Source organism: Fructilactobacillus sp. YLN 2412 (assembly GCF_059488745.1).
Window position 1 is genome coordinate 807400 of sequence record NZ_CM183165.1, and the last position, 115343, is coordinate 922742.

Below are 115343 nucleotides of genomic sequence, written 5' to 3' on the forward strand. Positions count from 1 at the left end.
ACCTAATTCTTCAATAACACGTGGATCTTTCAAAATTTCTTGAAGTTTCTTTTCAAGTTTAGCCCCATCAGTTGTAAATTCTTTCATAATAAGATTCCTCCTAATTTAATATAAGTAAATTATATCATACATCCTTGAATTCTTAATTAACCAGAAATCATACTTAACTGTTTTGTAAAATTTTTCTAATAGTAGCTTCCATAGCAGTTGGTTTAATCTCCCTATTATAAAGAATTGGCAAATCAAATAATTTTTTGATTGATGATGGAATCGGCATATGAGTTGCCTGATGAAGATTACGTACATCAGTTTCGGCATTGTCGCTTGAAATATTTAATGCCTCTAACACTACTTTAGGAAATTTATATGGATTAGCAGTTGAAACAATGACCATTGGTGTCTGATCACCCGTTTCCTTTTGATATTGATTGGCAACATAAGATGCAACGGCTGTATGGGGATCAATAACAGCACCATCATTATCATAAACTCGTTTAATTTCAGCTTTTATTTCGTTATCAGTAGCAAAATTGGCTACAAAATCCGTCAAATTATTTTTAATTTGATCATCTATCTTATAGTTACCTTGATTATATAAATCATCCATTAAATTTTTTACTAATATTGAATTTTCATCTGTCGCGTAAAATAATAATCGCTCTAAATTACTTGATACTAAAATATCCATCGAAGGCGAATCAGTTACATGAAAGTCGCGATTTTTATCGTAAATACCACTATTAAAAAAGTCAGTTAATACATTATTTTGATTAGAAGCACACAGGAGTTTCTTAATCGGTAAACCTAATTTCTTAGCATAATAACCTGCTAAAATATCACCGAAATTACCAGTTGGAACACTAAAATTGATTTTATCTCCAAGTTTAATCTTCTTATCATTCACCAATTGACTATAAGCATAAAAATAATAGACTACTTGTGGAAACAAACGACCAATATTAATTGAATTTGCGGATGAAAATTGAAACCCATTTTGTTTAAGATCATTATGTAACTTTTGATTATTGAATATTTTTTTGACATTAGTTTGTGCATCATCAAAATTACCATCAATTCCAATTACTGAAATATTATTACCAACTTGTGTTAGCATTTGTTGTTTCTGAATCGAACTAACACCATTGTTTGGATAAAAGACAATTATTTGCGTATCTGAAACGTTGGCGAACCCATCCATCGCCGCTTTTCCAGTATCACCGGAAGTAGCCGTCAAAATCACAATTTTATTATGTACATGATTTTTCTTGGCAGCAGTTACTAATAAATGTGGTAATAGTTGCAGTGCAATATCTTTAAAAGCGAGCGTTGGACCATGATATAACTCTAAAAAAGCATTCTTTCCATGATAACTAATCGGAGCAATTTTTGGAGAAGTAAAGTTATTTCCATAGGCTTTATTTAAACAATCACGAAGCTCTTCTTCCGTAAAGTCACTAAAAAAGGATTGTAAAATATTATAAGCTAAATCAACATAATCTAAATTCATTAATTCAGATAACTTTTTTTGTAATTTAGGCAATGTTTGCGGAACATATAATCCATTATCAGGACTAATGCCCTTTAAAATGGCTCTTGAAGCCGTAATTGTCGATTCGTTTTCAGATCGAGTACTGCGATAACGAGTTTCCATTTGTATACTCCTTAATAATTTATTTCGTATTTTAACACATTTCTTAAATTAGATTGAAACATCATGCTATAATAGCAAAAATAAAAAATTAAGGGATGAATAAAATGAAAACAATAAATATCGGTATTTTAGGTTTAGGAACAGTTGGTAGCGGTGTAGTTCGAATCTTAAAAGAAAATCAAAATAAAATTTCAAATGTTACTGGATGCCATTTAGTGGTTAAAAAAATTGCCGTACATGATTTAAATAAAAAAAGAAATCTCGACTTAAGTGATGTTACTTTAACCAATGATGATAATGATGTAATTAATGATACGGATATCCAAATTATTGTAGAAGTAATGGGAACTGTCGAACAAGCTAAACAAAATATTGAAAAAGGGTTGAAAGCTGGAAAGCATGTCATCACTGCCAATAAAGATTTAATGGCTATCCATGGATCGGAATTAGCTAAATTGGCCCAAGAAAATAATTGCGATTTGTTTTATGAAGCAAGTGTTGCTGGTGGTATTCCAATTTTACGGACAATTGCAAATTCATTTGTGGCAGATAAAATCGTAGAAGTGATTGGAATTGTAAACGGAACCACTAATTACATTATGACCCAAATGAATGAACACCAATTATCTTACGAAACAGCTTTAAAAGATGCCCAAGATTTAGGATTTGCTGAATCTGATCCAACGAATGATGTGGAAGGAATTGATGCTGCTTATAAAATGATTATTTTAACTAAATTTGCATTTGGAATTAACATAACGCTTGATGATGTAGAAATTAAAGGAATTAGTTCAATTAAAGCTAATGACATCAAACAAGCTAAAGAGTTAGGATATAACATTAAATTGTTAGGAATAACCAAATTAATTAACAATCATATTAATGTATCTGTTTCCCCTGTATTAGTTTCAACCAATCATCCCCTTGCAAGTGTGCAAAATGAAAATAATGCTGTCTTTATAACTGGTGAAGCGGTTGGGGAAACAATGTTTTATGGACCAGGTGCAGGAGCACTTCCAACTGCTAATAGCGTAGTTAGTGATATTATGGCTGCTGCTAAAAATATTATTTCAAACACCTCAGGAGAAAGTTTTAATAGTTATTCGCAATCTGGAACTTTAGCAACTCCAAATGAAGTTCAATATCCTTACTACCTATCACTAAAAATCAAAGATCGACCTGGGCAAATGATGAAAATTACTGAAATCATGACTAAAGTCAAAGCTAGCTTTCGTTTAATTTTACAAAAAGAATTAAAAAACGGTTATGCAAGCGTTGTTATGACTACTCATGAAATATCTGAGATCCAACTTAACCAAATTATTAAAGAAGTTAATGAAATACCTGGTATTCACGTTGATACTTCATACAAAGTGTTAGATAAATAAGGAGGTAATTTAATTGTCATTTATTATTAAAGCTCCCGCGACTAGTGCTAATTTAGGTCCTGGATTTGATTCATTAGGAATTGCCGTTAACTGTTATTTAACTGTCAAACTTGGGAAAAAAACTAAAAAATGGAATGTTAATCATCAATTAGGTGAAACAATCCCTCATGATGAAAATAACAGCATCGTTAAAACAGCTCTCAAATTAAAAAAAGACCTCGTTCCTCACGAAATAACAGTTACTTCTGACATTCCATTGGCACGCGGTCTAGGTAGCAGTTCTTCAGCAATTGCAGCAGGAATTGAAATTGCTAATCAATTAGATCACCTTAAATTATCTAATCAGGATAAAATTAAATTTGCTACTAAAATTGAAGGTCATCCTGACAATGTAGCGCCTGTAATTTTAGGAGACTTTACTACTTCTGCCCTTTTAGACAAAAAAATCATTAGCATTAAAGGTCATTTCCCAGATCTAAACCTAATTGCTTACATTCCTAAAACTGAATTATTGACCACTGATAGTCGAAATGTTTTGCCCAAAATGATGCCCTTTAAAACAGCTGTCAAAGCTGGAAGCATTGGAAATGCACTTGTTGCAGCACTTTTAACTGATGATATTGACACTGCAGGAAAACTAATGGAAGCAGATCTATATCACGAAAATGCTAGAAAAAATCTGATTCCTCATCTTAGTAAAATTCGTAAAATTGGTCATCAGCATCATGCGATGGCAACTTATTTAAGTGGTGCTGGTCCAACTGTGATAACAATTTTACATCAAGAGGATGTCACCCCCTTCATCAATAATTTACGTAATAAAGGATTTAATGAACAAGTTTTACCATTAAAAGTTGAAAGAAATGGGATAAGTGTGGAAAGAATTAATAATAATTAGTCTTAAAAGTCATTCCTCCCTACTCAGTAGTAGAAAACCAATTTGATTCTGGTTTTGTGGATTTAAAAGAAAAATTTTATTATAATTTCTGCCATTATATATTTTTACTATTATAATGATAATAAAATAGTATTATAATAATTTTGAATTGGTTATAAATTAATTTAATAAAGTTTGATTAGAATTCTATAATTTCTAATAGCCAAGACAGTAATTATGTATTAATACGCAAACAAACTGAAATTAAAAATGTTCAATAATGTTAGTTCTAGAAAATAAAGACTATCAAAACATTATATATTTAATAATATATAATCCCGGAAGAATTATTGGTAAAGCAGTACAAGTTCAATTCAAGCTTTAAAAGGAGTAATGATATGGCTAAATGTGCAGTATGTAATAACAAAATGAAAATTCTTGAGCAAAATATGAGCGTTAAAAATGGGAAAATTTGTGAATCTTGCTGTGAAAAAGTAGGAATAAATGCTGGAAAATTAGGTTTTAAAAACATTGGAATTGCCATGGATCTAGTAAACGTAGATATGGTAAAAAGAGCAATTGATAATGATGAAAAATTAGATTTATCACAAATAAAAGCTATAGATAAAAAGAAGAAACAAGAAAAAAAACAACAACAAGCCAAACTGAAGAATGAAGAAGATAATAAGCGAAAAACCGAAGAAAATTCTAAATTAAATAAAATTAAAAAGCAATTTGAAGAAGCTGGCGTAAGCGATTTATTTGGAACTCATAAAGAAGTTAAATCGCTTCCTGAAGTACTTGAAGATAACGAAAAAATTCTCTATGCAACATCTGGTTTTATAAATAGCCAAACTGTTTTAATTGTATTAACTCAAAAACGTATTTTATTTATTAATCGCGGAATGCTTTACGGTACTCAAAATAGAGAAATACCTTTAAATAAAGTAAATGAAGTTTCTTATGATAAAGGCATTATGTTTGGGAAAATAACTATTATAAATGGAGCAGTTTCCACCACTATTGATAACGTAAACAAAGAAACTGCTGGCATATTTGCTAAAAAAACTAGAAATGCAATCAACGATTTAGACAATTCAAATTCATCAAATAATAACTCGGTATCCGCTGCAGACGAAATTATTAAATTTAAGTCCCTGCTCGATCAAGGAATAATTACCGAAGAAGAATTTGAAGCTAAGAAGAAACAATTGCTAAATCTATAAAAATGAAAACTTTTTAAGGAGAACATACATATTGGAAAACAAAGATTCCCCTTTTATTTATTTGAATGGCGATAAATCAATGAAAATGATTGGTGTCAACTATATAAATGAAGATGATCAAAAGAAAATGCGAAAAATGATTTTAGATTTACGTAAACAAAGAGAATTAAAAAATAGATAATATACGTGCAAAACCGATCCACGTTAAAAGCTGATACATAAGGAGAATTATATGTTTACAAATTCTAATTCATATTTTGATGGAAAACTCCATCAATTAATTGGTTGGTCATTATTAAATATGATTATCACGATTTTTACTCTAGGTATCTGTTTTCCTTGGGGAACAGTTATGAAGTTAAGATGGGTGGCTAATCATACTGTAATAGATGGTCATAGGCTTCAATTTAACGGAACTGGTGCTGGATTATTTGGCAATTGGATCAAGTGGTTATTACTTTCAATTATTACTCTTGGAATATATATGTTTTGGGTAAAAATAAAAATGATTAAATGGAGAACTAAAAATACAAACTTTGCAGATTAATAAAGGAGAAAGTAATGAATAAAGTCATATTAAAAGCATCAGCAATAAGTATCCTTGCATTCTCAGGATTATCTACAATTACTATTAATCATCCTAATATCTATGCTTCAACTAAATCATTCCCGAAAGAAGTTCAAGGTAAATGGACTAATCAAGATGGAGATACTTTTAAAATTAAGGGTTCTAAAGCAACTTTAAATATTGATAACGGTAAGAAAAAAGGTACATATAAATTTAAACTAAAAAGCAAAATTGATGAAGGCATTAAATTAAAAGCAGACGGTAAAAAATTAGATAAAACTAATGATTACACTATATCAATATTCCAAGACGGCACAATGCAATTCAACTATGGTAAACAAACAATCAAACTTAGCAATGGTCCGGTGAATGCTAAAAAGGACTCCACATCAAAATCTAATGCCCCTACCCAAAATGCACAGCAAACAAATAATCAACAACATAATAATCAAACACAGGCAGCTGGGTCTCAAAATGTTCAACAGAGCAATGCTAATAATCAATTACAACAAAATAATTACGAGAATAGTGACCATAATAGCGCTAAATTTTATGACGAAACAGATGGAACTTACCATGCTCCTGGTTCAAATCCTGACGGAACACCAGATCCTTGGGTGCAAGGTCAACTAGATTGGTTGGCACAACATCCAGAAGAAAATAATGCAACAGTTCAAGATGATGGAACAGTTACGCAAAACTAGTACATACACCCTACTTGGTAGATTATGGACGGTTCGATTCCGTTCTTAGGGTTTTGCAATAAATTAAAAAAGCATGCAAATGCAGACTTGAAAGGAATTTATAATGAATATCCAATGGGCAGATTTTATTAAAACAATATTAACTTTAATTCCCTTGTCTGTAATAGCGTCTTGGGTTTCAAAACATGGAAAATTTTCAGCAACAGTAACTAAGCCAAAGACTTATTACAATCATTTTAAAAAATATGATTTAGGTGGCAAAATATTTTATTGGTTCTTCGGAGGTTTATTTTGGATTTTTGGCGGTTATTTTGCCTATTGTATGCTTTGGTTTTTAAGTAAAAATCAAAATATAGGATATTTAATCTCGGCTCTGGCCTTTATGTTATTTATTATTTTAGGCGTATTCATGTTTATAAAACCTCGTGAATATAAAACTTTTACAACCTTTGTTTTAAATGGGAATAAATACTTTATCATTGGGAATCGCGACATTGATGACTTTTATCTTTACCAAACTGCAATTCAATTATATAAAACTGAGTTACCAAAAGATTTTGAAAAAATAAAAAAAGATAAAGTATCTAAATTATCAAGTGAGCGGGTAAGCTTAAAATCATTAAAAAAATATATTGATGAAAACAAATAGTTTATATCATTCCCTACTCGGTAGCACGAAGTTGGTTCGACTCCAACTTTAGGGTTTTAAACAAAATAAAAAAGCATCCGCTACAACGGATACTTTAAAAGGAGGATATTATGGGATATAGTGTTTTTGTTTCTTATAAATATAAGGATTCAAATGTTAGAAAATTGAGTGGTTATGAGAAGGAATATGGTCAAACAACGGCTAGAAGTTATGTTGATTACTTAATAGATCAAAAACTAAGTGGAGATGATGTATATAAAGGGGAAAAAGATGGCGAAAGTCTTGAACAATTTAAAGACTCAACAATTTCTACCCACCTTAAAGAAAAAATAAAAAGAACAACTGTAACTATAGTTCTAATTTCTCCTAATATGAAGGAATCTGAATTTCTAAAAAAGGAAGAAAACCAATGGATACCTTGGGAAATATCTTATTCATTAAGAAAATCCGAAGGAAATACAATGAACGCATTACTATCTTTAGTTTTACCAGATCAAAACGGTTCGTATGATTATTTTGTTGAAAAAAAGTCTACGTATTTCAAAGGAAATAAAGAAAATGTTTCTTCCATAAAAACCGGAGACTTATTTAATATAATTAGAGGTAACATGTTTAATGAAAATAATCCAACAATAACAACAGACGATTTAGGTAATGATTATTACCGCGGGAATGAGTCATACATGTCTTATGTTAAATGGGATGATTTTATAAGTAATCCAGATTACTATTTAGATAAGTCTTTAGGCATAAGGGATTCACAGGATAATTATCAAATTCAAAAAAGAATTATTAAAAATTAAAATCATTTGATTAAAAGCCAAATTAACACTATAAAAGCTGCTAATGACAAATAAAATAACCATATACTCCACGAAAATAAAGCTTTCCAAAATGATGATTTCATATTCTTTGGAACCTTCAAACTATAAATCTGGTCAACATTATTATTTTTTATTTTAAAATCATATAAATTTCTAAAATTTTTCTCTAACCTAAGATAATTGGTATCTAAGATACAAAACAAAATAATTGGAATTAGCATAACTAATAATAAATTATAATTAGTCTGAGTTACTCCAAAAATTGCTCCTATTAATCCGATTGTTGTTATTGACCAACCCTTTATATAAAGTGAATTTCTATTCATTCTAGTAATTATATTTTGAATAAAAATCAATGCTTGTTTTAATTTTTCTTCATTATCATTCATTTTTTATACTCCCTATTTAATTTTATATAATATATTTAACACCTTGATCATACATCTAATTTATAGTAAATGATAACAAAACAATGTTTATGATTTGTTTTTACGTCCTCCAAGGAACTATTGATTTGACAGACTTAGGCAGATCATTTCTTAATGTAGTCACTGACTGATTCTTTCAAATTTAATTTTTTATCGAATCTATCTTCAGTTTCAGATAAAAATTTAGTCATGAAATCAGCATTAATTTTCAAAGCAAAAACTGTAATTGCCGTATTAATGACAATTGTTATACACATAGCTAAAATAATAAGCATTTTATCTCTCCTTAATATAATACGAACGTTTGTTCATATTATATCACATAAATAATCAGCCCATTTTATGGACTTTTTATTTTTAAATCTTTTATCGAACATATGTTCAGAAAGGCATAATTTATGGCAAGTTTTACAAAAAGAAATGGAAAGTGGCGAGTTAGACTATCTTTCAAAGATAATGATGGAAATTTTAAAATCAAAAGCAAACAAGGTTTTGACACAAAAAAAGAAGCACAAAGGTTTGCTGCAAAATATGAAGTTGAGCCAAATTCAAATTTAGTAAGTACCCTACCTAAAACTGTACCTACTTATTTTTGGCATTGGTTTGAAACTTATAAAGAAAATACAATCGTTGATAGAACAAAATTACAATATAAACATACATTTAACGTTCTTGATAAATATTTCCATACCCTTTTAATTAAAGATTTAACTCGTGAAAAATATCAAAAATTCCTTGATGATTATGGTAAAGATCATGCAAAAGAAACCATTGTAAAAATTAACGCCCTTTTCCCTGCTTGTATCAAAGATGCCGTATATGACAAAGATCTTGAAAAGGATATTCTACAGCGTACAAATATCGTATACAACAAAGAAAAAACTTGGAAAATTGAATATTTAAATCAAGATGAATTAAAAAAATTAACAAATTATTTAATCAAAACTCGTAACTATCATTACTCTTCAAAATATATGATTTTATTAGCATCATTTACCGGAATGCGCCTTGGAGAAATACAAGGTCTTAAATGGTCCGATATCAATTTTGCTTTTAAAAGCATAAGAATTAGATGTTCCTGGAATTCTTTAGAAAAGAAATATGTACCTACTAAAAATGAAAGTTCCAATCGAACTATTAGAATTAATCAAGAAATGCTTGACCTATTAAAAGAATTAAAAGCTAATAACTCTGATGCGGTGTTTATTAATCAATTTGGTACTATACCTACTTCTAATGCTGTAAATAAAACTCTCAGGAAAGCTTTAGATGATTTAAGTATAAATAGACAAGGTTTCCATTTTCACTCTTTAAGACACACTCACGTAGCCTATTTACTATCACAAAAGATAGATATTTATATCATTAGTAAAAGACTTGGTCATTCAGATGTTGGAACTACTACTCGTGTTTATTCTTATTTAATTGATGAATATCGTGATCGTGCAAATGATGAAATTGAAAACTCGATTAGTAAATTAATTGATACAAAAAGGAAAACTAAAATTAATTAGCTCCCTTTTTTAATGGTCAAAACGGTCAAAAAACGGTCAAAATAATATGAACTCCCACAAACACGAGCAAACAAAAAAGCTCTGTACCAACGTTTTACCGTTTATACAAAGCCTTTAAAATACTTATTTATGCCGAGAGCGGGGGTCGAACCCGCACGATCACAATGATCACTGGATTTTGAGTCCAGCGCGTCTGCCAATTCCGCCATCTCGGCAAAAGTTTGATTGAAGCAATACAAAGGCGGTAGTCGGATTTGAACCGACGATAAAGGTTTTGCAGACCTCTGCCTTACCACTTGGCTATACCGCCAGAACAATATTATTAAAATGCCCTTTTCTTGCAAAAAGCAAGTCAATCAAAAAGGCGGTAGATGGGAATCGAACCCACGCGTGTCGGTACCACAAACCGATGTGTTAACCACTTCACCACTACCGCCATAATATCATAAAAACAGGGATAGTAGGAATCGAACCCACATTAGCGGTTTTGGAGACCGATGTACTACCGTTATACTATATCCCTATAAAATGGAGGGGAGTGGATTCGAACCACCGAACCCGAAGGAGCGGATTTACAGTCCGCCGCGTTTAGCCAGACTTCGCTACCCCTCCATAAATGGCGCGGGACAGAGTCGAACTGCCGACACACGGAGCTTCAATCCGTTGCTCTACCAACTGAGCTACCGAGCCGAACCAATTATGATATTAATAAGTAAATCTATTTAATTATAGTTGCTAAAAAGCAACAACGGTTCGTACGAGACTCGAACTCGTGATCTCCTCCGTGACAGGGAGGCGTCTTAACCGACTGGACCAACGAACCATGAATTATGGAGGATACAGGGATCGAACCTGTGACCTCCTGCTTGTAAGGCAGATGCTCTCCCAGCTGAGCTAATCCTCCAAAGTGACCCGCACGGGATTCGAACCCATGTTACTGCCGTGAAAGGGCAGTGTCTTAAACCACTTGACCAGCGGGTCATATTATTATTTCTTACGGAGAGTGAGGGATTCGAACCCTCGAAACCGGCTTTTACCAGTTTACATCATTTCCAATGGTGCTCCTTCGGCCAACTCGGACAACTCTCCATAATACTCCGACAGGCGGGCTCGAACCGTCGACAACCTGATTAACAGTCAGGTGCTCTACCAACTGAGCTATGTCGGAATAATCTATCTATGTCTCACAAGACAACTATATTAATATAACATGACAAGCAATTTGTGTCAACACAAATTTTTAGAAACATGCCCTGTTCATCAACATAGATAATATTATCAAGAATTAAAGAAACCGTCAACATTTTTATTAAAAAAATCTTATAACATCTTTTAGTCAATTTTTGATAGAATATAGTGTAGCTATTTTTTAAGAACGGAGAAATATATGAGTACATTAATAGATTTTGTTTTACACATCGATAACCATTTGATATCGATTGTTAATACTTTTGGTGATTGGACATATTTAATTTTATTTTTAATTATTTTTGTTGAGACGGGAGCAGTTATTCTTCCCTTCCTTCCTGGAGATTCTTTACTCTTTGCTGCAGCAGCTCTATCAGCAAATTCACAATATCACTTAAATATTTGGGTTTTTGTTATTCTTTTCTTTTGTGCCTCGGCTTTAGGAGATTCAGTTAATTTTTTAATTGGTCGAAAAGTAGGAATGGCAATTACTGAAAATAAATTTTTAAGTAAATTTATTAAGAAAAAAGATTTTGATCATGCACGTGAATTCTTTGATAAATATGGTGCAATTGCAATCTTTTTAGCACGTTTTATGCCAATTGTAAGAACTTTCGCACCTTTCGTTGCTGCCAGTAGCGATTATAGTTATAAAAAATTCGTAAAATATGATTTAACAGCATGTGTCGCCTGGGTTTTATTGTGCTGTGGTGGAGGATACTTCTTTGGAAATATTCCATTTGTACAAGAACACTTCTCATTAGTTGTGTTGTCCATTATTGTAATCTCATTGATTCCTGCCCTAATTGGCATTATAAAAAATAATTTAAATAACAAAAAGAGCAAATCTTAAAGATTTGCTCTTTTCATTTGTCGTTTACCTATTAAATAAAACAAAGTCCAAATTATTATTACAATTAAAAACCAAACTATAAAACAAAGAAAGAAATATTGATCTGGCAAAACATTAATAATCGGATCAGTTTTTGGATTAAAAACCCAATCTTTATTACGAAATAAAATTTCATGAAAATAAATAAATATATCATTAAAATCCACTATGACTATTAAACAGCATATCCCGATAATTAGCCAAGAGATTCTAATAAATTCCATTAAACGCCAAATATTTCGCCTAAAGCTAACATTATACAGCATTACCATTAAAATAATGCTTGTAAGTAATAAAATTGCATTATTTATAACAATCAAAGATTGCACATTTTTAAAATGCAATAAAGCATTGGCTGACAATTGATATTTTTGCAAAAATAATTTATTTGAAAATGGGTTTTGAATGAAAATAATCATTCTATAAAAATTTTTAATCAAAATGGTTTCAGAAACTTGGTATTTAATGTTTAATTTTAACCAAAAAATACTTATCAAATATATCCAACTTGAATTAATTGTAATGAATATAGCAAAGGTAAAACTAAATAAAAGAATTACTCCATAATTAAAAAAATCTTTTAATTTATAATTTCCAATCATCTAAACTATTTATCTCACTTGTTGGTTTGATTTTTTTGTTTTTTATAATCTCTGGTTTTGATACCCCAGAATAAACTAAAAGTGTATCAATTTTAGCATTAATTCCTGCCAAAATATCAGTATCATAATTATCCCCTACCATTACCACATCTTTTGTTGGTAGATTAATCTTCTTAATGGCATTTTCAATAATCAAATTATTGGGTTTACCTACTATAACTGGATCTGTTTTGGTAGCATAACGAACCAAATCAACAATGGAACCAGCACTAGGCAACATCCCTTTTTCACTTGGTATTAAAGAATCGGCATTAGTTCCAATGAAATATGCACCCTTTTGCACTTCCAAAACTGCTGTAGCCAATTTGTGATACGTTACATCATAGTCCAAAGCAACGACAACATAAGCTGGATTATCAGCATATAAATCAAAATTAGCTTTAGTTAAAAGTTCTTTTAAACCATTTTCACCAATTACATAAGCTGTTTGTTTTCTTTTATGCTTTTTGGCATCAACACTAAGGAATTCAGCAGTTGCCTGTCCAGCTGTATACACATTATTGACTGAAACATTAATATTATGATTAACTGCTAGATTTTTAACTACATCGATTGGTTGCTTGGTAGTATTGTTAGTCACAAATAAAAATGGTATCTTATTTTTTTGTAATCTTTCAATAAAACGTTTGGCAGCTGGAATTCTTTTTGATCCTTGATAAATAGTACCATCAAGATCAATCAAATATCCTTTATATTTATTCATAAACATTAATCTCCATTTTTTTGTCGAATTGTGAATTTTCGGCGATGATTAGACTTATACTTATCATAAGTATTTTGATTAGTCTTGGCTTTCCGATGATTTTTATTTTGCTTTTGAGAATGAGAACTGTTTTTATTCTGTTTTTTAGTTTTTTTATTTTCTGGTCGATTAGCAACTTCTAAATTATGTAACACAAAATAATTTGAACCAAAATTTGTATAATCAACTAAGTAATCCGGAATTGCTTCTTTTTTTAAACTTTGATCTACTTGGCGATTATCAGCATAAAAGCCCTTCAAACGTAATTGTCCATATCCCCAATCACCAACAATATAGTCATAATGAGTAAAAATCGGGTTAAATGCATTAGAAAATTCTAAAATGTCAAAAGCATCACGAACATTTTCTTCAAGAACGTACTTATGACCATTAATACTAAATGTATTTTCATTTACTCGTTTAATTTCAGCATATGGTGTTCTTTCTATTTTCCTTTTTTCAATTAAATCTTCAATTTGGCTGTGGTCCATTTCATACTCCTTATAATGGATATTTTTTTGCTAAATATTTAGCAAAAACATTTTCAAGGGTCCCGTTAAAGTAAATTGTATTTTTACCGACAATACTGATAGTTGGGAAAAATGGAATAAAATCATAATGATCAATCAATGCAATTTTATATTTTTTATCCGGCAATACTAATTTATCATGCCAAAAAAGTTGCTGTTTGTCTTGATCATATTTAATTCCATCATAAATTAATAACCCAAAATTTTTCCCACGGAATCCCATCCCCTTCTGCTCAAAGCGAATCAAAAATCCCTTGTTTTTTTCCATTTCTTTTACCATTCTCCACAAATTATATCCCAGGAACTCGGTTTTCATAACGTGAATGTTGTGGGGTAAAATGCTGTGAATTTGACTCATATCAACAATTCCTTTTGGCAAGTCATCTAAAAATAATCCTGTGTTAAGTACTGCAGCATCCGTATTTGTTTCACTCTCAATGGCTTTTAATCCTATTTCAATTAACGGATTATCTTCAAGTAAATTATTTTTTAATTTTTGAGGTAATTTAGCAACTTTTTGACTTGCTAGAAGTTTTCTGCCTTTATCATTCCAAGCTGAAATCATCTCAAAATCAGTATCTTCGGCTTCCATTTCAGAAACTTTAAAGACTTTAGCATCACGATTAGATATTTCAGTCCCGTCTACTTCAAAAGTGATTTGACCAACATAATGACCCCACTTTTCAGCAGCAGTTAATAAAGTTTGTCGAACCATTTCCCCATGTTCTAATAAATGATGAGTATGACCTCCAACAATGATTGAAATTTCAGGAAATTCCTTTGCAATTTTACGATCATAATTAATTCCTAGATGTGACAATAAAATTAAAACATCATAATCACCTTGCCACTTCTTCAAATCAGCAGCAATGGTCGGCATTACTGGAAGAACTTTCCAGTCCATAAATTTAAAAGTTGGATATGGACAAGTTAGTGCCATAAATCGAAGTTTAGTTCCATTTTTTAATTTATAATCTGCAAATGACTTTGCCCAAACTGGTGCTTGACCAGTATCTTCATCAATCACATTATCCAATACAATTTGAAAATTAGCTTGATTATACAAATCATTGAGTTCGGAATGAGAATTTGTCAATGCCTCATTATTACCAATCGTGGCAACATCATAATTTATTTTGTTTAATATTTCAATATTACCTTTACCACTTGTAGCATCAGTCAATGGATTAAACCGATCAATCGCATCACCGTCATCAACTTTAAAAACAGTATATCCCGCTGCTTTTAATTTATCAGTTTGATTTCTCATAAATCTGATAATTTTAGGAACATTTTCGAAATGAGAATGTAAATCATTTGTATGTAAAATAGCCACTTTTGTTTTCAATTTTTTACCTCTTATCCGTTCATTATCTAGATATTTTATATTTTAACATCTAAAAATAAATAAGTCCGAAAAAAGCCAGTGATAATCACTGACTTTTATTTATTCAATTTTTTTACTTCGATAGATTTCAAAACCATAAAGACCAATTAACCAAACAACCGATCCTAATAAAGCTACTAATGTTTGAATTCTAAAAATCAAGATTATACCAACGAAGACTAAAAAGCCCACCGTGAAAAAATCAGAGTATGGAAAAAATGGCATTTTAAATGTTAATGCATTCGTTTGTTCCTTACTTAAAGACTTACGGTATTGATAATGAGTAATAACAATTAATGACCAAATGAATAGGAAACAGGTTGTTGCAACACTAGAAATAAAATCAAATACTCCACTAGGCATGACAATATCTAAAATAACAGATAATCCAATCAACAATGTTGAGAAAAAAATTGCCGCAGTTGGTAAGCCTCGTTTTGACAAAGTGCCCAATCGTTTAGCAAATTTATTTTTACTTCCCTTCGTCAAAGAATACATCATTCTACCCGTCGTAAAAATTGCACTATTACATGATGATGCAGCAGCAGTTAATACAACGAAGTTAACAATCGCAGCGGCAGATTTAATTCCAATTCCTTGAAAAACTTGTACAAATGGACTTGATGATGGAGATACAAAATTCCAAGGATAGATACACATCAGAGCAACCAATGACCCAACATAAAACAAAATGATTCTTACTGGAACATCATTAATACACTTGGGAATAATTTTTTGCGGATCCTTTGTTTCAGAAGCAGTCATTCCAATCATTTCAATTCCAACAAAACTAAAAATTACCATTTGGAATGAAAGAAAGAATCCTTTAAATCCATGTGGGAAAAAGCTGCCATTAGTTAAATTAGAAATCGATGCATAACCAACTGGAGTTTTATAATGAATTGAAACTAAAATAACTCCAGTTAAAATCAATACGATAATAGCAACCACTTTAATAATTGCGAACCAAAATTCAGTTTCTCCAAAGGCTGATACAGTAATTGAATTTAGTAAAAACAAAACTACCAGTAAGAATAAACCAGTAACCCAAATTGGTAAATCTGGGAACCAAAATTGCATATATAATCCAGCAGCAGTAATTTCAGCCATAGCAATGGTTATCCAACACACTAAATATGTCCAACCTGCTACAAATCCTGTTCTAGGCCCTAGATATTTATTAATAAAATCGATAAAAGAAACACATTCAGTATTAGATAACAAAAGCTCTCCTAAAGCTCTCATTAAAAAGAAGCAAGCTAGCCCAGCAATTAAATATGCCAAAATCAAAGACGGTCCCGCTAAATGAATCGATTGCCCAGCACCAAGAAATAACCCTGTACCAATCGTTCCACCTAGAGCAATTAATTGCACATGCCGGCTTTTAAGGCCTCGCTCCATTCCCGATTCACCACTTTTTTCTTTACTCAAAATATTCATTCCCTTCAGCATACTTTTAATTATGATTTAAATTTATTATATACAAAAAAGGTCTCATGAGAAATATTAATCATAATTCAAACGATGAAAAAAATATCTTAAATTTTATTATCCTTTTCAGAATAATATCAAAAGTATTTTATTCATTTAAAATTATAACTTCATTCCTTCTGAGAACCTTTTAGATTATTTATTTTCTTTTGATAATGTTTCTACATCTTCAACAATCATTAATTCTTCGTCAGTAGGTACCAATAAAGTTTTAATCTTAGAACCCTTGGCACTAATATCTCTTACCACTCCACGAACATCATTTTTTTCATCATCTACACCAATTCCAAAATAATGAAGTTGGTCGGTTACTTCTTTACGAACTGTAATACTATTCTCACCCACGCCAGCAGTAAAGACAATGGCATCCGCCCCACCTAACTCTGCAAGATAAGCACCAATGTATCTAACAATTCGGTTAACATAAATTTCACGAGCAACTTTAGCACGGGGATTAGTAGCTTGAGCTGCTTCAACTTCACGCATATCACCAGAAACTCCAGAAATTCCTAACAATCCAGATTTAGTGTTTAGAATATCAATCATTTCATCGATGTCTTTCATTCCTTCTTTTTGCATAATATATGCTAAAAGAGATGGATCAACATCACCAGATCTAGTCGCCATTGTAAGCCCAGTGACTGGAGTGAATCCCATTGAAGTATCAAGAGATTTGCCATGATTAACTGCACATATTGAAGCACCTGCCCCTAAATGCATGATAATCATTTTGAGATCTTCAATTGGTTTCCCTAATAACTTAGCAGTGCGTTGTGAAACATAACGATAACTAATCCCATGAAATCCATATTTTCTAGCAGCGTATTTTTCATAGTATTCATAAGGTAAACTATAGAGATAATTCTTTTTTGGCATAGTAGCATGAAAGGCTGTGTCAAATACTGCAACACTAATAATATCAGGCAAAACTTTTTTAAAGGCTTTAATTCCCAAAACATTAGCTGGTTCATGTAAGGGAGCTAATTCATCTAAACTTTCAATTTTTTTCAATACTTCGGGAGTAATGATAACTGACTTATCAAAATATTCTCCACCAGCCACTACTCGATGGCCAACTCCATTAATTTCTGAATAATCTTTAATAATATCTAAATCAAGTAATTGATCTAATAAAATTTGGATTGCTTGCTCATGATTTTTTACATCGGTAGTTTGTTCAAATTTTTTGCCATCATCATACTTAATTTCAACATGTGAATCAGGAAGCGCAATTCTTTCAATTAAACCTTCCGCTAAAACTTTTTCTTGTGGCATTTCATAAAGTTTAAATTTCAATGTTGAACTACCAGCATTAACCGCAATAATCTTACTCATAATAACTCTCCTTATTTATTAAATCATCTTTTTAATAAATCATTTTCTTCCCAATCAACAATTTCAGCCATGAATTTTTGAAATGCTGTCTCATCTTTAAAAGACGGAAATTCACCCAACATAACTTTATCAGCCTGTTTAGCTTCGTTTCCACGTTTTTGCAAAATCATAATTGCTTTTTGTGCACTATCATTTAAAAATAATTCCTTGGGCAAATTTAAAATTCCTTGTAAATATACATTATCTTGCATCCAAGATAAAAGACCTTTAGCTTCAGGAGTTTGGAATAAATTGCTTGGAACCAAAAATATTCCAAATTCACCATCTTTTAAATAACTAACTGATTGTTCTAAAAGTAAGTGATGAACATAAGAATGTCCATTTTTGGCTTGAGTTTTGTATTTTTTAGTATTTTCATCAATTGGATAATATCCAATGGGCAAATCAGCTACTACTAAATCAACATTTGGAATCATAATTTCATCACCAACACTATCTTGGTGGATTAATTCAATATCTAATCCTTGCATTTGTGCACTAATGCTTGCAATAGAAATCATTGAATCGTCATTATCTACACCGTAACCTTTTACTTCTTCATGAACTTCATCATGAAGCTGATTCATAACAACAGTTAATAAGTTTCCAGAACCAACTACTGGATCAAGAATGCTAACCTTGGTCTTATTTTTATACAATCTAATAATCAAATAACCCATTATGTATGCAATTGTATCCGGAGTGATCTGATGTGTAGATTGAATATTGTCAACCTTAATTGCTTTTATCATTACCATTTGAATTGCTCGACGAATTGAAGGAGCATCCATTTTTTTATAATCAACCGTTTTATATAAATCAACTAGTTCTTTAACAACTTTTTCATTAGGAACACCATCTTCAACACGGACAGTATTATTATCAATCATATTATCAGCAGTTTCAATAAATGCATCCAAATATGAAAGTTCTAATGCCTGCATAAGAACTTTAGTTGACTGATCAAAAACTTGAAATAAAGCAGTTGTGTTTTCCTCAGTCAAAATAATCAACTCCCTTGGTAGTATCTACCTATGAATATAGTACCTAATGTAAGCACCTATTTCAAGATGGACAGTTTATAATTATTTTTATTCCTTCAACTTTTGATAATGTTGAATTCTATTTTCGTTACTCTGAATATTCATATTAGCCATTTGTAAACGATAGACTACAACAACAGAAATAATGGTTAAAAAAATGATAGCAATTATAGTTAAACTACCGTTGCTCTGGAATTTTAATTTTTGCTTCAATTTGTTTTTCTCCTATCATTACTTTTGAAAAAAGCTCATGATTTTTTAAATACCACTGTGCTGAGTTAATATTCATTATTAGTGGCATATAACCACCATTTTCACCACTTAATTTAATCACATTTTTATATTGTCTCAAGTTATAATTTTTATGCTCTTTCAAACTATGTAATTCAACCTTATTATTTTCACATTTAACTACTGTAAACTGAAAATTATCCGACTCTAGAATATCTAAATACTGATAAAATTGTTCTATTTGATTCCGTTGTTGATTATCTTTTCTAATTTGCCAAAATGTAAAACTAATCAAACTAAAGGCAACTGAAATAATTATTAATGAAAAAATGGTTTCTACTAATGAAAAACCATTTCTTTTATTCTTTAAAATTTGACATATACTTACTTTCATATATTTTCCTAGCTCTAATTAAGTTATTTTCACTCTCATGAACATGATAGTTAATCCATCTGCTACTTTCAAAATACATTGAAACCCCTAAACAAACGAATGAAAGACCTACTAGAGAATCTATAAGTGAAAAACCAATTCGGCTATAAACTTTCTTTTTCATTACGATACGTTCCCCAACCTAACTGAAATTTTTGTAGTACACGTTCATTCGTATTACTAGATTCCCAGTACACAGTTTGCGGTTTTACATAGCCCTTATTACTAATATTCATTTCATATCTTTTAACTACGCTCAATCCATGTGGCATTTGCACCGTTTTTCGATATCTTTTGCCGTGATTAAAACTTGTGAATACTACTTCATCACTAGGATAAAAAGCAACATTAATAGAAGTATTTTCATTCTTCGCTAAAACTAAAGACCGATTCCAAGTTTCATCAAAAGTACTCCAAAATAATTTTTCATTAATTTGAAACTGATTAAAAATATGAATTCCAAATATCAATAATAATAAAACTGCAGAAGTAACACAAAGAACAGTAATACTTTCTAAAAATGTAAATCCGTAACGTCTATTTTTGTGATGCCTGATTATCTTGAATAATAATTTTTTCATCATTGGCCTGCTTTGCTTGTTTTTCAGTTAAATAATTACTTGTGACTAATTTATTTAGAGAAATGTTGTTATCACCTGTTTCGTCATGATAGGAATCAATTTGTGTCTGAATTACGGAGACCATTGCAGAACCATGTACAGAATTTGCATGCTTTTTTTGTGTTCCCAAATTAGGAATTATTATCAGAATCAATAATGAAATTATAAATAGTACAACTGTCATCTCAATTAAAGTAAAACCTTTTCGTTTCATTAATAAATTCCTTTCATTGAATCATACATTGGTAACAGCATCTGCAAATACGTTATTACAATCGTCAATCCAATTATTGCGAACGAAAGTGGTTGAATTAATTGAATAATTGCTCCTGAAGACTTTATTAAATTTTGAAAACAAAACTTACCTAAAGCATCTAAATTTTTTGAAAGTTCTGTTTTTACACTTCCATTTGAGAGAAAAACAATCATTTCATTTGAAACAAAACTATATTTTTTGAAAATAACATCAATATTTTCCCCTTTTTGAAGTCCCTCTTGCATATCCAAACCAATTTCATAAAGTAAAGTTTCTTTTTCAAATTCTAAAAATACTGCCACAATTTGCTTCATGTCCAAACCATTTTTTATCATCAAAGATAAATTACTGGAAAGATAATATTCATAATAATTGCTAAATATTTTCCCAAATAACGGAATTTTTACCAACAATTCTGCTTTAACAATCTTTTTTTGTCTACGAAATAAATTAAATTGATATAGGCCAATTAGAATGATTAAGATAATTAATCCAAAAACTAAATAGTTAATCCAATTGTTTCCATCATCTTGTTTAATCAACTCAGAAGTTTGTGGCAAAATAAAAAATTTAATTGCAAAAATAATTATAAATAAGATTCCAAAGAGAAACGAAGGGTAAAGAGTTACTTCCCGAATTCTTTGTTGTTGTTTTAAACGTAACTGAATAAAACGACTTATTTCTCTCATTCCTAGTACAATATCTCCATGTTCATCAGCAATTTTTAATTGTTGATAAATTGCATCTGACAAAAAGAATTTCATTGCCACAGGCAAAGAGTATCCATTGACTAAAGATTGTTTAATACATTGAACAATCTCTCGGTTTTTCTTCGAAACTGTTTCAATAAACATCAATGCTTGTTTCACGGAAAATCCAATTGCAATCAAATCAGAAAGTGATTCAAAAATAAATGCTTGTTGTTTTAAAGTCACTTTGGAATGTTTAACCGTACCAATACTTCTTTTTTGTTTCATTTATAATTTCCCCATTCTGGAAAAGACCTTCTAATTTTTGCTTCCAATCATTCATGTCATCTGTTTTCAAATCAACTGGATTATTATCACAAATTGTAATTAAAGCTTTTATACTGTTACTAGTAGTTGGAATTAATCTTTGATATGAAACTGAAGTGAGCGCACTTTTTAACTGGGTTTTATCAACTCCTAAATCTAATAATCGTTGAATGGTTCCCTTGGGTGTTTTAGCATGAACTGTACTAAATACTAAGTGACCAGACAAGGCAGCTCTAACTGCTATCTTAGCCGTTTGAGAATCTCTAATTTCACCAATGATAAAAACATCTGGACGTTGACGCAGACCAACCTTTAATAAATTGGCATAAGTCATATTTGCTTTATCATTTACCTCTAACTGTAAAAAACGATCTTCACAAATTTCAACTGGATCTTCAATCGCCATTACCACTTCATTTTCATGTAGCGTTCGAGCAATTTTATAAATAGTTGTTGTTTTTCCAGATCCGGTTGGTCCCGAAAATAGCATTAAACCTCGTTTGTTAGCAATATTTAAAAGTTGTTCAACACACTTTTCATTAAAAAATTGACAACCACTTTGTTCATTATCATAAATAATTCTTAGTACCAATGATTCGTGTTGATTAAAATTACCAACGGATGATAGTCTAAAACGCAGCTTTTTCCCCTGATAACTATACATAATTGCTCCAAGCTGAGGTCTTCTTTTTTCAGAAATTGCCATTCCACTACGATATTTACAATAAGTAATTACTCGTTGTGCGGTTTCAAATGACAATTCTGATAATTGAATTACGCCATTTGCAGTATGAATTTTAATCTCATAATTATCACTTTTGGGTAAAAAATAAATATCGGAAGCTTTCTTTTGAATTGCTAAATCAATAATTTCATCAAATAGTTCACTAATTTCCAAAACTTCACATCCTTCATAATTAAATACGAAAAAAGACTCAATCTTTTTCAGATTGAGTCTTTTAAAATATTCTATTTAATTATTTAGCATCTTCAGGAATTACTGCAGCCTCATAAACATCTTGAACATCATCATTGTCTGATAATTCATCAATTAAACCAGAGTATTGTTCGACTTTATCGGCTGGAACTTCAGTAGTATTTTGAGGAAATAATCTAACTTCTGAGTTATCAAGCTTGTACCCAGCATCTTGCAATGCATCTCGAACTGTACTCAAATTAGAAGGATCAGTATAGATTTGATATTCATCAGCAGTTGCTTTCATATCATCTGCACCTGCATCAAGAGCAGCCATTAACATGGTGTCTTCATCATCGTCAGTTTCATCACGTAAAACAACTACATATCCTTTACGATCAAACATATATGAAACTGATCCATTAGTACCTAACGAACCGCCATGATGAGAAAAAGCAGAACGGACAGCAGCAGCAGTACGATTTTTATTATCAGTAAGCGTTGAAACCATAACTGCAGTTCCACCAGGTCCATAACCTTCGTAAGTTACTTCTTCAAACTTAGCTCCACCAACACCAGAAGCTTTATCTAAAGCACGTTGAACATTATCCTTAGGCATATTAGCTGCACGTGCCTTTTCTAGTTCAAGTCTTAATTGAGGATTTCCAGATGGATCAACTCCACCAGCCTTAGCAACTTGATATAAGTTACGTGAAATTTTTTGGAAAATCTTACCTCTTTTAGCATCTTGAGCGTTTTTACGACCCTGAATATTATGCCATTTTGAATGTCCTGACATGATTCAGCACTCCTCTCTCTAACAGAAATTAACACTTTTAATTATACCAACAAAGCTGTTCTTAATCAAATTTACTAATTTTTAGTAGATCCACGTTTTTTTAAGCCAAATGATAATAGAATATTATTATTTTCAATCTCTTCATTATCCATTACCTTTGTCAATAGTCGCATTGAAACTGCTCCAATATCATATAATGGCTGTGTGATTGTCGACATAGTTGGTCGAGTCATTTCAGTTAATTGAGTGTTATCACTAGTAGCAACTTCAAATTGTTCTGGAACATTAATTCCGTTATCACCCATTGCATTCATAATTCCAGCTGCTACATCATCGTTACTTACAATTGCAGCTGTAGCGCCTGATTTAATTAAACGTTCTTGTAATTTATATCCACTTTCATAACTAACATCGGTTGCCTCAATCAATAAAGACTTCCGAAAAGGTACCCCTGCATCTTTTAGAGCATCCTGATACCCCCGAATTCGATAATCTTTATTAATTGAGCGACTTAAATTTCCAGCAATAAACGCAATTCGATCATTACCATTTTCAAATAATTTATTAAATTGGGCGTAGACAGCTTTACGATAATCAATATTAACACTTGGAAATTCATTTTTAGGATCAACTGATCCAGCTAAGACAACCGGTGTACGCACATTTTTAAGTTCTTCGCGGACTTCATCACTAATGTCATTCCCCATAAAAATAATTCCGTCAACCTGTTTTGAATACAAAGTGTTAAGTGCTTTAATTTCTTTTTTCTCATCACCATCTGAATTAGTCAAAATAATATTATACTGATACATTTCTGCAATATCATCAATTCCACGAGCTAATGCAGCAAAATAAGAATTAGTTACATTGGGAATAATAACTCCAACTGTAGTTGTCTTTTTACTGGCTAGACCGCGTGCAACATCATTGGGTCTGTAATTAAGTTTTTTTACTACATTTAGTACTTTTTGTTCAGTTTCTGGTTTAACGTTATGATTGTGATTAACAACTCGCGAAACAGTCGCCATTGAAACCGAAGCTTCCCGGGCAACATCATAGATTGTCACTGTTTGCTTTTTCTTCATAGCTACTCCTCTTCCCCGAATCAAGTTCATTCTCCTAAAGAATAGCAGAGAAACCGTTTTCATTCAAGCCCTGAAGCAAACAAAAAAGACTAATATCTACCAATTTAGATATTAGTCTTTAATTTGGATACTCAACTAATTAATTATTTGCGGTGTTCATCATGTAAAGGATAAATAGTATCGTCACTGTCATTTTCAGGAGCAAATGCATCATCCATATCAACCGTAATGTCATCCGTTTCAGTTTCCTTTTCTTCATCATCTAAATGATTTTTAGGAACTGGTACTAAATTAAGGTAAGTTTGTAATTGGCTCAAATCATCTTTTAAGTCGTTCATTTTATCAGTGATCTTTTCAGTAGTTCCACTAATTGAACCCTTATAATCATCAACTTTATCATTTACCATATCTTTAGCATCTGCTAAAGTATCAGCAGCATAAAATGCATAATCAACTGCACGATCTTTAGCATCCTCGGCTGCATCCAAAATAGTATTTCTTAATCTATATTGACGTTCTTCATCAAGTGAACGATATGCAACATATGCAGCAGCGCCTCCAAGTAAACTTCCTAATAATAAACCCTTTTTAAAGCTCATAATTAACTCTCCTTAGTTAGTAACTATTTCTTTTTGTTTTCTTTTTTATTATTTTTTTGCTTTTTATCTTTTTTTGAAAATAAATTTGAAACTATATTCATCGCTGAACCCAAAAATGAGACCTTAGCTAAACTATCCATCCTTCTTTTAATACTATCACTAGTAACTTTAGCTGTTTCTGTAACATTAGAAACAGTTGTACCCAAATTAGCAGCAGCCTGAAATACAGGATCTACTTGATCTAATTTTGAATTGACATTATTCAATAAACTGTCAGTTTCCTGACTTAAATCATTAACATCTTTGGTAATTTCTTCAAGGCTTTGATTTACGCTACCAAGAACTTTAACTAGATGCATTAAAAAGACACCTATAAAAATAACTAATACTACAAATGCAATTGCAGCAATTATAGCTGCGATTCCCCCAATTGTCATTGAGCATACCTCCTAATGGTTTCTATCAGCTTAAGAATATCATTATTAGCAAATTAAGACAATCAATCTGACGATTTGTGTTAAATTTATTTAAATATTTTGATAAAATAAACCTACAAATAAATTAATGGAGAAAATTATGAATAATATACCTATCTTATTAGCGTCAAATTTATCAGATAACAAACTAGTTAAGTATACTAGTAACAATATTATCAATAAATATTTAAATAATTTTAATTGGGATCAAATTTTAGTTGGTTTAACCACCAAAATCTTCAACATTATCTTGATTTCAATTTTATTTTTCTTTATTGCTAAAATTGGTAAAAGATTAATTGCCCATTTTTTTAAAAATTATCAAAAAAAACTAGACAATAAAAAGGAGCAAACCTTTACCGGAAATTCAATTAATGTCACAAAACGGCGTAATAAAACCATGTATACTTTATTAGAAAATGCTTATTATTACATCGTGATCTTTTTTTATTTTTACTCAATTCTGTCTATCATGGGTATTCCAGTTGGAACATTAATTGCAGGAGCAGGAATTTTCAGTTTGGCAATCGGTCTTGGTGCTCAAGGATTTGTTAGTGATATAGTTAGTGGATTTTTTATTTTATTTGAACATCAAATTGATGTTGGTGATCATGTAATTATTAATAATATCAATGGAATTGTAGTAGCAGTTGGATTAAGAACTACCCAAATTAAAAGTAGCAATGGTACACTAAATTTCATTCCAAATCGAAGCATTACTACTATTTCTAATTTATCAAGAGGAAATATTCAGGCAATTGTCGACATTCGTATCACTCCCGAAGCACCAATTCAAAAAATCGAAAATATTATGGCAGATGTCAACGAAGAAAAGGCTGGAAAAAATCCAAATGTAATCGGTGAACCATTAATCTTTGGAACTGTTTACTTAGATGATGGGTCATTAGCCATTGAGGTTGCCATTACTTCTAAAAGCAGTACAGAAGCAGCTGTTCAATCAGAATATTTAACTGCTTACCTTGATGCAATTAAAAAAGCAGGTATTTCATTGCCACTTGCACCTTTAATGGTTCCAGAACCCCCATCTCCAACTGACACTTCTGAAACATCTGAATCAATGCCCTCAATTCCTACAACAAAATCTAAATAAAAAATAAATGCCCATTTAATGGGCATTTTATTTTTTACCACCAATCATTAATAACTTCAGTTAACTTAGCTAAAGCACGACTACGATGGCTAATTTCATTTTTTTCACTATCAGTCATTTCGGCAAGTGTTTTTCCTTTTTCAGCAACAAAGAATAATGGATCATAACCAAACCCATTATTTCCCTTAGGCGTCTTTAAAATTTCTCCAGAAATAATACCCGTTACATGTAATTTTTCTCCATCAGGTTTCATTAATACTAGCGAAGTATGAAAATAGGCATTACGATCATCAGAATGTGATAATTGTTTCAATAGTTTTTCATTATTTGCTTGATCATCATGATCACCAGCATAACGAGCCGAATAAATTCCAGGTTCCCCATTAATAGATGGAACCACTAAACCAGAATCGTCAGCTAATACAGGAATATTTAGTGCCTTTGAAACTACCTGAGCTTTAATAGTTGCATTTTCTTCAAAAGATTTTCCGTTTTCATTAATATCAGGGATATCAGTAAAATCTTGAATTGACTTAATTTGAAATCCCATCGGCTCCAACATTTCTTTAAATTCTTTAATTTTATTTTGATTTTTTGAAGCAATCACTAATTCTTTACTCTTCATAACTTTTTAACTCATTAGGCAAAATTAATTCTGCCTTTACCTTTCTATTAAGCCATTTAGAAGCAACATCATCAAAGTGTGTTACTCCATTAGTCGTATAAAATTGATTTTTTGAACTAGTTTTATCATTTAGTAATGATTGATTTTGCAACATTTGTTTAGCAGTTTCCACAGTTTCAAAACCAGGATTAATTAAAGTTACTTCATCGCCTAAAGCAGCTTGAATCAAATTAGCTACAATTGGAAAATGAGTACAGCCTAATATTAAAGTATCAATCCCAGTATTTTTCAAACTTTTTAATCCATCGTTAATAATTTGTTTTGATTTTTCAGAGTTATAGTCACCTTTTTCAACCAAAGGTATAAAAGTTGGGCAAGCAACTTCAATTACTTCTGCATTTGAATCCATCTTTTTAATTGCATCTCGATAAGCATGACTTTTTACTGTTACTGAGGTTCCAATTATTCCAATTCTTTTATTTTTACTGGCTTTAATCGCAGCCCTACTTCCGGGCTCAATTACTCCAATAACGGGAATGGAAAGATCTGTTTGTAATCGTGATAATGCCGTAGCAGATGCAGTATTACATGCTATAATCATAAATTTTGCATGATTTTTTTCAAAAAAATGTCCAATTTCAGTTGCATAATCAATTACTTGTTCCGCATTTTTCTCGCCATAAGGAAGATGAGCCTCATCACCTAGATAAAGCGTATTTTCTTTGGGTAATTCTTTTAAGGCAACTTTTAAAACAGTTAATCCCCCAATTCCAGAATCCATGAAAGCAACTGGTGCTGAATTCATAACTTTCCCTCCTTATTTCTAATTAACATAACGATATTATACTATAAATTACCCTATCCCAACTCATTTGTTAAATCAGTATGTTAAAATTAACATCGAAGCAATTTTGATTGGAGACGAATCTATGAGCAAAAAAGAAATTAATAAATACGAAAAATTCTGCAAAAATAACCAAGATTTAAACTTTTGGGGAATTGAATTATTAAGAGATAATTTACTACCAGATATACTCAGTGAAGATATTCATGATATTCTTTATTGGGCTGGCAAAAATTTAGCAATTAAGTTTCCAGTATCATTAGATGATATTCCAACTTTTTTTCAACAAAGTGATTTCGGTAACCTAGAGTTATTAAAAAATGATAATCAAAAAACGGTTTGGAAACTTTCTGGTGAAAAAGTAGAAAAAAGACTAAAATTAAATCAAGATGCTGATTTCATGCTTGAAACAGGGTTTCTCGCACAAACTAAACAGCAATTTAGTGGTTTTTCTACAGAAGCAGAATATAATATCAAGTTCAAATCAACTGTCGAAATTACAGTTATTTCAGATCCTTCTAAACAAGTTCAAGATCCGACCGAATGTCAACCAATTAAAATTAGCGCATAAAAAAGAGCCTTTCAAAAAGGCTCTTTTTTTATGCTACATATTCAGCCAATAACTTTTGTAATTGTTCTTTAGGATGATATCCAACGATTTGGTCAACAACTTTACCATCTTTTTTAACTAATAAAGTTGGAATACTCATAATACCAAATTTGCTAGCAGTAGCTTGATTATCATCTACGTTTAACTTGCAAAATTTAATATCTTTATCTTCTTCAGATAACTCCTCAATTACAGGACTTTGCATCTTACATGGTCCACACCATGGAGCCCAAAAGTCAATTACGACTAATCCTTTTTCTGTTTCTTTTTCAAAATCTGCATCTGTAATTTCATGTACCATCTTAAATTCCTCCTTTAAAATACACTTACTATCTGTAAGTATAATCAGTAAATCAAATAATTTCAACTTAATCGCTCACAGATTATTTAAATTTAGCAATGGTTGATCCATCTCCACCAGAGTTAGCAGGAGAAAATCCAAACGATTTTACCTGACGATTTTGTTTTAAATAATTCGTAACTCCCTTACGTAAAGCCCCTGTCCCTTTACCGTGAATAATAGTGACTGATGGGTAACCAGCCAACAATGCTGAATCAATATAACGATCCAACCGTTGCATAGCATCATCATATCTTACCCCACGAAGGTCTAAAGTTGGTGACATGGATGAGGAACGAGTTCGTCTAACTGTTGGATGGCTTTTTTGTTTTTGAGAAGTATCAGCAATTTTTTCCATATCATTTTCTGAAATTTTCATTTTTAAAATTCCAAGTTCAACTTCCCAATTATTTCCATCGAGTTTCTTAAGTAAGACTCCTCTTTGACCATACGTTTTTACCATTACATCATCACCGATTTTAAAGGCATGTTTCTTTTTAATACGCTTTAAAACCTTATTATGTTTAATTTCAGGTTGTTGCTCTAATGCATTTAATTTACCTTTATCTGCAATTAATTCATGCTCTTTAACATTTACGTTTGCAGCTTTTTGTTTTTGATGCAAATCATCAATGATCTCATTTGCTTTTTGCTTTGTTTGCGCCACAATTTGATTAGCATCTCGTTTAGCATTATTAATCAATTGCATTTTTTGATTAGTGAACTTGTTAAACTTTTCGCTTAGCTCGGCATGTAATTCTGTTGCATCATTTAATTCTATCTCCAATTTACGAGCTCTTTCATCAGCGACTTTAGTTTGAGCTGTTAATTTTTTTATCATATTATTGATATCTTGGCTATCTTTATCAGTTAGTGAACGAGCTTCAGCAATTATTTCATCATCTAATCCTAAACGACTAGCAATGTTTAAAGCATTACTTTGACCTGGAATTCCAATTAATAATCGGTAAGTTGGTTGCAAACTTTTTTCATCAAATTCCATGGAAGCATTAATAGTTTCAGGACGATTGTACCCATAAATCTTCAATTCTGGATAATGGGTTGTAGCCAGCACTTCACTATCAGATTGACCAATTGCATCTAAAATTGACATAGCTAATGCCGCACCCTCATGAGGATCAGTTCCAGCACCTAACTCATCAATCAAAACTAAGCTTTTGGCAGTGATATGATGCAAAATATCAATGATGTTATCCATATGACCAGAAAAAGTACTTAAATTTTGTTCAATAGACTGATCATCACCTATATCTGCAAAAATATCATCAAATAAACCAGCTTGGCTACCTTCATCGGCTGTCACAAATAAACCCGATTGTGCCATTAATTGTAAGAGCCCTAAAGTTTTGATAGTTATGGTTTTACCACCAGTATTTGGACCGGTAATAATTATTTGACGATAATCAAACCCAATTTCAATTGTATTACCAACTACTTTTTCTTGATCAATTAAAGGATGGCGGGCATTTTTCAAATTAACTTGATTAGTTGTTGAAATTAATGGCCTTGTCGCTTTAATTGATGCCGCATACTTTGCTTTAGCATTAATTAAATCAAAATGTCCTAATTGCACGGCGTTGTTCATTAATTCATTTTGAAAAGGACGAATAAGATCAGATAATTCTGCTAAAATTCGTTTTGTCTCCTCACGCTCATTAATCTGTTCCCTGCGTAAATCATTATTTAATTCAACTACATTACCTGGTTCAATATATAAAGTTTGGCCTGTGGCACTTTGATCATGGACAATTCCACCAAATTTCTGCTTATATTCTGTTTTCACAGGAATAACATAACGCTCATCTCGAACTGTGATAACAGCTTCACTTAAATATTTAGATTGCTTACCGCGCATGTATTTTTCCATCCTACTTCGAATGCTATTTTGTAAGCGTGTAATCTGCTTTCTTATTGAAAATAACGAGTTAGAAGCTGAATCTAACAATTTACCATTCTCATCAATTGCCGTTTTTAATCGATTTGTAACGTCAGGAAGATCTTCAAAAGATTCCACTTGCGTATAAAGAACTTTTAAATCAACTTTTTCATCAACTAAATTAGTAAAAAAACGTTTAATTCTTAAAACAGCTAATAAAATTGCATTGATTTGAGCAAGTTCTTTACCACTTAAACTAGCCCCAACTGATAAGCGCTTCATATAGCCTGAAATATCTTTTAGTTTAGGAATTGGAATTACATAGTTCAAACGATAAATATGAGCTCCATCATCTGTTTCATCTAACCTTTGATTAACTTCTTTTTCATCATTACTTGGAATTAAATTAATTAATTCTTTTTTACCATTTTCTGTAGCTAAATATTGATTAAGCTGCTGTTTAATTTGTTGATATTCTAATGTATCTAATATTTTTTTATTCATCTAAACACCTTACTAATGAAATAATATCTGTGGAAAAATTCCTACTAAAAATTGCGCAATCGTTGAATCACTATAAAGATTAGCAAACCAATCAATGTGCAACATAATCAAAATATTTAATAACATTGTAATCACCACTAAACTTATAATAAAACCCACGACAGCTCCTAATAATGAGTTGAATTGTTTTATAACTGGCAATGAAACAATTTTATTCAAAATCCGTGATACATAATGCAAAATCGTTAGTGATACAGCAAATACTAATAAAAATCCAATTCCTTTCCAAAAATCAGTATTTACGTAAGACTTATTAGTAACTAAAAAATTAAAAATAGTTCTTAAAAATGTAGCCGTAGAATCTGCAAACATAAATGAAACAACAAATGCTAAAACTAGTCCAACTAAATTAACTAATTCTTGAACGAATCCACGATGAAAACCATGAACAATGGAAATGATTAAAATCAAGATAATTAAAATTGATAAAATCATAATTAAAAATCCTCGTCTTTCATTTTGTTTTTTAGTTGATCCAGTTCTAATTGTTTATCTAATTGATTAGATATTGCATTAAAAGCAATCAAGATAGCTGCATCTTCATCATTAATGTTTTCTGATTGATTTTTCAAACTATTTAACTCGTCATTTAATATTTTAGAAACTGCTCTCATATGTTCATCCGATGCTGTCCCAATAAATGTATAATCTTTTTTACCAATCATGGTTTTAAATCGTTTTTTATTATCCAACTTAAATCCCTCCAATATACTCTTATTTTAGCATGAATAAACAAAAAAGGCGCCAACTTACAAAAGTTGGTACCTTCCAGCATTTTAAATAAAAAACTAAATTTTACTATTTGGATCCAAAAATGTGTTAAGTGTTTCTTGTACCATTTCCCACTCATCATCATCTTCAATTGGTTCCAAATCTCCATCTTGGGGAGCAGTTGGATCTGAACCTTTAGGTAAGGCATATGCCTCAATGTTAATACTTTCATTGCCTTCATCGGCAGCTGGATACATTAAAATGTATGAACGACCAAAGTCATCGGAAGAAAATGTAAATAATTCGTTGTACAAAATTTCGTTTCCTTTTTCATCAATTAATGTAATTTGTTCTGGTTCATTTTTCATATTTGATCCTCCTTCATTTGTTAGAACTTTGACGATCTAGATAGCCTTGTAAAATTAATTCAGCAGCTACTTTATCAATTACTTTTTTACGTTTAGCACGTGAAACATCGGCCTTTTCAATCAACATTCGTTCAGCTTCAACAGTAGTTAATCTTTCATCTTCAAATACAACTGGAACATGAAATTTAGCTCGAACCATTTTACCATATCGTTTAGAAGCTTTCACTCGAGGACCAGATGTATTATTCATGTTTTTAGGTAAACCAATCACAACTTGAGTCACATCATTTTGCTGAATTAATTCCCCAATACGATCTAACCCAAAATCTTTTTCATCTTCATTAATTTTAACTATTTCAATTCCCTGTGCAGTCCATCCTAGTGCGTCACTAATTGCAACACCAACCGTTCTAGAACCAACGTCTAATCCCATAATTTTCAATTTATTTATCCTATCATTGCTATAAGCTAAAAACAACCATTATTTCTATCGCATACTATATGAATAGTCAATTTAAACGAAACTATTTACTTTGGGCTAACCACTCTTGAGCATTCTTTAAAGCATCATCAATTCCAGCGGGATTTTTGCCACCTGCTTGAGCAAGATTTGGTCTTCCTCCTCCACCACCTTGAATATCCTTTGCAACTGCTTTAACTAAATCACCAGCTTTTAACCCTTTTTTAACATGTTCTTCATCAATTGCAACTAATAAATTAGCTTTCCCATCGCTTCCAGTTCCTAAAACTAAAACATTAGAAGCATGTTTGTCACGCCAAGTATCAGCTAACTCACGAAGTTGATTCATATTAGCATTTTTCAAGTGCCCAGTGATAATGCTAATTCCATTAATTTCAACTGGATTTTCAAACATGTCACTAGCTTCTTGACTAGCTAATTTTGCTTCAAGTGATTCTTGTTTGCTCTCTAACCTTTTGATTTGTTCCTGTAGTTCTTTCACACGACCAGGAGTTTCATCATTAGAAGGTGACTTTACTGTCTTAGAAATACTATTCAACATTCTTTCTTCATCATCAAAATAATCAAATGCTGGTTTAGCAGTTACTGCCTCAATTCTTCGAATACCTGCACCAACACCAGTTTCTGAGATGATTTTAAATAATCCTAATTGACTAGTATTTTTAACATGGTCTCCGCCACAAAATTCAACTGAGAAGTCACCTGCTTTAACAACTCGAACCTTATCACCATATTTATCATCAAATAAAGCAATTGCTCCCATTTTTTTACCTGATTCTTTGTCAGTCACGATGGTTTCAACTGGTTTGGCAGCAAATATTTGTTCATTTACCATCTCTTCTACTTTTTTCAAGTCTTCTTTGGTAACTGACCCAAAATGATTAAAATCAAACCGTAAATAACCTGGTTTAACCAAAGATCCAGCTTGCTGAGTATGTCCACCTAAAACATTACGCAAGGATTGATCTAATAAATGAGTAGCAGTATGGTTTCTTTCAACTCCCGCATGAAATTCACGATCAACAACTAACTTATATTGATCCCCTTTTTTTAAATTACCGGTAACTTTCACAGTATGCAAATTTTGTCCATTTGGTGCATGTTGAACATCCTCAACTTCAGCTACTAATTCTCCATTTTGATTATAAATCTTACCAATATCAGCTACTTGACCACCCATTTCTGCATAAAAAGGCGTTTTATCAAAGATTAATTCAGCTTTGTGATCTGAAGCAGCAATACCATCAACCAATTTTTCATTGAAAATAATATCTTTTAAAGTTGCTTTCTCGACAATCAACTCATCGTATCCCACGTATTCACTAGGAGTATCAATATCTAATAGCAAATCCCTTTGAACTTTCATTGATCCTTTAGTATCTCGAGCATTTCGAGCACGGGTACGTTGTTTTTCCATTTCATTATCAAATTCAGTTTCATTGACAGCAATTCCACGATCATGAGCATATTCCTCAGTTAATTCAAGTGGAAAACCATAGGTGTCATATAATTTAAAGGCATCTTTTCCAGAAATAGACTTTTTATTAGCTTTTTTAGTTGTTTCAATTAAGTTATTTAAAAGTTTAATCCCATCATTAAGTGTGGCATTAAACCGATCTTCTTCATTTTTTACAATCTTAGCAATATAATCACTTTGCTCTAAAACTTGTGGATAATGAGAATGCATAATTTCTCCCACCACAGGAACTAATTTATAAAGAAAGGCATTATTAATTCCTAATTGATGACCATTAACAGTAGCTCGACGCAATAAACGTCTAATCACGTACCCACGTCCCTCATTAGAGGGTAATGCTCCATCACTAATAGCAAAAGTGATAGTTCTAATATGGTCAGCAATCACTTTAAAAGCAACATCATCTTCAGCATCATCTTCAGCATTAGCTCCATACTTTTTTTGATCACTAAAAGTTTCAGTTTTCTTTATAATTGGCAAAAATAAATCAGTTTCAAAATTTGTTGGTGCATCTTGGAAAATTGATACTACGCGTTCTAAACCCATTCCAGTATCAATATTTTTCCGTGGAAGTGGTTCATAAGTTCCTTTTTCTGTATGGTTAAATTGTGAAAATACAATATTCCAAACTTCTAGATATCGTTCATTCTCACCACCAGGATAATTTTCTGGATCATCAGGAGCTAAATCATCATATTTTTCACCTCGATCATAAAAAACTTCCGAATCAGGTCCGGATGGTCCCTGACCAATATCCCAAAAGTTATCTTCAGCAGGAATTAAATGGTCGGGAGCAATCCCCGCTTTTTCCCACAGTTCTTTAGTAATTTTATCATCAGGATAATAAGTAATATAAAGCTTATTTTTGTCCCATCCAAACCATTTAGGACTAGTTAATAATTCAAATGCCCAAGGAATAACTTCTTTTTTGAAATAATCACCAACTGAAAAATTACCTAACATTTCAAATAAAGTTTGATGACGAGCAGTTTTACCAACATTTTCAATATCATTAGTTCGAATGCTCTTTTGAGAACTTGTCATTCGAGGATTTTCTGGTGCAACTGATCCATCAAAATATTTTTTCATTGTTGCAACTCCAGAATTAATCCAAAGCAAAGTTGGATCATCTTTAGGTACTAACGAAGCACTTGGTTCAATTTTATGTCCCTTTTCCTGAAAAAAATCAAGAAACATTTGTCTGATTTGACCACTAGTTAGCTGTTTCATAATAATTATCCTCCATAAAATAAAAAACACCATTGCTAACAAAGACGCCGGGACGCGGTACCACTTTGTTTGCAACGATGTTTGTCGTTTACCTCTTTAGTCCCTATATCGCGGGAAACCGTATTAAGCATTGAGAGGAGCACTTTCATAGCTTTTGATTGGTTAATCTCATCATAACAACCATTTCTGTATTCAAAAAAATAATTAGTATGTCTCTCAAGTAAAATTATATATAGAATTATCAAACGTGTCAATCAACGATAGCGTTGTGAACTACGTTTCTTTTGTTTCTTCTTAGAACGAATTTGATTCCTAAGCTCAATTTTATGCTTTTTTTCATCCTTCATTTTAATTGCACGTTTGATCTTCTTTTTATAACCAGGTTTTACATTTTTCTTTTTCTTATTAATCATTCCCAATGTTGAACCATCAAGTTTATCATGATGACCACGATAATTAGCTCGACGTTTGCGATCATAAGAATCAACGATTTCATCATTTTTAATTTCTTTGGGCTGAAATTTAATCCCCATTTTTTCTAATTCTGCCACTTTATCATCTTCATCAGGACCATAAAGAGTAATGGCCGTTCCTTGCATACCATTTCTTCCTGTTCGACCAACTCGATGAACAAAATATTCTGGATCAGACGGCATATCATCATTAATGACCTGAGAAATTCCTTCAATATCAATTCCTCGAGCTGCCAAATCAGATGCTACTACAAATTGATAATCCAAATTTTGAATCTGTTTCATAACACGTTTTCTAACACGTGGTTGCATACCACCATGAATCTTGGCTACTTTCAATCCTTGAATTTGTAAGTATTCTTGAATTTCGTCAACTCTCTCACGCGTGTTAGCAAAAATCAAAACCAAATAAGGATTTCCCATAGTTAATATTTTGTAAATTAAACTATTTTTATCTTGACCTTTAGTTGAAATCAACCAATTATCAACATCTCGGTTAATTACTGATGAAGTTGGAATATCATTTAACACAGGATTTTTCATATATTTCTTTAAAAATGGCTTTAACTTTGGTGGAATTGTTGCAGAAAAAACCATCATTTGTAATTCTTTAGACATTCCTGCGGCAATTTTATCAACCACGTCTAAAAAGCCTAAATCAAGCGTCATATCAGCTTCATCAATCACTAACTTATTTGCAGTATTAATGTCTAGATGATTACCCTTTGTTAAGTCCAAAATTCGACCTGGAGTTCCAATTACAATTTGAGGTTGTTCTCGTTCTAATTTTTCAATTTGTCGTTCTTTATCAGTTCCACCAACATAATTAGCCACATGAATTGTTTCAGGACTAAAACTAACAAGTTGTTTTACATTATCGTAAATTTGATAGGCTAATTCTCGACTTGGCGTTGTAATTACAATCTGTGTTTTTTCACTATTTGAATCAAGTTGATCTAAAAGTGGCAATAAAAACGCATGAGTTTTACCACTACCTGTGGCTGATTTCCCAATCACACTTTTACCGTGTTTAATCGTTGGAATAACTTTGGATTGAATGGGCGTGGGATGTTCAAAACCCAAATCTTTAATTGCATCGTTAATAAATGGTTGAAAATGATAATCTTTAAATGAAGCACTCATATTTATTTCCTTTTCTTTACATATTCTTTGGTTAATTCGTCAAGTTGATTAACAACTTGTTTTATTTCAGCATCATCTTTAGCAACTGCACCACTTGCAAGCGGATGACCTCCACCACCATGTTTTTTAGCTAATTCATTAATTGATGGACCTTTAGATCGTAATCTAATTCGATAACTTTCATCTTTTTGCTGTACAAAAATAGCCCAATCAACAACTGATTTAATATTTCCTGGTAGTGGAACCATTGCTGAGGTACTGTCATCACCCAAATGTAATTCTTCAACAAGTTTATTTGTCAAAATAACGTATGCAGAACCACTTTCTGAAATTTGAATATTTTGATAGATATAGGCAGCTAGATGAGAAAGCGGAATGTCGATTTCATCCTCTTTTTCAGCAATTAAATTCGTTGAAAAATCATATTGAGCTAAGTTACTAGCAACTAAAAAAGTATGGCTGGTAGTTGCTGGATATTTAAATCTCCCCGTATCACCAACAATTCCTGCATACAATAATCTGGCAGCATTATCACACATTTTCAGAGTTTCATTAGCTGCATAAAAATCATAAATCATTTCAGAAACACTAGAAGCTTCTGTATTAACCCACATTAAATCGCCAAATTGATCGTCATTAGGATGATGATCAATTTTAATCAAAAATTTACCTTTATTATACCGATTGTCATCGACTCGCGGCTGATTAGCTGTATCAACTGCAATCACTAATGCATCCTTATATACATCATCAGAAATTTCGTCGGTTTTACCAAGCCAATCAAAACCTTTATATTGTTTGCCAACACAATAAACTTTTTTATCTGGAAAAGTTGCTTTAATAATTTCTGCTAATCCCATTTGTGAACCAATTGCATCTGGATCAGGATGCTGATGTCTATGAATGATAATCGTATCATATTGATTTATTTTTTCGTAAATTTCTTGTTTAGTATTCATTTTTACCCCTATATTAAAACATTTAATACTCTAGTATAACCTTTATTACGATACATTAAAAGACTTGTTTTGGATATAAAGGAAGATTAACGTTTTGGAATCCAATATCAGAAAGATTCGTTAAAGTAATACCTAATAAACGAATTCCTCGACTTGCAGATGGCATTAATTCAAAGATATCCATTGCTTTTTCATATAATGAAATAGCATTATTTTCAATAAAATCTTCACTAGTGATTCGTTTGGTTAAAGTTGAAAAATCACTATAACGAACTTTTAAAACCAATGTTTTACCATGTTTTTGATGATTTACAACAGTTTTATAAACTAATTTAGCTATCAATAATAGTTGTTCTTCAACCTCTTCGTTACTTTTTAATTCATGAATATAAGTACGTTCTTTTCCAATTGATTTTCTTTCTCTTTGATATTCAACTGGACGATCATCAATCCCACGAACTCGTCGATATAAAACATAACCAAATTTCCCAAAATTTTTAATTAATGACATTTCTGACATCTGAAACAAATCAATACCATCATTAATATTTAAGTCCTGCATTTTTTTGACTGTCTTTTTTCCAACTCCTCGATATTTTTCAATTTTTAATTTCATAAGAAACTCATGTGCATCTTCGGCATCAATAACTGTTATACCAGCCGGTTTTCGATAATCAGAAGCTTCTTTAGCCAAAAATTTATTATATGAAATCCCAGTTGAACAAGTTAATTTGGTTTTTTCCCATATTTCACTTTGAATTAAATGAGCTAATAACATTGGGTCATCAATATTTTTCTTATTTTGTGTTATATCCAAGTAAGCCTCATCCAACGCTACTGTCTCAATTTTATCAGTATATTCATGAAATATTTCATGAATTTGATCAGAAATGCCTCGATATAATTCAAAATCAGGAGTTTTAAACACCGCTTCAGAACATAATTCTAAAGCTTTGCTGGCAGGCATAGCTGAATGAATCCCAAATTGGCGAGCAACATAGTTAGCTGTAGTAACAACCCCACGACCTCCAGTAGTGCGCGGATCTTTTGCAATTACTAAAGGTTGATTAATAAACTCTGGATGATTTAATTGTTCAATTGAAGCAAAAAAGGCATCCATATCAACATGAAGAATTTTTCGTGAACTATTAACTTTAAGATAATCATCATCCATTAAAAACACCACACTTTAGAACATATGTTCTTTTGCTAATAATAAAAAAGTCTGGAATCCAGACTTTTTACTTATTATCATCTGATTTAGAATCATCAGTTTTAGTTGTTTCTTCTGCATCAGAATTCGAACCATCATTAGTTGTTGTAGGTTTATTTACATTAGCAATCGCATTAAGATCAAATTCTAAATAAACACCATCACAATCAAGAGTAACTGTTTTATTTGCGCGATCAATATCATCAACTACACCATGTAATCTGCCAATTGTAATAACGTGATCACCCTTTTGCAAAGTCTTCAAAGTTTCTTGATGTTTTTGTTGTTGCTTTTTTTGAGGTCTAATCATAAAGAAATACATTAAACCAAATAAAACAATTAATACAATAATTCCACCATATTGTGCCATTTTTTCACCTCAATTTCATAATTACTTTATTTTACCAAATTTTATTATAAATATCTAGCAACGAGTTACTGTGGAGGAATTTCTTTGCCTAAATGCTGATAACCCAACTCTGTTACCATCCTACCGCGTGATGTTCGTTTCAAATAACCAATTTGCAATAAATAAGGTTCATAAACTTCTGAAATTGTTTCTGTTTCTTCACCAATATTTGCAGCAATCGTATTTAAACCAACCGGTCCACCATTATAATAGTCAATCATCGTTTCTAATAATTTCAAATCAGTTTGATCAAGTCCCTTACTATCGACACCTAAAGTTGATAGTGCTTGATTAACACTTTCAACGTCAATTTCATTTTTACCAGAAACTTGAGCAAAATCACGTACTCGTTTTAATAAGCGATTAGCAATCCGCGGCGTACCACGCGAACGTAAAGAAATTTCATGTGCTCCTTCATCTTTTATTTGGGTATGAAAAATAGTTGCAGAACGCTTTACAATTGCTTCTAAATCTTGTGTATTGTAATAATTCATATGTTCTACAATTCCAAATCGATTTCGAAAAGGAGCATCCAATAATCCAGCTCGAGTAGTTGCTCCAATTAAAGTAAACGGTGGTAAAGAAAAATGGACTGGATGAGCCGTAGGTCCTTGACCTATCACGATATCAATATAAAAATCTTCCATGGCAGAATAAAGCATTTCTTCAACTACTTTTGGCAGACGATGGATTTCATCAATAAAAAGAATATCGCCAGGCTCTAATTCATTTAATAATGCTGCCAAATCACCACTTTTTTCAATTGCTGGACCACTAGTCGTTTTTAAATTAACACCCATTTCATGTGCAATTACAGTAGCCATAGTTGTTTTCCCTAAACCAGGCGGGCCAAAAAGAAGCACATGATCTAAAGATTCTTCCCTTTGTTTAGCAGCTTTAATATAAACATTTAAAGATTTTTTTATTTTATCTTGTCCGATATATTGAGAAAAATTCTGTGGTCGCAATGACTGCTCAAGTGATTGTTCATCATCCTCAGTTTCTTGGGAAATAATCCGATTATCATCCAATCATATCACCACCTTATTTAGTTAACATTTTAAGTCCAACACTAATATACTGGTCGGTAGAATAATCGCTAGTTATTTCTAACAAGGCAGGTTTTATTTTATCAACTGCTTTTTCTTTAAATCCTAAAGCTTTCAATGCACTCAAAGCATCTATAATTTTATCATTATCTGTTTCTGTTTTGATTTCCTTAGACTCTAGTAATGAATTTTTCATAGTTTTATTAATTTTATCTTTTAAATCTAAAATAATTTGTTGCGCTGTTTTCTTACCAATCCCAGGAAATTTCGTTAAAAAGTTAACGTTCTCAGTTCTAATGGCATTAATTAAACCACTATTATCATTCCCAGCCATAATTGCCAAAGCACTTTTGGCGCCAATTCCAGATACATTTAATAATTGCTCAAATAAATGTTTATCTTCTAATGTGGCAAAACCATATAAAGAGATATCAGTATCAGAAACATTTTGATGAATATAAACAGTTTTGATTTCATATTTGTCAGTTTCAAAATGATAAGGATTAGCAACGTAGACTAAATAACCAACCTGATTAGTTTCCATCACAATATATTTTGGAGTAATTGATGTTATCTTACCCTTTAAATACTCAAACATAAAAAACCATCCATTCGTTTAAAATTCCCAACTATTAGTATCGTGAGGATCTTGAATTCTTTTGAACATTGTCTGTAAATCATTAGGATTAAAATGAACCAAAACTGGACGGCCATGAGGACAATTAAACGGATTTTCACATTTTCGTAAATTTTCTAATAGTCCCTTAGCTTGTTGTTCATCCAAATGATGGTTGGCTTTAATTGCCTGTTTACAACTCATCATAATAGCAGCTTTTTCACGATATTCGGCTGTACTTATTTTTCGGTTAGTTAAAACCCAATCAATCATTTCTCGAATTGTTTTTTCTTCCTGTCCTTTTTCAAACCAGGTTGGATGTTGATGCACAACAAAACTATTTTCTCCAAATGATTCTAAGTTAATTCCTACTGAATCCAAAAGTTCAAAATTATTTTTGATCTCCAAAGCATCACTAGCCGGATAATCTAGCACGATTGGAACTAATAAGTTCTGTTCATCATTTTCAATCATTCCAACTTGTTTTCGCAACCGTTCATAGTTAATTCTTTCCTGAGCAGCATGCTGATCAATAATATACATCCCGTCTTCAGATTCAGCAATTAGATAAGTACCATGAACTTGACCAATATAACGAAGTCTAGGGAAACGACTACTGTCATCATATTTTTCTTTTTCATTTTCTGATTCAAATGGTCCTTCTACTCGTTCTCGGTTATAACGATTTTTAAAATCAATAACCGTCTCAGAATTTAAATCATCTTTAGTCAAGATAACAGCTGGTCGATGGTTTTGAAAATTATTATTTTCAATTTTAGTCGTTTTTTTAAACTTTAATGAATTTTGACTTTTTTCGCTAGCAATATTTCTTGTTTGGCTTTTTTGCTCATCAATATCATCAAAATTCAAAGCAACTTCCATACTATTATGTTCTGAGACCCCACGTTTTAAAGTTTTATTTTCCATTGCATCTGGGATCAAATTTTCTTTCGCTAAAAAAGAATAAATTGATTTTGCAATAAAATCACTCAATTCCCTACTATTTGATAATCTAATTTCTTGTTTCGTAGGGTGCACATTTACATCAATTAAGCTTGGACTCATTTCAATCTTAATAACTGAAATTGGAAATCTACCAACCATTAATTTTGATCCATATCCTTCAATAATCGCGTGATTCAAAGCAAAATCCTTCACAAATCTCCCATTAATGATTACTGAAATATATTTACGACTAGCCCGAGTTAGATCTGGCAAACTAGTATATCCCGTGAGACTAAATTTTTCATTTTTGTTTTTAATTTTAAGCATCTTTTTCATAGTCTGATTACCATAAATTCCAGCAATCACCTGTAATAAATTATTTCGTCCTGAAGTTCTTAACATTTCCTTTCCATTATGCATTAACGAAATTGCTATTTCGGGATGACTCAATGCTAATCGATTAACAACATCAGTAATTTTACTAAGTTCAGTACTAGCTGATTTCAAATATCTTAGCCGATGGGGTGTGTTAAAAAACAAGTCATTAACTTCAACAGCGGTTCCTCGTCTCAATTCAGCTGGCATTTGCTTTATAATTTCTCCGCCATGGACTTTAATTTCGCTTCCATGTTGTTTTCCATCAGAAGTTTTCATCACTACGTCAGAAATGGCAGCGATACTTGGAAGAGCTTCACCACGAAATCCCAGTGAATGAATATCAAATAAATCATTTTGAGAACTTATTTTACTAGTCGCAAACCGCTTAAATGCTAATTTAACCTGATCGGGTGCAATTCCACTCCCATTATCTACGATTTTAATGCCTTTCAAACCAGATTCATTAATTTCGATATCTATCCTAGAACTACCCGCATCAATCGAGTTTTCAACTAGTTCTTTTACAACTGATGCTGGTCGCTCAATTACTTCTCCAGCTGAAATCTGATCGGATAAAATACTCGATAATTCATGAATCTTTGCCATTATTGTCATCTCATTTCTAATCTTTATTTAGAGTCTGTTTCCATCTATAAACTAAATTCATAATTTCTATAGGACTTTTCCCCATTAAATCGGTTTTATTTATCTCATCAATTATTTTTTTCATTTTAACATCAATTTTATTTGTTGATTCATCAAGGGTTTCTACTTTGAAAAGCTCCATTTGTTGCTTTTCATTTGAAATATTTTCAGTAACCGTTGGCTTTACATCTAGACTATCCGACTGCTTTTTTGTTTCAGAATTTTCTAAATCTGTTAAAACCAACTGAGCTCTTTCTAATAAAGAATCTGGCAAACCAGCTAACTTAGCAACGTTAATACCATAAGATTTATCGGCAGGACCAGACAATATTTTGTGCAAAAAGACTAATTGCCCATCTTTTTCAACTGCTCCCACATGAATGTTTTTCAATTGATTTAAATTTTGTGCTAAATCAGTCAATTCATGATAATGCGTTGAAAATAAAGTTTTAGCATGAACATCATTATGAATATATTCAATAATCGCTTGTGCTAACGCCATCCCATCATAAGTAGATGTTCCACGTCCTAATTCATCAAAAAGAATTAAACTATCAGAAGTCGCATTTTGAATAGCTTGATTAGCCTCTTTCATTTCAACCATAAACGTACTTTTCCCAGAGATTAAATCATCGGCCGCTCCAATTCGCGTAAAAATTTGATCAAAAATTGGCATCTCGGCTTTTTCAGCAGGAACAAAACAACCAATTTGAGCCAAAATAACCGTTAAGGCTAACTGTCGCATATAAGTACTCTTCCCCGACATATTTGGTCCAGTAATTAATAAAATACCGGTATCAGAATCCATATCAACATCGTTTGGTACATAAGTTTGTGTTTTCATTACTTCTTCAACTACTGGATGTCGACCATTTGTAATATGCAATCGATGTTTTTGATTAAAGTTTGGCTTTACAAATTGTTGCTTTTCACTAATCATCGCAAAACTTTGCAAAACATCTAAACTAGAGATTCCACTTGCAAGTTTTTGTACTCGTGGAATTTGTTTCTGAATTTCATTTCGAATTCGCGTAAAAATATTATATTCTAAACTACGAGATTTTTCCTGGGCTTCTAAAATTAATGACTCTTTCGCTTTCAATTCCGGTGTAGTAAATCGTTCAGCATTAGTCAATGTTTGTACCCGCTCATAACGCTGATCATCTATTTTGCTCAAGTTTCCTTTTGAAACTTCAATAAAATAACCAAATACTCGATTATATTTAATTTTTAAATTATTAATTCCAGTCGCCTGACGCTCTCGTGACTCTAAATCCGCTAACCATTGCTTTCCATTTTTCATCGCATCACGATATTCATCAAGTTTTAAATCGTACCCTACCTTAATTAAGCCACCATCTGTAACTGAAATTGGTGGTTCATTAACAATAGAATCACCAATTAAATCTAAAACATCGTGAATATCATCAAGTTGTTGATAGATATCATTAAAACCCGGCGTATCAAGTTCATTTAAAACATGTTTAATCTTAGGAACTTGCTCTAAAGAAGATTTTAATTGAACAAGATCCCTTCCATTAACTCCACCAAATGAAATCCGTCCTGCTAATCTTTCCAAATCATATACCTGAACTAAAGCATCCCGTAATTCGTTTCTTTCATAATAATTATCCAGTAAAACTTCCACTAATCGTTGACGTTTTTCAATTAAATCTTTGTTAATTAATGGTCGCTCTAACCATTGTTTTAGTTTACGCCCACCCATCGCAGTTTTAGTATCATCAATTACCCACAAAAGAGTCCCTGACTTTTTGCCAGTCCTAATATTTTTCATTAATTCTAAATTATATTGTGAATTATGATCAATTTTCAAAAATGAATTTGGTTCATATAAAACTGCTGGTTGAATATGAGAAAGGCTTCTTTTTTGAGTATCATTCACATATGCTAATAATAACGTTAATGAATTTTTCAAAATAACATTATCTACATTAGTTATAATGTCATAATTATCTAAATCCTGAAAAGATTGTTGAAGAGAAATTAAAATTCCTCTTTTTTTCAAAATATCAGTTAATTCATTATTAATGGTATCATCTACTACAACTTCTTTGGCATTAAGATTTATGACTTCGTTTAAGACCATTTCAATAGAATCTAATAAACTAACTTTTAATTCTCCAGTAGACAACTCAATATATGATAAACCATATTGATTACTAGTTTCATCATAAGTAAGCCCAATTAAATAATTGCTTACTTTGGCAGTTTCTGCATTGTTATCAGTTTGCGTTCCTGGAGTAACTAACTGGATGACTTCCCTTTTAACCATTCCTTTAGCCAATTTAGGATCTTCAACTTGTTCACAAATTGCAACTTTATATCCCTTATCTATCAAAGTATCAATATAAGTTTGAGCAGATTGATGTGGAACTCCACACATTGGAATTGGATTTTCAGCTTTTCGGTTCCTAGCCGTCAACGTTAATTCAAGTAGCTGTGATCCTTTAACTGCATCTTCGTTAAATAATTCGTAAAAATCTCCGATTCGATAAAATAAAAAAACATCTGGATACTGGTCTTTGATTTTTTGATACTGATCCATCATTGCTGTATTCTTTTTTGCCATTTATTTCACTCTTTCAATTATACTTGATTGTATGGATGATCTTTGTTAATTAAGATGGTTTTCCCTTTTTTAGCGCGACCATCATTTTTATCAATATCAATCAAACATCCAGATAAAACACCATTGCCTTGGGTTTCAACTTCAAAACGATTAGGACGGGAAGTTAAAAATTTATTAATTACCGGTTGATAAGTCATTCCAATCACCCCATCATTGGGACCCGTCATTCCAGCATCTGTTAAAAAGGCAGTTCCGTGTGGGAGAATTTGCATATCATTAGTTTGAACATGCGTATGAGTTCCAACTACCGCAGAAACTCGACCATCCAGAAACATTGCCATCGCTTTTTTTTCACTAGTAGTTTCAGCATGCATATCAACAAAAATTATCTTAGTATTTTCTTTTTTTAATTGTGTAACTAATTCGTCAACTAGTGCAAAAGGATCATCTGTTTCTTCCATAAATATTCTTCCTTGTAAATTAATAACGGCAACTTTCGTACCATTTATATTTAATTTACAACATCCTTTACCAGGAACGTCACTGCCAGGGTAGTTTAAAGGACGAATTAATTTATCCGTATCATTAATGAAATCAAAAATTTCTTCATTGTTCCAAGCGTGATTACCAAGTGTTACAACATCAGCACCATCTGTCATTAATTGTTTAAACAATTTTAAATTAATTCCACGACCTACTTTTGTTGCATTTTCACCATTAACAATAGTTACTTGAGGTTTTAGGTTATGTTTTAACAATGGTAAATACTCATTTACCATTCTCATTCCCATTTCACCTACTACGTCTCCTAAAAACAAAAATTCCATAATTTTCCGCCATTCTATTTTACTTATAATATATTTTACCATGGATAAAATAAAATAAAAAAAGACCAGTTCTCAAACTGATCCTTTTTTATCATTTAGCATAATCTACAGAGCGAACTTCTCTAATCACAGTTACTTTAGCGTGACCAGGATGGCTCATCTCTTTTTCAATTTTATCTTTAATTTCTCCTGCCAATACAATAGCTTGAGAATCAGAAATTTTTTCCGGCTGAGCGATTACACGAATCTCTCGTCCAGCTTGGACAGCATAACTCTTCTCAACTTCATCAAAACTATTACTAATAGCTTCTAGTTTTTCTAACCGATGAACGAAACTCTCCAACGAATCACTTTTAGCACCTGGTCTAGCAATTGAAATGCGATCTGCAACTTCAACTAACTCAGCAACCATGCTATGTGGTTCACTTCCAGGTTCTCCTAAACGAATCGCGTCAATTACAACAGGATCTTCACCATATTTTTTGGCAATATCAACTCCTGCATCAACATATGATTCATCAGCTCCACTTGTAGAAGCTTTCCCAATTTCGTGCAATAAACCTGCGCGCTTTGCTAATGTAACATCTTCACCTAATTCGGCTGCAAAAACTCCAGCCAACTTAGCAACTTGAATTGACCGTGATAAAACATTTTGACCATAAGAAATTTTATATTTCAACTGACCAATCAATCTAATTAAATCTGGATTCATAGAATGAATCCCTAAATCAAAAATCACATTTTCTCCAGTCTCTTGAATCTGTTGTTTGAGTTCTTTCTTACTTTTCTCAACCATTTCTTCAATTCGAGCTGGATGAATTCTGCCATCCTTGATTAATTTTTCAAGTGCCATCTTGGCAATCTCACGTCTGATTGGATTAAAACCACTTAAAACTACTGCATTAGGAGTATCATCAATAATCAAATCAATTCCTGTCAAAGTTTCAAAGGTTCTAATATTTCGACCTTCACGTCCAATGATTCTTCCTTTCATATCATCATTAGGTAAGGTTACAACAGACACGGTAGTCTCAGAAACGATATCAGCCATACTTTGTTGTAATGCTTCCACAATCAAATTTTTAGCATCACGAACCGAAGTTTTTTTCGCTGATTCATAATTTTGTTTAATCATTTGTGCTCTAACATCAGCCAATGACTTTTTCGTTTCATCAATTACTAAATCACGAGCTTCTTCTTGAGTTAATGAAGCAACTCTCGTGACTTCTTCTTGCCTTTTTGCGATAAGTGCATCTGCATCTTGTTGTTTTTTAATTAGTCCCTTTTTCTCATTACTAAGCTTTTCTTCTTGTTGATTTAAATTATTATCACGTTTTTCAAAAGAACGATCCTTACGATCTAATGCTTCTTCACGTTTTAACAAATAATCTTCTTGACGTTGAATGTCAGCACGACGTTTTTTTAGTCCTTTTTCAACTTTGGAACGGTATGCATTACCTTTTTCCTTTGCTTTTAAAGTACTAGCTTTAAATTCACTTTGTGCTTGCTTCCTCGCATCAGCAAGAATGTCATCAGCATTCTTATGAGCGGCATCTAATTTCTTTTCAACCGTTCGTTTATGAGTATATTGACCAAGTAAAAATCCAACAATTATAGCGATAGCGGCGCATCCAATAATAGCAAAAAGCATCATTTTCCCTCCGTATCACTTAATCACGGTTTCCTAATAATTTAACATTAAAAGTAAACTACTTATTAAGTTTAATGTTTAAAAAATGGGGTGTCAACCAACTATAACTAAAAAAGAAATAACAAAAGTTATTTCTTAAAAAAACTATTTAAAATTATCATAAATCATTTTAAAACCAGTTTTAGTAGCATAGTCACGAACTTCATTTCGGGCTTTAGCAAAATTAACACTTTTAGTTAAAACTTCTCCATCCGGTAAGGCTAGTCCAACCCAAAAGAACCCAGCTGGATGACCTTCTAATTCGTTAGGGCCAGCTACCCCCGTAAATGACACCGCAATATCAGTTTTCATTTTACTTTGAGCATTTTGAGCCATATAAGTTGCTGTTTCTTTAGAAACTACCCCATACTTATTAACAATTTCAGCCGGAATCTCTAACATTTGCTCCTTAGCTGTTGCAGAATATGTTACAAAACCACCAGGAAATACTTCCGAAGCTCCAGAAACATTACCAATACGACTTTGAAACATTCCACTAGTAAGTGATTCTGCTGCAGTAATGGATAAATGCTTTTCTTTCAACAAATCCACAGCAACCTTTGCAAGTGAATTATCATCGCCCCAGCCGTAAAAATACGTTCCCACGATTTCCATAACTTTTTTTACCATATCAGCAATTAAAGAATTAACTTCCTGTTTTGTCCGTCCACTAGCTGTAATTCTCAAAGTGACTTCATTTCGTTTAGCATATGTTGCAAGGGTTGGATTAGTTTGGTTATCAATTAATGGCTTTAAATCTTTTTCTAACTCTGTTTCACCAATTCCAAAGAATCGCATTACTTTAGAATCTATTACTGTATTTCCATGAGTAAGTTTAGCAAGAATTGGTAATGCATATTTGTTAAACATAAACTGCATTTCTACTGGAGGTCCAGGAAGTACCAAATAATCACAATTGGGTGTCTTTAAAAACATCCCAACCGCAAATCCTTTTTCGTTAGGAAGTACAGTCGCTCCTTCAATATATTTCGCCATCATATCAGCATTGACTGGTTTACCTAATTCATAAGATTCATAAAATTGATTAATCTTTGTCAGTGCTTTTTCATCAGTTGTAAGATTTAGACCAAGATGTTTCGCCAAAACAAGTTTAGTAATATCATCCTCAGTTGGACCTAACCCCCCAGTTAAAACAACTAAATTACTACGTCCTTCTGCTAATGAAATTGTTTCATTAAGTCGTTGATAGTTATCACCAACCGTATCTTGGAAGTAAACATCCACTCCTAAATTAGCAAGATTACGTGCAACAAAGGGTGCACTTGTATCCACAATTTCACCCAATAAAATTTCAGTTCCTACGGTTATAATTTCAGCATTCATATAGTGTACCTCTCATTACATTATTAATTAAAATGAATCAGCAAAAACTTTTCTATTTTTCACAAAATATTCAATCCCTGAATAAACTGCTGCAATTAATGCAATATACAAACAAATTTGTCCAGCAGGAATATCAAGATTAGCAAAAAACACGTTGTTTAGTAATAAAACAATAATTGAAATCATTTCAAAAAATGTTTTGACTTTACCAGACCAAGCAGCGGCAACCACTTCACCATCATTTTGGACAATAATTAATCTTAAACCAGTAACTGCTAATTCTCGACAAACGATAATCGCTGCAATCCAAGCTGCAACGTTGTTAGAACTAACACCTACTAGCATAATAAAAGCTGTCATAACAATCATCTTATCCGCTAATGGATCTGCAAATTTTCCAAAATTTGTAACTAAGTGCTGTCTTCGTGCAATTTGCCCATCCAAAAAGTCAGTAAGTGCAGCAATGACAAAAACAAGTGCCGCTAATATCTGGGTAACGGGAATCATAGTTCCTGCTACCATCAGATTTCCCATTTTCCACGGAACTGATAATAAAAGTAAAAAAACTGGTATTAAAATAATTCTAAACATTGTTAATTTATTTGGTAAATTCATTATTTTCCCCCAATACATAACCAAATAACGATCTGTCATTAAAGCAAACAGATCGTTACATTTTTATTTAGTAAATTTAAGATTCATATCTCTTTGTTGTGCATCTTGTCCCTGTGCTGGAGCAGGCAAAGTAATTTGTTTGTCATTTAATTTCACACTTGAAACTGGAGCATTTGTCATATGAACATTAACATCAGTAGTATTAGCAGGAATATCTACAGTATGTCCGGCGTTAACATCTAAATCCCCCTGCCAAACTTGATTACCATTTATTTTGACTACTGTATTTGCTTTTTGACTAGCACTTAAATCAAGCTTTGAAGTAGTTTTACCAGTTTTAACGGTAAAATCAGATGTACTTCCATTAACTGGAGTTATTTCAGTTTTATCATTATTCTTGGTAGCTTTTTTTGCTTTATTATTAGATTTTTTCTTAGAATCATCATTTGAAACCGTAACCTTAGAATTTGTAGGAGCAGAACTACTACTATCTTTTTGAGTTTTACTAATCGCTATCCAAACAACTGCAACTACAACTATTAAAATCACAAAAAGACCAAACAATGGCAAATACTTTTTTTTATTTAAACTTTTTTCACGATCCTTAACCGATGGAGTAACCACTCGTGATGGTCTTGAATCAGATGAACTCGTACTTCTTTCATTTTTAACTGGTTCCATATTCTTCTTTACTTCAGCTGGTTTAGACTTAGTTAAATTATAACTATCTATTAATTGTTCTCCATCTAAACCAACTGCATTAGCAAATTGACGGACAAATGCACGAACATAAAATTTACCCGGTAATGAATTAAAATCATTATTTTCAATATCAACTAAATACTTCTTTTGAATTTTGGTCTTCTTTTGTAACTCGTCAATTGATAACCCAGCTTTGATACGAGCAGCTTTTAATTCACTGCCTATGCTTAATTTTGGATCTTTATTTTCTTCAGTCATTATTACAACTCCGTTTTATTTATTTAATGTCAGTATATCACAAGAAATCATGTTACGAAATCAAGCCCTATTCGATGATATTAATTGTTTTACTACTATCAGAAAAAAATTTTTGCACAAAATCAATCACTTGTGTAAATTTCATTTCGCTAATCATATCTATCTCATCAAATAAGTTGGTATAACCATTTAAAGCATCTCCCATTTGATTAGCTGTTTCAGAAACTGAATTCATCATAGCAATATGATCACCAATTTCTTCATTTTTAATCAATTCAAACTGATTAAAAACCAACTTAGGATTATTTAAGACACGTTTAATTTCAGTCATGATTTGTTGACAAAATTTTTCTGGTTCTTTTGTATCAGCAGCAAAAATAATAAATTGATATCCAGATTCCATCTCAAAATCATAACCAAATGATTCGTTAATCACATGATCATTGTAAAGTTGTTGATAAATCTCTGAATCCTCTGAAAAAACCATTTCTAAAAACATCCCCATTGCCAATTCGTTTCTAGCAAACTGTTTTCCAAAAGTTTGAGGATATGATCCACGAATACCTAAAGCAACTTTAGGAGTTTCTAATTGCATTGACGTATGGTTAAAAGAAATTGGTTTTGAAGATTCAATTTGCTGATTAACCTTCTTTTTTAGTTGGTTAACTACTTCCATATTACCTAAATTTGTTAAATTAAGCTCTTTTTCCTTTTGAGAAATAGTATTCATTACCTGTTCAACATCAATATTACCTACCAACACAAAATTAAGATTAGCAGCCAGATAATATTCGTAATATGTATTATACAAGTCTGTTTCGCTAATTTTTGCAATGGAATCTACACTACCAGCAATATCCATACTTAAGGGAGAGTTGGGATATAAATTAGCAATTGTATCAAAATAAAGTCGTGAACTCGGTTCATCTTGATACATCAAAATTTCTTGACCAATGATTCCTTGTTCTTTAGCAATTTTATTAGAATCAAAATATGGTTTTTGAACCAAATCAAATAAAACATCAATATTTTCTCGAATTTTATTAGTTGCCGAAAATAAATAACTAGTTTGATTAAAACTGGTAAAAGCATTATTTTCAGAACCATATTTCGCAAAAATATTACTACTATCATAATTTTTTTTGTCAAACATTTTGTGTTCTAAAAAATGTGCAATCCCAGCAGGCATTTGAATATCTTTATCATCATGTCTAATTAAATTATTAATTGAGCCAAAATCAGCTGTTAAGATTCCATAAGCTGAATTAAATGAAGGCTTTGGATTTATAATAACTTTCATTCCGTTATCAAGAACTTGATCATATACCGTTTCATTAAATCTTGAATAAAAATTTTTATGCATTATTTTCACCTTTTAAGAAAAAAACTGCTTTCAATTTTAACATTCTTGCTACTTTTGCAATATCTTTTTTACTAATCTTATTAATATTATTAATCCACTTATCTTTGGTAATTGTTTGCTGTAATATTGACTCAATAAAGATATTATTTAAAATTTGTCGTTCACTATCATATTTAGTTAAATAATCAGATATCATTAACAATTTAATCTTTTTTAGTAAATCATCAGAATATTTCATTTGAATAATTGATTCTATTTGCTTAGCAATCATTTTTCTCACTTGATGGTAATTAGCTCCATCAATTCCACTTTGAATCGTTAAATAACCTAACGTAGATTTATAACTACTATTAATGTAATATGCAAGGCTCTGTTTTTCTCGAATATTAGTAAACATCAATGATAATGGAGACCCGCCCAAAATTGCATTCATAATTAAAACAGCATAATAATCAAGATTCATTATCGAGACTGGAATTTCATAAGCTAAATTTAAAATTGATTGTTGTTGTTGCACAACTTCTGTCTTCTCTTTCAATTTAGAACTATTTTGCAATTTAATAATAGAAGATGCTGTTGCTTTCCGAGGTTTAAATTTAAGTTGTTGTTGAATTTTTTTTAGTTGTGAACTAGATAAATTCCCTAAAATAGAAACAAAAATTTCGTTGTGATCTAACATCCAGCGATAATAATCAGCAGTATCCTTACTATTAACTTTTTGAAGTCTATGTGCATCGCCAAAAATTAACTTAGCATTTTGAGGATTGTCTGCAAAATAAAGTTTTCTTAATTCCTTAGCAGCATAATATTTTTTATTATCATCTAAATTTTGTAAATAATTAATTAAATTTTGTTGATGCAGTTTAAATATTTGATCAGGATATTGATCAGCTACAAAATATGGATTAAAAATCATTTCATGCAAAAATTCAGCGATTTGTTGAGTTAAATCAGTATTATTTGGCAAATATTCATCGTTTACAAAACTAATAAATATTCGTAAAACGGCCATTTCCCCAATTTTGAAGACGTTAGTCCCAAATTGTGCTCCGTACATTTTAGCTAGTTTTTGAGCAACTTTTAATTTTGAATTATATTTGTGACTATAATTTTCAAGCATCTCTGCGACCATAGTTCGTTGCTCTAAATTATTATCACTAAGGGGTTCTACAAAATCAATTGTAATTACAATACTTTTAAATTTTTTGCTTTTTTTGCAATTAAAATGAACTCCAGCTTTTGATTTTGCTTCCATATTTTATACCTCTCCAAAAATAAAAAAATTCCTTAGATTTAATTCTAAGGAACTAATATTTATTTACTTAAATATTTGTTTAAGTTTTGTCCAGAATCCTTCTTTTTTCGGTTTTATTAACATTAATGGAACCGTCTCTCCTAATAACCGACGTGCAATATTACGATATCCTTCAGAAGCAGGATTATCGGGATCTAAAACAATTGGCTCCCCATGGTTAGAAGTTGAAATAACTTTATCGTCATCAATTACAATTCCAAGTAATTTGATTCCTAAATGATGAGTAATTTCATCAACATCCATTACGTCACCATTATCCATCATATTAGGACGAATTCGATTAATCACTAATTGTGGTGCTTCTTTCATGGGATGTTTTTCCAATAATCCTACCACTCGATCTGCATCTCTAACTGCAGAAATTTCTGGGGTAGTAACAATAATCGCACTATCAGCACCAACAACTGCATTAAGAAATCCTTGCTCAATTCCCGCAGGACAATCAATTAAAACAAAATCAAATTTTGGCTTTAATTCATCAACAATTTTCTTAACTTGTTCTTCTGTCAAAGCAGTTTTATCAGTATTTTGGGCTGCTGGCAACAAATAAAAATTATCATCAAATCGTTTATCTTTTACCAAAGCCTTAACCAATGGAACTTTTCCTTTAGCAACATCTACAATATCGTACATAATCCGATTATCAAGACCTAAAACTACATCAAGATTTCTGAGACCGATATCTAAATCCATCAAACATACTTTTTTTCCCATCAAAGCTAATGCAGTTCCAATATTTGCAGAAGTGGTTGTCTTACCTACTCCACCTTTACCAGAAGTAATTACGATTGCTTCACCCATTATCACATTCCCCCAATTCTACTAAAGAATTTTGGACTAATTTCTTTTATATTATCCAAATTACTATAAGTAATACTATGTAAATCATTCACATAAAGAACTGTCCTTACATCATCAGCAATTTCATCATGTTTGTCCGCAATAATTTCAATTTGTTCACCAATTCTAACTTGTTGAGCATTATGAAAATTGCCAATTGCCAATTTGCTTTCATCTACAGGAAATCCAACCTGAATAATTCCTTCAACATCACCCATACAAAATAAATTACCATTTGTAACTAGTTTTCCACCTTCGTGAATTTTACCTAAAAACAAAACATCACCTTTGACGCGTAAATCTTGTCCATTTCGGATAATTTGATCAACAATAGTTACACGATTTTCGTCTCTAAGATGATAAGCTTCATCATTAGACATTACATCTGCACTGAAACCATTAATAGTTAAATTATGATATTTTTTTACAATCTCACGTAATACTTGTTTTTGATTTACAGATAATGCTCGATTACCAGTCAGAATATCAAAAGACATCCCTTTTTTCTCATCATAATCTCTACCGCTAATTAAATGGTTTAAAAGACCTTCAAATTCATTTTCTATATCTTCAAAACTACCAGAATCATCTAAAATAATCTGAAAACCATTTTGAGTTCCCTTTAATACAACACTTTTCATATCTCATTCAGCTCCTATTGTCTATAATGATCAAACAATAAATTAACTGGATAATAAAGTACCAAAAAGATAATTAAATTCAGTAATAATGTCGGACCAAATGCAAATGCCATAAAATGAACACCAGAAAAATATACAAGATGTCCCATTCTACCGCCTGCATATCCTAATACTAACACAATGATTATATCAATAAGATAAATCATAGTAGAACTAACAATGTTTTCATCAACATATCTCAGAATCAGTCTAGTGATATAAACCACTAAAGGAAAGATAAACATTGAGATACCAATGACTCCAATATAATATGAATCATACAAGGCACCAATTCCAAATGCCCACCAATATATATGAATATTATCATCTTGATGTGTAAATAAAACAGTATAAACAAGCCAAAGAACAACTAGATAAGGAACCATTGGAAACTTTCCTGCTAATTGGTAAGAGAAAATATGCATAATTGATCCTTCAAGGATAAAAGAAATTAATAATCCAATTGGAAACAATAATCGATATTTTGATTTTTTAAACATAATAAAACTCCTACTAATCCTTACCGACTACAGTAACAACATCAATATTTCTAGTGTCGGCAGCTGGTTTAATGTTAATTTGTTCCGAAATCCCATTAGCAGTACCAGAAACTCCCGAAACTGTCCCAACAAATAATCCCTGTGGTGTAACTCCACCTAGGCCACTTGTCATAACTTTAGATCCACGTTTGATTTTACCATTAGAAGTCAGACTTCCCATCTCTAATTCATTTTTGGCATTATTGTAGCCAGAAATCAATCCATTAACTGGTGTTTTTTTATCATCAACTTGAACGGCAAAACTACTTGCCGAATCACCACTATCAGTAATAAGTTCTACTTTACTATTAGTTTTATTAACTTCGCTAATCCGACCAACTAAACCTTTATTAACAATTACAGACATATTTTTTTTAATACCGGCCATTGATCCCTTATTAATAATTAATTGTTGTTGCCAATTAGATGGGGTTCTAGCCATGACAGCCGCATTTACTTTTGTATATCCAGTTAATGTTTTATTCAAATCTAATTGTTGCTTTAGTTGTTGATTTTCTTTGTTTAAAGCATGATTACGAACATCAGTTGCTTGAACTTTTTGTACTTTTGACTTTAAATAATTATTTTCATGATAAGTATTAATTAAATCTTTGGTTGACCCAAATAATTTTTCGACACCATTGGCAGGAACACTAATAACTCTTTGACCCAAACCCGCAACATCATTCCCAATCATTTGAATAAAGGTTGGTGTTCCTTTTTTGTCACGAATGGCCGCAGTTCCACCAATTAAACCGATACTTAACACCAAACAAATAACTAATATTACTAAGTTTCGGCTAGAAAAGATCTTGTGCATAAAAATCCCCCAATAAGTATTTAAAACAAATAAGCGGGTAGGCCCGCTTATAAGAATTATTTTTTCTTCATTACTTCGATACTTTTAAGTGATTCACCAGTTCCCTTTGCAACACAATCTAATGGATCTTGTGCAACCGAAACAGGTACTTTAGTTTCATCGGCAATCACATCAGACAAATTCTTTATTAAAGCTCCGCCACCTGTCAAAACAATCCCATGATCAACGACATCGGCCGATATTTCTGGAGAAGTAGCTTCTAAAGTCTCTTTAATTGCTGTAACAATTTCCATTAAATCTTCATGAATAGCAATTGCTATATCTTCAGCTGTAACCTCAGTAGATTTTGGAAGACCAGTTAACAAATCACGTCCTCTAACTGTTTCACTTCCCATTTCTTTAGACTTTTCAATCGAAGCTGACCCAATTTTCATTTTAATATTTTCAGCAGTTGGAGTTCCAATCAACAAATTATAATTTTTGCGAATATAAGAAACAATTGCATCATTTAATTTATCGCCAGCCATTCTAACTGAACGGGAAGAGACAATTCCACCTAAAGAAATCGTAGCTACATCAGTAGTTCCACCACCAATATCAACTACCATACTACCTGTAGGATCCATAACAGGAAGTCCTGCACCTATTGCAGCTGCAAATGGTTCTTCGATTACATAGGCATCACGTGCACCAGCAACTCTAGTAGCATCAATTACAGCTCTTTTTTCGACAGTAGTTATCCCACTTGGAACACAAACCATTACATATGGTTTTGCACCATGATTACCAAGTGCCTTTTCAATATAGTATTTTAACATTGCAACAGTAGTATCGTAGTCAGCAATCACACCATCTTGCATAGGTCGAATAACATCAATACTTGCTGGTGCTCTTCCAATCATTGCTTCAGCTTCATTACCCACTGCTACAATATCACCAGATTTGGTGTTTTTGGCAACAACAGAAGGCTCGCGAAGAACAATTCCTTTACCGTCAACATAAACTAACGTGTTGGCAGTTCCCAAATCTACTCCAATATTTTTAGTTCCTAATCCAAACAAAACGTTCATCCCTTATCAATATTTATTTTAATTAATTTTCAATTTAATACACTAAGTATACCATATTGAATGCAGTTTAAAACCAAGATTACTCTTCTGAATATTTTAATAGTTGGTTATTTTTTATATTTTATTTTAACAAAAAATTACGGACTTCTGAAATAAATAGTAATGACCCCGTAACTACTAATACACTATTGTTGTTAGATAATGTCTTAAGTTTATTCTCACTAATTGCTTGCTTCCAATCTTTTATAAAATTAGTTTGATAATAATTTTCGGTACTAAAGTCAGCACTTAATCGAGAACCATTTCGATTAAATCGCGTTAAGGTTAATTTAACATTAGGTACTTTTTGTGTAATTTCAACCATTTCATCGTATTGTTTGTCCGCAAAAATTGCCATTACTAAATAAATATTATCGTAATTTAATTGTTTTAATGAATTCAACAACTGCTTTATAGCCGGAACATTGTGAGCACCATCGATGATGGTTGCTGGTGAATTACTAATCAATTCCATTCTACCAATCCACTTTGTTAGTCTGATTCTGTTTTTAATATTATTTATAACATCTTGTTTTTTCAAGGCTAAATATTTTTTGACAAACACCCAAAAAGCTTCAATTGCAACAACAGCATCCTCCATTTCAAAATTACCCAACATAGATGTTTTAATTTTAGAAATTACTAAATCATCATTTATAAAATCAAAATTATTTTTATCAATTTTTTTTAAATAAAAATCATCATTAATTTTATAAATTGGACTATTAACTACTACCCCACGTTGATAAATAATTGATTTTACTTTATCTGGAACAACACCTACGACAGTTGGAATTTTACTTCGCATTATACCGACCTTATCAGCTGCAATTAATTTAATATTATTTCCAAGAATATTCATATGATCCATGCCAATGGTAGTAATAATAGTCATTAAAGAATTATCATTTACATTTGTAGAGTCACTTTGACCGCCAATCCCTGCTTCTACCAAAGCAATATCAACATTTTTACTAGCAAAATAAAGATACATCATGGCAGTAATCAACTCAAACTCAGATGGTCCCAATTCTGGTTTTTGGTCATCAATTTTGTCTACCAATGGTTTGATTTTTTGAATTAATTTTACTAACTCTTCATTACCAATAGAATCACCATTAATCCTAATTCTTTCGTTAAAATTAATCATAAATGGTGAGGTAAATTCTCCTACTTGTAAATCAATTCCTTGAAAAAGTTCGCTAAGATATGCTACTACTGAACCTTTCCCATTAGTTCCAACAATATGAATTACCTTTAAATTTTTTTGTGGATTTCCAAGTAGTTCTAGTAGTTGGTTAATTCTTTTTTGGGTTGCTTCTTTTTTAATCCGCGGACGAGAATGAATATAAGCAAGAGCGGATTCATAAGTTTCAATCAAAATAGTTTCCTTTCTAAAACAAGCCTAGCATCTCTGCTAGGCTTGTTTTAATTACTAGTTTTCATTTAAAGCAGCTTGAACATCAGCTAACCGTTTTTTAGCAGCCGCTAACTTGTTCTTATTATCAACCTGTTTTTCTTTTTGTTCTTGTACAACTGCTTTAGGTGCATTATCTACAAATTTTTTATTAGCTAGTTTATGCTCAGCACGTTCTACTTCGGACTCAAATTTTTTAACTTCTTTTTCAAGTCGTTTAACTTCATCATGCAAATCAATTAATTCTGCTAAAGGAATACTAATTTCTGCATCAGTAATCACTGAGGTCATCGCTAAATTAGGCACATCAAGATTAGCACCAATTTCTAACTTACTAGGATGTCCAAATCGATCAATATATTCTCGATTATTTTCCAATACATTTTTTAAATCACTATCAGTAGTTTTAACCAAAATGTCAACTGGACTACCTAATGGTGCATTAGCCTCTGCTCTAATATTGCGAACAGCTTTGATTGTTTCAATCAAATGCCCCATATCTGACTCGGCTTGTTCATTAACAAAATCATCATGTGTTTCCGGATATTTCGCCACTACTAATGATTCACCAACATGTGGCATTGATAACCAAATTTTTTCAGTTACAAATGGCATTACTGGATGTAAAAGTCGTAAAATTTGATCAAGAACATACGCCAAAACATTTCTAGTATTATGTTTAGCTTTCTCGTCATCACCAGTTAATGTCTCTTTACTCATTTCAATATACCAATCACAAAAGTCATTCCAAATAAAATCATAAAGATTACGATTAGCCTCACCAAAGTTGAACTTATCATAATTTTCTTTAACATTTGCAATTACCTTATTAAGTTTAGCTAGAATCCATTTATCAGCTAAATTCCAATCTTTTGAATTGGGCAATTGAGGTTCTTTCATATCACCCAAATTCATAATTACATATCGACTAGCATTCCAAATCTTATTTACAAATTTCCAGGAAGAATCCATCTTGTCATAACTAAACCGTTCATCTTGACCAGGTGTAGTTCCAGTAGAAAGTGACCAACGTAATGCATCAGCACCATATTTCTCAATCACATCCATCGGATCAATCCCGTTCCCAAGCGATTTACTCATTTTACGTCCTTGTTCGTCACGAATCAGACCATGTAATAAGACATTCTTAAATGGACGACGACCAGTAAAATGTAAACTTTGGAAAATCATACGAGAAATCCAGAAAAACACTAAATCATATCCGGTTACCATGGTTGAAGTTGGAAAATAACGTTTAAAATCTTCAGAATTTGTATCTGGCCAACCCATAGTAGTAAAAGGCCATAATCCGGATGAAAACCAAGTATCTAACACATCTGGATCTTGTTCCCAATTTTCGAGATCTTTGGGGGCAGTTTCTCCAACATAAATTTCACCGGTCTTTTTATTATACCAGGCTGGGATACGATGTCCCCACCATAATTGCCGGGAAATAACCCAATCATGAACATCTTCCATCCATTGGTCAAAAGTATGTTCAAACCGTTCTGGAACAAAGTTAACAGCATCATCAGTTTTTTGATTTTCCATTGCTTTTTTAGCTAATGGTTTCATTTTTACGAACCATTGAGTAGACAGTCGAGCTTCAACTTGAACCCCAGTCCTTTCAGAATGACCAACTGCATGAACAATTGGATCAATCTTGATGATATCATCTGCTTGTTTTAAATCTTCAACCATTGCTTTTCGTGCATCGAATCGATCCATGCCTTCATACTTACCAGCATTTTCATTCATTGATGCATCTTCATTCATAGTATTAATTTCAGCTAAATCATGTCGCTTACCAACTTTAAAATCATTAGGATCATGTGCTGGAGTGATTTTAACCATTCCAGTTCCAAATTGTTGATCAACATAATGATCTGCAATGATTGGAATTTTACGATTAACTAACGGTACAATTACTTCTTTTCCCACTAATTCTTTATATCTTTCATCGCTTGGATTAACTGCTACTGCAGTATCACCAAACATTGTTTCTGGTCTGGTAGTAGCAATTTCAATGTAATTTTTACCATTAAATTTTGTATCATCAGCAAATTTATATTTAACATGATAAAAGGCACCTTTATCATCTTTATGCTCAACTTCAATATCAGAAAGTGCTGTTCGTGCTTGTGGATCCCAGTTAATAATATATTTTGCTCGATAAATTAAACCTTGATTATAAAGGTCAACGAAAACTTTTCGAACCGCCTTAGAAACGTTATCATCCAAAGTGAATGTTTCACGATCATAATCTAATGATAACCCTAATTTAGCCCATTGATTATGAATAGTATCAGCAAATTTATCTTTCCAATCCCAAACTTGCTGAATGAACTTTTCTCGTCCTAAATCATATCGAGAAATTCCTTTTTCACGCAACATTGATTCAACTTTTGCTTGTGTTGCAATCCCAGCATGATCCATACCAGGAAGCCATAAAGTATCATAGCCTTCCATTCTTTTTTGTCTAATCAACATGTCTTGTAAAGTAGTATTCCAAGCATGCCCAAGATGCAATTTACCAGTTACATTTGGGGGAGGCAATACAATCGAATAAGGTTGTGCTTTGTGATTGCCACTAGGTTTGAAAACTCCTTCATTTAGCCATTTTTGATACATTCCTTTTTCAACTTCTTGAGGGTTGAATTTTGTTGACATTTCAATATTTTCTTCCATTCGAGTCACCTCTATTTTCATTTAAACAAAAAGCATCCATCCTAATCAATAGGACGAATGCTCGCGGTACCACCTAATTTGGATTATTAAAATAATCCCAACTCAAAACAGATAACGGTTTGACCCGATCATAACTACTAAATTCATTATGACTGCTAACAAGTTACATTTTAAAAACAACTTAAGAAATTCTCACCAACATTCTCTCGCTTAAAAGTTAATTTATAAAACCTCTTGCTCAAAGCATTTAATTTAATCCAATAATACTTAATTTTGTTCTATTAGTCAACTACTCAAAGAATTCTTTTATTTTTTCAATAACTTCTTTATATTTTGGCTGTCTAGCAACTTGGGGAACAATTTGTTCGTAAACTATTTCCCCATCAGCATTAATTAAAAATACAGCACGTGCTAAATGTTTAATTTCTGGAATATACAATTTCATTGCTTTCCCAAATGAGCCATCAAAATCAGACATAACTTCAAGATTATCTACTCCCTTAGCTGCACACCAATTTTTTTGATTTTCCAAAGTATCATTTGAAATTGTTACAAATCTTACATTAGGAAACTCATCAGCTTTTTTGTTAAACTTTTTGGTTTCAAGACTACAAGTCTCAGTGTCTAAATTAGGGACTGAACATAATACCATTGGTTTTCCCAATAAATCTTTCGTATTTATTTTATTTCCAGCAGCGTTTTCGACCGTAAATTCAGGTAATGCCTCGCCAACTTCTGGTGGATTCCCCAATAATTTAACTTTTTTTAAAAACATTTTAACTTCCATGATTATCACCTTTCTTAAAGCAATTCTGCGAAAACATCTTCTTGAGAATTTAAATAATTATCATCAACATTGATTTTAGAAACTTTGATTCCATCTAAAGCCGCCTGCATAAGCCCTTCAACATCAATGTTTTTCTCATATTTTCGTGTTTTTTCTAAATCAGGTTTAGTTTTGGGAGACGGAGGCGTGAAGATTGTACAACAATCTTCAAATGGCATTATTGATAAGTCATACGTATCTATATCTCTGGCAACTTTAATAATCTCTGTTTTATCTAATGATAACAATGGTCTCAAAACTGGCATCGTAGTTACATCGTTAATTGCACGCATACTTTCCAAAGTTTGTGAGGCAACTTGTCCTAAAGATTCACCAGTAAAAACACCATTACAATGTCTTTCAATCGTGATTGCAACTGCCAACCGTAGCATCATTCTACGTTGGATCGTCATTAAATATCCTTCTGGAACCTTTTCTTTGATTTCTTCTTGAATTTTAGTAAATGGCACTTGAATAAAATCCAATGTACCACTAAAGGCAGTTAATTTTACTGTCAAATCTTTAGCCTTGGCCAACGCCTGTTCACTAGTATAGGGAGGACTGTAAAAATGAATCATATCAATTTTCACGCCACGTTTCATTGCCATATAAGCTGCTACTGGAGAATCAATCCCACCTGACAACATCATAGTAGCTCGTCCCCCAGTTCCAACTGGCAATCCCAGCGAGCCAGGAATTGTTTCACTTGATAAATAAATTCCCGTTAACCTAACATCAATTCGCAAATTAATATCAGGATGTTTCATTTCAACGTTAATTTTATCAATATTATCTAATATATAGCTACCCACTCCATCATCAACACCATAAGTATTAAGTGGATAATCTTTATTCTGTCGATTAGTAGATATTTTGAAAGTATTTCCTGATTGATATTGTTCAGAAATCATTTGCAAAGCTGCTTCTTGGATCTCTTTTAATGAAGCATCTTTAGGTAATTTAACAACAGGAGAAAATGTTTCGATTCCAAAAACTTTACTTAAGGCTGATAAAACTGGTTTCGCATCTTGTCCATTTAAAATAACATGTAGCCGATCTCTTTGCGCTTTTACCTCAACACCATTAAAGCCCACCAAAACATTACGAATATTTTTACCTAATTGACGAATAAAATCTCGTCTATTTTTACCCTTAGTTGATAATTCACCATATCTGACCATGATTTCACTATATTTCATTCTGTCACATCCTTTCATATTTCTTGATTTAGCTTAAATGTTTAAATTTATCATAAAGTTTATCAAATACTTGGTTAAACTCATCAGCTTCAAAAAGTTGATTATTATCACCCAATGATACTCTTACAGCACTTTTAGAAATTTCATTAGGAATTCCCATTGCAGCAAGTGTTCCAGATGTTTCATCTTTTTTAGAAGAACAAGCACTAGTAGTCGAAATATAGATTTTTTCTTGTTCAAAGGCATGAACAATAGTTTCTCCCTTTACTCCTTCGATTGCAAAGCACAAAACATGAGGGGCAAAATGATTATTTAAACCAGAGAATACATCAACTTTTTCATATTTACTAATGTGATTATAAATTCGTTTTCGAATAGCCTGTTGTTTCTCAATACTTTTGGTTTCGTTTTCTTTAATAATACGAATTGCTTTGGCCATTCCCGCAATAGCAGGCAAATTTTCAGTCCCGCTTCGTTGCCCACGTTCTTGACCTCCCCCATCCATTAATGGATCAATTTTACGACCATTTCTACCGAAAACAAATCCAATTCCGCGTGGAGCATGAAACTTATGACCTGAAAAAGTAATAAAATCAACTCGATCATTAAAAATTAAATCATGAATTCCCTTTGCCATCCCTTGAACCGCATCAACGTGAAAATGAATCTTAGGATACTTTTTTAACACCTGTGCAATTTCATCTAATGGTTCAATGGTTCCAACCTCATTATTAACTGCCATGATGGAAACCAAAATAGTATCGGAACGAATTGCATCCGACAATTCACGGGCAGACACTCTTCCCTCGGTATCCACTGGAAGATATGTTATTTCAAAACCCAATTTTTCTAACATTTTCATTGAATTTTTTACAGCAGCATGCTCAATCTTAGTAGTGATAATGTGCTTACCAAATTCTTTTTTCTGCATTGCTGTACCTTTAATTACCCAGTTATCTCCTTCGGTTCCACCGCTAGTAAAATAAATCTCTGATGGAGAAACGCCAAGCAAGTCAGAAATTTGTTTTCTAGACTGTTGTAACAATAAATTAGCCTTTTCACCAAAATTATGCAGGCTTGATGGATTTCCCCAGAAATTTTCACTAACTTGATTGTAAGTTTTTAAAACATCGTCATCGACTTTGGTAGTAGCACTATTATCAAAATAAATCATTTTGAACCTTCTTTCTTCAAAAAACGATACCAGGCCAACAGACCTGGTATCTAGCATTATTTGTTGTTCTTGGCTTTGGTATTGTAATAATTATCTTCGATTCGTCTATAAGCTCCTGGTTCGACTTTATCAACCGCATTAGCAATTGTAGCTAAACTCTTATCGTAATGAAAGTCTTTATCAAACAAATGCTTAGCTTTTTTAATAGCAGATCCAATTTCAGGGTTACTATTCACATAGCGATTAGCGTACTGCATGACCTGTTCAGCTAAAACCGACTGATCAACTAAATCATCCGTTTTTTCTTGAAGTGTATCCCGATCTTTTTTAATTTGATTTAGTTGTTTATTAACATCGTCCATACTAATCTTAACTTTATTCATCGTAGAATTTAAATGATTAACCTCATCAGAAACAATTCCAAAATAATCAACATAATCATCAGCGATTCCAGGTAGATTCAAGTTTTCAATTCGACGTTGAATTGCATGCAACTCTGCTGTTAGATCAGCTAAAATTTGATGAGCTTCTTTTTCTTCAGCACTAAAATCAGCAATAGAATCATTTAATTTGATTTGTTGTTTTTCTATCCTAGTTAATTCAGCTTTGAACTTAACTATATTATCTAGAACATAAGAATATACTGCTGTACGGTTTTCAATTTTATTCAAATCCTGTTGGTGTTGTTGAGCAATCGAATCAATTTTTTGTCCCAAATCCTTAGCGCTTTCTATCTCCCCATGTTCCAAAGAATAGTTATGACTTAAGCGTTCTAACTCATTAGTTAAAGTAATATTTTGTTGTTTGGCATGTTGAATAAATTTTGTAATAACATTAATTTGTTTTTCAACTTTTACCCGTGCTTTCATTTCTTTTTCCATTTTATCATAAAGACCGTTAATTCGACTTTCAACTTCTTGATCTTGATCTTTTACTAATTCAATATCCAAATGTTTAATATTTTCAATATTATCTGCTACAGTCTCTTTGAGTTCCTTAAGTGAAATATCAAAATCATCATCCACAAAGCAAAATCCTTCTGCTTTCATTTTGGAATAAGCTGATTCAATTTCAGAAATTTGATTCTTATACTTAACGTTATTTAATTTAAATAATTCAGGAATAACTTTGATTATATTTTCAAGTTTGTTAGTTGCTTGATTTAAATCAAGCAATAATTTTTCAGCATTCTCGTGATCACCCTTTTTAGTTAAATCGGAAAAATCATTGAAGGTTCCTTCTATGGAAGAAAGCTGTTCCTCAAGTGCATCAATTGCAGGTCCAAATTCAGCATTCTTAGTCAACAATACTTTTCTTAATTGCTTATAACTTGCCTCTAAATCATCCACAGCCTGTTTATGTTCTTTATTCATTTTTTCAACATGCTCAAGAGTTGCTTGAATATTGTCAATTTTTTTTGCTGAATTTTCAAGAAGATAACTTGCTTGATCACATTCATCACGTGTTTTTAAAAAGTTAATTCCTTTAGCATTTTTACGTGCATTGGCTAATGCTCGATTAATTTTAGGAAATTCATGTTGACTAATTGACTGAAACTCTTTATAAGCGTCATCAACATCTTTTAAAGACGTTCCTGTCAATCCGATTTCCTTAACTTTTTTAAAACTCTCTTCTAGTTTAAGATTCTTCATTCTATTACTTTGTTTTTCCATTGCAACAGTTTGCTTGAGAAGATGTTTTTGGTAAAGAACAACAGAAACATAGATAATAATAATAATTACTAAGATACCAATAATGACATTGAGCATTTTATTTATCCGACCTTTAATTTTTTAGTTTATTTTAAAATAGAGTTGCTTATTCAACAAATTATACCATAAACATTATTATTTTGACTTTGAAAAATACTAAAGCAAAGCTTAATTATGTATATTTTATTGACTTTCGTTCTTAATACAAATACAATGGAGAATGTGTAAAATAATGCAGCGGTACATGGTAAGCTCGTCAACATATCTTTGCTATTTAATAGTTTAATTAGTAACCCACCGGCTGCTGAGGTGAAAGTTCTGAGAGATATGCACGAATACTAAGTGTACATCTATTATTTTACTCCAAACATTTTATTGGAGGAATTATTTATGTCAAGATATACAGGTCCAAGTTGGAGAATCTCTCGTCGTCTTGGAATTTCTTTGTCAGGTACTGGTAAAGAATTACAACGTCGTCCATATGCTCCTGGTGTTCACGGTCAAGGTCGTCGCCAAAAGTTGTCAGAATACGGTGTTCAATTACGTGAAAAACAAAAAATGCGTTACATGTATGGTTTAACTGAACGTCAATTTTATTCACTTTTCTTAAAAGCTGGTAAAATTCGTGAAGGTAAACATGGTGATAACTTTGAAATTTTACTTGAACAACGTTTAGATAATGTTGTTTATCGTTTAGGGTTAGCTACTACTCGTCGTCAATCCAGACAATTAGTTAATCATGGTCACATTACTGTTGATGGTAAACGTGTTGATATTCCATCATACGAAGTAAAACCAGGTCAAGTTATCGGAGTTCGTCAAAAATCTCAAGACATGGCTATTATTCAAGAAGCCGTTAAAGATGTTGTTAGTCGTCCTGCTTACGTATCCTTTGATGCTGATAAGCTTGAAGGTTCACTAACTAGACTTCCTCAACCAGATGAATTAAATGCAAATATTGATACTTCATTAATCGTTGAATACTACAACCGTTAATATTTAGTATTAAAAGAGCGACTCTCATATGAGGTCGCTTTTTGTATACATTTTTTTATAAATGTTACAATAAAATCATCAATTATTAAAGGAGATAACTTATGTCATCCGATAACGGAAATGTACAAAATCGACTTGATCAAGCCATCAATGGCGGAACACCTAAAATAAATCCAGATGAACAAAGAAAATATTTAGGTACGTTTAGAGAAAGAGTTGCACTCGCAATTAAAGTTGCGCAAGTTAGCAGTAAAGACGCTATTGCTCAAGTAGAAAAAATTATCCAGGAACATCCTAACTATACAATAATCATTAACGGTAATCTTCCAACCGAACAACAAAGTCCATATTTAAAAGCGGCTACCGCTAACAACGTAAAATTTACGTTGAGAACTGATAAAATTTATGAAACGAATCCAGATGATTATGGAATTATTATTGCTGCTCCGACAGCTATTCATATTGATAATATTGATTATCGATCTACCGAAGATCGCCACCCTTCGTCAGATAAATCAATTTCTAATAAAAAAAAATCTTTTTGGCAACGTTTATTTCATTAACAAAGAAGGAATAATATGCAAAAACCTTTAGCATATCGAATGCGTCCTAAAAAAATAGAAGAAATTGTGGGACAAGAAAATTTAGTCGGTAACGGTAAAATTATTCAACGCATGGTACACGCCAAAATGTTATCTTCTATGATCTTATATGGACCTCCTGGAACTGGAAAAACTAGTATTGCAAGTGCAATTGCAGGATCGTCAAAGTATGCTTTTCGTATTCTTAATGCTGCTACTGATACCAAAAAGGATTTACAAATTGTTGCAAATGAAGCCAAAATGAGTGGAACTGTAGTATTACTACTTGACGAAATTCATCGTTTAGATAAAACTAAGCAAGATTTTTTGTTGCCATTATTGGAAAGTGGTCAGATCATTTTAATCGGAGCAACAACTGAGAATCCATACATTAATATCAATCCAGCAATTCGATCCAGAACCCAAATTTTTCAAGTTAATCCCCTTTCAAGTCAAAATATTAAAATTGCCATTGATCGTGCTTTAAATGACTCAGAGAATGGTTTAGGAAAATACAAAGTTAATATTGATGATAATGCCTTAAATTTTTTAACCCATAATACTAATGGGGACTTAAGAAGTGCATTAAATGCTTTAGAGTTAGCCGTTAAATCAACTAAAGACGTTGCCGGAGTTATCCACATTACTTTAAGTGATATAGAAGAATGTTTGCAAAAAAAGGCACTAACCCAAGACAAAAATGGGGACGGTCATTATAACGTTTTATCTGCATTTCAAAAATCAATCCGTGGTTCTGATGTTAACGCTGCATTACATTATGCTGCTCGCTTAATTGAATCTGATGATTTAAATTCACTTACCCGTCGTCTGATGGTAATTGCTTACGAAGACGTTGGTTTAGCTAACCCCACAGTTGCTGCTAGAACCGTAACGGCTGTTGAAGCTGCTAATAAGCTTGGTTTACCTGAAGCAAGAATCCCCCTGTCAGATGTAATTATTGAACTTTGTTTATCTCCAAAATCAAATTCAGGAATTACAGCTATTGATGAAGCTCTCAAAGATGTACAAACTGGAAATTATGGGGAAATCCCAAAATATCTACGAGATGCGCATTATAAAGGTGCTAAAGAATTGGGCCATGTTGGTTATAAATTCCCACACGATTACCCTAATGATTGGGTTTCACAACAATACTTACCAAATAAAATTAAAAATGCTAAGTATTATCATCCTAAAGAAAATGGTAAGTTTGAAAAAGCATTAGGAGATCAATACAAACGTCTAAATCAAGCTAATTCACTAAAATCTAAGGAGTGATTTCATTGGCAATTAATATTCTTGTGATTTTATTTTCATTATTATTGTTATTAAATGGATTTTTCTTTTTAACGCATGTTCATAAAAATTTTATGTTATTTAAACCAGAATCAAACGTAGCTTTGCAAAAGATTCTACTGTATAGTGGCATTGCATTAATTGCAATTGCAGTGCTAGGTATCATTGCAGTTATTTTTAATTCAACAATTATGATTGTAATTGTTTTAACAATTGGATGTGCTGGCTGTGTAGTTCCAGAATTATTATTAAGTCAATTTATAAACAAGTAATATCAGTGGTAATATTTTAAAAATGGATTATGCTTAAATTAATAAAAGTAATGAGGTGATTATAATGATTCAAGAATATAATAATATTTTAGTTCCTGTTGATGGTTCATATGGTGCTGAATTGGCATTTCAAAAATCAGTAGCTGTTGCAAAGCGAAATGATGCTCATCTTCATATTGTACATGTGATTGACACTAGAGCTTTTCAAGAAATATCCAGTTTTGATACTTCAATCGTTACTGACATTTCTGATGAAGCCAAAAGTAAATTAGATAAATATACACAAGAAGCGAAGGCTGCTGGAGTTAAAAATGTTGATTATTCAATCGAATATGGTTCTCCTAAGACAATCATTGCAAAGGATCTTACTAAAGAGTTAAACATTGACTTAATTATGATTGGTGCTACTGGCTTAAATGCTGTGGAAAGGCTTTTAATTGGCTCTGTAACTGAATATATAACTCGAAACGCAACTTGTGATGTGTTAGTTGTTCGTACTAATTTAAAGAATAAATTAGTTGACCCTAAAAAAAGTAAAAATAATTAATTAATATAATCTAAAAAGGAGAATCTTGATAAACCAAGACTCTCCTTTTTCTATTGTTTTATTACATCATATTGTTTAATTCTTAACAATTTTTGAACATTATTATTACTTCTTAAACAACATAATCCATTTGATTGCATAAATAATTTTTCAGCAGCTTCTTCTTTGTTTTCTGCTTTTAAACTAATCCCTTTTACATAATAAAAATCTTTTAAACAATAATACGAATAATTACAACGTAAAATATTCATAACTAGATCGCATTCTTTTTGAACTAATTGATGTTCAGAAATTTCAAACCCAAAAACCACTACTGCTAAAGCTAATTGAGTATTTACCCATAAATCTTCTTTTTTATGAATATTTCGCAAAGATATATTCAGTTTACTGATTGCCAGTTTAAAGTATTCTAAAGAACGTTTTTGTAATCCCAGCCTTTGATAAGCAATTGCCATTCCCAAAAAACTCCAGCTTATTACCATTTGATTGTTATCAGAAGTATGTTTATAGATTGCAGTAGTAAAACTAGTTGTAACATCGTCCAATGAACCATCCATAAATAATTGTGAGAAACCCAAATCACAATAAAAGCGCGCCAACAAATTTTTTGAATCTAAATTTTCCTTCTTTATTTTAGAAAGTAATTTTAGTGCTTTAGAAAATTTATGTGTTAAAAGACATAATTCTATTTGCCGCAAATTTCTTTCCCCATATCGATACAAAGATTTATTTTCAATTTCTTTAACATCAATATCAAGGCGTTTAATAATTTCTGGAATCAGTTCCCATTTACTAAAACAACCATTATTTTCTAAAGTACTAATCGTAGTTTGTGTACAAATTCCCTTCGCTAATTCAACTTGTGACATATGCAAATCTTGACGACGTTCTTTTACAAGCAACCCAATTTTCTTTAGCATTGCCGATGATGGAAATATCACCATTTATTCAGTCTCTCCTACTTATTAAATAGTCGTACTATTAATTACTAATATTTTAAATAGCACAGCTTAAAATTATGAAATATTATTGCCATAATGTCAATAACTTTATGACAAAATAGTGATAATACTATTATCATAACTATTAATAAATACGTAATTCACAAGAACTATTATTATAATTGCATATATAATTTTACTAATTAATAAAAAAGGTTCAATCTAGATAATTTATCTAGGTTGAACCTTTTTATTTATTTTGCTTTATAAACTTTTTCCTGATCATTTTGATTCAAAGGTTTGAAATCATGTAAAACTTTTTCTTGTTTTTTAAATTCTTCAAAAGCAAGTTCAATTAGCTGATCAATTAGTTCGGTATAACTAATTCCCGATGCTTCCCATAACTGTGGATACAACGAAATATTAGTAAACCCAGGTAAAGTATTAATTTCACCCAAATATGGTTTGAAATCTTTTGAAACTAAGAAATCAATTCTAGCCATTCCCTTTAACTCTAAAACAGTAAAGGCTTTCAATGCCATTTCTGTGATTTCTTCACTTACTCCATCAGGTAATTTTACTGGAATTGTAAATTTAACGTCACTAGCGTCAACGAATTTATTTTCATACGTATAAAATTCATCAGTTTCAGGAACTTTAATAGCTCCAAGTTTAGAAGCTTTGGGATATTCATTTCCTAAAATTGAAATTTCGACTTCTTCCGGTCCTTCAATTGCTTCTTCAACTAATATTTTATCATCATACTGAAAAGCATCTCTGATTCCCTGTTCATATTCTGTTTGATTCTCAATTTGATGAATCCCAATTGAAGAACCTTGCTTAGCTGGTTTAATAAAAATAATTGAAGAATTAAGTTTTTTACTAAGCTTATCGTAATTCCAATCTTTAGAATTTGCTGGTGTAACCAAAACATATTTAGTATTTCTAACTCCAGCAATATCAAGCATTTTTTTGGTAATATCTTTATCATATGCCATTGAAGAAGCCATAATTCCGCTACCAACATATGGTTTATGTAGCAATCGTAATAACCCCTGAATAGTTCCATCTTCCCCTAAATTACCGTGAATAATTGGGAAAAATACATCAATATTATGCGTACTATCTAAATTAATAATTGGCGCAAGCGGATTATTCATATCTAACTTTGCAGTTACATCTTGCAAAACAGCTGTTTCATCTTCACCAGCAAATACACGGTGTGACGATTCATCATCTAAAACAATCCCATTTTTAGAGATTAAAAACAAACTAACGTCGTATTTATCTTTATCCATCGCATCATAAATATTATGAGCAGAACGTTTTGAAACATCATGTTCAGACGAGTCTCCGCCAAATAATAGTGCTACGTGTGTTTTCTTATCTGTCATTTACATTTACTCCCATTCGTATTGTTTGGAAACTTAAGTATATCACTAATTATAATTTCAAGTAACAAAAAAAACATGCTAAGCATGTTTTTTATGAAAATTGTTTTTCTGTACTAAACATTGAACTTTTATTATGATATTGCATCGACATTATTAACCCAATCCCTATCATATTACCAATCAAGGCCGAACCCCCTTGACTAATAAATGGCAATGGAATTCCTGTCATAGGAATTAGATCAATGCTCATCCCAATATTTTCAACAACATGAAATAAAATCATCATAATTACTCCAGTTGAAATATAGGCATAAAAAACATTTTTAGTTTGAAAAGTAACCTTAATCATTTCATAAATCAACAAAAAGTATAATAAAATCAATAAAACTCCGCCAATGAAACCAAAATTTTCACCAACTACGGAAAAAATCATATCGGATTCACGAACTGGAACATAAACTTTTGAAACATTAAATCCAGTACCACTCACTCCACCAGATCCGATTGCCTTCATACTTTGCCACAATTGAAACCCTTGGTTACTAGAATCAGACGCTGGATGCAACCAACTATCAATTCTAGCAAATTGATAAGATTGAAATCCCAAGTGACTCAAAATGGTTCGGCCGCCTTTAGTAACAACCAATGAAATAGACGTTACACTAACAGCAAGAAAAATTAATAAACTTGGTCCTAATATCTTCCAAGTAATCCCAGAAACAATTAATAGACCACCTAAAATAGCAATAAAAACAATTGTAGTTCCAAAATCATTTTGTAATTTCAATAAAATGATTACAGGTAACGTCCATAAGAACATCTCACCAATTAATTTCCAGTCACTTTTGACCGTATGAACTGGATAACGATTATTATGTGCAGCAATAACTTTTGCTTCCATTAAAATATAAGCTGGTTTCATTATCTCAGAAGGTTGAAAGGTCAAAGGACCAATTGCAAACCAACTTTTAGCACCAGTTTGTACATAATATGATCTACTGTAAAGAAACAGAACTGCAAACAATAGAAAAATTCCAACCCCATATGCATAGGGGGCAATTTTCCATAATTGTTCTGAATCAAATTGCATTATTACAACAATTGCAACGGCTCCAATTGCATACCAAATTAATTGAGAAACAACTGCTTTAATTACTGAAGTAGATCCAGTATCATGAGCAGCTGCAACAAAAATTGATGCCAATCCCACTAAGGCTAACATCAACACACAAAAAATTATTCCCCAATCAATTCGATTTTCATCTTTTACTTGTTCTCTTCGAAACACGATAAACTCTCCTTAACATCAATTTAAGTTAAACGTTTATCTTTGATGCAAATTATACTCTCTTACAACCTGGTGAAGTGCTTCTTCCTCTGACTTTTCATGAAAAGTACTGTCCCCAACAACGCAATCAAATCTATTATCTGATTGGGTAATTGTTCCAATTGTATGACCATTAATTTGCACTAAACGTACATTACTGTCTTCTGGATTATTAATTACAGTAATTTCTATTTCTTTATTTTTGCGTGCCATCATAACTCCCTAATCATAAATCTAATTTTTGGTACTATTATTTCTACTCAACTTAAAATGTGTAGGAACTGGATCATAACCACCCTTGACGAATGGATTGCACCTTAATACTCGAGCACATCCCATCATTATTCCTTTAATTGTTCCAAAACGTTGAATTGAAAGCAACATATAATTAGAACAAGTTGGCTGATATCTACATTTCGCAGTAGTATAAGCCGAAACATTTTTTTGATAAAGTTCAATCAACGAAATTAAAATTTGTTTCAAAATTTCACCTAACTAATTTTTTCCAAACAAACTAAATCTTTTTTTCTTGGGCTTGTTTTCACTCATATGATCTAATAAAGCACCAGCACCTTTAGCCACATTTTCTAATGGGTCATCGGAAATAAGAACCGGAACTGTTAAGGCATCCGAGATAACTGAGTCGATATCAGCTAGCATAGATCCACCACCAGTTAACATAACTCCTCGATCAATAATATCGGCAGCAAGTTCTGGCGGAACAGTTTCAAGAACACTTTTAGCTCCACTAATAATTGTTTCAATTGTACCGTGTAATGCTCCTGCAATTTCATTATTATTGATTGTGACTGAAATTGGCATTCCTGATACGGCATCACGTCCACGTACTTGCATTTCTTTAACTTCAGTACTATGCATATCTGCAGTACCAATCGTTTTTTTAATTTTTTCTGCAGTATGTTCCCCAATCACAATGTTATGATTACGTTTCATGAAATCAATAATGTTTTGATTCATAACATCACCAGCTACTTTTAGCGATTTACTAGCAACTACATCACCTAAAGAAACTACCGCAATATCAGATGTTCCCCCACCAATATCAATTACCATACTACCCTTAGGTTCAAAAATATCCATTCCTGCCCCAACTGCAGCTACTTTGGGTTCTTCTTCAAGAAAAACTTCACCACCAACTGCTTTTTGTGCAGCTTCAATGATTGCTTTTCTTTCAATATTAGTAATATTAGTTGGTGCACAAATCATAACTTTTGGTTTTGAAACTAAACCTTTAACACTTAATTTATTAATAAAATAGGTCAACATTGATTCTGTAACATCAAAATCAGAAATAACTCCATCTTTAAGCGGACGAATCGCTTTGATGTTTCCAGGAGTCCTTCCTACCATTTCATATGCTTCTTTTCCAACAGCCAAGACTTTGTTTGTCTTTGTATCAACTGCTACTACTGACGGTTCGTTAAGAACTACTCCCTGTCCGGTTACAGAAACAAGAACGTTGGCTGTTCCTAAATCGATTCCAATATCTTGAGCCATATTATTCTTCCCTTCGTTATTATTACGATAAGTAAATTATATCATAATATTTGTCTAAATTTGTTTAAGCACCAGTAGAAACCCGCTCAATATCAGCACCTAGATTACGTAGTTTCTTCTCAATTTCATAATAACCACGATCTAAATATTGTAAATTTGTAATAATAGTTTCCCCTTTTGCAATTAATCCCGCTAAAATCAATGCTGCTGCAGCTCGTAAATCAGTTGCCGCAACTTCAGCTCCCTCAAAATCAGTTGGACCATACATAATGACACTATTACCCTTAATTTCATACTTAGCATTCATTCGTCTTAACTCATCTAAATGCATAAAGCGATTTTCAAAAACATTTTCCGTTAAGGTGCTAACACCATTAGCAGCTAATTGTAAAACCGTCATTTGAGATTGCATATCAGTTGGAAAACCAGGATAAGGTGCAGTTTCAACATCTACTGGCTTCAACTCAGCAGGACCGATAATCCGAATTCCATTTTTTTCCTGTTCAACTTTTACACCCATTTCACGAAGTTTTGAAATAAATGGTAAATTATGATCAGCAACTCCATCTTCAATTAAAACGTTTCCAGCTGTAATTGCGGCAGCTGCCATAAATGTACCTGCTTCAATTCGATCTTGAACAACTCTATGAGAAACTCCGTGAAGACTTCGAACCCCTTCAATCGTAATCGTATCTGTTCCGGCTCCAGAAATTTTTGCTCCCATATCGTTTAACAAGTCAGCTAAATCAACAATCTCAGGCTCTCTTGCAACATTTTTAATCACAGTTTTGCCATGAGCTAACGTAGCAGCCATCATAATATTTTGAGTTGCTCCAACACTTGGAAAATCAAAATAAATCTCGGCTCCTTTTAAACCATCTGGAGCACTTGCTTCTACATAACCTTCGTGTTGTTCAATCTTAGCACCCATAGCTTCAAATCCACGCAAATGAATATCAATTGGACGTGATCCAATCGCACAACCACCAGGAAGAGCAACACGCGCATGACCCAAACGTGCTAATAACGGTCCTAAAACAACAATGGAAGCTCTCATTTTTGAAACATATTCAAATGGTGCTTCAGAAGATAAATTTCCAGTTGCATCTACAGTAATTTTATTTTGATTTTCATCAAACTTAACTTCTAAATCTAAACTGCGCAAAACTTCATTCATAATATGAACATCTGAAAGAATTGGCGCATTAGTCAACTGTGATTTACCTGAGCTAGCTAAAATTGTAGCTGCTAGAATTGGTAAAACAGCATTTTTGGCACCTTCAATATGGACATTCCCGGTTAATTTATTCCCGCCATGTACAACTATTTTATCCATTTATAAAACTCCTAGATTTTAAAATAATAATGTTAAATTTTTTATATTATCAATAAATGAAAGGAAAAATGAACTGCAAAGAAAACCAACAGCAATTGATAGTAAAACAATTAAAACTTTACCTTGTTTTTCCTGAATCGGCAAAAATCGTTCAAAATGTATTCCTTGAATTGCCCAAAATGCTAAAATTATGAAAAATAATTGACAAATAATTCCCATTAACGCTTGAATTCCAAATACGTTCATAATATTTTCCTCCGACTTATCGCTATCTTTAATAATATCATAAAATCATGTTACTGTCTTTGATAGCACTGTTTTAACCACTATCAAAAGGTATTTAATTAATCGTTAACAAACAAAAAAGCACTCCTTAATTATTAAATAAATTTATCTAATAATTATTGAGTACTTTAAAATGATTTTTATTAACGTTTTGCAACATTGATTCGGTTAACAGCTCTTTGCAAAGCTACTTCAGCACGATTCATAGTATCAGTATCATTTGCTTCACTAGCAGTTTTAATTTTTTGTTGAGCACGTTCTTTAGCACTAGTAGCTCTATCGACATCGATTTCGCTTTTAAGTTCCGCACTATCTGCAACAATCGTTAACTCGTTATTAGAGAATTCAACAAATCCTCCATTAACCGCCAGCACATCAGATTCATCATTACCATAATTAAATTGAGCAGGCCCAATTTTCAAAGCAGCAATTATAGGAATATGATTTGCCATGATACCAATATCACCGGATCCAGTCTGAATGACAGCCAAAGAACATTTATCATTAGTATATTCTTCGCCATCAGGAGTAACGATACTAACAGTTAACACTGATTTATTATCAGCCAATTAGATCCCTCCTTATTTGCTGGCACCTTTTTTAGACTCGTCGTATTTAGCAACAACGTCTTCAATTGGACCACAGTTTCTAAAGAAGTCTTCTGGAATGTAGTCGTATTTACCCTCTAAAATACCTTTAAATCCAGCAACAGTATCTTTAACAGGGACGTACTTTCCAGGAACACCTGTAAATGTTTCAGCAACTGTAAATGGTTGTGAAAGGAAAAATTGGATCCGACGAGCACGACCAACAATCGTCTTTTCTTCATCGGATAATTCATCCATTCCTAAAATTGAAATGATATCTTGTAATTCACGATATCTTTGCAAAACCTGTTGAACTTCACTAGCAACCTTAAAGTGTTCTTCTCCGATAATATCTGGATCTAAAGCAGACGAAGTTGACGCTAATGGGTCAACGGCTGGATAAATCCCTTGTTGAGTCAAAGAACGTTCCAAGTTAGTAGTAGCATCCAAATGGGCAAATGTGGTTGCAGGAGCTGGATCAGTATAATCATCAGCTGGAACATAAACAGCTTGAATAGAAGTAATGGCACCTTTTTTAGTAGATGTAATTCGTTCTTGTAACTGTCCCATTTCAGTTGCCAAAGTAGGTTGATAACCTACGGCTGATGGAATACGTCCTAACAAAGCTGAAACTTCTGTTCCGGCTTGGGTGAAACGGAAAATATTATCGATGAACAATAGCACATCTTTACCTTCTTCATCACGGAAGTATTCAGCAAGTGTTAATCCAGTCAAAGCAACACGCATACGTGCACCAGGTGGCTCATTCATTTGTCCATAGACCATGGCAGTTTGTTTCAACACACCAGAGCCTTTCATTTCAAAGTACATATCATTACCTTCACGGGTTCTTTCACCAACACCGGTGAAAACAGAAATACCGTTATGACCCTGAGCAATGTTATGAATCAATTCTTGAATTAAAACGGTCTTACCAACTCCGGCACCACCGAATAATCCAACCTTACCACCACGAATATATGGGGCAAGTAAATCAATAACCTTGATACCAGTTTCTAAGACTTCTGTTGATGGATTGATTTCATCGAACTTAGGTGCTTGACGATGGATTCCCCATCTTTCAGCATCTGGGCCAAATTTTGGTCCACCATCAATAGTCTGACCTAAAACGTTAAATACTCGTCCTAGCGTATCATTACCAACAGGAACCTCAATTGGTGCTCCTGTATTTTCAACTTCCATTCCACGACGTAACCCATCAGTTCCGTCCATGGCGATTGTTCTAACAACTCCGTCACCCAATTCAAGTGCAACTTCTGTAACTAAGACATTGTCGTCACCTTTTTTGACTTTCAAAGCATCGTTGATTTTTGGTAAATCGCCATCTAGGGGAAATTCAACATCGACAACCGGTCCAATAACTTGTACAACTTTACCAGTACTCATTATGCGTTAATTCCTCCTATCATTAGTGATTCAATGCTTCCTGACCACCAGTAATTTCAGTGATTTCAGTAGTAATAGCAGCTTGTCTCGCTCTATTATATTTTAATTCTAAGCTTGAAATTAAATCATCCGCATTGTCTGTTGCAGCCTTCATCGCCATCGAGCTAGAAGAATGTTCAGCAGTTTTTGCATCCAAAATTGCACCATATACTAAGCTTTCAGCATATTGTGGCAAAATTGCATTTAAAACTTCTTCTTCTGAAGGTTCAACTTCATATTCAGCAGAAAGTACTTTGGTTTCAACGTCTGAACCAGCACCTTCAGCACCATTCATACTTTGCTCAATTGACTCGCGATCCATTGGAAGCAGCTTTTCAGCTCTATAATCAGATTTAACTCGGTTAACAAAATGGTTATAACAAACATACAATTCAGTGAAAACGCCATCGTTATACATCTGAGAAACTGCTTTAACAATTCCTTTAACTTCATTAAATGTTGGAATATCTGAAACACCACGATATTCATAAGCAATATTGGCACCATTTTTCTTATAAAAATCAGCCCCAGTACCACCAACTGCCATAATGACATAATCATCTTGGTTTGGAGTGTGTTGTTCAATAAAACGATTGGTTCCACGAAGCACACTACTATTATAACTTCCAACCATACCACGATCTGATGTAATTACTAAATAAGCTGTTTTACCTTTTGAATTATCAGCTTTATTTCTTGAAGGTTTATGGTTGTCTAACATGTGAGACTGAGCAAGATGCATTACAACCGATTTAATCTTAGAAACGTAAGTATTATACGTTTCTGTCTGACCTTGGATTTGATTAAGCTTAACAGTTTGAACCATTTCCATCGCTTCAGTAATCTGACGCGTACTTTTGGTTGATGCAATTCGATGCTTAACTTCATTCATTCCAGCCATTAGTTATTAACCTCCTTCAAGTTATTTGTCAGCAACTTTTTGGGCAGATGATTTAAAAATGTTTGAAAATTCATCAATTGCCTTATTCATTGCATCTAAATCTGGTAATTTTCCAGTTTCTTTAATATGTTTCAACAAATCTTCATGAGAATCATCAAAATAACTAAAGATTTGGTTCTGATACTTCAATACATCATCGACAGGTAATTTATCAAGATAACCATGAGTAAGACAATAAAGAATCAAAACTTGTTTTTCTACTGGAATTGGATCATGAAGTTTTTGTTTTAATACTTCTACAGTCCTAGCACCACGATCCAACTTAGCCTTAGTGGCCTCGTCAAGGTCTGATCCAAACTGTGCAAATGATTCAAGTTCGTGATATGAAGCAAGATCAATACGCAAGGTACCAGCAACTTTCTTCATGGCAGGAATTTGAGCATCTCCACCAACACGAGATACTGATGTACCAGCATCAATAGCTGGACGATCACCAGCATAAAACATATCTGAGTTTAAGAAAATCTGTCCATCAGTAATTGAAATAACGTTAGTTGGAATATAAGCAGACACGTCCCCTGCTTGGGTTTCAACGATTGGCAAAGCAGTCATTGACCCGCCGCCTAATTTATCGTTTAACTTGGCTGCACGTTCCAATAAACGTGAATGAGTATAGAAAATATCACCAGGATAAGCTTCACGACCTGGAGGACGTCTCAAAATCAATGAAAGTTCACGATAAGCATTTGCTTGTTTCGTTAAATCATCAAAGACAATTAAAACGTCTTTTTTACGATTCATAAAATATTCACCCATTGTAGCACCAGAATAAGGTGCAATATATAACAATGGAGCTGGTTCAGAAGGTCCGGCATTAACAACAATAGTATAATCCATTGCGCCATATTTCTTTAAAGTATCGACTTGTCCCATGACAGTAGAATCTTTTTGTCCAATCGCAACATAAATACAAATCATGTTTTGATCTTTTTGGTTCAAGATTGTATCAATCGCAATCGAAGTTTTACCAGTCTTTCTGTCCCCAATGATTAATTCACGTTGCCCACGGCCAATTGGTACTAACGCATCAATGGCCTTAATTCCAGTTTGTAATGGTTGATCAACAGAATGACGATCCATAATTCCTGGTGCTTTATGTTCAATTGGCGCAGTCATATCAGTGTCAATATCACCTTTACCATCAATTGGCTGACCTAAGGAATTTACAACTCGTCCGACCATTGCATCCCCAACTGGAACTTCCATGATTCTTCCAGTACGTTTAACTGTATCGCCTTCACGAATACCAGTATAATCACCTAAAATAACGATACCAACGTTGTTACTTTCAAGGTTTTGAACCATTCCGTAAACACCGTTTTGGAATTCCAGTAATTCACCAGATAAGGCATTATCTAAACCATAGGCACGTGCAACACCATCACCAATGTATGTAACAATACCAGTTTCATCAACGGTAAGGTCATCTTTGTAGCCTTCTAATTGTTTTTTAATTAGAGCACTGATTTCTTCAGCCTTAATGCTCATAAAAGTTTCACCTCTTTAATTATAGATATCACTATTTCAACAATAAACGTTTAATTTGTTCGATTTTAGTACGTATACTACCATCGTAAATCACGTCTGATGACTTTAAAATAACGCCACCAATGATATCTGGATTGATTTTTGTAGATAACTCAACCTTTTTAGCATTAATTCGTTTACCTAATGATTGAGCTAACTTACTTTTTTCATCTTCATCTAATGGAACTGCAGTAACTGCTTCCGCTTTCACAATTCCATTTTTCTGACTGTATAATTTATCAAATTCATTAATCACTGCACCTAAATCACTAATTCTTCCATAATCAAACAACATGTTGATTAAATTCCGAACGTATTCAGAAGTTGCTCCATCAATTAAAGGATTTAATAAAGTTTCTTTTTGCTGAGTATCTAAAGCTACCCCGTTTAGCGCAGTTGCTAATTCAGGGTCATTATCAAATACAATCTTAATTGCATCCAAATCAGATTTACCCTTATCTATCGAGTTATCACTTTCAAGTGCTTCATATAATGCCTTGGAATAGTTTTTAGCAACATCGAGTTTACTTAGAGTCATTATTACCCAACCCTTCAATATAAGAATCGATTAGTGCTTTTTGATCATTGGCATCTAAGTTCTTCTTAATGATTTTGGAAGCAATCTCAATAGACAAATCAGCTACATCATTTTTGGTACTAGCAAGTGCATCTTTTTTTTGTTGTTCAATATCTTTTTCTGCATTTTCTTTAATGCTTTGGACATCGGCATGTGCTTCCGAAATGATTGACTCACGCCGTTTATCACCAGTTTGTTGTGCTTTATTGATAATCTCATTAGCTTCTTCTTGAGAATGAACTAAAGCATCCTCGCGCTTTTTGGCTAATTCAACTGCTTCATTTCGAGATTTTTCAGCTGTATCAATGTCTTTGGCGATTTTATCAGCACGATCTTGCATCATTTTAGTAACAGGTTTCCATGCAAAAATCTTAACTACCCACATTAAAATGATGAATAAAATAGCATAGAAAAGTGCATCACCAATGTTAAATGCAGCAGCTCCAACAATTAAATGTGTAAACATCTATCGACACCTCCTTTTTCTTTAATAAGAAAATGTTATCCCTATTTGTTCATAACTAACATAGCAATAACGAAGGCTAAGATAGGCATAACTTCAATCAAAGCGACACCAATAAACATATTAGTTCTTAAAGTGTTACTAAGTTCTGGCTGACGTGCCATTCCTTCAAGCATTTTAGAAATTAAAATTCCATCACCGATACCGGCACCAATAGCGGCACCACCCATAGCGATTCCAGCAGCAATAGCTCCCATAATTAAGTCCTCCTATTTTTTATTCCTCAATTGACAATTTTTGAGAAACGTATACACACGATAAAGTTACAAATACATAGGCTTGTATACACCCAATAAACACTGAGAATCCTTGCCATAACAGTTCAAGTGGAGCAGAAACGGCAAGTGTGACAATTCCGTTAGAAAATGCCAACTTGGCAATTAATCCAGCCAATAGTTCACCGGCAAAGATATTACCGTAAACACGAATACCTAACGTTAAAAAGTTAGTCAATTCTTCCATCAAGTTAACAGGTAACAAGAAAGAAATTGGTTGCATGTATGTCTCAAAATGACCTTTGTATCCTAATTTCATAACACTAGAATATTGTGCAATCAGTAGCGACATAAGCGCAAAAGTCATTGCAACCACTGGATCAGCAGTTGGACTCTTTACATAAACAATTCCACCTACTTCAATATGCAGGAATAAACCTAACAAGTTGGAAACTAGAATAAAATAAAATAATGTAAAGGCCCATAAACCATAATCCCTAGTTGAACCACTTGGCATTGTTGATTTTACAATTCCATTTGTAAAGTCAATCATGTACTCCAATAAATTTTGCTTACCTTTCGGTCTAATTTGTAAATGTCTAGAACAAACAAATACAAAAACAAAAACAATTGCGGCTACGATAACACCAGAAATCATATTTCCAACATTAAAAGTCAGCCCTAAAAATTGAAAAGTACGAGTTGGATCCACTAATCATCACCTCTTTTACCCATCATTTTCCAAGCAGTAAAAAAACGATTACCACTAAATTTTGATTAAAATTTAAAAAAATATAATCTAAAATTCATTGTGAATGATACCACCAAATAAAGTAAAATACAAAACTAAATACTTAACAATTTGCCAAAATTTAGTTAAATTTTGGTATTAAAAAAGTAGAAATATATAAATTTCTACTTAACAGTTATTATTTAGTTCCAAACAAACGATCACCAGCGTCCCCAAGTCCAGGAACAATATAACCATCGTCTAATTTTTCATCCAAAGCAGCAGCATAAATATCAATATCTGGATGTGCCTTTTCCAAGGCTTCAACTCCTTCAGGAGCAGCCACTAAACACACAAATTTAATGTTTTTAGCACCACGTTTCTTTAATGCATCAATTGCCATGATGGCTGATCCACCAGTTGCTAACATTGGATCAACTACCAAAACTTCCCGATCTTCAATATCAGATGGTAATTTAACAAAATATTCGTGTGGTTCAAAGGTTTTTTCATCACGATACATTCCGATGTGTCCAACCCGTGCACTAGGAATTAAACTTAAAATGCCATCTACCATTCCAATTCCTGCTCGTAAGATTGGAACAACAGCAACCTTTTTACCAGCTAATTTTTGTGCATTAGCAATTCCCATTGGAGTTTCAATCTTAACATCCTTTAATGGCATATCTCTAGTAACTTCAAAAGCCATTAAGTTAGCAATTTCGTTTACAACCTCACGAAATTCATTAGTTCCAGTATCCTTATCTCTAATGATGCTTAATTTATGCTGAATCAATGGATGATTCATAACATGAAATTTGCCCATCTCAACCACTCCTCTTTACTATTTAAATCTATTGTACCACATTGATTTAAATTCTAACGGGTAATTGGATGTGAAGCGCATAACACTGCAACTTCTGATTTTACTTCATTTAAGATATCTTGGTCTTTACTATTTTCAATTACTTTAATAATTAATTTAGCAACTTTTTGAGCATCCTTTTCATCAAAACCACGTGAAGTAATTGCTGGAGTCCCAATTCGAACTCCACTAGTTACAAATGGACTTCGTTTTTCATTAGGAAGTGCCTCTTTATTGGTAGTAATGTAAACACTATCCAATAAATTCTGTGCTTCTTTACCATTTAAATCAGTTCTAGTTAAGTCAATTGTCAACAAATGATTATCAGTGCCACCAGAAACAACGCGAATTGAATCTGATGCTTCAAAAGTTTTAGCCATTGCTTTCGCATTCTGCAAAACTTGTTGTGAATATTTTTTAAATTCTGGTTGTAATGCTTCATAAAAAGAAGCCGCTTTTCCGGCAATTACGTGTTCTAAAGGACCACCTTGAGTTCTAGGAAAAACAGCTGAATTAAGTTGTTTCCCATATTTTTCTTGTGACAAAATCATCCCACCCCGAGGTCCACGCAACGTTTTATGAGTGGTTGTGGTTACCACATCAGCGATTCCAACTGGACTGGGATGCAGTCCAGTGGCAACTAATCCCGCAATATGCGCCATATCCACCATTAAGTAAGCATCAACTTCATCAGCTATCTCTCTAAATTTATTCCAGTCAATAATCCGACTATATGCAGAAGCACCGGCTACAATCATTTTCGGATGAACTTTTTTAGCAAGTTCTCTAATCTCTTCATAATCTAATCTTTCTGTTTCTGAATTCAGACCATATGAATATGATTGATATATTTGTCCAGAAAAACTCACTTTGGCCCCATGAGTTAAATGTCCGCCAGCATTTAAATCCATACCCAAAATCACATCACCAGGTTTTAAAAATGCCGAATAAGCTGCTTCATTAGCTTGTGAACCAGAATGAGGTTGCACATTAACATATTCCGCACCAAATAATTCTTTAGCACGATTAATTGCTAAATTTTCCACTATATCAACATATTCACAACCCCCATAATAACGATGAGAGGGATACCCTTCGGCATATTTATTAGTCAATACGGACCCTTGGGCTGCCCGAACTGCATTTGAAACAATATTTTCTGAGGCAATTAATTCAATAGTATTTTCTTGACGATTACTCTCGTTTTTAATTGCATCCCAAAGTGCTGGGTCGTCTATTTGATAGTCATAACTCATCTACTGTACCTCCGCCTTTTCTGATTTCAGTGATTATAACTATCCGAAGTGCTTTTGTCCAGCAGATTTATTAAGGCGATTCATATAGGCCGCCCCAATTCCTTCTGTAGCAAAACCTTCTACCAAAATATCAGTAATATTTGAATGTAAATCAAAACTACGCAATCCAGCAAATAAAGCATGACTGGCAGAATTTACATCATTTCCCAAGCTATATGTTTCAACATTTTTCGGCCAATTATAACCATTAAGAACAGCATCAGTTGCTAAAATTCCAACTTTACTTGATTGTTTTGCTGCCCATTTCATTGCGTCTTTCCATTGACTTTCATTATCGACAATTTGAACAGCTGCAGTTGGAGAATAATGAGTATATTTCATACCAGGAGCCTTAGGAACTTCGGTTTTCCCAACATGTTTTTGTTCATCGACTACTGGACCAATTATTTTTTCAAGTGCTTGTCTTGTAACTGCTCCCGGACGCAAAATTGTAGGATTATCAGTTGATAAATCAAGTACTGTAGACTCAACTCCAAAATCAGTTGCTCCTGCATCTAAAATACCAGCGATTTTGCCATTTAAATCATGATAAACATGTTTTGCTAAGGTTGGGCTTGGTTTCCCAGATGTATTTGCAGAGGGACCAACTAATGGAACGCCCGCTTTGCGAATCAAACTCAATGTTGCATCTTTATCAGGATTACGAAAAGCTGCAGTCTTAAGCCCTCCAGTAACTTTTGAAGATAACATATGTGGTTTAAGTTTCAAAATGATTGTTAAAGGACCAGGCCAAAACTGTTTAATCAGTTGTTTGGTCTTTTCATTTAAAGGTTGTGCATATTTTTCAACAGTTGCTACATCAGCTACATGAACAATCAATGGATTATCACTAGGACGTCCTTTAGCCCGATATACTTTTTCAACTGCCTGAACATTCGTTGCATCTGCACCTAATCCATAAACTGTCTCAGTAGGAAATGAAACTAAATTTCCTTTCTTTATTTCAGCAGCAGCCTGCTCGATTTGGTCAGACGTAAATATTTTAGTATCCATCTACTTATCTCCTTTTAGGGACATTTTGATCATACGATCGTGTCCAGATAAATCCTGTTTTAAATCAATTTTTGCAAGTGGATTCCACCGTTTAAGTAATAATCTGACATTTTCCCCCTGTTGAAATCCAATTTCTAAGTACAAATTACCATTGTCTACTAAATAATTTTTAACACTACCAGCCAATTTTTCATATAATAAAAGTCCATCATGTTGGGCAAACAAAGCCTGTTGCGGTTCATATTGAATTACACTTTGATCCATATATTTAACTTCATTGGCAGCAATATAAGGTGGATTGGAAACAATCACATCAAAATTTTGTGATTTTATTTGCTTAAACAAATCACTGACCTGAAAGTTAATTGAAACTTCATTTAATTCAGCATTTTGTTTAGCAACTTGCAAAGCTGAAGAAGAAATATCAGTAGCCATAATTTTCCAATTAGGACGTTGTTTTTTTAAAGCAATTGCAATTGCCCCACTTCCAGTACCAATGTCTAAAACTTTTAAGTGTGACTCCAAATGGTCACGTAAAATCCATTCTACCAGTTCTTCAGTTTCTGGACGCGGGATCAAAACATTGTGATTTACATGAAATGGAAATCCATAAAAATAAGCTTTCCCAGTAATATATTGTGCCGGTTCCCCGAGTAATAATCGACTTACATTAATCTCAAACGTTTTTTGTTCCATCTCTGATAAATGATCACGATAATGTAATAACAAATTAGTTTCATCCCAATTCATCTGATCAAGCATCAAATAGCGAGATCCATTGACTTCCAAATTATTTTTCTGCAAACACAAAGAAGCCCAATTAAGGGCTTCGAAAACTGTTGCATTCGGTTTAAGCTTGTTCATCGTTTAAATGTTCCAACTTATCTGCTTGATCAGAAACAATTAAGGCATCAATGATTTCATCCAAATCGCCATCCATGATTTTATCAAGTTTGTTTAATGTTAGTCCGATTCGATGATCGGTTACTCGGTTTTGGGGATAATTATAGGTTCTAATTCTCTCAGAACGATCACCAGTCCCAACAGCAGATTTTCTTTCAGCATTATATTGAGTCTCTTCTTTTTCCTTATAGTACTCATAAACACGTGCTTTTAACACGTTCATAGCTTTTACACGGTTTTGTTGCTGTGAACGTTCATCTTGCATAGCAACCACAATTCCAGTAGGCAAGTGAGTCATCCGAACCGCTGATGAAGTTTTATTAATATGTTGACCACCAGCTCCTGATGAACGATAAACATCAGTCCTAATATCAGCCGGATCAATTTTAATATCAACATCTTCTTCTTCAGGCATTACTCCAACTGTAGCAGTTGAGGTGTGAACCCGTCCGGCTGATTCAGTTTCTGGAACTCGCTGAACCCGGTGAGCCCCATTTTCATATTTTAGTTTTGAATAGACCTTATCTCCAGTAATCATCAAAACAATTTCTTTAAAACCTCCAACATCCGTATCCGCTTCATCAATTATCTGCACTTTCCATCCTTGAGTTTCGGCGTACTTAACATACATATTATATAAGTCAGCAGCAAAGATACTAGCTTCATCACCACCAGCAGCTCCATGAATTTCCATAATAATATTTTTTTCATCATTTGGATCTTTAGGGATTAGCAATAATTTAAGCTGATCTTCAAGAGCAGCTTTTTGCGGTTCTAAAGTCGAAATTTCATCTTTAACCATTTCTGTCATATCATCGTCAAGATTATCTTTTAACATTAGTTGATCTTCATTTAATGTTTCAGTTACAGCTTTATATTTGTTGTAGGCATCTACTGTTTCACGTAAACTTCCTTCTTCTTTTGAAAGTTTCATAAAACGATTAGTATCAGCAATCACTTCCGGATCACTAATTAATTCATTTAATTCATCATAACGATCAGAGACAGATTGCAATTTATCAAAGATCTGATCCATTTTATTATCAGCCATGTTAGGTCCTCGTTTCTATTTTAAGTTTAGTGGCGGATGATAGTAGTGTTTGCGACAAACTGGATAATAAGCTTCATTACCGCCCATCACAACTTGTTCTCCTTCATAAACCGGTTTGCCATCATGGATTCGTAAATTCATGGTTGCTTTTTTCTCACAAAACCAACAAATTGTTTTCATTTCTTCTAACTTGTCAGCATATAATAATAAATATTTTGAGCCTTCAAACAGATGGTTTTGAAAATCATTTTTTAATCCGAATGCCATAACTGGAATGTCAAATTTATCAACAATTGCAGCTAGTTCTTTAATGTGATGTTTTTCTAAAAATTGAGCTTCATCAACTAAAATACAGCTCACAGATTTATCAATCTTATTTAACTGACCTTCAATCATTGTTGTTACATTTGATTCTGATTTGATTGGCATTGCATCACGTTCTAATCCAATCCTGGATGCAATCGTGCCTTCTTTTTCTCTAGTATCAAGAGCACTAGTCATCAAAATCACGCGTTTCCCTTGTTCTTCATAGTTATGAGCAACTTTAATAATTTCAAATGATTTTCCACTATTCATTGCACCATACCGAAAAAAGAGTTGTGCCAAAGTATCACCTTTTTCTATAAAATCTCACTTAATTTCATTATATCTAATTTAATAACATGCTGCATTGTTATTTTAACTTTTTAAAATAATATTAACCAACGTTATAATTCGGTTTATCTGTTGTTTTTATGCTAAAATCTAATATACGATGTATTTTATCAGCAAATAATTAAAGGATGTGAATTCCTATGACACTACAAAGTAACATTGCAACATTAGCAGGTAAATCTTCATATTGGTTCCTGCATACTTTTATGGGCGGCGGTAGCTCTCTACCAGGAAAAATAACCACTAAAATTGATCCTAATGTTTTAAAAGAACTTGGGAAAAATTATGATGTAATTCTAGTTAGTGGAACAAACGGTAAAACTCTGACCACTGCCTTAATTGTTCAAGTATTAAAGGAGAAATATTCGGAGATTTTAACCAATAAAACTGGATCAAATATGATTCAAGGAATTGTTTCAACCTTTTTAGAAGCTAAAAATCCACAAAAAGGTGAAAAAGGAATTGCAGTATTAGAAGTTGATGAAGCAAATGTAAAACCAATCGTGGAACAAATTAAGCCTAAAATGTTTGTTTTAACCAACATTTTTCGCGATCAACTAGATCGTTACGGTGAAATCTACACTACTTATCAAAAAATTCTTGATGGAATTAAATTAGCTCCAGATGCTTTAGTACTTGCTAATGGTGACGAACCAATTTTCAATTCTAAAGAATTACCTAATCCCCAAGTTTTTTATGGTTTTGCAGATCAGCCTGCTAATCAAAATATCAAAGCAGATCCAAATACAGATGGAATATTATGTCCAATATGTCAGCATATTTTGCATTACCACTATATTATTTATGCTAACTTAGGTGACTATTCTTGCCCAAATTGTGGGTACCATCGTCCTAATTTAGCATTTAAAGTTAATGAAGTAACTGATCGAACACCAATATCATCAAAATTTTCAATTGATAATCAAGATTACGAAATTGGAATTGGTGGAACTTACAATATCTATAATGCTTTAGCAGCTTACTCGGTAGGACGTGAACTTGGAATTTCATCTGAAAAAATTAAACATGCCTTTGAATCAAACAAGCGTATTTTTGGTCGTCAAGAAGAAATTAAAGTTGGTGACAAGGATGTAACCATCATTTTAGTTAAAAACCCGGTGGGAACCAACCAAGTTATTGATTTACTCTCGACTGAAAAGGACCCCTTTTCATTTGTAGCTCTGTTAAATGCTAATTATGCCGATGGAATTGATACCAGTTGGATTTGGGATGGAGAATTTGAACGTCTTCCTCATATGAATATCAAACAATTTGAAACTGGCGGTCAACGTTATAAAGATATTACTTTTAGATTAAAAGTAGCAGGCGTTCCAGCTGATAAACATCAAATTCAGCCCGACCTTGAAAAGGTAGTTGCTGACATCCCTAACCTGCCAACTAAAAAAGTTTATATTTTAGCAACGTATACTGCGATGATGCAAGTTAGATCCATTTTAACTAAAAAGGGATACATCAAAGGAGGAGTAAACTAATGACAATGACAATTAGAGTTGCTCACCTTTATGGTGATTTGATGAATACGTATGGTGATATTGGTAATATCCTTGCCCTACAGTATTATGCAAAGCAAATTGGAGTTGAAGTAACTTCAAACATTGTAAGTCTAGAACAGGGCTTTAATGCAGATGACTATGATTTTGCCGTATTTGGCGGAGGTCAAGATTATGAACAATCTGTAGTTGCCAAAGATCTGCAAAATAAAAAAGATGAACTAATTAAGTTTATTGAAGCAGGAAAACCACTAGTCGCAATATGTGGTGGTTACCAAATGCTTGGTAAGTATTATGTAGATGCTGCAGGTCAAAAACTTCCCGGGATTCATGCAATGGATCATTATACTGAACAACAAGATGACCATCGTTTCATCGGCAATGTTTTGATTCAAAATGAAGTAACAGGTCAAAAATATCATGGTTTTGAAAATCATCAAGGAATTACTTTTTTAGGTAAAGATGAACATCCTCTTGGAAAAGTATTGAAAGGATATGGAAACAATGGTGAAGACGGCACTGAAGGAGCTGTGCATAAAAATACCATTGGAACCTATTTTCACGGACCAATCATGGCAAGAAACGGAAATCTTGCTAAACATATGATGTTTAAAGCATTAGAAAATAAATATCCTGAAACTGATTTTTCTCAAATGAAAGAAAAAGTTAAAACTTATGAATATTAAAAAAATGATGCCATTTTGGCATCATTTTTTATTCAAATAATTCTTTTAAATAAGTATTCATCATCTCATTGCGTTCTTCCATGAAATGTTCGTTCACATCAGGATGAACTCGATTTGATAAAAATACAAAAGCACTACGTTTTTGCCGCACAATTATCATGACAATCCCAGTATAACCACTTTGCCAAATATAAGGATGACCTTCATATTCGTCAAGTCGCCATCCAAATGACCGACTACCGTCCTGCATTGGTGTTTGATCAACATACATCGCATCAAACATATCAGTTGAATATACCTTGCCAGGCGTTGTCAATTGCAGCATCCACTGAGCAAAATGATCCATGTCGCGTAAAGAACTGAATAATCCGGCTGATCCACAATCAGATCCAAGAACCTGAGCTTTGGGATCATGAACTTTACCAATTCGATTCATCCCTGTTGTTTCATCGTATGTAGTTGGAACGGTACGTCTAGCGTCTGGATGAAAAGTTGAATCAATCATTCCAAGGGGTTGAAGCACCATTTGATTAATTAATGGCTGAATGGGAAGACCTGTAACTACCCCTGCAATCCAGCCTAAAAAGATATAATTCACGTCTTGATATTTCATTTTTTTGCCACATTCAGCTCCAACATCTAAACCTAATAGAGCAGTTCGTAACTGATTCATGTTTAAATCATCACGATTGGGAATATATCCTTCAATGTCAGAAGTATGAGTAAGCAAATGTCTGATTGTTACTTTAGGATGTTTCCATTCAGGAAGGTATTTAGTAATTGGATCGTCAATACCTATCTTTCCTTGATTTAATAATTGCATCACCACCGGAAGCGTTCCCATCACTTTTGTCATTGATGCCACATCATATAGTTGATTGGGATATAGGTATTCCTTTTGTGGTTTTAAATTCTTATATCCTTCTACGTGATCTTCGACATTTACTCCTGTAATAAACGAAAATGAAGCACCTGGAATAATTGTTTCTTTAATCATTCTTTCAATGATTGCCTTGGTATTCTCAAAAGTCATTGCCATCACTCCTATCATATAATGATTATAAGCGTTTTTATGATAATAACCCAACAAAAAAAGCCTCTAAAATAAGAGACTTTCTAGTAATTACCCGTACGAGACTCGAACTCGTAACTCCGCCTTGAGAGGGCGACGTCTTAAACCAATTTGACCAACGGGCAATAATCCAATATGTTATATTTTACCGACTTCTAGATTTACTGTCAACCAAAAATTAATAATTGACAAATATAAATCTACATTGTAAGATATTTATTGTAATTATTGAGTATTAGCCAAATTGGTAAGGCAGTGGACTCTGAATCCATAATGTACTGGTTCGAATCCAGTATACTCAATTCTAGCATTCCAGCCACTTCCATTGAGTGTTAAAAACACCATGGTTGTGGCTTTTCTTTTGTTTTTAAGTTCCATTGAGTTTCACTGAATATCATTAAAATCTACATCATTATCTACATCACTAAATATGTTTTTATGATTGTTAATTAAAAAAAGCAAAGATACTATTCATAGGGTATCTTTGCTTTTTTCTGTACTTTTTATTGTATTTTTTGTCATCTTTTATTTTAGACTTATACTGGGTTCAAACCATTATTTTTTAAAACACTTTTATATCAATGTTTATTGCTAATTATAGGAGTTGTAATTTTTAGTGATGTAGATTTTGATGTAGATTATCATCTATTAATTCTTTTAACATCATTAAGTCTTCTTCAGTTGCAGATTTCAAAATAAAATTTTTAGCCACTGATCGTTTATTAATGTATTGCTTACGTGCTTTGTTTTTTTCGTCCCATTTTTTATTAGCTTTAGCTTGTGCCTTAGTATAAACCATTATAAATTCCCCACTACTTCTTTTTAGGTTTGTAAGCTGCAATTGCAACCCCAATTACTGCACAACAAACTTGTACTGTACTATTACCAAAAATCCATCCAATTAAAACAATCGCTAGTGCCAAAGCACATCTTATAATATCTTTCATTTTTATGTGTTAGAATTGTATACGAAAGAGCGGAGCTTTCGCTCCGTCTTTCTACTGTCTATTTCTTGAAGTGTTTGATGATTGCTTCAATCAACAAATATGTGGTGTATATTGTTGATTGAAGCAAGAATATCAAACACTTCTTTTATTTTGTCTAACACTTTTTCACCTCCCTCACTACAAATACTATTATATACGCATATACGTATATAGTCAACACTTTTTGTTAAATTAATTAATTTGTTTTGAACTTTTTTGCGTATGTTACAAAGGGTGAAAAAATGATAGTCAAAGAATTCAAGGATTTTTATGTAGTCGTGACAGAAGTTAAAGATTATATCGTCAAAAAAGAAAACTGCACGATTGATGTTAGAGAAGAAAAAAGTAGCGAACATAAATATTTATAGAAATGAAAAAGGAATTAATAATTGTTAAATGCTTTTTGTTAAAATAAAATTATATCTAAAAACTAATTGGAGGAATAATTTATGGAAAATATATTAAAATTTTTACTAAATTTATTTAATGGAAAAACTATTAAAATATCAATAATTATTTCATCTATGATTACACTAATACTTTGGATATATGGATTAATATCAAAAAATTATAATTTTACTGATATTAAAACTTTACTTTATATATTATTATTTTTATTTATTATAATATGTTCAATATTATCAATGATTAGTTATAGATATATTTTTAGTGAAAAAAAGAAAAGAAAAATAATGAATGATGTTTTTGATGATCCTGTGCAAAAGGATATAGTGCTTCAAATTTATCTTAATAAAAAAGTTGATGCTGACTGGAATAATGAAGATATTGTATATTTACATGATAAAGGTATTATCCAAACACCAACCGGAAAATTACCTAAAAAGCAATTTACAAGGGTCATAATAACAAAACATTTTAAAAAATTATTGGATGAATACAATCCTAAAAATAAATAATTATGTAAAACAAAAAGCCCCACTACCTAATTAAAGATAGTGAGGCTTTTTATAAGTTGACAAATTATATTAAAAAAGTAAAAAGTTTTACATACACAGGTTCATGTAAAGTTTATTTAAACGTTCCCCAAGCATTTCCACCTACCGAGCGAACTGGACAGTACAATGTTTTACCATTGAAACCAGTGTAAACAATCCATACATAACCGTCATCAATTACGTATCCATAATATTTAACACTAGCATAAGCTGGTAGCATACCAGATTTGGTGCCGCTCAATTTAGAATTGTAGCGAACCTGAATTCGTGTATCGCCATTAGTAAATGTACCATTTTCTAAGTGTAATCTGCTTGTAGTAGCAGGTGTTGCTAGCTTAGATGGATTAACTGGTTTACTTGGTGCAGGAGCAACTGGTTGTGATGGGGCTGGTGCTTGTCCATCAATGCCATATTGTACGTCATGAGCAAATTGAGCTTTAGAAACACCCATTTGTGCTAGATATCCGTATGGATCACTATGGTCACCTTGAATGTGTTGAGAAATCCAGTTGTGAGATTTAACACCAGTATAATTTTCACTATCCAAAGTTAATGGAATACCAAAACGTTGAGCACTCTCACGCAATAAGTTTACATAAGTAACATAGTTAGTTCTGAATTGGTGTGGGTTACTCGTTTCAGCTAATTCTATTTGGACTGGTGCATTCGCATTGGCCCATGCATAAGCACCCCAGCTTTGGTAACCTGGTTGGCCAACTTGAAATACTTGACCAGCGTTACCTTGATTATCATTACCAACGATATATTGTACATAAGCACCATTAGAATCCCATGTTCTTTTTTCAAACGCTGCGTTATTTTCTGCAGAAGCATTAGGAACACCAGTTTCGTGAGCAACCACAATCTTATTATTAGCTGTGTATGGTGAACCTTCATTACCAGTTAGCGAATAAGTTTGCCGAATATCTGATGCATGAGTTGGCTTAACTTCATTAGAAGTTACGGTAAACAAAAAAGCTGCTGCAAATGCAACAACTCCAACGGTTAATTTATTCTTAATTTTCATTTCTATACTCCCTTTTTATAATTTCTTTTCGTTTTCGTCTGGAACCGGGTCATCTGTGTGAATTGATTGTTCACGTTCTTTTTGCTCAATCTTTTTGTTGTCAAAATATTTTTTCCAACTATCTTTAAAAGGTAGTCCTAAAGCAATCCAATTCTCCATTACACTAGATCCTTGAGCAAATGCCAAGAATGTAATCCCTGCATCACCTACATAACCAAATCCCATCATGTCTACAAACGGATAAACAAACATCGGAACAACTACAATCGCTGTATGCTTTGCAATACCTTTAATTGAAATGGTTGAATTCCATTTTCTTAATGCAAATCCCCTAGCTGCTCCCAAAAACATATCTGCAAAAGTCGCAAAGATTAAAATTTGAAACATGATTGAACCAAATCCTTTATCTAAAGAACTAAAATAAGTGTGATAAAACATATGTGTGTGATTCCCTAAATGAAACAAAGCAACGTTTAATAATAAATTGTGGTACATTATCCACCTACCTTTCTCAAAAATAAAAACACCTACTATTTGCTAGTGGTGTTTAAAATCCTAATTTACTAATGACTGAGTCACCGATTAACTTCATACCTCTATCTCCTGGGTGAAGTGCTTCACCTGGATTAGTGATGGTCCATTGTGTCCCATCAATGCCAGTTCTAGTAGCCCCAACTTGTGATTTGTTTGCTGAATTATCTTTATACATTGTGATATCAACTAACGTTGCCCCAGTATTTTGAGTTGCTGTTCTGACTTTATCCATTAAATCATCATTAACAAACCAACCCGCAACCCATAAGACTCTAGCTTTCGGTGCGGCTTGCTTAATATCGTTAATTAGGTTCTCAGCATCTTTTTCAAATGTTGCAGCTCGGTCAGCACTATTAACATTATCTACCAATTGAATGATTACTAAATCAGTATCAGCGTACAAGTATGGCTTGATTTCTTTTTGAAAGACATTCTGCCGATCAATTGAAGTAGTAGATGATTCCCAATCCGAAACATTAGCACGGGAATTTATTGAAACTCCTGAATTTTGAGACCTAATATATTCAGTTACGTAATGGTACCAATCATGGTATTGATCACTAGCTGCCATACCAATATCGCCACGTTCCTTAGTCAATGAATTACCAAAGATAGCAACTCGATTAGGAACCATCGAAACTGTACTTAAATTACCGTTGTTATCAACGACCAATCTAAAGTTTTTCCCATTAGGGGCTTTAATCATAGTTGTCCCAGCGTTATTAATTAATTGCTGGGTTTCTTCATTTAATTTGGAAACATCTTTAGAAACACTATTAACTGTTTCAGAAATATCTTGATCGATGACAGAATAACTAAACGGAATTAAATAACCAGTTTCATACATCATCGGACCTTTATATTGCGGATCAGTAGAATTATGATGATCATCTTGAATAAGTGCTTTTGAATACTTCAAATGATTGTCATCTGGTTGATAAACCGATTCACCACTTAAATCAACAAAAACCTGGTCGCCATTTTCAACTGGAATCTTTAAATGCTCAACATCTAAGGAACTATAACCACTGGGAAGATAAAGGCTAAATGAATTACCATCAACGATTAAGTTGTGCTGATCAATTTTACCAACTGTAAATGTCCGATTACCGGGAATTTTAACGTAAATATTAATGTTTTTCAGCCAACCGTTTTCACGTTGATAAATATAACCCGGAGTTGCATTTTTTAATCCAGAAACACTAACTGGCTTAGCACTATCAAAATATTTAACATTACCGCCAATGTTTTTAACGTTTCGATTGTTTGTATTAGTAACTAAGTAACCTAAGTCATCTTGTAAATTACCAAAGACTTGAGTATTTGAGATTGATAACTCTGTAATTCTTAACCCTTTATTTTTCCCACCGGCAATAACTGTTAATGGACCATCAACCCCTACACCTAATTGATTAATTAGAGCTGGATCAATTTTAGCGTTCACTTCTGATTCTTGATTACTAGTAATTTCTCCAATTTGATTAGCTGGATCTAGTGGTTTATCTCCTACAGTTAAGAAGACTCCATCATTGTTGCCATCAAAAGTTTGTCCTTTGATGTGTAGATATACTGGCTTAGTAGTGTCGATATTGTTATTAGCAGAGATTGAAAAACCACGGTTACCTGATCCATCAAAACTGGCTACAATTTCATCACCATTAAATTGAAACTTATCAGACGGAATTAAATTCCAGCCGCTTAAAGTACTAACATCAATTCCATTACTTCCGATTAAGCCAACTTGAGTCTTAACATTACCGTGGGTTAAGTCGTCCATTTGTTGGGTAAAACTTTGAGAGTTATTAGTACGATTAACCATTAAATTATCGATCACCATTTGATAATTAGTATGGCAGGCAAACAATAAATAGAATTTGTTTCCAGTTACTTTTTCTGCTAATAAGCCGGTATCGATTTTACATTGCCGATGAACTTCGCTAGCACTAACACCAAAAGTATCAAACTGTTTAATCAAAGCTCCGTTTTGGTCTACTAAGTAGATATCAATGTTATCAGCATTAGTATTAGAAGTTTCATAACTTTTCGAAGTCACATAATCGAAGTTTAAATAAATATTCTCACCAGCATTTACTGGGTGATCCATTTCAACTGGAATCTGAACACCAGTATCGCCACTTCCAGTATCAAAGACTACTCCCGAACCACTAGTAAAAAGATTGCTGATTGAATCACTATCTGGCCAAGACTTAGCACGTTTGGTCAAAGCAAAACTATCTAAAATAGTTGCATAGTTGACTTTATTAATTTCTGGATCAGACAAGGTTTTATCAACCATTTTAGAATAATCAATTCCATCATCTGGCAAACCAGCAGCTTGGTAAACACCAAAATCTTGCCAGTTGCCATTATTCCAAATGTACTTATGGCCATTATCAATGGTTACCATAATGCCAGGCTTGCCGTGTGTATAAACATTTTGTAGTGCGGATAAATCTGGAAAAGTCTCTGGACTATCCTGAATTTGGCCTAATTCATTAATTATTTCATCTTTATCAGCTTTTTTGTTAGCAGTATTTAAAGCATTCTCTGCCACGAATTGCATTGCGTCTAAACGTCCCTTTAAATTGCTAAACATATCGCCATTAACATCTAACCGTGCTGATTGGACTTCATCAACACTTGAAGCCGGTAGATTTTTATACATTATCGCTACCTGCTTGTAGACACTATTAAATTCTAGTCCAACGCAATTTAATGCATAGTTTAATTGATCTCGATAACTATCATCAAAATACAACGAACTAATTTTTGGAATAAATCCCATGTTCTATTCTCCTTTTAATTTCGGTTGATTTAAAACTAACCAATCCGTTAATTTATAGCCTTTGTTAATTTGTAAGCAGGCAAAATATGCATTCCCAGGTTCTTTATCAACTCCGATTTCTAGTCTGAAAGATTTAGCTTCTTTAGGTGTCTCAATATCAGTTAGTGAAAAATAACCCCAAGAATCAGCTGACGTTTTTAAAGTAGCGTTGGTTACTGAAAGTGCAGCCCCAGTTCCATCGCCACTTTTGAAAAACACGATACTCATTTTAGGTTTAACTTGTTGATCTGATTTAACAAAGACACGTGCAGACAACTCGGATTCATCAACGGAGTTAGCATTAGTTTGCAACCATGCATCATTACTCATTCTGATACTATGACTATTATTAAATTGATTACTTTCATCAATATTTACATCGCCACCATATCTAAAGTAGCTAAGATTATCAGCGTGCAAATCACCATTTAAAACTAAATTATATTGGCCATTCGATAACCAATAAATGTCTTTTTGCGCTTGATCCATAGTGTGCGAACTTTTATTTTGGTTGGCAACTATGGAATCGTAGCTATTTTGTAAGTTAGTAACTGCTTCATTGGTGTTGTTCAACATTGCCAGCTTGTTATATAGCCTATTGTTATAACGCAAAATTGACATTGCTTTATTATTCAATGTGATTTGTGTTGGGCTATGTGGATCTTTAGGAAAAGTAGTAAAAGCTACTACTTCAACTTTGGTTACATATTTCTGTGGTCTAATTTCTAATCTTCTAATTTCACCAGGAATAACTGGCTGGTTAAAATCTTGTGTTACTGCAATAGAAACTATTGGATCTGGAGACAACTTAGATTCACCGTAAGATTTCATTGAACCAGCATCAGTAAATCGGTCATCACTTACGTCACCACCATCAAAGATTCCCCAAGCTGCAATTGACTCATCATCTTGGACATAAAAAGGATCAAAGTAGTAACCACCACCTTGATCCTCATCTTTTTGTTTCCCAATACAACGTAACTTGTTTAACAAGTTAGTACAGTCATAAGTTATTTGAATTTCATTTGAATCGTGTAAATAATCAATTCGATTGCCTAAATCTTTAGCAAAGACATCGTGTTGATAAAATTTTAAACACTTATTATCAGGAAATACTATGGCATCTGGCCAAGTATCTCTGATTTTTGACAGCATATCTTTACCACTGCCACCACCTAAATTCTCAATTTGTTGTTTCGGAAAGTCACCAATTACTTGGTACGTATACCCAAATTCATTATCAGCTAAAAAGAACGCTAAGACATCATCAATTGCATATGTTTTAACGCCCTCGTTTACATTTCTTTGAAAAACTCTTCCAACATCTGAATACACATGAACAGCAGTTACCTGTTTAATTCCTTGCCCTTGCTTAAAGTCAAAGACTGGTTGTTTACAAATAAATTCTTGTCCTTGCCAAAAGATGGAAGCTTGCGGACCTAACGATTCAAAAGCAATTGAATTATCAGAATAAGCAGTAAACTGCATCTGGTAGTTATCATTTTCCTGCCACTGAATTTGGAAAGAAGAGTCAATAATTGAATTTAACGGCTCCTGATAATCACTTTTATTCCCTTTTACAATTAATTTATCATTCATAAAATCACCCTATATAAATAAATGGGAAACTGAACAAAATATTCATCCAGTATGCCCCGTTAACTTTAAATTCATTCCAACCAGGTTCTAAAATGATGTTGCCATAATCAGTTTTATCACTGGCTGGGTTACCGTTTAAACTAGTTGAAATTCCATCAAGCAATACTTCATCGTTGCCATCGGAATATTGATCATACTTCCAAGAACTTCCATTAGTTAAATTAACCAATTGAATAAACTCACCTTTGAATTTACTTAGTATCTTTAATTCATGTCGCTGGTAATATGGATCAATTTGAATGTCGCTAGCATTATACACACGAAAATATTGATGATGAAACGTGTAGTTCAAATGTGAAATATTAGTAGGCAAATTCATTCCAATTTGCCAACCGGCTTCATCAAATTCATAAAGAGCATCACTATTCATTAATGAATATTTATAACCGTTTGGGTTTTCAAATGGGATAGTAACTATACAATCATGGTAGCCATTCTCAATTGGTTTAATTTCAAAATTACCAGTACGAACATATTGAACAATAGCTGGTTCAGCATCCGTTCTAATTCTCATCAATTTTTTATTCATGAATAAAGACTCAAATTTATGTTTTTGTAATTTATAATCATACCAATCACTAAAATGGATTAAAAATCTTGCATTTACAATCGTTTTATTAAAAACGGAACTTGAAAAGACACTGCCATCAGATCCATTGTCATCGTAATAATTATTAACAATGTTAGGATCAGTATCTAAACCAAGAAATTTAACTTTATTTAATTCTTTAGTAACGTTGATTTCTGACTTATTATCTTTTTTTACACAAAACCACAAATTATTAATCTAGATCATCTCCTTAAAAAGATTGGTAATCTACTATATTTTGATCAAAAGCTTGCTTTTTATACATATCATCGGAATTAAAAGAAGTTTTTAAAATGGCATCTACTTGATTTTGATTGATTCCAAGTAACTCACTAAATAATTTTGTAATTGTATCCAATTTATTATTTGTTTTCTTCATTGAATTTAAAATATTTTGTATTTCTTTATCAGAACCAAAATTATTATTACTAATATTTGGATCATTGGTCGACAAACGAGCAGCACTTTTACCGATTAGCTCCCAAGCACGTGAATTTTTGTTTGGAGATAATGGAATTACAACTTCTGGTTGGTTTCCTTCTCCAATATGAGCAACTTGTTCACTATTAACAAATCCACCGTTAGCATACCAGTTATGAGCATGTCTGAATTTCAAAGCATTACCAATGTCTCCATAACGACCTTTAATATAGCCATACATAGCTTTTAATTGTGTGATAGGATTGGTCTTCCAATCACTTCCATATTTCTCATAAACATCAGAACTAGTTTGACCTAATCCATAATATTTACCATTGCGTGCATTAGCTTTCCAACTAGATTCTTTAGATACAATTTCATTGATTCCGCTGAACCATGATTCAGGAATTCCTGCCTGTTTCATCCAATTTTTATGATCACCTTTGGGACTTTCACTTGGAACTCCACCATCATCAACATCTTCAGAAAGCGGAGCTAAGTTATCTTTAATCCACTTGAACATGTTATTGTCTAACTGTTTATGAACAAATGCATCGATTCCAGAATTACCACTTGATTTTTTATTATCTGAATCATCATTAGAAGATAATCCTTTAACATGATAATAACGAGCTGGCCCATCAACATTTTCTGCCTGCTTAATTGTTGAAACCCCACCTTTTGGCGGATGTTGATTAAACATTAGTCCATGTTTTGGATCAGAAACGATTCCAACATGGGCTTTTTCTCCAGAACTACCAAAATAAACTAAATCTCCGGGCTTAGCTGAATCTTTAGAAATTTTAGATAACTTACCAGAACTTTCTTGAGCAACAGTACTACGTCCGGGATTTATTCCAAAATGTTGTAACGCTTCTTTAACCATTTCTGAACAATCAAATCCACCATAAACATAAGGACGACCATCGAAGTTTTTCATTGCGTATTGCAAGAATTCTCCCATGGAACCAGATCCACCACCAGAGCCTAGAATTTCATCAACTGATTTCCAAACTGAGCTCCACCAATCTCCGGCTTGATCCTTTTGAGTTTTCCAAACATTATCAGAACTTACTTTCTTAAAGAAATCATTGTTACCACCATATTCTTTTTTAGGATATAGCTTTTCAAGTCTTTTCTTAGGATCACTGATAATATCCTTTACAAAGTCAAAGGCTTTTCCAAAATCTGAGAATACACCACCAACGGTACTTTTAATTCCATTAACAAGGTCACCTGCCCCATTTACAATGGAATCAAAAATACCAGTACCTTTATCAAAATGATTAACTTGATTACCAAGAAGCATTTTAGTTTCGGTTGCATTAAGAACTTCAGTCCCAGCAGGAAGAATCCCTTCCCAATTTGATCCTCTAGGAATAAATGACTGTCCATTAGGTAAAATTGCCATTTCGCGGTTACTAGTTTCTGGCGAATCATAACCATCATTAAGCATTGCATGTGTGGGTTTATTAATTGGGTTACGACTAAAACTACTGAGAATTCCTGTACCATTAGCATAATGCTCAGCTTTTCTTTTATCCATGTGGCCACCCAAATGATTAACAATCCATCCTACACTGTTATATGCATTCGTAGACCATGTTTCCATGGTGTTCAAGAAACCCTTGGTATTATCAGACATACCTTTATTATGTTTTTCTACTGCACCTTGTTGTTTAGCGGATGATTCAGTTACGTTCTTATTTTGGTCATGGGCTTGTTTACTAACATCTTGTTGCTTTTGTTCAGCATGATGGACAGTTTTATCACGTTCAGTTTTAGCATTATTGATAGTATCTGTTTTTTGCTTTGAAGCTTTATCAACTACGCCATTATACTGATCATTAGCATTTTTAATTGCATGATTACGTTTATTTTTAGACTCTTGATCATTACCATTAAATTCTTCTTTAGCAGCTTTAATAGTATCATCACGTTGTTTGCGAGCTTTCCCAGTTGTTTCATTATATTGTTTATTAGCTGCATCCGTGACACTTTTATATCGTTTATTAGCTTCATCAGTAACTCGTTTAGTTAACTGTTGAGCATTATAAACCATATCATTAAGATGTTTCTCAGACAGTTTCCCACGTTTCTTATACATTTCTTGTAGGATTTTGTTCTGTTGTTTACCAGCTAATTGAATTTTCCCATTAAGAGTCGTATGAAGTTTAGCTTCATTGGTCGTCATTTTAGATACAAAATTCTGACGTTGTTTATCTAAAGCTTCTTTCTTCTTATTTTCATCACGAATGGTTTTAGTATTACCGGCACCATATTTTCTAATATCATCTTGAATTTTTTTGTTCCATTTTTGTTCAAGTTTTTGACGTGAAGAAGCGTAATATTTAGCCATATTATTACGCTCAGTGGAATTCATTTTTTCAAATTTATTAGCTTGTTTACCTTGTTTTTTAACATCTTGAACACGCTTATTGTATTCATCTTTAGTGATGTTACCGGTCTTCAAAAGTTTTTTAAGGTTCTTTTCCCGCATTTTCTGATGATCTGAATAAAACTTTTTAGATTCCTTATTCAAAGCATCATACGATTTTTTCATTGATAATTTTGGTGGCTTAATTTGGAAATTTTGAAAAGCAGTTTTTTTCCAATTACCAAACCATTTATCAATTCCCTGAGCAGCTTTGTTTTTAGAAAGACTTTTTTGAAGAGCTGGGCCTACTTTTTTACCAGCTTCTTCTCCAATATAACCACCCAGAGCTCCACCAGCCATGGTTCCAAGTGGTCCTAGGAATGAACCTATTCCACCACCAACTGCACTACCAGCTAATGATCCACCTGATCCTCCCAACTTTTCGCCACGATTGTTATCATTCATGCCAATAAGATTTAAACCAGAATAAGCAACATCAGCAACCCCAACTGCACCCATTGCTCTTCCACCAAATTTAGCTACTTTACTTAATTTGCTGGCTTTACTACCATACTTTTCAACACGTGATAATGACTCAGCTTCTTTAGCTCCATTTTTAGCTGTACCAGTTTCACCACTAACACTACTAACAATATTTTCTGCGTCATTAGTAAGTGATGATCCAGAACTTGATTTTGAACCTGGACTTGAACTATCATTATTAGTCTTTTGCAGAGCAATTTGTTCTTCTAGAAGTTTATTACTTTGCTTAATTGCCAGTGCATATTCTTCTTGTGCAGTTTGAGCTTTAGACTTACGTCCGAATAAGTTTATGCTAAAGTTAATTGCTGATCCAATTGCTTGAACAGTTTTAAGTACTCCACCAATCGCAAATGATAATGGACCGATTGCAGCAACACCTAGACCAAAATAAGTGACCCATTGTTTAGTACCATCAGAAAGGTTATTAAACTTATCAGCCATCTTTGCACCAGCTTGTAAAACTTTATTTACTGCTGGTAAAACTGCTGAACCCATAGTAATTGCCATGGCATTAGCATTTTCCTTAGCAGAAGCCATTTGATTTTTATATGACTTCATATTTTTGGTAGCAAGTGTTTCTACATAGTTTTTCTTACTTGAATTCTCGACCTGTTCATCAAGCTTTTTTAATCCATCAGCGTTAGAAGCAAGCAAACTACCTGCTTGTTGTCCAGTAGTCCCAAATAATTTGTGGAATAAGACACCTTTATCATTTTGACTCATAGTCTTAGTATGTTCGTTTAAAATACCAAAAATGTCAGACATTGACTTCATTTTTCCGCTTTGATCAACAAAGTCTTTAGTAGATAATCCAATTTTTTGTAATGCAACAGCTCCATCGTTTGAAGGAGATTGAAGAGAAACTAAAACTTTACGTAATCCAGTACCTGCTTTATCAGCTTCTAATCCATTGTTACTTAAAATACCAATGGCTGAAGCTGTTTCATGAATAGAAAGACCACTAACATGAGCAGTAGATCCAACATATTCCATTGCCTTTCCCATACCTTGAAAGTCAGTAGCAGTTAAATCAGAGGCATAAGCCATATCATTAACGACTTCTTTGGTATTTTTCATCATGCCATTAGTAGACTCAGTCTTCATTCCAAAAGATTCAAGAGTAGCAGTAGTTGAATGAACAACATCATTATAATCATCGCCAGATGCTTTAGCAGCTTCTACTAATGACTTTTGTGCTCCAAGAGCTTGGTTAGTATCATATCCACGTTTAACTAATTCTTTATACCCCTCAGCTAATTTTTGCTGAGATACACCAAATTGTGTTGAATACTTTTCACCGTCTTTATACATCTTGTTGACGTTATTTTGAGCTTCGGCTTGTTTCTCTCCACCAGTAACTGCTAAGTTAGTTACTTCTTTAAATTCATTTTCTAAATCAGTAGCCTTTTTAGCACCATAAGCAAAACCGGCTCCAATACCCATAGAAACAATGTTCATCTTTCGACTAACATCCATGAACTTATCGCCCATACTACCAGCTTTATTACTAACATTAGTTATTTTATCAGCTAATATTGCATTACCTTCACTCATTCGTCCAACAGATTTATTAAGTTCCTTAGTCTTGTTGTTTGCATCTGCCATTGATGTTCCAGTTTCGTTAACTCGAACTTTTTGCTGACTAATAGAATTGTTGGTGTTATTAATCTCACCACGCAGACGACTAATTTCACGTTCTTGAGCTTGATATTCAGCAGTATTTTCTTGACCAGCTCTCTTTAAACTATCAAGTTTATTTTTAGCATTAGTATACTCATTATTTAATGCCTTTAACTTATCTTGATAAGCTGCTAGTTCACCTGATTGTTTCTTATAAAGCTCTCCGTACTGCATAAATGCTGTACGATTATGTGCTAATTCAGCTCGATTAGCTTGGTACTGCTTATTTTCAGCTTTAAGTTTATCTACATAACTTTTATTAACTTCTGAAGACTGCTTAATCTCTTGACGTAATTCAACAATCCCAGTTTTATATCCGCGTAAGCTATTTTCTGCACGACCTAATTGCGCTGAATAATTGCTCATTTGAGTTCTAGTTTTGTTAATTTTGGTTTCTAATTGAGCATACTTACGAGCACCATCTTCAGTATTAGTATTTAATTCCTTTTGTTTATTCTTTAAAAGGTCAATTTCACGTTCTTGCCCAGAAATTGCATTCTTCAATCCATCAACTTTAGCTTGAGCTGCTCCCATGTAGTCTCCAGCACTTCTAAGTTCTGCATTTTGTGCTTTCCATGAACTAGTAACTGATTGAACATATTTCTTTAATGTAGCAAGACTTTCCGTAGCTTTTACAGAATTAAGACCTAAATCAGCGGACATCTGCGTTTCAATCTTTTTAACCATTTATTTTCCTCCTTTCTATAAAAATTTATTTCATGAATTGACTCCAGAAAGCATCTGGATCAATTGGCGGTCTATCCTCTTCTGGGCGAGCTACCATTATTTCGTTCCATCTATAAAAATCTTGTTCATCAAATTCAGATGGGGTCATATGAAACTGAACAAAAGCTTGTTGCGCATTGTAATCAAACTCTTCGATTTTATCCGCAAGAATATTGATATTTTTTCTTATTCGGACTTTTCTGCTTTTGGGTCTTTATCTTCAACCTCTTCTGTTTCTTTACTCATATCAATATGTTGAATTTTTTGTACAATTTCACCTGCAAGATCATCTAATTCAACTGGTTCAATATCATCAATTTTTTTAGCGGTTTTTTCGTCTAAATTAAGCATTTCTGTAACAAAATTTTGTTCAATGTCTAGAATATCCAAACGACTTTGAAAAAAGTCTACATCCGTAGCATTATCATCTAGAACACTTACCTTGTTAATTTTAATTTGAGCTTTTAAAGTTGCCCGTACATTTTTATTTGATTCTTTAACTTCAATGGGTTTTTTAATTCCTAAAACAGATGCATTGATTTTTACAGTCATTTTAATTTCCTCCATATAAAAAAGCCGCCCGCTTCTGCGTACTGTGCATTTCTTGGCGACTAAAGTTTTTAATTATTATTTACTTGCCAATTGTGAATTACTGGTTGATGTACTCTTGGAATCTGATTGTGAAGCACTTACAGAATTAGATTGTGAATCACTATGTTTTACTCGGTGTAGATGTATCAGCACCAGGGAAAAGTTCTTTGTACAAATCATCTTCACTGAATTCTTTATATTTAGATGAAGAGACCTTATATAATTTACCTTCTTTATTACCAACAGCACTAAACGTAATTTGGTCTGTTTGGATTTTAGGTGAGTTATTTTTAGTTTGTGCATCAATGTTACCTTCAGCAAATGTTCCCTTGAATAATGAAATGTGAATGATATTATCTTCCAAATCATTTGTCATAATATCTAATGCACAATAAGGAATATGTGAGCCTTCAGGGTTGTAAAAACCACCTTTACCATCTGATTTTTGACCCAAAATAGCAGCTTTAACATCTAATGGTAAATCATTAATGTTTAAAGCAACTTTAGGCTGTGCAACTCCAGTAGCAATATATTGCACAAAATTATTTCCAAACACTTCTTGAGTGGGAATAGTTAAACCAGTTATGTTAGCACCTGCAGCACCTTTGGCTGTGTTTCCAGTACCATCATAAATTCCATTAGCACCTAGTGCTTCATTTTTAACTACTTGATCTGTATCGTTGTCTAAAATTGATAAACGATATCCTAAAATACCTTGAATTGCGGGCATAAAATTTCCTCCTAAATTTCTAAATTTCGAACAAAATAAAACACCTTGATGACCTGATTTGTATCTGGATCTTCAAAGTGTGATTTTGAATTGGCAGTCTGCCAACCTTGTTCTTCTAGTTTTTTCATTAAATTAATTTCTATTTCATCAATATTTTTATCAAATGAAACACTGTAAAATACTTCAACCTCTACTTCTTGTTTAACTGCTCGAAAGCTGTTGTTTCCATATTGAACAGGTTCATTTAGTGACTCAGTTATTAAAACATTAGTATCTTCGTTGTTAACCTTATAGTCACTATCAAACGATCCAACAAATAAATTATTATACCAACCTAATTCTAATGACTTAATTGAATTACTAATATCTAACATTGCGGGCAACTAATCACCCCATTTTTTATTTAATATGCCAGCCAGAACTTCTGCCTGAGCCGTAAAAACTTTATCTTTTGCTTCATCAATTCCATTGTCGTAAAAATGGTCAGCCGGAATAAAAGTAGTTCCATCATTCAAAAAATGAGCAATTCTTGCATGGTTAATACCACCAGTTGCTTTTGTTTCAAATCCAACCGTTGAATGACCATTTAATAAACCATCAATATCCTTTGCAACAAAAGTTATTGAATCTGAAAGATGTTTAACTCCACCTTTTCTGTGTACATTAAAATGCTTAGATTTAGTAACATCATGTAAATGATTAACTAATACTTTAGCTCCTGCAGATGTTACCTTGGATTTTTCTTTAGCACTTAAATTAACCGTTTTAACTACGTCTTGATACCACTTTTCTAGACCCTCATCTAATTCCATTAAGAACCAACTTTCGAATCATAACGTGAAAGTGTCAAGAAATCATATGACAGATAACTATTATTATCGTTAGCAGAAAGATTAACAATTTTCCAAAGTTCATCCTTAATTTTTACCATTAAAGAATTTTTCAGTTTTTCATTATGACGAACGGCAATCGTAATTGTGTCAGACATTCCCGCAGCTTTAGCTTGAAACACCTGATTCATAGTCCTAGTTCTTGGAGCATAATATAAACTAAATTGTTCTACAAAACCTTTCTTTTTACCTCCCGTATTAGGATTAAAAACATCTTTAATAGTTCCAAAAGAAGCACGATGATTAAATTGATAAGGATTAATTTTTACCATATAATCTCCACATCCTTCCTTTCAATTGATTAACCAAGGCTATTAAAGCTTTATTTCCACCTATTCCAGAAGTACGATCATAATAATATCCAGTTACATATGTTTTGACGGCACGTCTAAACAAAGAATGTTTGTAATATTCTTCAAGTGGAACATTAAAGTCTATTGATCCAGCTACATATTCTTCTCCATTTTCAATTAGATCCTGGAGGATAGAGTTTTCGCCGTCAATATGCAATTCTTCTTGTATCATCTCAACCGTTACTCGTTTTTCAATATCCTCCTTTTCCATGATTTACTCCTATTTAACTAGGCTCAAAAGGTCATCCTTTGTAGCATTAGCATCATAAGTAATTCCATGCTTATCTAAATATGCTTGAATGTCTTGTTTGTTCCATGAACTATCAGGTTTAGATTCTGCTTGATTATCTTGCTCTGGTTGAGATGCAGAAGACTTAACTTCACCTGGTTTCAATGTAACAAAGAATCCAGCATTTTTGTCGGCAACTTTAACGTCATAACGAAGTGCTGCACCAAGAAAACGACCATAGACATTGCTATCTTGCCAGTAAAGTGAAACTTGTTGACGATCAGCAAATAGAATTCCTTTGGCTAAATCTCCAATAAATGCAACACGATCACCTTTATCGCCAAGCTGTACATCTGGAATCTTGTAAACAGGAATACCAAGCAAGTTACCATCTGATTTTTCAGAAATATTTTGCTTAAAGATGTACTGTCCGTTTTTATCCTTCAATAAGTCCAATTCATTAAAGAATGATTGAGAACATACAATCACAGGCATATAACCAGGATCTAATTCGACATTTAAAATCGTCTTTAAACCATCAACCATAGCAGATGGATCAATACTTTTTGCTGTAAAAGTTTTAAGATTTGCAACAATGTCTTTATTAGTAGTATTAACACGCTTTTCTTGTACGTTTTGTACAATTAGTGGTACTAAAGGTACTTGAGAATCAGCAATGGATTCTTCTGAAACTGGGATTGCGCCACGACGAGTAACAATTTTCCAATCAACATTGTCAAATTCGGGTGCAGCTAAATTAGGATTTTTCTTTAATTCATCGGTAGTTGCAAAAGAATCTTCTGCACGTTTCAAGATTGGATAACTACCGGAACCAGTGGTTACTACAGTTCTAGAAACTAATTGCACCAAATCAACAACTGTTTTAACTTCTGCTTGTGGATTGTAGATAACTTCTTTAGGAATAATTGGATCAGCTTCTTTAGTAGTAACTTGAAGAGAACTTTCATCTTTAATTCTTCCTTTAGAATGTAAATAGTCTTCTAAGGCTTTTACTTGTGCAGAGTTTTTAGCTTTGTTTTTAATATCGATGCCATCTTTAATGATTGTTCCATCACTGAAATTATTTGCTAATTCAGCTTCTTCATTAGATTTTTTATCATGAAATTCGGAAACTTTTTCATAATTTTTTTGTTCATTTTCTAATGAATTTTTAAGATTTTTAACCTCTTCTTCGCTTGAATTATCATCAATTAATGAATAATCTAATTTATTTTTAATTTTAAACATTTGAACAGTAGAATCGCTCATCATGCTAGCAAGTTGGTTAGCAGTAAGCCCTTCTAACTGTTCATTTTTTAATAATTGAGTTGTCATATTATCGTCCTTTCAGAATTTTGATTTTTTTATTTACAAGTTCTTGGTGTTTATTAACTATGTGAACAGGTGTTCTATTTTTATTAGATTCATTTTCGGAATCTTTTTCATCAAACTTATTTAAATTTCCAAATAATTCCTGGAAACTCTTAAATTGTTGAAATTTATCCTTGACTGAATCAGAAAAAATAGAACCACCCACTGAATTAGTGACTGGTTCCATAGTTTTTGTATTCTTAAAAATTTCATCAATGAATCCTTGCTCTTTTGCAACTTCTGCAGTAATCCAAGCTTCACTATCCATCAAAGCTAGAATTTCATCCTTGCTTTTTCCTGTTTTACTTACATAAGCACTAGCAATTGTTTCGTTAATCTTTCCTAATACATCTGCCGCATGTTGCATATCATGGTTATTACCTTCAGCAATAGAACTAGCATTATGAATCATCAATATGGCAGTTTCTGCCATCGTAACTTTATCTCCAGCCATCGCAATCACAGATGCAGCAGATGCAGCCATTCCTGAAATGTTAGTAGTTATTTCATTTTTACAATGCTTTAACTTATCTGAAATAGCACTTGCAGCAGAAACTGATCCACCACCAGAATTAATATTGAAGGTAACAGGTTCACTACCAGCTTCATCTAAAGTGTTTTGAACAATTTTGGGAGAAATATAAGGTGATCCCAAAAAACTGTTAATAACAGCATCAAAACTATCATCATCAAGTACCGGACCGCTCAAATCTATTGTTTTCATCATTTATCACCTCCTTTCAATGAACCGTCGCGATTACGTCCTTCATAATCAGGAGTATCTTTGGAAATATAGCCAATTTTCTTAAGAATATGGGTAGCTTGATTACCATCTAATGCATAACTATTAGCTAATTTAGCAATCTGGTTAGCGTAATCTTTGTTATCGGGATCAATAGCAGAGCTCATATCTAACTTGATATCCACACCAAACTTCATTGTTAGTTCACTAGCAATTGCATTAATGTACTTACTCAATGCTTGTGAATATTCAGAACGTATTTGTTCAATATTTGAATGTTCTGACTCATTATTTAAAAAGTCTTGAGGAATTCCAAAAACCTTGGCCACTTGATTTCTTGTATAAGTAACAGAATTAAGTAATGAGGCAATGTTTTTATCAATTTCAGGAACTGAATAAGTAGCACTCTGATCCATGACCATTACTCTACCAACATTTTCACCGCTATTAGCTTCTTCAAATGCTTCCCTGACCCTTTCTTTTCCTTCAGGATCCACAGTTCCTGCTGCTAAAGATAAAACTCCATTTGGTCGAATAGCCTTTTTTAAAGTTTTAATTGCAGTAGCATTAGCCGAATCTTGAATATTTAAATCAGGAATTAATGCATTCAATGGGCTAACACCCAAAAATGGTGTTTCTGAAGCGTTAGTCAGTAACTTAAAATGCAACATTCTCTTGCTGTCTACCTGAACATCATCTCTATCGTCGTTAAAATGAACTTTATAATTAACATTTTGGCCATCATTTGAAATGATAATCTGAACTTGAGAAGGAACTAATAATTCAAGAGATTTAGGTAAATTTCTGCCATCGACATGAATAAGAACGTAAGAATTACCTTCTAGCAATAATTGGCCAATGGTACTTTGCCAAAAACTATAAGAATTAAGAATAGAATTAGGATTGTTTAATAAATCTCTAACGGTTGAGTTATAAGTGATAAATCTACAGTTAGAAACATCACTACTAATTAAATTGATAGCAGTATAAATATCAGAATTTTTCAAAGCACGAAACGCACTAACATAACTTTGAGAAAAAACTGTTTGACCGTTCATAACCATTACTGGTGAATAAGAAGTAGATGGCAAAAATGTTTCGTTCTTGACTGACTTTTTAAGCGTTGAGAACGGATTTAAGCTCATTATGTTCACCTCCTTTCTAATCGGTTAATAGAATGGAAAGTGTAATAAGTGTGATGGCCAAAGTGATTACTCCAAATTTCAATCCAAATAAAAAAGCCCCAATGATTAGGCAGATTAAACCTGCAAGCATTAAGACCGGCGGAATGAATTTCTTTAAATGTGGCAATAAGTGCCAAAAAGCACTCAACTTTTCTTTTATTTTTCTCATTTTTTCTCCTAAAAACTGTAATTTTTATAAAAATCATCAATTTGTTCTTGTGACATTCCAGCGAAAACATCAGTTTGTTGTTCAACATCAATAGCTTCAAAAGCATAAATAGCAGCATAAAACGCATCAATAATGGCATCCGCTGCATCAATTTTTTGTGTGGCTTTATTTTTATCAATTTTTATTCCATTGTTATCAACTAAGGTAACAGCGTTAAGTAATGCAGTGCTTAAAATCTCATCATCAAACATTGTTATATCTTTACCTTGAAATTCATGACGCATAAATGTAGTTGGCTGGCTTAATGATTTAGTTCCTTGTCGAACAGCAATTGTTGGCCAGTTTTTAATTTCCTCAAGTTTTCTAATGAATATTTGGTCATTCCAGGGATCATAAAGAAAATATTTAACATTTAAATCGTGGTCTTCAACGAAATCAAGTAACCAGTTATAAACTGTTTCATAATCAATATCACCACCAGGAGTATGAGAAATTTGACAATAACCTTGTTGCTCTAAGTCACGATAATTAATCCCATCTTGAGTTTCTTTTATTCCAATATTTTGTTGTGTTCGACTTGTTGGAATAAAAGAATATTGCATTATGTGAAATTTGTTTTCATCATTCTCATCTGTGTAAGGAAATACAAAACCAAATGCAGTATCATCAGAAAATTGTGAAGCATCGAACCCAATATATACATCTCGACCATCAATATTAAAATCATCTTTAGGAATTTTAGAATTCTCAATATCTTTTAGGTCAATATACCGATCTTGTTTTCCGTTTAACCATAAATTTAAATTTTTATTTTGAAAGTCAACAATATTTCCGGCAGCTAAGTCACTTTCCCTTTTGTCTTTTAATCCATCGAGCAATGTTTCCTTTTGTGAATCTAAATAGAGCAATGGATTGCTTTTAAACCAAGTTTTTGGATCATCAGTTTCTTTTATTGAGTCCTGAGCCCAAACTAAGCAAAGCATATTATCGTCTTTTCGCTTATAGTCTTCTTCCATAGCTTTACGGGCAACTTTTTGATCAGCATGAAATGGTACTGTTGCATTAGGATATGATGTTGATATCTGGATAAGCTGATGATTAAATGTTTTAACTTGTCCGGAAGAAATTTTGCTCATTTTATCTCGAGAAGTTAGTTCCCCAATTTCATCAGTAACAGCAGTTCTGAAATGATAACTATCGAATTTACCTGACTCAAAAGAAATAGCACGAAGAACATTATTATTAGCTTTCATAATAATTTGATCGTGCTGAATTTTAATTTTTTTCT

116 protein-coding genes, 13 tRNA genes and 1 other annotated feature (2 of these 130 only partly in view) are annotated in these 115343 nt (G+C 32.6%); of the genes, 21 read left to right on the forward strand and 108 right to left on the reverse strand.

What is annotated here, in order from left to right; genetic code table 11:
- Together AC0GLR_RS03950 and thrC are read right to left on the reverse strand one after the other, a co-directional pair.
- Positions 1–87 carry the beginning of a hypothetical protein gene (locus tag AC0GLR_RS03950; RefSeq protein ID WP_054646279.1) on the reverse strand. The gene continues 159 nt to the left of window position 1, outside the view, so 87 of the gene's 246 nt are visible here — the first part of the coding sequence; its start codon is at positions 85–87; its stop codon lies beyond the left edge, outside the window.
- 76 nt (positions 88–163) lie between these two features.
- On the reverse strand, positions 164–1651 hold the full coding sequence (gene thrC / locus AC0GLR_RS03955) for a threonine synthase (protein WP_495604188.1): 1488 nt from the start codon (positions 1649–1651) through the stop codon (positions 164–166).
- A gap of 104 nt (positions 1652–1755) precedes the next feature.
- Here thrC and AC0GLR_RS03960 point away from each other — a divergent pair, with 104 nt between their 5' ends.
- The 8 genes from AC0GLR_RS03960 (at position 1756) to AC0GLR_RS03995 (ending at position 7866) form a co-directional block, all read left to right on the forward strand.
- On the forward strand, positions 1756–3039 hold the full coding sequence (locus tag AC0GLR_RS03960) for a homoserine dehydrogenase (protein ID WP_495604189.1): 1284 nt from the start codon (positions 1756–1758) through the stop codon (positions 3037–3039).
- 13 nt (positions 3040–3052) lie between these two features.
- Positions 3053–3937, forward strand: coding sequence for a homoserine kinase (thrB, locus tag AC0GLR_RS03965; protein WP_495604190.1), 885 nt, complete (start codon positions 3053–3055; stop codon positions 3935–3937).
- Between the two features lie 377 nt (positions 3938–4314).
- Positions 4315–5142 (forward strand): PH domain-containing protein, encoded by an 828-nt coding sequence (locus AC0GLR_RS03970; RefSeq protein ID WP_495604191.1) that lies wholly within the window; start codon positions 4315–4317, stop codon positions 5140–5142.
- A 31-nt stretch (positions 5143–5173) separates the two neighbouring features.
- A complete protein-coding gene (locus AC0GLR_RS03975; protein ID WP_495604192.1) occupies positions 5174–5323 on the forward strand; it encodes a hypothetical protein in 150 nt (49 codons plus the stop codon).
- Between the two features lie 51 nt (positions 5324–5374).
- Positions 5375–5689 (forward strand): DUF898 family protein, encoded by a 315-nt coding sequence (locus AC0GLR_RS03980; protein WP_495604193.1) that lies wholly within the window; start codon positions 5375–5377, stop codon positions 5687–5689.
- Positions 5690–5703: 14 nt separating this feature from the next.
- Entirely contained in the window at positions 5704–6414 is a 711-nt protein-coding gene (locus AC0GLR_RS03985) for a hypothetical protein (RefSeq protein ID WP_495604194.1), read from the forward strand.
- Positions 6415–6517: 103 nt separating this feature from the next.
- Positions 6518–7063, forward strand: a complete 546-nt coding sequence (locus AC0GLR_RS03990; RefSeq protein WP_495604195.1) for a hypothetical protein — start codon at positions 6518–6520, stop codon at positions 7061–7063.
- Between the two features lie 110 nt (positions 7064–7173).
- Entirely contained in the window at positions 7174–7866 is a 693-nt protein-coding gene (locus AC0GLR_RS03995) for a TIR domain-containing protein (protein WP_495604196.1), read from the forward strand.
- Positions 7867–7868: 2 nt separating this feature from the next.
- Here the strand turns inward: AC0GLR_RS03995 and AC0GLR_RS04000 are convergent, their stop codons facing one another.
- Together AC0GLR_RS04000 and AC0GLR_RS04005 are read right to left on the reverse strand one after the other, a co-directional pair.
- On the reverse strand, positions 7869–8276 hold the full coding sequence (locus AC0GLR_RS04000) for a hypothetical protein (protein ID WP_495604197.1): 408 nt from the start codon (positions 8274–8276) through the stop codon (positions 7869–7871).
- A 143-nt stretch (positions 8277–8419) separates the two neighbouring features.
- Positions 8420–8590, reverse strand: a complete 171-nt coding sequence (locus AC0GLR_RS04005; protein ID WP_495604198.1) for a hypothetical protein — start codon at positions 8588–8590, stop codon at positions 8420–8422.
- 123 nt (positions 8591–8713) lie between these two features.
- Here AC0GLR_RS04005 and AC0GLR_RS04010 point away from each other — a divergent pair, with 123 nt between their 5' ends.
- Entirely contained in the window at positions 8714–9829 is a 1116-nt protein-coding gene (locus tag AC0GLR_RS04010) for a site-specific integrase (protein WP_495604199.1), read from the forward strand.
- A 130-nt stretch (positions 9830–9959) separates the two neighbouring features.
- Here the strand turns inward: AC0GLR_RS04010 and AC0GLR_RS04015 are convergent.
- From AC0GLR_RS04015 to AC0GLR_RS04065, 11 genes are all read right to left on the reverse strand, one after another.
- Positions 9960–10044 (reverse strand) — tRNA-Leu (locus tag AC0GLR_RS04015).
- A gap of 24 nt (positions 10045–10068) precedes the next feature.
- Positions 10069–10139: transfer RNA gene (locus AC0GLR_RS04020), tRNA-Cys, on the reverse strand.
- A 53-nt stretch (positions 10140–10192) separates the two neighbouring features.
- Positions 10193–10265 (reverse strand) — tRNA-His (locus AC0GLR_RS04025).
- Positions 10266–10281: 16 nt separating this feature from the next.
- Positions 10282–10352, reverse strand: a tRNA-Trp gene (locus tag AC0GLR_RS04030).
- Between the two features lie 6 nt (positions 10353–10358).
- Positions 10359–10441: transfer RNA gene (locus tag AC0GLR_RS04035), tRNA-Tyr, on the reverse strand.
- A 5-nt stretch (positions 10442–10446) separates the two neighbouring features.
- A tRNA-Phe gene (locus AC0GLR_RS04040) sits at positions 10447–10519 on the reverse strand.
- 59 nt (positions 10520–10578) lie between these two features.
- Positions 10579–10652: transfer RNA gene (locus AC0GLR_RS04045), tRNA-Asp, on the reverse strand.
- 8 nt (positions 10653–10660) lie between these two features.
- Positions 10661–10733: transfer RNA gene (locus AC0GLR_RS04050), tRNA-Val, on the reverse strand.
- Positions 10734–10737: 4 nt separating this feature from the next.
- Positions 10738–10810 (reverse strand) — tRNA-Glu (locus AC0GLR_RS04055).
- Between the two features lie 16 nt (positions 10811–10826).
- Positions 10827–10918, reverse strand: a tRNA-Ser gene (locus AC0GLR_RS04060).
- A gap of 6 nt (positions 10919–10924) precedes the next feature.
- Positions 10925–10997 (reverse strand) — tRNA-Asn (locus AC0GLR_RS04065).
- A gap of 219 nt (positions 10998–11216) precedes the next feature.
- On the opposite strand from AC0GLR_RS04065, the gene AC0GLR_RS04070 reads away from it, so the two are divergent.
- On the forward strand, positions 11217–11870 hold the full coding sequence (locus tag AC0GLR_RS04070) for a VTT domain-containing protein (protein ID WP_495604200.1): 654 nt from the start codon (positions 11217–11219) through the stop codon (positions 11868–11870).
- Here the strand turns inward: AC0GLR_RS04070 and AC0GLR_RS04075 are convergent.
- From AC0GLR_RS04075 to AC0GLR_RS04150, 16 genes are all read right to left on the reverse strand, one after another.
- Positions 11867–12511 (reverse strand): TIGR01906 family membrane protein, encoded by a 645-nt coding sequence (locus AC0GLR_RS04075; protein WP_495604201.1) that lies wholly within the window; start codon positions 12509–12511, stop codon positions 11867–11869. The two genes, AC0GLR_RS04070 and AC0GLR_RS04075, sit on opposite strands and share 4 nt — an antisense overlap.
- Positions 12495–13274, reverse strand: coding sequence for a TIGR01457 family HAD-type hydrolase (locus AC0GLR_RS04080; RefSeq protein WP_495604202.1), 780 nt, complete (start codon positions 13272–13274; stop codon positions 12495–12497). Before AC0GLR_RS04080 ends, AC0GLR_RS04075 begins: the two co-directional genes overlap by 17 nt.
- A 5-nt stretch (positions 13275–13279) precedes the next feature.
- Positions 13280–13804, reverse strand: coding sequence for a YutD family protein (locus tag AC0GLR_RS04085; RefSeq protein ID WP_495604203.1), 525 nt, complete (start codon positions 13802–13804; stop codon positions 13280–13282).
- Positions 13805–13814: 10 nt separating this feature from the next.
- Positions 13815–15191, reverse strand: coding sequence for a bifunctional metallophosphatase/5'-nucleotidase (locus AC0GLR_RS04090; protein WP_495604204.1), 1377 nt, complete (start codon positions 15189–15191; stop codon positions 13815–13817).
- A 99-nt stretch (positions 15192–15290) separates the two neighbouring features.
- Positions 15291–16670: an amino acid permease gene (locus tag AC0GLR_RS04095; RefSeq protein WP_495604205.1), complete on the reverse strand. Its 1380-nt coding sequence runs from the start codon at positions 16668–16670 to the stop codon at positions 15291–15293.
- A gap of 186 nt (positions 16671–16856) precedes the next feature.
- Positions 16857–18056, reverse strand: coding sequence for an acetate/propionate family kinase (locus tag AC0GLR_RS04100; protein WP_495604206.1), 1200 nt, complete (start codon positions 18054–18056; stop codon positions 16857–16859).
- 23 nt (positions 18057–18079) lie between these two features.
- The gene (locus AC0GLR_RS04105; protein WP_495604207.1) at positions 18080–19099 is read right to left on the reverse strand and encodes a class I SAM-dependent methyltransferase; all 1020 of its coding nucleotides are present in this window, start codon (positions 19097–19099) and stop codon (positions 18080–18082) included.
- A 217-nt stretch (positions 19100–19316) separates the two neighbouring features.
- The gene (locus AC0GLR_RS04110; protein WP_495604208.1) at positions 19317–19763 is read right to left on the reverse strand and encodes a competence type IV pilus minor pilin ComGF; all 447 of its coding nucleotides are present in this window, start codon (positions 19761–19763) and stop codon (positions 19317–19319) included.
- A gap of 143 nt (positions 19764–19906) precedes the next feature.
- Positions 19907–20383, reverse strand: coding sequence for a hypothetical protein (locus tag AC0GLR_RS04115; protein ID WP_495604209.1), 477 nt, complete (start codon positions 20381–20383; stop codon positions 19907–19909).
- Complete coding sequence (gene comGC / locus AC0GLR_RS04120) at positions 20340–20636, reverse strand: competence type IV pilus major pilin ComGC (RefSeq protein ID WP_495604210.1); 297 nt, start codon at positions 20634–20636, stop codon at positions 20340–20342. Before comGC ends, AC0GLR_RS04115 begins: the two co-directional genes overlap by 44 nt.
- Entirely contained in the window at positions 20636–21655 is a 1020-nt protein-coding gene (locus tag AC0GLR_RS04125) for a type II secretion system F family protein (protein ID WP_495604211.1), read from the reverse strand. Before AC0GLR_RS04125 ends, comGC begins: the two co-directional genes overlap by 1 nt.
- Complete coding sequence (gene comGA / locus AC0GLR_RS04130) at positions 21624–22592, reverse strand: competence type IV pilus ATPase ComGA (protein ID WP_495604212.1); 969 nt, start codon at positions 22590–22592, stop codon at positions 21624–21626. Before comGA ends, AC0GLR_RS04125 begins: the two co-directional genes overlap by 32 nt.
- A gap of 79 nt (positions 22593–22671) precedes the next feature.
- Positions 22672–23409 carry a YebC/PmpR family DNA-binding transcriptional regulator gene (locus AC0GLR_RS04135; RefSeq protein ID WP_495604213.1) on the reverse strand — a complete coding sequence of 246 codons (738 nt, stop codon included), beginning with the start codon at positions 23407–23409 and terminating at the stop codon, positions 22672–22674.
- A gap of 74 nt (positions 23410–23483) precedes the next feature.
- Entirely contained in the window at positions 23484–24494 is a 1011-nt protein-coding gene (gene ccpA / locus AC0GLR_RS04140; protein WP_495605417.1) for a catabolite control protein A, read from the reverse strand.
- Positions 24495–24637: 143 nt separating this feature from the next.
- The gene (locus AC0GLR_RS04145; protein WP_495604214.1) at positions 24638–25093 is read right to left on the reverse strand and encodes a hypothetical protein; all 456 of its coding nucleotides are present in this window, start codon (positions 25091–25093) and stop codon (positions 24638–24640) included.
- A gap of 23 nt (positions 25094–25116) precedes the next feature.
- The gene (locus AC0GLR_RS04150) at positions 25117–25530 is read right to left on the reverse strand and encodes a DUF948 domain-containing protein (protein ID WP_495604215.1); all 414 of its coding nucleotides are present in this window, start codon (positions 25528–25530) and stop codon (positions 25117–25119) included.
- 139 nt (positions 25531–25669) lie between these two features.
- Here AC0GLR_RS04150 and AC0GLR_RS04155 point away from each other — a divergent pair, with 139 nt between their 5' ends.
- Positions 25670–26680 carry a mechanosensitive ion channel family protein gene (locus tag AC0GLR_RS04155; protein WP_495604216.1) on the forward strand — a complete coding sequence of 337 codons (1011 nt, stop codon included), beginning with the start codon at positions 25670–25672 and terminating at the stop codon, positions 26678–26680.
- Between the two features lie 34 nt (positions 26681–26714).
- Here AC0GLR_RS04155 and AC0GLR_RS04160 read toward each other — a convergent pair whose 3' ends face one another.
- Both AC0GLR_RS04160 and murI read right to left on the reverse strand, forming a co-directional pair.
- The gene (locus AC0GLR_RS04160; protein WP_495604217.1) at positions 26715–27305 is read right to left on the reverse strand and encodes an XTP/dITP diphosphatase; all 591 of its coding nucleotides are present in this window, start codon (positions 27303–27305) and stop codon (positions 26715–26717) included.
- Positions 27295–28110: a glutamate racemase gene (murI, locus tag AC0GLR_RS04165; protein ID WP_495604218.1), complete on the reverse strand. Its 816-nt coding sequence runs from the start codon at positions 28108–28110 to the stop codon at positions 27295–27297. The genes AC0GLR_RS04160 and murI overlap by 11 nt, the downstream gene beginning before the upstream one ends.
- A gap of 124 nt (positions 28111–28234) precedes the next feature.
- On the opposite strand from murI, the gene AC0GLR_RS04170 reads away from it, so the two are divergent.
- Entirely contained in the window at positions 28235–28720 is a 486-nt protein-coding gene (locus AC0GLR_RS04170; RefSeq protein WP_495604219.1) for a YslB family protein, read from the forward strand.
- Positions 28721–28748: 28 nt separating this feature from the next.
- Here AC0GLR_RS04170 and trxA read toward each other — a convergent pair whose 3' ends face one another.
- The 33 genes from trxA to ezrA all read right to left on the reverse strand — a co-directional run bounded on the left by trxA (position 28749) and on the right by ezrA (position 67422).
- Positions 28749–29060 (reverse strand): thioredoxin, encoded by a 312-nt coding sequence (gene trxA, locus AC0GLR_RS04175; RefSeq protein ID WP_495604220.1) that lies wholly within the window; start codon positions 29058–29060, stop codon positions 28749–28751.
- A gap of 82 nt (positions 29061–29142) precedes the next feature.
- Positions 29143–31500, reverse strand: a complete 2358-nt coding sequence (locus tag AC0GLR_RS04180; RefSeq protein WP_495604221.1) for an endonuclease MutS2 — start codon at positions 31498–31500, stop codon at positions 29143–29145.
- Positions 31501–31512: 12 nt separating this feature from the next.
- Complete coding sequence (locus AC0GLR_RS04185; RefSeq protein WP_495604222.1) at positions 31513–31995, reverse strand: CvpA family protein; 483 nt, start codon at positions 31993–31995, stop codon at positions 31513–31515.
- Between the two features lie 2 nt (positions 31996–31997).
- On the reverse strand, positions 31998–32252 hold the full coding sequence (zapA, locus tag AC0GLR_RS04190) for a cell division protein ZapA (RefSeq protein WP_495604223.1): 255 nt from the start codon (positions 32250–32252) through the stop codon (positions 31998–32000).
- 96 nt (positions 32253–32348) lie between these two features.
- Positions 32349–32639, reverse strand: coding sequence for a DUF1292 domain-containing protein (locus tag AC0GLR_RS04195; protein ID WP_495604224.1), 291 nt, complete (start codon positions 32637–32639; stop codon positions 32349–32351).
- 13 nt (positions 32640–32652) lie between these two features.
- Positions 32653–33081: a Holliday junction resolvase RuvX gene (gene ruvX / locus AC0GLR_RS04200; RefSeq protein ID WP_495604225.1), complete on the reverse strand. Its 429-nt coding sequence runs from the start codon at positions 33079–33081 to the stop codon at positions 32653–32655.
- Between the two features lie 82 nt (positions 33082–33163).
- A complete protein-coding gene (gene alaS, locus AC0GLR_RS04205; protein WP_495604226.1) occupies positions 33164–35827 on the reverse strand; it encodes an alanine--tRNA ligase in 2664 nt (887 codons plus the stop codon).
- A 254-nt stretch (positions 35828–36081) separates the two neighbouring features.
- Positions 36082–37443, reverse strand: a complete 1362-nt coding sequence (locus AC0GLR_RS04210; protein WP_495604227.1) for a DEAD/DEAH box helicase — start codon at positions 37441–37443, stop codon at positions 36082–36084.
- A gap of 2 nt (positions 37444–37445) precedes the next feature.
- Positions 37446–38402, reverse strand: coding sequence for a DHH family phosphoesterase (locus AC0GLR_RS04215; RefSeq protein ID WP_495604228.1), 957 nt, complete (start codon positions 38400–38402; stop codon positions 37446–37448).
- 55 nt (positions 38403–38457) lie between these two features.
- Entirely contained in the window at positions 38458–39576 is a 1119-nt protein-coding gene (gene dinB, locus AC0GLR_RS04220; RefSeq protein WP_495604229.1) for a DNA polymerase IV, read from the reverse strand.
- A 67-nt stretch (positions 39577–39643) separates the two neighbouring features.
- Positions 39644–39985 carry a preprotein translocase subunit YajC gene (gene yajC, locus AC0GLR_RS04225; RefSeq protein WP_495604230.1) on the reverse strand — a complete coding sequence of 114 codons (342 nt, stop codon included), beginning with the start codon at positions 39983–39985 and terminating at the stop codon, positions 39644–39646.
- A gap of 65 nt (positions 39986–40050) precedes the next feature.
- Positions 40051–41055, reverse strand: a complete 1005-nt coding sequence (ruvB, locus tag AC0GLR_RS04230) for a Holliday junction branch migration DNA helicase RuvB (RefSeq protein ID WP_495604231.1) — start codon at positions 41053–41055, stop codon at positions 40051–40053.
- A gap of 13 nt (positions 41056–41068) precedes the next feature.
- Positions 41069–41671, reverse strand: coding sequence for a Holliday junction branch migration protein RuvA (gene ruvA, locus AC0GLR_RS04235; protein WP_495604232.1), 603 nt, complete (start codon positions 41669–41671; stop codon positions 41069–41071).
- An 18-nt stretch (positions 41672–41689) separates the two neighbouring features.
- The gene (gene mutL, locus AC0GLR_RS04240) at positions 41690–43618 is read right to left on the reverse strand and encodes a DNA mismatch repair endonuclease MutL (protein ID WP_495604233.1); all 1929 of its coding nucleotides are present in this window, start codon (positions 43616–43618) and stop codon (positions 41690–41692) included.
- 16 nt (positions 43619–43634) lie between these two features.
- Positions 43635–46247 carry a DNA mismatch repair protein MutS gene (mutS, locus tag AC0GLR_RS04245; RefSeq protein ID WP_495604234.1) on the reverse strand — a complete coding sequence of 871 codons (2613 nt, stop codon included), beginning with the start codon at positions 46245–46247 and terminating at the stop codon, positions 43635–43637.
- A gap of 17 nt (positions 46248–46264) precedes the next feature.
- The gene (locus AC0GLR_RS04250; protein WP_495604235.1) at positions 46265–47074 is read right to left on the reverse strand and encodes a TIGR00282 family metallophosphoesterase; all 810 of its coding nucleotides are present in this window, start codon (positions 47072–47074) and stop codon (positions 46265–46267) included.
- Between the two features lie 91 nt (positions 47075–47165).
- Positions 47166–48725, reverse strand: coding sequence for a ribonuclease Y (gene rny, locus AC0GLR_RS04255; protein ID WP_495604236.1), 1560 nt, complete (start codon positions 48723–48725; stop codon positions 47166–47168).
- 144 nt (positions 48726–48869) lie between these two features.
- The gene (locus AC0GLR_RS04260) at positions 48870–50108 is read right to left on the reverse strand and encodes a competence/damage-inducible protein A (protein WP_495604237.1); all 1239 of its coding nucleotides are present in this window, start codon (positions 50106–50108) and stop codon (positions 48870–48872) included.
- Positions 50109–50135: 27 nt separating this feature from the next.
- Complete coding sequence (gene pgsA / locus AC0GLR_RS04265; RefSeq protein WP_495604238.1) at positions 50136–50723, reverse strand: CDP-diacylglycerol--glycerol-3-phosphate 3-phosphatidyltransferase; 588 nt, start codon at positions 50721–50723, stop codon at positions 50136–50138.
- A 63-nt stretch (positions 50724–50786) separates the two neighbouring features.
- Complete coding sequence (locus tag AC0GLR_RS04270) at positions 50787–51683, reverse strand: helix-turn-helix domain-containing protein (RefSeq protein ID WP_495604239.1); 897 nt, start codon at positions 51681–51683, stop codon at positions 50787–50789.
- 67 nt (positions 51684–51750) lie between these two features.
- Positions 51751–53046, reverse strand: coding sequence for an EF-P 5-aminopentanol modification-associated protein YfmH (yfmH, locus tag AC0GLR_RS04275; protein WP_495604240.1), 1296 nt, complete (start codon positions 53044–53046; stop codon positions 51751–51753).
- Positions 53039–54301: an EF-P 5-aminopentanol modification-associated protein YfmF gene (yfmF, locus tag AC0GLR_RS04280; protein WP_495604241.1), complete on the reverse strand. Its 1263-nt coding sequence runs from the start codon at positions 54299–54301 to the stop codon at positions 53039–53041. The genes yfmH and yfmF overlap by 8 nt, the downstream gene beginning before the upstream one ends.
- A 63-nt stretch (positions 54302–54364) precedes the next feature.
- On the reverse strand, positions 54365–55162 hold the full coding sequence (gene minD / locus AC0GLR_RS04285) for a septum site-determining protein MinD (protein WP_495604242.1): 798 nt from the start codon (positions 55160–55162) through the stop codon (positions 54365–54367).
- Positions 55163–55164: 2 nt separating this feature from the next.
- Positions 55165–55842, reverse strand: a complete 678-nt coding sequence (locus AC0GLR_RS04290; protein WP_495604243.1) for a septum site-determining protein MinC — start codon at positions 55840–55842, stop codon at positions 55165–55167.
- A 14-nt stretch (positions 55843–55856) separates the two neighbouring features.
- Complete coding sequence (gene mreD / locus AC0GLR_RS04295; RefSeq protein ID WP_495604244.1) at positions 55857–56381, reverse strand: rod shape-determining protein MreD; 525 nt, start codon at positions 56379–56381, stop codon at positions 55857–55859.
- 13 nt (positions 56382–56394) lie between these two features.
- Entirely contained in the window at positions 56395–57240 is an 846-nt protein-coding gene (mreC, locus tag AC0GLR_RS04300) for a rod shape-determining protein MreC (RefSeq protein ID WP_495604245.1), read from the reverse strand.
- A 56-nt stretch (positions 57241–57296) separates the two neighbouring features.
- Positions 57297–58301 carry a rod shape-determining protein gene (locus tag AC0GLR_RS04305; protein ID WP_495604246.1) on the reverse strand — a complete coding sequence of 335 codons (1005 nt, stop codon included), beginning with the start codon at positions 58299–58301 and terminating at the stop codon, positions 57297–57299.
- Positions 58302–58431: 130 nt separating this feature from the next.
- On the reverse strand, positions 58432–59730 hold the full coding sequence (locus AC0GLR_RS04310; RefSeq protein WP_495604247.1) for a bifunctional folylpolyglutamate synthase/dihydrofolate synthase: 1299 nt from the start codon (positions 59728–59730) through the stop codon (positions 58432–58434).
- A gap of 54 nt (positions 59731–59784) precedes the next feature.
- Positions 59785–62454, reverse strand: coding sequence for a valine--tRNA ligase (locus AC0GLR_RS04315; protein ID WP_495604248.1), 2670 nt, complete (start codon positions 62452–62454; stop codon positions 59785–59787).
- A gap of 46 nt (positions 62455–62500) precedes the next feature.
- Positions 62501–62705 (reverse strand) — a binding site (T-box leader).
- A 38-nt stretch (positions 62706–62743) separates the two neighbouring features.
- A complete protein-coding gene (tpx, locus tag AC0GLR_RS04320) occupies positions 62744–63241 on the reverse strand; it encodes a thiol peroxidase (protein WP_495604249.1) in 498 nt (165 codons plus the stop codon).
- Positions 63242–63255: 14 nt separating this feature from the next.
- Positions 63256–64479, reverse strand: a complete 1224-nt coding sequence (gene thiI, locus AC0GLR_RS04325) for a tRNA uracil 4-sulfurtransferase ThiI (protein ID WP_495604250.1) — start codon at positions 64477–64479, stop codon at positions 63256–63258.
- Between the two features lie 28 nt (positions 64480–64507).
- Positions 64508–65653: a cysteine desulfurase family protein gene (locus AC0GLR_RS04330; RefSeq protein ID WP_495604251.1), complete on the reverse strand. Its 1146-nt coding sequence runs from the start codon at positions 65651–65653 to the stop codon at positions 64508–64510.
- 56 nt (positions 65654–65709) lie between these two features.
- On the reverse strand, positions 65710–67422 hold the full coding sequence (gene ezrA / locus AC0GLR_RS04335) for a septation ring formation regulator EzrA (protein WP_495604252.1): 1713 nt from the start codon (positions 67420–67422) through the stop codon (positions 65710–65712).
- A 333-nt stretch (positions 67423–67755) separates the two neighbouring features.
- Here ezrA and rpsD point away from each other — a divergent pair, with 333 nt between their 5' ends.
- The 5 genes from rpsD (at position 67756) to AC0GLR_RS04360 (ending at position 71057) form a co-directional block, all read left to right on the forward strand.
- Complete coding sequence (rpsD, locus tag AC0GLR_RS04340) at positions 67756–68361, forward strand: 30S ribosomal protein S4 (protein WP_495604253.1); 606 nt, start codon at positions 67756–67758, stop codon at positions 68359–68361.
- Positions 68362–68462: 101 nt separating this feature from the next.
- Complete coding sequence (locus AC0GLR_RS04345) at positions 68463–68924, forward strand: YueI family protein (protein ID WP_495604254.1); 462 nt, start codon at positions 68463–68465, stop codon at positions 68922–68924.
- A 15-nt stretch (positions 68925–68939) separates the two neighbouring features.
- Positions 68940–70220, forward strand: a complete 1281-nt coding sequence (locus AC0GLR_RS04350) for a replication-associated recombination protein A (RefSeq protein ID WP_495604255.1) — start codon at positions 68940–68942, stop codon at positions 70218–70220.
- Positions 70217–70510 carry a hypothetical protein gene (locus AC0GLR_RS04355; RefSeq protein WP_495604256.1) on the forward strand — a complete coding sequence of 98 codons (294 nt, stop codon included), beginning with the start codon at positions 70217–70219 and terminating at the stop codon, positions 70508–70510. The genes AC0GLR_RS04350 and AC0GLR_RS04355 overlap by 4 nt, the downstream gene beginning before the upstream one ends.
- A gap of 64 nt (positions 70511–70574) precedes the next feature.
- Positions 70575–71057 carry a universal stress protein gene (locus AC0GLR_RS04360; protein WP_495604257.1) on the forward strand — a complete coding sequence of 161 codons (483 nt, stop codon included), beginning with the start codon at positions 70575–70577 and terminating at the stop codon, positions 71055–71057.
- 50 nt (positions 71058–71107) lie between these two features.
- On the opposite strand, the gene AC0GLR_RS04365 is transcribed toward AC0GLR_RS04360, so the two are convergent.
- The 22 genes from AC0GLR_RS04365 to AC0GLR_RS04470 all read right to left on the reverse strand — a co-directional run bounded on the left by AC0GLR_RS04365 (position 71108) and on the right by AC0GLR_RS04470 (position 90158).
- The gene (locus tag AC0GLR_RS04365) at positions 71108–72001 is read right to left on the reverse strand and encodes a helix-turn-helix transcriptional regulator (RefSeq protein ID WP_495604258.1); all 894 of its coding nucleotides are present in this window, start codon (positions 71999–72001) and stop codon (positions 71108–71110) included.
- 251 nt (positions 72002–72252) lie between these two features.
- A complete protein-coding gene (locus tag AC0GLR_RS04370) occupies positions 72253–73392 on the reverse strand; it encodes a D-alanine--D-alanine ligase family protein (protein WP_495604259.1) in 1140 nt (379 codons plus the stop codon).
- Positions 73393–73483: 91 nt separating this feature from the next.
- Complete coding sequence (locus tag AC0GLR_RS04375; RefSeq protein WP_495604260.1) at positions 73484–74680, reverse strand: FtsW/RodA/SpoVE family cell cycle protein; 1197 nt, start codon at positions 74678–74680, stop codon at positions 73484–73486.
- A 36-nt stretch (positions 74681–74716) separates the two neighbouring features.
- A complete protein-coding gene (locus tag AC0GLR_RS04380; protein WP_495604261.1) occupies positions 74717–74932 on the reverse strand; it encodes a DUF2969 domain-containing protein in 216 nt (71 codons plus the stop codon).
- A 21-nt stretch (positions 74933–74953) separates the two neighbouring features.
- Positions 74954–75202 (reverse strand): membrane protein insertion efficiency factor YidD, encoded by a 249-nt coding sequence (yidD, locus tag AC0GLR_RS04385; RefSeq protein WP_495604262.1) that lies wholly within the window; start codon positions 75200–75202, stop codon positions 74954–74956.
- A gap of 12 nt (positions 75203–75214) precedes the next feature.
- The gene (locus tag AC0GLR_RS04390; RefSeq protein WP_495604263.1) at positions 75215–76237 is read right to left on the reverse strand and encodes a rod shape-determining protein; all 1023 of its coding nucleotides are present in this window, start codon (positions 76235–76237) and stop codon (positions 75215–75217) included.
- 64 nt (positions 76238–76301) lie between these two features.
- Positions 76302–77573, reverse strand: coding sequence for a UDP-N-acetylglucosamine 1-carboxyvinyltransferase (gene murA, locus AC0GLR_RS04395; RefSeq protein WP_495604264.1), 1272 nt, complete (start codon positions 77571–77573; stop codon positions 76302–76304).
- A gap of 18 nt (positions 77574–77591) precedes the next feature.
- Positions 77592–77819, reverse strand: a complete 228-nt coding sequence (locus AC0GLR_RS04400) for a DUF1146 family protein (protein ID WP_495604265.1) — start codon at positions 77817–77819, stop codon at positions 77592–77594.
- Positions 77820–78001: 182 nt separating this feature from the next.
- On the reverse strand, positions 78002–78427 hold the full coding sequence (locus AC0GLR_RS04405) for a F0F1 ATP synthase subunit epsilon (protein ID WP_495604266.1): 426 nt from the start codon (positions 78425–78427) through the stop codon (positions 78002–78004).
- 12 nt (positions 78428–78439) lie between these two features.
- Complete coding sequence (gene atpD / locus AC0GLR_RS04410; protein WP_495604267.1) at positions 78440–79852, reverse strand: F0F1 ATP synthase subunit beta; 1413 nt, start codon at positions 79850–79852, stop codon at positions 78440–78442.
- A 22-nt stretch (positions 79853–79874) separates the two neighbouring features.
- A complete protein-coding gene (locus tag AC0GLR_RS04415) occupies positions 79875–80792 on the reverse strand; it encodes a F0F1 ATP synthase subunit gamma (protein WP_495604268.1) in 918 nt (305 codons plus the stop codon).
- Between the two features lie 21 nt (positions 80793–80813).
- On the reverse strand, positions 80814–82340 hold the full coding sequence (gene atpA, locus AC0GLR_RS04420; RefSeq protein ID WP_495604269.1) for a F0F1 ATP synthase subunit alpha: 1527 nt from the start codon (positions 82338–82340) through the stop codon (positions 80814–80816).
- Positions 82341–82371: 31 nt separating this feature from the next.
- Positions 82372–82917 (reverse strand): ATP synthase F1 subunit delta, encoded by a 546-nt coding sequence (atpH, locus tag AC0GLR_RS04425; RefSeq protein WP_495604270.1) that lies wholly within the window; start codon positions 82915–82917, stop codon positions 82372–82374.
- Positions 82904–83422 (reverse strand): F0F1 ATP synthase subunit B, encoded by a 519-nt coding sequence (gene atpF / locus AC0GLR_RS04430; protein WP_495604271.1) that lies wholly within the window; start codon positions 83420–83422, stop codon positions 82904–82906. Before atpF ends, atpH begins: the two co-directional genes overlap by 14 nt.
- A 41-nt stretch (positions 83423–83463) precedes the next feature.
- A complete protein-coding gene (gene atpE, locus AC0GLR_RS04435) occupies positions 83464–83676 on the reverse strand; it encodes a F0F1 ATP synthase subunit C (protein WP_495604272.1) in 213 nt (70 codons plus the stop codon).
- 19 nt (positions 83677–83695) lie between these two features.
- The gene (gene atpB / locus AC0GLR_RS04440; protein WP_495604273.1) at positions 83696–84406 is read right to left on the reverse strand and encodes a F0F1 ATP synthase subunit A; all 711 of its coding nucleotides are present in this window, start codon (positions 84404–84406) and stop codon (positions 83696–83698) included.
- A gap of 217 nt (positions 84407–84623) precedes the next feature.
- On the reverse strand, positions 84624–85250 hold the full coding sequence (upp, locus tag AC0GLR_RS04445) for a uracil phosphoribosyltransferase (protein ID WP_495604274.1): 627 nt from the start codon (positions 85248–85250) through the stop codon (positions 84624–84626).
- A gap of 53 nt (positions 85251–85303) precedes the next feature.
- Entirely contained in the window at positions 85304–86545 is a 1242-nt protein-coding gene (glyA, locus tag AC0GLR_RS04450; RefSeq protein WP_495604275.1) for a serine hydroxymethyltransferase, read from the reverse strand.
- Between the two features lie 39 nt (positions 86546–86584).
- A complete protein-coding gene (locus AC0GLR_RS04455; RefSeq protein WP_495604276.1) occupies positions 86585–87598 on the reverse strand; it encodes an L-threonylcarbamoyladenylate synthase in 1014 nt (337 codons plus the stop codon).
- Complete coding sequence (prmC, locus tag AC0GLR_RS04460; protein WP_495604277.1) at positions 87599–88462, reverse strand: peptide chain release factor N(5)-glutamine methyltransferase; 864 nt, start codon at positions 88460–88462, stop codon at positions 87599–87601.
- Positions 88449–89537 (reverse strand): peptide chain release factor 1, encoded by a 1089-nt coding sequence (gene prfA / locus AC0GLR_RS04465; RefSeq protein WP_495605418.1) that lies wholly within the window; start codon positions 89535–89537, stop codon positions 88449–88451. The genes prmC and prfA overlap by 14 nt, the downstream gene beginning before the upstream one ends.
- A 30-nt stretch (positions 89538–89567) precedes the next feature.
- Entirely contained in the window at positions 89568–90158 is a 591-nt protein-coding gene (locus tag AC0GLR_RS04470) for a thymidine kinase (protein WP_495604278.1), read from the reverse strand.
- 188 nt (positions 90159–90346) lie between these two features.
- On the opposite strand from AC0GLR_RS04470, the gene AC0GLR_RS04475 reads away from it, so the two are divergent.
- Together AC0GLR_RS04475 and AC0GLR_RS04480 are read left to right on the forward strand one after the other, a co-directional pair.
- A complete protein-coding gene (locus AC0GLR_RS04475; protein ID WP_495604279.1) occupies positions 90347–91699 on the forward strand; it encodes a MurT ligase domain-containing protein in 1353 nt (450 codons plus the stop codon).
- Positions 91699–92403 carry a type 1 glutamine amidotransferase gene (locus tag AC0GLR_RS04480; protein ID WP_495604280.1) on the forward strand — a complete coding sequence of 235 codons (705 nt, stop codon included), beginning with the start codon at positions 91699–91701 and terminating at the stop codon, positions 92401–92403. Before AC0GLR_RS04475 ends, AC0GLR_RS04480 begins: the two co-directional genes overlap by 1 nt.
- A 28-nt stretch (positions 92404–92431) precedes the next feature.
- On the opposite strand, the gene AC0GLR_RS04485 is transcribed toward AC0GLR_RS04480, so the two are convergent.
- Positions 92432–93436, reverse strand: a complete 1005-nt coding sequence (locus tag AC0GLR_RS04485) for a serine hydrolase domain-containing protein (RefSeq protein ID WP_495604281.1) — start codon at positions 93434–93436, stop codon at positions 92432–92434.
- A gap of 90 nt (positions 93437–93526) precedes the next feature.
- Positions 93527–93600: transfer RNA gene (locus AC0GLR_RS04490), tRNA-Glu, on the reverse strand.
- A 104-nt stretch (positions 93601–93704) separates the two neighbouring features.
- Between AC0GLR_RS04490 and AC0GLR_RS04495 the strand changes: the two genes are divergently transcribed.
- Positions 93705–93777 (forward strand) — tRNA-Gln (locus tag AC0GLR_RS04495).
- A gap of 311 nt (positions 93778–94088) precedes the next feature.
- Here the strand turns inward: AC0GLR_RS04495 and AC0GLR_RS04500 are convergent.
- Positions 94089–94274, reverse strand: coding sequence for a hypothetical protein (locus AC0GLR_RS04500; protein ID WP_495604282.1), 186 nt, complete (start codon positions 94272–94274; stop codon positions 94089–94091).
- Positions 94275–94910: 636 nt separating this feature from the next.
- Between AC0GLR_RS04500 and AC0GLR_RS04505 the strand changes: the two genes are divergently transcribed.
- Positions 94911–95378, forward strand: a complete 468-nt coding sequence (locus AC0GLR_RS04505) for a hypothetical protein (RefSeq protein WP_495604283.1) — start codon at positions 94911–94913, stop codon at positions 95376–95378.
- Between the two features lie 112 nt (positions 95379–95490).
- On the opposite strand, the gene AC0GLR_RS04510 is transcribed toward AC0GLR_RS04505, so the two are convergent.
- The 17 genes from AC0GLR_RS04510 to AC0GLR_RS04590 form a co-directional block, all read right to left on the reverse strand.
- Positions 95491–96444 carry an N-acetylmuramoyl-L-alanine amidase gene (locus AC0GLR_RS04510; protein ID WP_495604284.1) on the reverse strand — a complete coding sequence of 318 codons (954 nt, stop codon included), beginning with the start codon at positions 96442–96444 and terminating at the stop codon, positions 95491–95493.
- Positions 96445–96459: 15 nt separating this feature from the next.
- The gene (locus tag AC0GLR_RS04515) at positions 96460–96939 is read right to left on the reverse strand and encodes a phage holin family protein (RefSeq protein WP_495604285.1); all 480 of its coding nucleotides are present in this window, start codon (positions 96937–96939) and stop codon (positions 96460–96462) included.
- Positions 96940–96991: 52 nt separating this feature from the next.
- Positions 96992–99763, reverse strand: a complete 2772-nt coding sequence (locus tag AC0GLR_RS04520; RefSeq protein WP_495604286.1) for an SGNH/GDSL hydrolase family protein — start codon at positions 99761–99763, stop codon at positions 96992–96994.
- Positions 99764–99766: 3 nt separating this feature from the next.
- Positions 99767–101401, reverse strand: a complete 1635-nt coding sequence (locus AC0GLR_RS04525; RefSeq protein ID WP_495604287.1) for a phage tail protein — start codon at positions 101399–101401, stop codon at positions 99767–99769.
- Positions 101402–101405: 4 nt separating this feature from the next.
- On the reverse strand, positions 101406–102239 hold the full coding sequence (locus tag AC0GLR_RS04530; protein WP_495604288.1) for a phage tail domain-containing protein: 834 nt from the start codon (positions 102237–102239) through the stop codon (positions 101406–101408).
- Positions 102240–102261: 22 nt separating this feature from the next.
- Positions 102262–107757 carry a phage tail tape measure protein gene (locus AC0GLR_RS04535; protein WP_495604289.1) on the reverse strand — a complete coding sequence of 1832 codons (5496 nt, stop codon included), beginning with the start codon at positions 107755–107757 and terminating at the stop codon, positions 102262–102264.
- Positions 107758–107982: 225 nt separating this feature from the next.
- On the reverse strand, positions 107983–108348 hold the full coding sequence (locus AC0GLR_RS04540; protein WP_495604290.1) for a phage tail tube assembly chaperone: 366 nt from the start codon (positions 108346–108348) through the stop codon (positions 107983–107985).
- Positions 108349–108508: 160 nt separating this feature from the next.
- Positions 108509–109117 carry a major tail protein gene (locus AC0GLR_RS04545; protein ID WP_495604291.1) on the reverse strand — a complete coding sequence of 203 codons (609 nt, stop codon included), beginning with the start codon at positions 109115–109117 and terminating at the stop codon, positions 108509–108511.
- 11 nt (positions 109118–109128) lie between these two features.
- Positions 109129–109491, reverse strand: coding sequence for a DUF806 family protein (locus AC0GLR_RS04550; RefSeq protein ID WP_495605419.1), 363 nt, complete (start codon positions 109489–109491; stop codon positions 109129–109131).
- 9 nt (positions 109492–109500) lie between these two features.
- Entirely contained in the window at positions 109501–109929 is a 429-nt protein-coding gene (locus AC0GLR_RS04555; protein ID WP_495604292.1) for an HK97-gp10 family putative phage morphogenesis protein, read from the reverse strand.
- Positions 109929–110279, reverse strand: a complete 351-nt coding sequence (locus AC0GLR_RS04560) for a phage head closure protein (RefSeq protein WP_495604293.1) — start codon at positions 110277–110279, stop codon at positions 109929–109931. The genes AC0GLR_RS04555 and AC0GLR_RS04560 overlap by 1 nt, the downstream gene beginning before the upstream one ends.
- Entirely contained in the window at positions 110266–110571 is a 306-nt protein-coding gene (locus tag AC0GLR_RS04565) for a head-tail connector protein (RefSeq protein WP_495604294.1), read from the reverse strand. The genes AC0GLR_RS04560 and AC0GLR_RS04565 overlap by 14 nt, the downstream gene beginning before the upstream one ends.
- Positions 110572–110580: 9 nt before the next feature.
- Positions 110581–111924, reverse strand: coding sequence for a phage major capsid protein (locus AC0GLR_RS04570; protein WP_495604295.1), 1344 nt, complete (start codon positions 111922–111924; stop codon positions 110581–110583).
- A gap of 1 nt (position 111925) precedes the next feature.
- On the reverse strand, positions 111926–112687 hold the full coding sequence (locus AC0GLR_RS04575; RefSeq protein WP_495604296.1) for a head maturation protease, ClpP-related: 762 nt from the start codon (positions 112685–112687) through the stop codon (positions 111926–111928).
- Positions 112684–113847: a phage portal protein gene (locus AC0GLR_RS04580; protein ID WP_495604297.1), complete on the reverse strand. Its 1164-nt coding sequence runs from the start codon at positions 113845–113847 to the stop codon at positions 112684–112686. The genes AC0GLR_RS04575 and AC0GLR_RS04580 overlap by 4 nt, the downstream gene beginning before the upstream one ends.
- 16 nt (positions 113848–113863) lie before the next feature.
- Complete coding sequence (locus AC0GLR_RS04585) at positions 113864–114055, reverse strand: hypothetical protein (RefSeq protein ID WP_495604298.1); 192 nt, start codon at positions 114053–114055, stop codon at positions 113864–113866.
- A gap of 8 nt (positions 114056–114063) precedes the next feature.
- On the reverse strand, positions 114064–115343 hold the 3' portion of the coding sequence (locus AC0GLR_RS04590) for a terminase large subunit (RefSeq protein ID WP_495604299.1). The gene runs 583 nt beyond the window's last position; 1280 of the gene's 1863 nt are visible here — the last part of the coding sequence; the start codon falls outside the window, past its right edge; its stop codon occupies positions 114064–114066.

Coding starts and splice junctions, on each gene's coding strand:
- thrC (WP_495604188.1), bottom strand. CDS start 1,651: ATGGAAACTCGTTATCGCAGTACTCGATCTGAAAACGAATCGACAATT.
- AC0GLR_RS03960 (WP_495604189.1), top strand. CDS start 1,756: ATGAAAACAATAAATATCGGTATTTTAGGTTTAGGAACAGTTGGTAGC.
- AC0GLR_RS03970 (WP_495604191.1), top strand. CDS start 4,315: ATGGCTAAATGTGCAGTATGTAATAACAAAATGAAAATTCTTGAGCAA.
- AC0GLR_RS03980 (WP_495604193.1), top strand. CDS start 5,375: ATGTTTACAAATTCTAATTCATATTTTGATGGAAAACTCCATCAATTA.
- AC0GLR_RS03985 (WP_495604194.1), top strand. CDS start 5,704: ATGAATAAAGTCATATTAAAAGCATCAGCAATAAGTATCCTTGCATTC.
- AC0GLR_RS03990 (WP_495604195.1), top strand. CDS start 6,518: ATGAATATCCAATGGGCAGATTTTATTAAAACAATATTAACTTTAATT.
- AC0GLR_RS03995 (WP_495604196.1), top strand. CDS start 7,174: ATGGGATATAGTGTTTTTGTTTCTTATAAATATAAGGATTCAAATGTT.
- AC0GLR_RS04000 (WP_495604197.1), bottom strand. CDS start 8,276: ATGAATGATAATGAAGAAAAATTAAAACAAGCATTGATTTTTATTCAA.
- AC0GLR_RS04005 (WP_495604198.1), bottom strand. CDS start 8,590: ATGCTTATTATTTTAGCTATGTGTATAACAATTGTCATTAATACGGCA.
- AC0GLR_RS04010 (WP_495604199.1), top strand. CDS start 8,714: ATGGCAAGTTTTACAAAAAGAAATGGAAAGTGGCGAGTTAGACTATCT.
- AC0GLR_RS04070 (WP_495604200.1), top strand. CDS start 11,217: ATGAGTACATTAATAGATTTTGTTTTACACATCGATAACCATTTGATA.
- AC0GLR_RS04075 (WP_495604201.1), bottom strand. CDS start 12,511: ATGATTGGAAATTATAAATTAAAAGATTTTTTTAATTATGGAGTAATT.
- AC0GLR_RS04080 (WP_495604202.1), bottom strand. CDS start 13,274: ATGAATAAATATAAAGGATATTTGATTGATCTTGATGGTACTATTTAT.
- AC0GLR_RS04085 (WP_495604203.1), bottom strand. CDS start 13,804: ATGGACCACAGCCAAATTGAAGATTTAATTGAAAAAAGGAAAATAGAA.
- AC0GLR_RS04095 (WP_495604205.1), bottom strand. CDS start 16,670: ATGAATATTTTGAGTAAAGAAAAAAGTGGTGAATCGGGAATGGAGCGA.
- AC0GLR_RS04100 (WP_495604206.1), bottom strand. CDS start 18,056: ATGAGTAAGATTATTGCGGTTAATGCTGGTAGTTCAACATTGAAATTT.
- AC0GLR_RS04110 (WP_495604208.1), bottom strand. CDS start 19,763: ATGAAAGTAAGTATATGTCAAATTTTAAAGAATAAAAGAAATGGTTTT.
- AC0GLR_RS04115 (WP_495604209.1), bottom strand. CDS start 20,383: ATGAAAAAATTATTATTCAAGATAATCAGGCATCACAAAAATAGACGT.
- comGC (WP_495604210.1), bottom strand. CDS start 20,636: ATGAAACGAAAAGGTTTTACTTTAATTGAGATGACAGTTGTACTATTT.
- AC0GLR_RS04125 (WP_495604211.1), bottom strand. CDS start 21,655: ATGAAACAAAAAAGAAGTATTGGTACGGTTAAACATTCCAAAGTGACT.
- AC0GLR_RS04135 (WP_495604213.1), bottom strand. CDS start 23,409: ATGTCAGGACATTCAAAATGGCATAATATTCAGGGTCGTAAAAACGCT.
- ccpA (WP_495605417.1), bottom strand. CDS start 24,494: ATGAAGAAAAAGCAAACAGTGACAATCTATGATGTTGCCCGGGAAGCT.
- AC0GLR_RS04145 (WP_495604214.1), bottom strand. CDS start 25,093: ATGAGCTTTAAAAAGGGTTTATTATTAGGAAGTTTACTTGGAGGCGCT.
- AC0GLR_RS04150 (WP_495604215.1), bottom strand. CDS start 25,530: ATGACAATTGGGGGAATCGCAGCTATAATTGCTGCAATTGCATTTGTA.
- AC0GLR_RS04155 (WP_495604216.1), top strand. CDS start 25,670: ATGAATAATATACCTATCTTATTAGCGTCAAATTTATCAGATAACAAA.
- AC0GLR_RS04160 (WP_495604217.1), bottom strand. CDS start 27,305: ATGAAGAGTAAAGAATTAGTGATTGCTTCAAAAAATCAAAATAAAATT.
- murI (WP_495604218.1), bottom strand. CDS start 28,110: ATGAATTCAGCACCAGTTGCTTTCATGGATTCTGGAATTGGGGGATTA.
- AC0GLR_RS04170 (WP_495604219.1), top strand. CDS start 28,235: ATGAGCAAAAAAGAAATTAATAAATACGAAAAATTCTGCAAAAATAAC.
- trxA (WP_495604220.1), bottom strand. CDS start 29,060: ATGGTACATGAAATTACAGATGCAGATTTTGAAAAAGAAACAGAAAAA.
- AC0GLR_RS04180 (WP_495604221.1), bottom strand. CDS start 31,500: ATGAATAAAAAAATATTAGATACATTAGAATATCAACAAATTAAACAG.
- AC0GLR_RS04185 (WP_495604222.1), bottom strand. CDS start 31,995: ATGATTTTATCAATTTTAATTATCTTGATTTTAATCATTTCCATTGTT.
- AC0GLR_RS04195 (WP_495604224.1), bottom strand. CDS start 32,639: ATGAAAAATGAACCAGAACAAATTACATTAATTGATGAAAAAGGAAAC.
- alaS (WP_495604226.1), bottom strand. CDS start 35,827: ATGAAACAGCTAACTAGTGGTCAAATCAGACAAATGTTTCTTGATTTT.
- AC0GLR_RS04210 (WP_495604227.1), bottom strand. CDS start 37,443: ATGAGTGCTTCATTTAAAGATTATCATTTTCAACCATTTATTAACGAT.
- AC0GLR_RS04215 (WP_495604228.1), bottom strand. CDS start 38,402: ATGAATACTAAACAAGAAATTTACGAAAAAATAAATCAATATGATACG.
- dinB (WP_495604229.1), bottom strand. CDS start 39,576: ATGGATGATGATTATCTTAAAGTTAATAGTTCACGAAAAATTCTTCAT.
- yajC (WP_495604230.1), bottom strand. CDS start 39,985: ATGGCACAATATGGTGGAATTATTGTATTAATTGTTTTATTTGGTTTA.
- ruvA (WP_495604232.1), bottom strand. CDS start 41,671: ATGTTTGAGTATTTAAAGGGTAAGATAACATCAATTACTCCAAAATAT.
- mutL (WP_495604233.1), bottom strand. CDS start 43,618: ATGGCAAAGATTCATGAATTATCGAGTATTTTATCCGATCAGATTTCA.
- mutS (WP_495604234.1), bottom strand. CDS start 46,247: ATGGCAAAAAAGAATACAGCAATGATGGATCAGTATCAAAAAATCAAA.
- AC0GLR_RS04250 (WP_495604235.1), bottom strand. CDS start 47,074: ATGGAATTTTTGTTTTTAGGAGACGTAGTAGGTGAAATGGGAATGAGA.
- rny (WP_495604236.1), bottom strand. CDS start 48,725: ATGCTTTTTGCTATTATTGGATGCGCCGCTATCGCTATAATTGTTGGA.
- AC0GLR_RS04260 (WP_495604237.1), bottom strand. CDS start 50,108: ATGAATGCTGAAATTATAACCGTAGGAACTGAAATTTTATTGGGTGAA.
- pgsA (WP_495604238.1), bottom strand. CDS start 50,723: ATGAATTTACCAAATAAATTAACAATGTTTAGAATTATTTTAATACCA.
- AC0GLR_RS04270 (WP_495604239.1), bottom strand. CDS start 51,683: ATGACTGAAGAAAATAAAGATCCAAAATTAAGCATAGGCAGTGAATTA.
- yfmH (WP_495604240.1), bottom strand. CDS start 53,046: ATGCATAAAAATTTTTATTCAAGATTTAATGAAACGGTATATGATCAA.
- yfmF (WP_495604241.1), bottom strand. CDS start 54,301: ATGGAAGCAAAATCAAAAGCTGGAGTTCATTTTAATTGCAAAAAAAGC.
- minD (WP_495604242.1), bottom strand. CDS start 55,162: ATGGGTGAAGCAATCGTAATTACTTCTGGTAAAGGTGGAGTAGGTAAG.
- AC0GLR_RS04290 (WP_495604243.1), bottom strand. CDS start 55,842: ATGAAAAGTGTTGTATTAAAGGGAACTCAAAATGGTTTTCAGATTATT.
- mreD (WP_495604244.1), bottom strand. CDS start 56,381: ATGTTTAAAAAATCAAAATATCGATTATTGTTTCCAATTGGATTATTA.
- mreC (WP_495604245.1), bottom strand. CDS start 57,240: ATGCACAAGATCTTTTCTAGCCGAAACTTAGTAATATTAGTTATTTGT.
- AC0GLR_RS04315 (WP_495604248.1), bottom strand. CDS start 62,454: ATGGAAGAAAATATTGAAATGTCAACAAAATTCAACCCTCAAGAAGTT.
- tpx (WP_495604249.1), bottom strand. CDS start 63,241: ATGGAAGTTAAAATGTTTTTAAAAAAAGTTAAATTATTGGGGAATCCA.
- thiI (WP_495604250.1), bottom strand. CDS start 64,479: ATGAAATATAGTGAAATCATGGTCAGATATGGTGAATTATCAACTAAG.
- AC0GLR_RS04330 (WP_495604251.1), bottom strand. CDS start 65,653: ATGATTTATTTTGATAATAGTGCTACTACCAAAGTCGATGACGATGTT.
- ezrA (WP_495604252.1), bottom strand. CDS start 67,422: ATGCTCAATGTCATTATTGGTATCTTAGTAATTATTATTATTATCTAT.
- rpsD (WP_495604253.1), top strand. CDS start 67,756: ATGTCAAGATATACAGGTCCAAGTTGGAGAATCTCTCGTCGTCTTGGA.
- AC0GLR_RS04345 (WP_495604254.1), top strand. CDS start 68,463: ATGTCATCCGATAACGGAAATGTACAAAATCGACTTGATCAAGCCATC.
- AC0GLR_RS04350 (WP_495604255.1), top strand. CDS start 68,940: ATGCAAAAACCTTTAGCATATCGAATGCGTCCTAAAAAAATAGAAGAA.
- AC0GLR_RS04360 (WP_495604257.1), top strand. CDS start 70,575: ATGATTCAAGAATATAATAATATTTTAGTTCCTGTTGATGGTTCATAT.
- AC0GLR_RS04365 (WP_495604258.1), bottom strand. CDS start 72,001: ATGGTGATATTTCCATCATCGGCAATGCTAAAGAAAATTGGGTTGCTT.
- AC0GLR_RS04370 (WP_495604259.1), bottom strand. CDS start 73,392: ATGACAGATAAGAAAACACACGTAGCACTATTATTTGGCGGAGACTCG.
- AC0GLR_RS04380 (WP_495604261.1), bottom strand. CDS start 74,932: ATGGCACGCAAAAATAAAGAAATAGAAATTACTGTAATTAATAATCCA.
- AC0GLR_RS04390 (WP_495604263.1), bottom strand. CDS start 76,237: ATGGCTCAAGATATTGGAATCGATTTAGGAACAGCCAACGTTCTTGTT.
- murA (WP_495604264.1), bottom strand. CDS start 77,573: ATGGATAAAATAGTTGTACATGGCGGGAATAAATTAACCGGGAATGTC.
- AC0GLR_RS04400 (WP_495604265.1), bottom strand. CDS start 77,819: ATGAACGTATTTGGAATTCAAGCGTTAATGGGAATTATTTGTCAATTA.
- atpD (WP_495604267.1), bottom strand. CDS start 79,852: ATGAGTACTGGTAAAGTTGTACAAGTTATTGGACCGGTTGTCGATGTT.
- AC0GLR_RS04415 (WP_495604268.1), bottom strand. CDS start 80,792: ATGGCTGGAATGAATGAAGTTAAGCATCGAATTGCATCAACCAAAAGT.
- atpA (WP_495604269.1), bottom strand. CDS start 82,340: ATGAGCATTAAGGCTGAAGAAATCAGTGCTCTAATTAAAAAACAATTA.
- atpH (WP_495604270.1), bottom strand. CDS start 82,917: ATGACTCTAAGTAAACTCGATGTTGCTAAAAACTATTCCAAGGCATTA.
- atpF (WP_495604271.1), bottom strand. CDS start 83,422: ATGTTTACACATTTAATTGTTGGAGCTGCTGCATTTAACATTGGTGAT.
- atpE (WP_495604272.1), bottom strand. CDS start 83,676: ATGGGAGCTATTGCTGCTGGAATCGCTATGGGTGGTGCCGCTATTGGT.
- upp (WP_495604274.1), bottom strand. CDS start 85,250: ATGGGCAAATTTCATGTTATGAATCATCCATTGATTCAGCATAAATTA.
- glyA (WP_495604275.1), bottom strand. CDS start 86,545: ATGAGTTATGACTATCAAATAGACGACCCAGCACTTTGGGATGCAATT.
- AC0GLR_RS04455 (WP_495604276.1), bottom strand. CDS start 87,598: ATGGATACTAAAATATTTACGTCTGACCAAATCGAGCAGGCTGCTGCT.
- prmC (WP_495604277.1), bottom strand. CDS start 88,462: ATGAACAAGCTTAAACCGAATGCAACAGTTTTCGAAGCCCTTAATTGG.
- prfA (WP_495605418.1), bottom strand. CDS start 89,537: ATGGATCAGATCTTTGATAAATTGCAATCTGTCTCTGATCGTTATGAT.
- AC0GLR_RS04475 (WP_495604279.1), top strand. CDS start 90,347: ATGACACTACAAAGTAACATTGCAACATTAGCAGGTAAATCTTCATAT.
- AC0GLR_RS04480 (WP_495604280.1), top strand. CDS start 91,699: ATGACAATGACAATTAGAGTTGCTCACCTTTATGGTGATTTGATGAAT.
- AC0GLR_RS04485 (WP_495604281.1), bottom strand. CDS start 93,436: ATGACTTTTGAGAATACCAAGGCAATCATTGAAAGAATGATTAAAGAA.
- AC0GLR_RS04500 (WP_495604282.1), bottom strand. CDS start 94,274: ATGGTTTATACTAAGGCACAAGCTAAAGCTAATAAAAAATGGGACGAA.
- AC0GLR_RS04505 (WP_495604283.1), top strand. CDS start 94,911: ATGGAAAATATATTAAAATTTTTACTAAATTTATTTAATGGAAAAACT.
- AC0GLR_RS04510 (WP_495604284.1), bottom strand. CDS start 96,444: ATGAAAATTAAGAATAAATTAACCGTTGGAGTTGTTGCATTTGCAGCA.
- AC0GLR_RS04515 (WP_495604285.1), bottom strand. CDS start 96,939: ATGTACCACAATTTATTATTAAACGTTGCTTTGTTTCATTTAGGGAAT.
- AC0GLR_RS04520 (WP_495604286.1), bottom strand. CDS start 99,763: ATGGGATTTATTCCAAAAATTAGTTCGTTGTATTTTGATGATAGTTAT.
- AC0GLR_RS04525 (WP_495604287.1), bottom strand. CDS start 101,401: ATGAATGATAAATTAATTGTAAAAGGGAATAAAAGTGATTATCAGGAG.
- AC0GLR_RS04535 (WP_495604289.1), bottom strand. CDS start 107,757: ATGGTTAAAAAGATTGAAACGCAGATGTCCGCTGATTTAGGTCTTAAT.
- AC0GLR_RS04540 (WP_495604290.1), bottom strand. CDS start 108,348: ATGACTGTAAAAATCAATGCATCTGTTTTAGGAATTAAAAAACCCATT.
- AC0GLR_RS04545 (WP_495604291.1), bottom strand. CDS start 109,117: ATGCCCGCAATTCAAGGTATTTTAGGATATCGTTTATCAATTTTAGAC.
- AC0GLR_RS04550 (WP_495605419.1), bottom strand. CDS start 109,491: ATGTTAGATATTAGTAATTCAATTAAGTCATTAGAATTAGGTTGGTAT.
- AC0GLR_RS04555 (WP_495604292.1), bottom strand. CDS start 109,929: ATGGAATTAGATGAGGGTCTAGAAAAGTGGTATCAAGACGTAGTTAAA.
- AC0GLR_RS04560 (WP_495604293.1), bottom strand. CDS start 110,279: ATGGTAAAAATTAATCCTTATCAATTTAATCATCGTGCTTCTTTTGGA.
- AC0GLR_RS04565 (WP_495604294.1), bottom strand. CDS start 110,571: ATGGAAAAGGAGGATATTGAAAAACGAGTAACGGTTGAGATGATACAA.
- AC0GLR_RS04570 (WP_495604295.1), bottom strand. CDS start 111,924: ATGACAACTCAATTATTAAAAAATGAACAGTTAGAAGGGCTTACTGCT.
- AC0GLR_RS04575 (WP_495604296.1), bottom strand. CDS start 112,687: ATGATGAAAACAATAGATTTGAGCGGTCCGGTACTTGATGATGATAGT.
- AC0GLR_RS04580 (WP_495604297.1), bottom strand. CDS start 113,847: ATGAGCTTAAATCCGTTCTCAACGCTTAAAAAGTCAGTCAAGAACGAA.
- AC0GLR_RS04585 (WP_495604298.1), bottom strand. CDS start 114,055: ATGAGAAAAATAAAAGAAAAGTTGAGTGCTTTTTGGCACTTATTGCCA.